The organism is Streptomyces sp. NBRC 109706 (genome assembly GCF_000974485.1).
Classification (GTDB): domain Bacteria; phylum Actinomycetota; class Actinomycetes; order Streptomycetales; family Streptomycetaceae; genus Streptomyces.
Genome location: NZ_BBOM01000005.1, coordinates 1000531 through 1109028, shown reverse-complemented (window position 1 = coordinate 1109028; position 108498 = coordinate 1000531). Strand labels below are relative to the sequence as shown.

Sequence of the window (108498 nt, the reverse complement as noted above, 5' to 3'; positions counted from 1 at the left end):
ATGACCGGCATGCGGATGTCCATCACCACGACGTCGGGGTCGATCTCCCCGGCCAGCCGGACCGCTTCCGCGCCGGTGGCGGCCTCGCCGACGACCTCCAGGTCGGGGTCGTGGGCCATGAGCATGCGCAGCCCGGACCGCACCAGCGGCTGATCGTCGGCGAGGAGGACGCGTACGGGACCCCCGCTCATCGGGCCTCCACCGCAACTGCGACGGGCTGCGGCAGCGGGAGTCGCGCCGCCACCCGGAAACCACCCTCGGGACGCGGCCCGGCACTGAAGCGGCCGTGGAGCAGGGCGACCCGCTCGCGCATGCCCACGATGCCGAAGCCGTGGGCCGCGTCGTCCCCGGCGCCGCCGCCGTGCCCGTTGTCGACGATCTCCACCGACAGTTCCTCGTCCCCGTAGTCGACGGTCACCCGGCACCCCCCGGTGCCCGCGTGGCGGACCACATTGGTCAGCGCCTCCTGGACGATACGGTAGGCCGACAGGTCGATGTCGGCCGGAAGCGGGCGCTGTTGTCCGCTGCGGCGCACCTCGACCCGGACGCCGGCGTCGGCCGTGGCCGCCGCCAGCCGTTCGAGGTCCTCAAGGCCGGGTGATGGCGCGAGCGCGGCCCGCCCCGAGGCCCCCGTGTCCGGATCGGCCTGACGGAGCGCCGCCACTGTGCGCCGAAGGCCCGACAGGGCCTCCCTGCTGGTCACTTCGATGGCGCACAGCGCCTCGCGGGCCTCCTCGGGATGGGTCCGGATCACCCGGCTCCCCGCACCCGCCTGGATCGCGATGATGCCGATGCTGTGAGCGACCATGTCGTGCAGCTCCCGGGCGATCCGCAGCCGTTCGGCGACGACGGTCTCGGACACCTCCTGCGTGCGCAACGCCACTGTGTGCTGGCGGCGTTCGCGGATCAGCTGGCCGGCGGTGCAGGCCGCGGCCATCGCCAGGACGGTGATCAACACGTTGCCGATCATGTCGTTCCCGTGCGTGAACCCGCCGATCATCAGGAACTGGACGAAGAACGATCCGGACGCGGCGAGGACCGAAGTCCGCCGGGCGAGCGTGGTGACGACGAACCCCAAGAAGAGGTTCGCCGACAGATACGCCAGGAACAGGCCCCGGTACGCGTCCGAGAGGTCCGCGGGGGCGCCCGCCAGAACGACGGAGGATCCGAGCAGCGCCAGGACCAGGGCCAGGAGCGGCGCGCGGCGCAGGACGCCGACGAGCAGGGTCGCGGCGAGCATCGCCCCGAGGCCGTGGACCGTGCCCGAAGCCTGCGGCGCACCTCCGATGAGCAGACCCACCGCGAGGAAGTACAAGACGCCCCCCGCCCAGGCCACGAGGTGCGAGGGCGGCGGGGCGCTCGGTACGTCGCTCATCCCGGGAGGCTATCCAGCCGCCACCCCTCGCGGCATCGTCCCGTGGGCTTACGCCCCCGGGCGAACCCGGCCCGGCGATGGTCGCCCACGGCCCCATGACCCGACGGGGGTCCTCCCGGGAGCGTTGCTCCTGTGATCGAAGTCAACGAACTCACCAAGCGCTACGGCGCCAAGACCGCCGTCGACCACCTCTCCTTCACCGTGCGGCCGGGCCATGTCACCGGATTCCTCGGCCCCAACGGAGCCGGCAAGACCACCACGCTGCGGCTGGTCCTCGGGCTCGACGCGCCCACCGGCGGCTCCGCCACCGTCAGCGGGGTCGCCTTCCGCAGCCACGCCCGCGGACTGCGGCACGTCGGCGCGCTCCTCGACGCCGGCCGGGTCCACGGCGGACGCACCGCTGCGGCCCACCTGTCTGCCCTGGCCCGCAGCAACGGGATCTCCCTGCGCCGCGTGGACGAGGTGCTGTCCGAAGTGGGACTGGCCGAGGCGGCGAACCGCCGCATCGGAGGGTTCTCGCTCGGCATGAAGCAGCGGCTCGGGATCGCCACCGCCCTGCTCGGCGACCCGCCCGTGCTGATGTTCGACGAGCCCGTCAACGGGATGGACCCGGAAGGGGTGCTCTGGATGCGCCGCCTCTTCCGGCGCCTCGCGGCCGAGGGCCGCACGGTCTTCCTCTCCAGCCACCTCATGTCGGAGATGGAGAACACCGCCGACCGGCTCGTCGTCATCGGCCGGGGCCGGCTCATCGCCGACGAGTCGATACGGGACTTCGCGGCCCGCGGCGCCGGTCTCGGCGTCGTGGTGGGCACGCGGCAGGCCGCCGAGCTGGCCGCCGTACTGACCGCCGCGGGCGCGTCGGTCGACCCGGAGAGATCGCGGGGCGCCGAGAAGCTCGCCGTGACCGGGCTGCCCGCCGAGCGGATCGCGGCGCTCGCGTTCGAGCACCGGATCCTGCTGACCGAGCTGACCACCCGAACCGCCTCGCTGGAGGAGGCATTCATGGAACTCACCGCCGGCAGCGTCGAATACCAGGCAGGACAGCCCCGATGACCTCACTCACATCCGCCTCCGCCTCGGTCGCGTCCCCCGCCGAGCCGCCGGCCCGGTTCCGCGAGCTGCTCGCCTCCGAGTGGATCAAGATGCGGTCCCTGCGCTCCACCCCGTGGACCCTCGCACTCACCACACTCTTCGTCATCGGATCCGCCGCGGTCTCGGCCCTGGCGGAGAACGACGACCTGCGCCGGATGAGCGCGGCCGCGCGGGCCCATGAGGGATTCCACGTGTTCGCCGCGTTCCCCCCTGCCGGCTACATGACGCTGATGCTTGTCGCGGGGAGCATCGGCGCCCTCACCGTCGTGAGCGAGTACAGCAGCGGCCTGATCGCCACCACCACCGTGGCCGTCCCCGGCCGCGGGGCGGTGACGGCGGCCAAGGCGGTCGTCACCGCAGCGCTCTGGACCGCGCTCGGCACGGTCGTCTCCGCCGGTTCCTTCCTGGTGTCCCAAGCCATCCTGAGCGAAGAGCGGGCCGGGGTCCCGCTCAGCCATCCCGGAGTGCTTCGCGCGCTGATCGCGTCGGCCCTCCTGGCCCCGGTCTGTGCCCTGGTCGGCCTCGGCTTCGGAGTCCTGATCAGGCACAGCGCCGCCACCATGGTCACCACGGCCTTCGTCCTGGTGATGCTGCCGCCGATCTTCTCGCAGAGCACGCGCTGGTCCGCCGCCGTGAACCACGCGATGCCGGCCTCGGCATGGCGGCGCCTGGTGCAGACCTGGGAACCGGATCCTCACTCGCTCGGCTACGACGCCACCGTCCCCGGCTCCTGGGCCGTGTACGTCCTCTGGCCGCTGCTCGCGGTCGTCCTCGCGGTGGTCCTCGTACGACGCCGCGACGTGTGAACGTGTCTCCAAGACCCGCATATCGCGCCCCGGAGACAGAGGGGCAAGGCGCCCGAAGCCGGACACGGCGTGGGCGAGGCCCCGGCCGCGTGCCGAGGGGTGGGTGGTGACTCCGTCCATGAACCCGCACCCGGCCGCCGACCAGGCGTCGCCGCGACGGCCAGCGGTTCCGTCTCGTCGACGACGCCGGCCCAGCGGCGCACGCCCGCGCGTCCCGGCTGCGCATAGGAGTCGGGGAAGAACCGGTCGAACAGCGATGTCGCCGCCTTCTCCTCGCTCGCGTCCAGCCACCGCACACCCTCGGTCGCGGCGCCGCGACGGGACGTGGTCTCCATCCACAGGAAGCCGTGCACAGGCGCCAGGCCGGGCATCCGCCGCACCAGCGCGTCGGTCAAGGCGGCCTCGCCCAGCACCCGGTAGGACGCGCCGACCTCCGCCAGGACTCGTCGCACCAGTATGGCCGCGTCGTCGCTGTCACCGTGGCTCAGTTGTGCCAGATCCTCCATGCACCCGCGCTTATCAGATATTCCGGGAACGCGGCGCCCGTTCAGCCGTGCCGCTACCGGTGCGGGTGAACTCCCATGCGGACGGGCGCCGTTCGGTGTGCTCTCGGGTCTACTGCCAGGGAAACGTCCCACCGGCCAGCGTTCAGGAAGTGACCCTCGATGTCTTCCACCGCCCCGCCCTCCGCACCCCCGGGTTCCGTCGCGGAGCTGGTGCGCCGGTCCGCGCGGGCGGCTGGGCGTCGGGTGCGGCTCAGCCGCTGGCTCTATGTCACCCGCCCCACCCCACCACCACCGGCAACGGCGGCCGACCCCGCCCCCGAGCACGGCTGGAAGCTGCATATCGCCGCCCGCCCCAGCACCCTCCGCGCGACGCTGGAACGCGCCCTGCCGACCCTGCTCCGCACTGACTGCGACTTCAAGTCCGTGCCGGACGAGGGGAGTCTGGCCGAGTTGAACTCCACCGCGAACAACAACCCCGGCGCCGTCGGCAAGGCGCTGACCGTCTACCCGCCGCAGGAGCCGGCCGCCCTCCGCGCGCTCGCCGACGCCCTCGCCGACGCGTTGACCGGCCTGACCGGGCCGACGATCCGCAGCGATCGGCGGGTGCGCGGCGACGCCCCGCTGCACTACCGCTATGGCCCGTTCCGCGCCCGCTACCTGTTCGACGCCGACGGGCAGCCCGAGTTGGTCATGGTCGGGCCCGACGGCCAGCGGCACCGGGGCATCGCAGGGCCGGAGTTCGACCCGCCGCCCTGGGCGAACGACCCGTTCGCCCAACCGACGGCCACGCCCGTCAACGAGCCGTTGCTCGGCGGCCGTTACCGTCCGACGTCCGGCATCCGACGCGCCGCCCGAGGCGACGTCTACCGCGCCGTCGACACGGCGACCGGCCAACTCGTCGTCGTCAAGGAGGCGTTCGCCTGGGTCGGTGAGCGGCCCGAGGGGTATGACGTGCGCGGCCGGCTACGGAACGAGCGCCGGGTGCTCCAACTCCTGGACGGATCAACGGATGTGCCCAGCGTCATCGACCACTTTCGGCACGGAGAGGACGAGTTCCTGGTCATCGGGGACCTTGGCGGCCGGACCCTCGGCGAAGTGGTGGCAGACGAGGGCCTGTTCGTCGATCCGGCCGATCTGCGGGCGCCGCTGGTGGCGCGCGCCGACGGGCGGACGCTCATCTGGCTTGCCCGCGCGCTGCTCGCCCTGCTCGACCAGGTGCATGCGGCGGGCGTGGTCGTCCGCGATCTGGCGCCGAAGAACGTGCTGGTCGGGACGGACGGGCGGCTGCGGCTGATCGACTTCGATATCGCGGCGCACGCCGGCGTGCAGTGCGCCGGCCACACGCCGGGGTACGCGCCGGGGGACCAGTGGCGGAACCCGCCGGCCCGGGTGGAGGACGACTACCACGCCCTGGGCGCGACCCTCTTCCATGCCACGACCGGCCTCCAACCATCGGTCATGGCCGACGGCCAACGCCCGGACACGGAGGCGACGTTGGCCTGCCTGGCCACCGTTCACCCGGCGTTGACGGACGGCTCGGCGACGGGCGCCCTGGCGCTGCTGCCCCGGCTGCTGTCGGACCGCCCGGACGAACGGGCGGCCGCCGCAACGGAGTTGCGCACCGAGCGCATCAGCCGACCACCGACAACGACCGTGCCGGAACCGAACCTTGACGTGTTCGCCGCCCAACTCCGCGACGGCCTCCGCCGTTTCGCGGACCGTCCCGCCGACCCCGATGGGGAGCCCGAGGTACCCGGCGTCTATCGGGGAACGGCCGGTGTGGCGCTGGCGCTGAGCCGGCAACGGGACCCGGTCGACCGTCGAAGAGCCCTGTGCCTGGCCCGCCGCGCCGCCCGCCCCGGGCCCGCCGGGCAGCCCCCGCCCGGCCTGGCGGCCGGCGGCACCGGCATCGCCGTCGCCCTCGCCACGACCATCGAAGTGGGGGACGAACTCACGGACGCCGTAAGGCGGTTGGCGTCCCCGGACCCGGCCGCGTTGCCGTCCGGCGCCGAGGTGGTCGCCGACCACACCCATGGCCTCGCCGGCATCGGTGTCGGCCATCTGCGGCTCGCCGCCCTCACCGGCGACCGGCGCCATCTGGACGTGGCGGACGTCTGCCTCCGCCGGCTGCTCGCCGGCGACCATGGCCACGCCGAGCCGCCCGACGCCGCGCCCGGCACCGGCGCCGGCGTCGCGCATGGCTTCGCCCATGGCACCGCCGGCCTGGTCGACTTCGCGCTCGCCGCCCGCGCCATCCTCGGCGCCGATCCCCGACTGGACCGGACGCTCGACGCCTGGTGGGATCAACTCGCCGCCGCGACAGGGCAGTCGATCGCCGATACGCGCGGCCCGCTGGTCCGTCCACTGGCCGGCTCCTGGTGCCAGGGCCTTGCCGGGATGGGCCGCGCGCTGCTGCACGCCGGCCGTGCGTTGGACCGGCCCGAGTCCACCGAGCTTGCCCTGGCGGCCGGCGAGGCCGCGTTCGGGCTGGCGCCCCGGATGGCCGCCGTCGGCCAGTGCTGCGGACTGGCCGGACTGGGCGAGTTCCTTCTCGATCTCGCCGAGGCCGCCGACGACCCCACCCCCTGGCAGGCCCGCGCCCGCCGCGTCGCCACCCTGCTCCTACTCCGCAAACCCCCTGCCAGGGACGCCAGTTGGGCCCAGGGCGACGCCGGTCTCCTCACCTTCCTGCACCGCCTCCATCCCCCGGCCGAATGACAGAGGTGCCAGACCAGAAACCGCTTCTAGGATGGACGTAGCGCGTTCGCCGACACACGGGGGGTAGCTGTGGCACGGTATCCGACACCGGTACAGATGGAAGTCCGCATCGCGAACGGGATGTTCTGGATCGGCAACGAGATGTTCCCGGTGCACACCATCGCATCGGTGGCCAAGCGCTGGACGCCCGGACAGCGCAACAAGGGGCCGGTGGAGCTGGCCGTCTATCTGCTGGCCGCCGTCATGACCGGCATGATGGGGGCGAGCGCAGTGGGCCCGGCGGGGCTGCTGATCGGAGTGCCGCTGGTCCTGTTCGGCTGGTGGCGGTTCAGCGAGGCGCGCCCCCAACCCGACATGTTCTCCCTGCAGTTGATCACCTGGACCAACCGCAGATACTTCGTGTGGAGTCCGGACCCCAACTACATCGACTGGCTGGTACAGGAGATCGCCGCCGCCACCGCCCAACTCCCCGGCCCCGGCCCGGTGTACCAGGTCGAGAACTACGTCCAGGGCAACGTCATCTACAACGGCGGCAACGGCGGGAACGAGGGGCCGCCGGCGGGCGACGGGCCGCCGGGGAACGGGAAGCCCGCCGGTCCCGCCAGCTGAGACGGGGGTCAGCCGCGGGCGCGCGGTGGGCTTGCCGTTCGCTTCCACGAGCGCAGCGTCCCTCCTACGGGTGGATGGGCCGGGGAGGCGCGCCCGCGCCGGCGCGCCACATGGTCTACTTCCGGTCGATCAGCGTCGAAGCAGCCGTCGACCAGCCCACTGGGAGGAAGTCCCCATGCCAGTCCCGCAGTTCACCACCGTGCCCACGCCCCCGCACACCAGCCCGTTCAACGGGTTCAACGTGTTCAACGGGTTCGCGCCGCGCGACGCCGGTCCCGCCGCCGGCCGGGCCGCCGCGACGGGGGTCGTGTTCGCCGTGGACGATGTCCGGCATGCCGCCGACAGATGCGGCTCGACCTGCATCTCCAACCGCACCTTCTTCTGCGACGCCATCACCCGATAGGGCTCCCTCCTTGCCCGCCCTCGGGCAGGAGGGGCCCATCACTCGACAAGGCGCCCCGCCGTGTCGCGCAGCGCGCGGATCAGGGCGCGGACGGCCTGGGACGCGGCGAGTTCGGGGGTCGTCACATAGCCGATGGCCCGGCTGGGGCGGTTCGGGCCGAGGTCGGTGACCTCGATGTTGGCCGCCCGCCCGCCCGGTTCGCCCAGCTCGCGCAGCGAGAACACCGGCATGATGGCCATCCCGTCGCCGTTTCCGACCAGGGTCAACACCCCGCCCTCGTCCTCGGTTTCGACGGTCGGGGCGGGGAGCCAGTCCTGGGCGTCCCACCATTCCCTGGTGTACGAGGAGCAGTTCTCCGCCCAGTCCACCAGCGGCAATGCTCGCGGGGCGGGATGGCCGGCGGGGGAGACCATCGCATAGGGCTCCCGCAACAGGGTGCCGCCGACCATGCCGTCGGGAACGGGGGAACGGTCCCCGATGGTGGCGATGGCGAGGTCGGCGCGGCCGGCCGCGACCTCCCCCGGGGTGCCGGCACCGAGATCGCGCACCACCCGCACCCGTGGCTGGATCCCGTCGTGCCGGGTGGTGAGCAGCCGCAGCGCGGGCGGCAGCAGATGCAGCGCGGCGCTGCGGAACGCGGCGATCCGCAGCGGGCCGGCGACGACGCCCGTCTCGGCCTCGCGCGCCTCCCGCGCCAGCACATCGAGCAGTTGCAGCACCCGGCGCGCGTGGCCCACCGCGCGCTCCCCGGCCGGGGTGGGGCGTGCGCCCGCGCGCCCGCGCTCGAAGAGCACCACGCCGAGCTTTCGTTCGATACCGCGCATCGCATGCGAGACGGCGGACTGGGTGAGGCCCAACTCCCGGGCGGCGGCGGAGAATCCGCGTTCCCGCTCCACGGCGACCAGCACCCGCAGCTCGCCCGGGCTCAGATCCCGCTCGGTCGTCAACGCCATGGCCGCGCCCCTCCTCGCCCTCTCACCTCGTGCTATGAGCGCGATTCATGGCCGCGCGCCGTTCCATGAGCCCAACGGTCTGATGACCCGACCTGTTCCCCGCCTACCGTCCCGACCATGAACCAGCCCCCCAGCACCACGCCCGCCACGCCCACCACTGCCGTCGCCGTCCACCAGGTGGCGCGCCCCGACGGGTTCCCCACCGCCGACCACTTCCGCTTTGTCGAGGGCCGGCTGCCCACGCCGGAGCAGGGAACGGCGCTGGTGGAGAACGTGTACTGGTCCGTCGACCCGTACCACCGGGAGATGATGGACGGCGCCTTCGCGCTCAACGCGCCCCTGGAGGGGCGCACCATCGGGCGCGTGATCGAATCGCGCGCCCCCGAGCTGCCCGAAGGCGCCCTGCTGCTGCACCGGCACGGCTGGCGCACCCATGCCGTGGTGCGCCCGGACGAGGTGCGGCTGCTGCCGAGCTATGCCGGGGTGCCGCTCTCCGCCCATCTCGGCATCCTCGGCGGCACCGGCCTGTCCGCCTATGTCGCCCTGACCAGGATCGCCCAACTCCAGCACGGCCAGGACGTGTTCGTCACGGCTGCGGCCGGCGGCGTCGGCACGGCGACCGCCAGGCTCGGCCGGCTGCTGGGCGCGGGGCGGCTGATCGGCAGCGCCGGCTCGGCGGCCAAGGTCGCCCATCTCACCGAACACGTCGGCTATGACATCGCGTTCGACTACCACGAAGGCCCGATCGTCGACGCGCTGCGCGCCGCCGCGCCGGACGGCGTCGACCGCACCGTGGACAATGTCGGCGGTGAGCATCTGGAGGCGGCCATCGACGTGTCCCGCGACCACGCCCGGATCGCCTGGGTCGGCGCGATCGGCCAGTACAACTCGCCCGAGCCGCCGCCCGCGCCGCGCAACCTCTTCGACCTGGTCGGCAGGTCGATCCGGTTGGAGGGCTTCCTGGTCCGCGACTACCAGCATGTCCAGCAGGAGCTGTACGACTTCGCCGTGCCCCATATCCAGTCGGGCCGGCTGGGCCTGGACGCCACCGTGGTCACCGGCTTCGACCAGATCGTCAACGCCTTCCTCGGCATGCTGCGCGGCGAGAACGTCGGCAAGATGATCGTCGCCGCCACCGATCAGGCCGATCAGGCCCGGTAACGTAGCGCCGCTCGTCAGAACGCGTTGATCGCCGACGGCGCCCGTTCCGCGCGGGTGAGGGCGCGCAGCAGCGCGGGTTGGCCGTGCCGGCGGGCGGCCAGGCCGGCCAGCAGGGCGGCCACCGGATCGAACGCGGCGGGCGGCAGGTTCGGCGTCGGGACGTCCACGCTGACCGCCAAATCGTCGCCGTGCACGGCCAGTTCCATCATCCGGGTCAGCAGGAAGTCGTCGAGCCGCAGCGCCCAGCCCGTCCAGGGCAGCTCGACGGGCGCCTCGCCGTCCAGCGAGGGGAGCGCCGCGCGCTGCTCGTCGAGCGCCGCGCGCAGCCGCGCGACCAGCTCGGCCGGTCCTTCGGCGGCGACGTTCGCGCCGTTGTCCCTGATGCCGACGTTCACCTCGCTGTCGACGGGCGCGTCGATCCAGGCGGCGCGGGCGTAGTGCTCCAGCACGGGGACCGGTCGGCTTCCGGCCGGTGCCGTCGTCCCCATGACGCGGGCCACGCTGAACACCTGGTGGGCCAGATGCCCGGCCAGGGCCTGGACGGTCATCTCCGGCAGCGCGCTGGGCGCCGCCCAGCCGGCGGCCACCTCGGGCGCCGCCAGCAGTTCGGCCGCCACCTCGGCGGCGTCCAGATACGCGTTGCTCAGACTCATCGCCCCTCCAAGATCGATTCGCCCAAGTATGCGCCTCAAGTGCGCGACGCCGCCTCTCACTTCCGTCCGGCTGGATTGTCAGTGCCACGTAGTACCAATGAGGGCAGGCAGAAAGGAGCCTTCGCCTTGGCAGCTTGTTCTTGTTCAGGGATCAGTTCGGCACGAGCACGACTCCGCGCGACCCTCCGGATACGTCCGGCCCATCCCCTGACCGACCGGCGCGTCAGCACCCCCCGGCTGCCGGCGGTCGCCGGCGACGACCACTACGTCTCCAAACGCCGCCAACTCACCGTCTCCTGCTAGCCCACCACCAGCGTAAGCCCAACCCGGCGGGAGGCCCCCACCCCACCAAGCCTCCCGCCGGCTCACCCACCCACCCACCCCGGGCCGACCGGGCCCGGGGCGGGTGGGTGGGGAAAGGCTGCGGGGGAGGGGGTGGCGTCGGTATGGTCGCTGGGGTCTCACGAGGACCGCGTCATCCGCACATCATCGCCACATTCGCCGGCGTCACCGGGCTCCGGCGGGAGGGGTTGTGTTCGTGCCCAACAGCTCATCTCCAGCGGACAGTTGACAGCCCATGCTCCTCGCACGCCTGCTTCTCTACCTCGGCTGCGGCACCATCATCGGCGCCCTTCTCTTCAGCGCGGCGGCCTGTACGGTGCTGCGTTAACGCGCGCCCTCGGCCGTCGGGGTGAACTGTTGGTCGCCCACGACGCGGAGCAGCGCGAGGCGGTCGGCCGTGTCCGAGCCGGGTGGGGGCGTGTACAGCACGACGCGTTGGTCGCCCTCCGGGGCGAGCAGCACCTGGCAGTCCAGGTCCAGCGCGCCGACCACCGGGTGGAGCACCCGCATCCGGCTCTGCCGCCGCACCGCGACCTCGTGCTGCTCCCACAGCGAGGCGAACTCCGCGCTGGCGCCCAGCAGTCGGTCCACCAGCCGGCCGGCGACCGGGTCGCCGCCCCGGCGGCCGACGGCGGCCCTGAGGTCCGCGACATGCGTCCGGCTGAGCCGCGCGTGCTCCTCCGCCGGGTACGGGTCCCGCTGCGCCGGCTCGGTGAACCAGCGCCACACCACATTGCGGCCATGCTCCGAAACGGTGCACACCCCGCCCAACAGCGCCCGCGCCAATGCGTTCTGGGCCAGAACATCGCCCAGGTCATTGAGCACCTGGGCCGGTGTGCTGCCCGAGAGCTGGTCCAGCAGATGCAGCAGCGTCGGGCCGACCTGGTCCCCGGCGGCCCGTCCCGCCGGCGGCCGGTGCCCGGCGAGGAGGTGCAGATGGTCCCGCGCGTCGTCGCCGAGCCGTAGCGCCCGCGCCAGCGCGCCCAGCAGCTGCGGCGACGGCCGTGGCCCACGCGCCTGCTCAAGCCGGATGTAGTAGTCGGCCGACATGCCGGCGAGTTGGGCGACCTCCTCGCGCCGCAGCCCGGGCGTGCGCCGTCTCGGCCCGGCCACCAGGCCGACGTCCGCCGGCCGCACCCGTTCCCGTGAGCGGCGGAGGAAGTCGGCGAGGGCGCGGCGATCGATCGGCATGCCCACCATCGTGCCCGACCGCCGAGACCGTAGCCAGGGACCGCCGATCCCTGGCTCGACAAGGCTCTCCCGCGAGACGCGGCCCGCGAACAGAGTGGTCCACCAGCAGGAGCAGACACCCGCGGAGCACCGAGGAGCGAACCCGTCATGAACGTTGCCACCCATACAGTCGCCACCCACACACTGGACGTCGCCGATGCGCGGCTGCACTACGACCGCGGTGGATCGGGCCCCGCCCTGGTGCTGGTGCATGGCACCGGATCGGGGGGATCGGAGGTGAACTGGGCCGGGCTCGCCCCCCGGTTCGCCGCCGCGCACACCGTGATCACCCCCGACCTCTCCGGCACCGAACGCACCACCGACGCCGGCGGCCCGCTGACCGTCGAGGGCCTGGCCGCCCAGGTCGCCGCCGTGATCGAGGACGCCGGCGTCGGCCCCGTCGACCTGTTGGGGTTCTCGATGGGTGCCCCGGTCTCCGTCGCGGTCGCCGCGCTCCGTCCCGAGCTGGTGCGGCGGCTGATCCTGGTCGCCGGCTGGGCCCACACCGAGGGCGACGAATACCTGCGGAACCTGTTCGCCCTCTGGCGGCAGCTCAGCGTCTCGGACCCGGCCGCCTTCGGTCGCGCCGTGACGATGACCGGCTTCAGCCGGGGCTTCCTCAACGCCATCGGCCGCGAGCAGGTGGAACTCCTCATCCCCAATATGCCGCCCACGCCGGGCACCCTGCGCCATGTCGAACTCGATGCCCACGTCGACATCCGCGACCTGCTGCCCCACGTCCGGGCCCGGACACTGGTCATCGGCTGTGCCCAGGACATCACCGTCCCCGTCGAGCACAGCCGCGCCCTGCACGAGGCCATCGCGCACAGCGACTATGCCGAGATCGACGCCGGCCATGTGGCGTTCTTCGAGAAGGAGAACGAGTTCGTCGCCCTGGTCGACGAGTTCACCGCGGGAACGAGGCGCTGACCCCGTTACGGCACGAGCGGCCGGCGTCCCCGTCTACGCCGAACGCGGCCGGCATGGCGGGTTCGCCCTGCTGCCCGGCTTCCACACCGAGCTGACCGGGTTGAGCCATGACGAGGCGCTGGCCCTGCTGGTCGCCGGATCGCGGCGCGGCGCCCAGGTGTTCGGCCTGGGCACGGCACTGGCATCGGCGATGCGGAAGGTGGTCGATGCGCTGCCCGCCGGCTATCGGACCACGGCCGCCGGCGCGGCCCGACGGCTCCTCGTCGATCCGGAGACGGATCTGCTCTCCCGCCGGGAGGCCGTCGACGAGGTGCCGGACGCCACGGCCGCCGAGATCAGGCGCGCGGTGTTCGCCGGAAAACCGGCTGCGCATCCACTACGCGGCGGTGGACCAGGCCCCGAAATGGCGCACGGTGGACCCCGTCGGCCTGGTTACCGTGCATGGTCAGGGCTACCGGCCCCGGGCCGGGCGGGGGACGGTGTGCAGTTGGTGCTCCAGGGTGGTCAGCAGGGAAGGCAGGTCCGGGGCGACGGCGAGGTCGTCCAGGGTGGGGGCGGCGAGGAAGCCCGCGTCGACGAGGCCGCGCAGGGCGCCGAGCAGCGGCGTCCAGAAGCCGCCCGCGTCGAGAAACCCGACGGGCTTGGCGTGAAAGCCGAGTTGGCGCCACGACCAGACCTCGAAGATCTCCTCCAGCGTGCCGAGCCCGCCCGGCAGCGCGACAAACGCGTCGGCGCGCTCCGCCATCAGCGCCTTCCGCTCGTGCATCGAATCGCAGATGACCAGCTCCGTGACCTCGCGGTGGGCCCACTCCCGTTCGACCATGTCGCCCGGCATGACGCCGATGACCTCGCCGCCGGCCGCCAGCGCGCTGTCCGCCAGCACGCCCATCAGCCCCCGGCGGCCCCCGCCGTAGACGATCCCTATGCCGCGCCGCGCCAGCTCCGCGCCCACGGCGGCGGTGAGTTCGGCGTGCGCCGGGTCGTGTCCGTCGGACGAGGCGAGAAAGACGGCGAGTCGGCGCATGGGATTCTCCGGAAGGTTCGCGGGAGGATGGCCCGGTGAGCGATGACCTTGTGGAGCATGGTTCGGGTGGGCCGGGCGGGATCGCCGTGCTCTTTATTGTGGCGGTCTGCCTGCTGGTGCTGTTCAGCGGCCTGGTCTTTCTCGCCTCCCGGATCGCCACCCGCCGGAACCGGCGGCCAGGGCCCGTCGCGGTCTGGCTCGGTGGGGCCGCGCTGCTGAGCGGCTATGCGGCCGTGGCCATCTACTTCTGGGGAGCCCTGCACATGCTGTTCCTGGAGGACGCCGATCTGTACCAGGGCTGCCAGGAGGCCGCCGGCACCGAGCAACCGCTGGACGTGAACGGGTACTCGACGAGCTACGTTCCGCCGCGCATCGTCTGTCATACCGGCGACGGGGCCGAGCTGGCGATGATCGTGCCGGCGTGGATCGCGCCGGGCCTGGCGGCCTCCGGGGGGTTCACCCTGGCCGCCGGCCTGGCCTATGGCGCGCAGCGACGCCGCGCCGCCCCCGTCGCCGTTACAGGAACGCCGAGTCCGGGCGGTCGCCGTTGATCAGGACGGGGATCCGGCGGCGGCGGTTGCCCGCGATGATGGCGTACTGGACGATGGAGGGCGGCTCGTTCAGCTCGCGCAGCGGCAGCCAACTCACCTTGGGCGGCAGCTGCTTGGAGTCCGCCGGCACGCGCGGCAGCTCGCCGCCGTCGAGGACGTAGGTGATCGCGTTGAGTTCGCCGGCCTCGTCCGTGTCCAGGCTGACGGCCAGCATCTCGCAGACCGAACGGTCATAGCCGGTCGCCCTGATCATCTTCTCCCGCGCCGCGAGGATCGGGCAACGCCCGGGCTCCACCTCGCCGTTGGGCAGCACCCAGCTCGCGTCGTCGCCCGAGCCGCGCACCATCAGCACATGGTGGGTCGCGGTGGTGGCCAGGACATGGAACCGGATGGGAACGGGAGAGCGGCGGATCGTCGTATGCATGGTTGCGGTAAGTCCTCTTTCTTATCGGGGGGTTCAGGCGTGGGCCATCAGGAGGCCGGTGGCCGCCGTGAGCAGGCACATCAGGCCGACGAACGTCGGCCCGAACGCGCGGTCGACGAAGTCGGCCACCGGCCTGCGCGGAGGCTCGGGGGCGGCGGAAGGTCCGGCGGGGGGTCCGGCGGGGGGTTCGGTGGGGCAGTCCACGCGCCAGTGCTTCTCGCTGCGGATCAGGAACCGGCCATGGTCCGCGGTGTCCCTGGTGTGCTCTATCACCCACACGGTCACCGGCTGCGCGTCGTCGTCGACCAGCGGCGAACGGGCGTCGCAGCTCAGGCATTCGGCGCCGTAGATCACCTGTGGCACGCCGGGCCCGCGCTCCTCGCTCACCACCCAGTCGGCGCCGCGGACGATCGGGTACGGGTAACGGTGCCCGTAGGCATGGGTCCTGTGGTGGGTCAACGCTGTTCCCTCGTTTCGCGGCGGTATGCGCGGCGGATGGGTGGATGATTCGTCGGATGGTGGGCGAATTGCCGTGATGGTCATGGCAGTTCGCCGCTTTTGATGCGGTAGTTGGTCACGCTGGTCGCGTTGAGCCGCTTGACGCGGGCCCGCAGCTCGGCGTGCGCGTCCAGTGGATCGGCCCGTGGATCGGCCGAGCGTGCCGGGCCCGGGGCAACGGGGGACGGCGCCGGCTCGACGTACCCCTCCTCGGTCCGCCTGATCTGGTCGGCCAGCCGGAGCAGCGTCGAGGCCAAGCCCTGGTAAACCAGAAAGACCAGCGCCGGTGCACCGAGCAGCGTCAACCATGCCCAGTGACACAGCATCCAGGTATTCAGCACGTGGCATCCTTCTCACAACGGAGCGCGAACCACACCGACTTGCCGACCGTTCCGTCGTCCCAGACATGTCGGAAGCAGCCGAAGTCGTCGACCAGTTGGCCGAGTAGCCAGAGCCCGCGCCCCGTCACCGCCTCCGGATCGGGCGGGGTGGTGAGGACGAGAGGGAAGGTGGATGAACGGTCCAGGACCTGGACGATGGTCAGCCCGCCGCGCAACCGCGCCAGCAGCAGCCGGCACTCCTGGTCGGGAACGTGCCGCGTGACATTGGTCAGCAGCTCGGTCACGCCCAGCTGTCCCAACTCCAGGGCGGGCTCGGGAAGATGCCAACCGCGCATAACTTCGGTCACGCGCCCCCTCCATGCACCGATCCCCTGGGCGCGCGCCGTTAACAGCCAGTTACGCGCGTTCTCGTTAGCAACGAGCCTTCCCGTCAAGGTCATTGATGCCTCCCCAGGTGGTCGCGAGCAGGGGCTCGAACGACGTCGCTCACCGTTTCGAAACAGAGAGTGAGCGCACAGCTTCAGAATGACAGGCAGGGTGGTAGCGGAGCCACGGAAATCCTGTAATTGTGGCCTCAAAATCCATTGAGTGTTTCGGCGATTACGGCAGGTAATTCCATGCCGGCGCAAAAGAATTGACGAACGCTCAGAAAATTGCTTGTGATCGCAGAACGTGCGGCGCAAGACTGAAGTGAGAGAGGACTGACGGATGAGGACGGACATCGAGTCGGCGACCCCGGCGCTGTGCCGCATCCAACTGGCCAACGAGCTGCGGAGGTTGCGCATCGCGTCCGAGCTGAAGGCCAACCGGGTCTGCGCCCGGCTGATCTGGAGCCCTTCCAAGCTGACCCGCCTTGAGGGCGCGGAGAACACGGTGGTGGAGCCCGCAGACGTGATCGCGCTCTGCGAGATCTACGGGGCCGGCAAGGAAGCGAAGAAGGAGCTGGTGGAGTTCGCCCGGGTGACCAAGGAAAAGAAGGACTGGTGGCAGAACCCGGAGTATCACCCCCTGATCACCCCGGTGTTCCGGGCCTTTCTGGGTCTGGAATCCTCGGCCTCGGGCCTGCTGAACTACGAGTCGGAGTTTGTCCCCGGGCTGCTTCAGACCGAGGCCTATATCCGGGCGATCTACCAGGAGGCGCATCGGGAGATGACCCCCGACGACGTCGAACGCCATGTGGCGATCCGGATGACCCGGCAGGAAAACCTGCTGCGGAAGCCCAACCCACTGCGGTACACCGTGATCATCAACGAGTCGGTGCTCCGACGTAGGGTGGGCAGCGCCGAGCTGATGCGGGAGCAGCTGGCCCACATCGTGAAGACGGCGGAGGGGCGAGCCCATGTCCGGGTCCAGGTGGTGCCGTTCGCTCTGGGGGTCCACCCCGGGATGAACGGCAAGTTCGTGATCTTCCAGTTTGACGAGCCCACCGTCGCCCCCTCGATCGTCTACCTGGAGAGTCTGGCCGACAGTTGGGTCAGTCGTAAGGAGCGCTACGTTCAGCGCTACGAGGACACCTTCCGCGACCTCCAGGCCCTCGCCCCCGGGCACCAGGAGTCCCTGGGCCTGATCAAGAAAGCAATCAAGGAGTTCTAAGACCGATGAACACGCGAGCGATCATCGCCTCCACCGAGCTTGACTGGTTCACCTCCAGCTACAGCAACAACCAGGGCGGGGACTGCGTCCAGGGGGCGCGGCTGTCGGGCGGCGGGATGGCCGTTCGCGACTCGAAGGTCCCCACGGGCCCGGCCTTCGCCTTTGACTCCTCGGCCTGGACGGGCTTCCTGTCCGCCGTGAAGTCCGACGGCCTGGCCTGACAGAACCAACCGGTGCCCCAACTGCCCGCCGCCGGCGGATGGTTGGGGCACCATTGCGCCCGCCGGCTACCGTTGTTGCCATGAGATCGCATCCCGAGCTCAAGTGGTTCAAGTCCAGTCACAGCAACGATCAGGGCGGCAACTGCGTCGAGGCGGCTCGCCTCCCCGGCGCGGCCGGCATCGCGGTCCGCGATTCGAAGCGCCCCAACGGCCCCTCGTTCACCGCCACTTCATCGGCCTGGAGCGGCTTCCTCGCCGGCCTCTGACCCCCGTCGGCCGTTGCCTCGGGCGGCGCCGGTCGTTGGTGGTGGCGACGGAGGCGGACCCTCCGCCTCCGCTTCGAGAGAGGCAGCCGACACCATGCGCACCACCGTCACCACCTTGGGCACCCTGGCCGCAGCGGCCCTGCTCGCCGTCGCCGGAACGACGTCCGCTCAGGCGGCGCAGGGCGTGCTGACCGTCAACGGCGTTGACCACGTGAACCCTTCGGGCTGCATCGCGGTCAGCGGTGAGGCCGACTACTTCACCGTCGCCAACGGCACCGACACCACCGCCCGCATCCACTCGGGGCCCGACTGTTCCGGCGGCCTCACCAATGTCGTCGGGCGCGGCAACATCCAGGAGGTCTACGGCGCCAGCGTCTTTATCCCCTGACCCGTTCGCCGTTCCCGTTCCCCGTTCCTGTTTCCCGGCCCCCGTCCCTTTCTGGGCGGGGGCCACCGTCGTTTTTCGGACACACGGAGCGTGACCAACTGGGGGGCGCGTCAGCCCCGTTCACCCGCGCCGCCGCCCGCGCCCGCGCGCCCGCCCGGCACCTTTTGCCCCCCATGTCCCCACCCCCCGCAAGCCCACACCCGACCACCCTCCGTCACCACCCCCCACCCCACCCATCCACCCGCGCCGCTCGCTCTCCCCTCCCGCCCACCCACCCTGATGCGCGCGCCCCCACTCACTTTCCGTCACCAAGCCGAACTTTCCACGACCCCACGACAGTTTTCCCCACCGGCCGGAGGTTTAACCGCCCCTGCTATGCCTCATGTTCAGTAACTGAACGCCGAGGCCCCGTTGCTCACCCCCAGCCAGGCTGTGCGAAATACACCTGGAGGCTTCCCGACCCACCACACCGGACGCGGCCCACAGTCAACCTCGGCGCCAAGTCCCCACGAGATGGAGGCACATGATGACCCCAACGACTCGCCCCTTACCCATCGACGCCGCAGAGGTCGAATTCCTCTGGCTCGACCTGACGCGGAAGTGCCAGCTCGCATGCGACCACTGCTACAACGCTTCCGGCCCTGAAGGCGGTCACGGAAGGATGAGCCGCGAGGCATGGCTCGATCTCCTTGACCAAGCGGCGACCGCCGGTATCCGCAGCGTTCAGCTCATCGGTGGCGAGCCAACGATGCATCCGCACTTTGCGGAACTGCTGGATCGCGCGGTGGCCCTGGGGATGGAGACCGAGGTGTTCAGCAACCTCGTTCACGTCTCGGACGCGAACTGGGCGCGTTTTCGACGCACCGGCGTTTCGCTTGCCACGTCCTACTACTCGGATCAGGCCGGCGAGCACAATGCGCTGACCGGTCGGCCGAGCCATCGCCGAACTCGGGCCAACATCGCCAGAGCCGTGGAACTTGGTATCCCGATCCGGGCGGGAATCATCGTCGGTCGCGATGATCAGCGTGTGGCCGAAGCCCGGGCCGATCTCGAATCGCTGGGCGTGACGAGAATCGGCCTCGACGACGTTCGGCCGTTCGGGAGGGGCGCGGAGCACGGGCAGCCGCCGGACCTCACGAACCTCTGCGGCCGCTGCGGCACCGACGCGGCCGCCATCGGCCCGAACGGGGAGGTCACGCCCTGCGTGTTCTCCACCTGGATGCAGGTGGGCAACGTACGGAGTGGGGATCTGAGTACCATTCTCAGCGGCCCCACCATGGCGCGGGCCACCGAGGCCATCCGCCAGGCTGTCCAGAGCAAGAACCTCAAACCCGAACTGAAATGTGCCCCCAAGAAGTGCTACCCAGACCAGACCCCGTGTTTCCCCGCGAGGACTCCCTGTACCCCGAAGAGGGAATTGCCCCCTGCCTGTCAACCCGATGACGGCGAATGTGAACCCGGATACACGTCGAACCACTGCAACCCCCGGAGGTAGGGTCCTGAAAGCGCTGGATCCCGGGCCCGAGCTTCGGAAGTTGATCGCGTCGCGTGCGGGGCACGTCGAGCGGTTTATGGCGCCGGAGCATGGATACGGCACAGATTTCCTCGCCACTGTCGAAGCCCGGAGCGGCGATTTCTTTGTCAAGGCGATGCGCAACAAGAACAACGGGCGGCGGGATCAGCTGCTCCGGGAGAAGGCGATCAACCCGTTTGTTCGGGGCCTGGCCCCCGAACTGCTGTGGTCGGCGGAGGACGCCGACTGGATCGTTCTCGGGTTCGAAAGGATCGAGGCACGGGACACGGACTTCGGGCGGGGCTCACCGGATGTGCCGGTGCTGGTTGAACTGGTGAACCGCATCGGGGAGTTGGAGCTGCCGGAGGTCGCCAGGGAGTGGCCGGAGACCCGTTGGGACTGGTGGGCGGACCGGGGGGCGCCGGAGCTGTTCCGGGGGGACACGTTCCTGCATGTGGATATCAACCCCGGCAACCTGCTGATCGGGGCCGACCGGAACTGGGTGGTCGACTGGTCCTGGCCAGGGTGCGGAGCGGCCTTTATCGATCCGGCGATGCTGGTCCTCCAGCTGATCGGCGGCCTGCACACACCCGCCGAGGCCGAATCCTGGGTCGCCGGCTGCCCGGCCTGGATGGCCGCCGACCCGAAGGCGATCGACGCCTTCGTCGTCGCCACCGCCCGCATGAACCGCCACCGAGCCCTGCGCCGCCCGGACGAGCCCTGGCTCGACGCCATGGCCGTCGCGGCCGAATCCTGGGCAACCCACCGGGAGTTGACCGTCTACCCCGACTGACCGCCGGCGGAGGCGCCAACGGCCGGGCCTGGCGCGGGCGGCGGCGCGTCCCTTCGGGCCGGCCACTCCGGCTACGCGGTCAACCCGGGCTCGAAGTAGTCACCGGCGCGGAACAGGCCCATAAGGGCGCCGGGACCATGTCGATCGTCCAGCCACGCACCCCTCGCGCCGACGCGTGATCGGCGTCAAGGGCGCTCGTCGCCATCGCGGGCGCCTCGGGCAGGTGTCCGAGGGCGTGTGTGCTCACGCGCGTGCGCCCGTGCGTCCCGTGCGCGCCGGTGGGAGGGCCGACCGGTCCACCGGTCCACGTTCCCGTCGCGGTCATCGGCCCCCGGTCGGGGACGGCTCGGGGCGGGGGCGGGGGGTGTTCATCAGGGCGGTGACAAGCAGCGCGCCGGTCAGGAGGATGGCCGCCGCCCAGGTGCCGGCGGTCACAAAGCCGTGCAGCATCGCCTCGTCGGCCAGCGCGGGATCGTGGCCAAGGGCCGCCAGACGGCTCGCGGTGGCGCTGGTGGCGATGGTGTTGAGCAGCGCGGTGCCCAGCGAACTGGCAACCTGCTGGGCCGTGTTGACGCTGGCCGAGGCGATGCCCGCATCGCGCGGATCGACGGCGTGGGTGGCGTGGTTGAAGGCCGGCGGCATGACAAGCCCGGCACCGAGGCCGAGCAGCAGCCCCGAGACCAACACGCCCTGGACATAGCCGGTGTCCGTCTCCATCGTGCGCAGCCACAGCATCCCGGCGGCGATCAGCGCCAGCCCCGGCACGATCATCGCGCGCGGCGCGACCCTGGGGATCAGCCGGGTGGCGAGCCCGCCGGCCGAGACCAGCACCGCGACCGTCATCGGGAGAAACGCCACGCCCGTCCTGATCGGCGAGTAACCCTTGACGACCTGCAGGTAGTACGTCATGAACAGAAACGCCCCGAACATGCCCAACATGGCCAGGCCGACGCTCAGATAGGCGCCGCCCCGGGTCCGGTTGGCGACCAGGCGCGGCGGCAGCATGGGGTGCCGCACCCGGCTCTCCACGACGGCGAACGCGAGCAGCAGCGCCACGCCCCCGGCCAGCAGGCCGATCACCTTCGCCGATCCCCAACCGTCGGATTCCGCCTGCCCCGTGCCATAGACGATCGCGACCAGTCCACTGGTGACCAGCAGCACACCCGGAACGTCGAACCGGGTGCGGCCCTTGCCGTTGCCCTCGCTCCGCGACTCGACCAGCAGCAGGGACCCGCCGACGGCCGCGATCAGGGCGACGGGGACGCTGACATAGAGGCACCAGCGCCAGTCCAGGTACTCGGTCAGCGCCCCGCCGGCCAGCAGCCCGACCGCGCCGCCCACGGCGGTGATCGCCCCCCAGATCCCGAACGCCTTCGCGCGCTCGCGGGGTTGGGTGAACGTGACCGTCAACAGCGACAGCGCGGAAGGGCCGAGCAGCGCGGCGAACCCGCCCTGCAGGGCGCGGGCGCCCAGCAACAGCTCGAAGTTGCCGGCCGCGCCGCCCAGCGCCGAGGCGGCGGCGAACCCGAGGAGCCCGATCAGAAAGGCCCGCCGCCGGCCCGTGTAGTCGGCGATCCGGCCACCGAGCAGCAGCAGGCTGCCGAACGCCAGCGTGTAGCCGGTGATGATCCACTGCCGGTCGCCGTCCGAGATCCCCAGATCCTGCTGGAGGGACGGCAGCGCGATGTTCACGACCGTGCCGTCGAGAACGATCATGAGTTGCGCCAGCCCGATGAAGACCAGCGCGGCCCAGCGCCGCGAACCGGCCTTCTGGGCCGGCGCGTTGGTGATTGCCATGGTGTTCTAAGTCCCCAACCTCGTGATGGTGCCCTCCCGGCCCGCACGGATCCCCGCCACGGCCGGATGTCCGCCCACCAGACGTCGACCACCCGGCCCGCGTAACAGGGCGGCGGGAGGTGTCACAAAAAGGTCGGCTGCGGCGTCTAGTGGACAGGGGGGACGACGACCGGGGCGGGAGAGGCGGGAGCCAGGCATGGGGCAGCGCGGCGAGGGACAGGCGACGACGGACGGGGTGGACCCTTCGGGGTCGGCGACGGAGATCTTCGTCGCCCAGCGGAACCTGCTGTTCACCGTCGCGTACGAACTGCTCGGCTCGGCCGCCGACGCGGAGGACGTGCTGCAGGAGACCTGGCTGCGCTGGGTGGGCGTCGACCTCGCGAAGGTGCGGGACCAACGCGCCTATCTGGTACGGATGGTGAGCCGGCAGGCGCTGGACCGGCTGCGGGTGCTCGGCCGGCGCCGGGAGTCCTATGTCGGGCCCTGGCTGCCCGAACCGCTGCTCACCGCGCCCGATGTGGCGGAGGACGTCGAGCTGGCGGAGAGTGTGTCCATGGCGATGCTGCTGGTGCTGGAGACGCTGGGGCCGACGGAACGCGCGGTGTTCGTGCTGCGCGAGGTGTTCGGCCTGGCCTATGACGAGATCGCGGACGCCGTCGAGAAAAGCCCGGCCGCGATACGTCAGATCGCCTATCGGGCGCGGGCCCATGTCGCCGCGCGCCGGCCGCGCGGCGTCGTCTCGCCCGCCGAGACCCGGGCCGCCCTCCTGGCCTTCCAACACGCCCTGGAAACGGGAGACTTGCAGGGCCTGCTGGACATCCTGGCGCCGGATGTCGTCGCCCTCAGCGACGGCGGCGGCGTCGCCCGCGCGCTACCACGGCCGGTGGTGGGCGCCGACAAGGTGGCCCGGCTGATGGCCGGCGGCTGGTGGCGGCGCGAGGGCGGCAGAACGACCGAGCTGGTGGAGATCAACGGCGGCCCCGCGCTGCTGGTCCGCGTCAACGGGGAGGTCGACGGCGTGGTCGCCGTTCGGGTGGAGAACGGGCTGGTCACCGGCGCCTACCATGTGCGGAACCCGGAGAAGCTGTCGCGGGTGGAGCGGGAGACGGCGATCCGCCGCTGAGGTGTGCGTATTTCGTGCATCCGTGCATCCGTGCGTCCCTCGCGCGCCGGCGCGGGGCAACGGGGTGGCTCCGTAGGGTGGTTGGCATGAGGCAGATATGCGCAGGTTGATGGCCCGGGTCTGGCGCGGGCTCGGGGGGTGGGCGCAGTGGCGGGTGTCGTGGCTGCTCAACGCGAAGTTCATGGTCGGCGTGACGGGCGTGGTGCGGGACGACGCGGGGCGGGTGCTGCTGCTGCGGCACCGGTTCTGGGCCGAGGGCCGCGACTGGGGCCTGCCGACGGGCTATGCCAAACGCGGCGAATCGTTCCCCGACACGGTGGTGCGGGAGGTGCGGGAGGAGACCGGGCTTGAGGTGAAGGTCCTCGAACTGGTCCGGCTCAACAGCGGCTATCGGCTGCGCGCCGAGGTCGCCTACGAGGCGAGACTGGTCGGCGGCACGCTCGCCCTTGACCCGACGGAAATCCTGGAAGCGGCCTGGTGCACCCCTGACGAGCTGCCCGCCGGGCTCCAGCCGTCCCACCGCCCGCTGATCCTGGGCCCGGACGCGTAACTAAGCGCCAGGCGCGGCTGGTTCGGCTGGTTCGGCTGGTTCGGCTGGTTCGGCGATGAGGGCGGTGGCCCTGGTGCGGAAGCCGAGGCCGGCATAGACCCGGGCGACGGTGCCGTCGCCGGCGGAGAGGAAGACCGTCTCGACGCCGCGCGCCCGGGCGTCGGCCACCAGCGTGGCCGTCACCGCCCGCGCCAGTCCGCGACGGCGCGCGGTCGGCAACGTTCCGACGCCGACGATCTCGCTGATGTCGCCCACCGGTTGGTGCTGTCCGGCGCAGAGCGCCCTGCCGTCCGCCACGGCTGCGGCGACGCGGGTCAGTCCGTCGCGCATACGTTCCGCCGCGTGCCGCGTCGACCCGTCGTGGGCCCGGGCGTGCGCCGCCGCGTCCAACTCGGGGAGGCCGGCGAGGCCGGTGCCCGGTTCCTGGAACGCGAGGTGGGGGACGGCCAACGCGCTCGGCAACACGGGATCGTCCGGGGCCACCGTTCGCACCACCGTGCCGTCCGTCCCGTCGGGGGTGGGCCCGGGCGGGGCCTCCGGGTCGAGCACCAGCAGGGGGTGCTCATGCACGGTGAGCCCGGCCGCCTCGACGGCGGCGCGCAGCGCGGGCGCGGTCTCGGCGATCCACTCGAAGCTCTCCGGTACGCCCAACTCCCGCTGCCGCGCCCGGACTCGGCGGACATCGTCGGCGGTGACCGTTCCGTCGACCCAACTCGGGTTCGGGCGGGCGTAGTAGGGCCAGCCCTGGCCCTCCCGGACGAACAGCCGCAGCGGGCCGAAGTCCTCAACTCGCGCAGCGGAGCGGGGGACCGCGTCGTAGTAGTGGTCGAGCCGGTCGAGCAGCTTCGCGGTGTCCGTGTGGGGAGTGGTCGGCATGGGGCGCATCCAAGCAGAGCGCGGCGAGCCGTTGCCACCGGGTTCTGCTCGGCTCTGCTTGGCGGCGGTCAGCGCAGCAGGCGTTCGATCAGGGTCCGCCAGGCGTTGTCGAGGGACGCGGCCGTCTGCGCGGCGACGGTCGTGCCCGGCGCGGGGTGTGACAGGAACAGCAGCAGGGGACCCTCCAGCGCGGCGGTGAGCTGCATCGCGAGCCCGTCGTGGTTCGGGATGGGGCCGGCGCGGAGCAGCAGCATCCGGATATGGAGCTGGGTCATCGAGGGATCGCCGGCCGGAATCGGCTTGCTGCGGTCGATCGCGGCCCGCGCGACGGCATGGTGGTCGATGAGGAACGCGATGCGCGCCCGGCCGTAGGCGATCAGGCGTTCCACCGGCTCGGCGCCGGGGCCCAGCGGGGGCGGGCCCGACAGCACATGCTGCTGGAACCGTTGCTCGTCGGCGTCGAGCAGCGCCCGGAAGATGCCGGCGCGGTTGCCGAAGCGGCGGAAGACGGTGCCCTTGCCGAGGCCGGCGCGCTCGGCGAGACCGTCCATCGTGACCTTCTCGGCGCCCTGCTCCGCCAGCATCTGGCGGGCGGTCCGCAGCAGGTGCTCACGGTTGCGCACCGCGTCGGCGCGCTCGCCACGCGGCTTGCCGAAGGGGACAACGGGGCCGGTCACAGGGCCAATCTACAGGGCGGAATACTAAACGGGGTAAAGTCCGTTTATGCTGTCGTCAGGCCGCGAAGGCAGTCGAGGCCCCTCTTGCCAGGGCATCGTTCCGCTGCCTTCGCCGTGCCCGGACACGCTCCTCTCATCCGATTTCCTCCCGCTCTCTCCCGAAGGATCACCACCATGAACCTGTTCCGTCTGGACGCCAGCATCCTGCCCGGCACCTCCACCAGCGCCGAGCTGGCCGACATAGCCGAGGCCGAGTGGACCGCCGCCAACCCCGGCGCCACGGTGACCCGACGCCACCTCGGTACCGACGCGCTGCCCGCCGACGCCTGGGCGCTCGCGACCACCGCGGCCTTCGCCCCCGAGGCGGACCACACGCCGGCCCAGCGCGAGGCGCTGGCGCTGGGCGCGACCCTGGCCGAGGAGGTCAAGAACGCCGACGCCGCGATCCTGGCCGTCCCGCTCTACAACTACGGCGTCTCGCAGCACTTCAAGACCTGGGTTGACCTCGTCATCGCGGGCGCGGGGCCCACCACGCCGCTGCTCAAGGACACCCCGACCGTGCTGACCACCACCCTCGGCGGCGGCTACGGCCCGGGCGCCCCGCGCGCGGGCTGGGACCACTCGACCCCGTATCTGGAGCGGGTCCTCGCGGACATCTGGGAGGCCGAGCTGACCGTGATCAAGCGGGAACTGACCCTCGCCGCGACCACCCCCGGTATGGAAAGCCTGCGCGACCTCGCCAAGGAACAGCACGACACGGCCCTCACCGCGGCCCGCGAAGCCGGCAAGACCCTCACCAAGCGCTGACCCCCCACCCCGGAGGGGACCACCACCCCGGGGGTCCCCTCCGACTCAGCGGCCGTAGGCCTGAAGAAGTGCCGAGATCAGCCTGGGAACCCCACTGTGCGGATTGGGCGGCGCGTGCCTCACCACCGCCACCTCACACTTGCCCGCGCGGACCATGGCATCCGCGTATTTCTCCGCTGCCGGCCGGCTTCGACGCACGCTTTCTCCAGGTTGGCGTGCTCGTCCACGTCGACGACGCACCAGACCGCGTCGAACGGGTCACCGCCTCTGACTTCGATATCGCGCAGTCTTCTGGCTTCCCGCACCACGCTCAATGGATCCCGGCCGACGCCGACAGGTCTGACGCTGACGACGCGGACCGCTTTGGCCCGCATCAGTGTGGCGAATCGTTCGAAGTACTGCGGTTCTGTGTTCACGCCCTCAGTCACGATGAGGATCTTGGTGTGCTCGGATCGTCTGTTCCTCGACTTGGAGATCTTCTGCGGGCCGCGCAGTTGTCGACGGCTCAAGCCGGTGTCTCCGTCCGGAGAGAGGCCAGCAGTTCTTCCCAGGCAAGGGATGGCACGGCCCCGTATCTTCCGCCCAGATATCGGCGCTCGACATTGTGGTCCTTTTTGACGGGGAAGTCGGTGAGGGGGAAGATCTCCGTCGCTCCCTCCGGAGACTTCTCCGCGAACCACATCTCCTCCCGGTCCAGCCCGTCACCGGCCAGGTGTCCCATCAGGGAGGTGTCATGCGAGGTGAAGACCAGCTGGGCCCCGAGTGGGTTCAGCTCCTCGGACTTGAAGATGGCGATGAGCGCGCCGGCGAGCCGCGGATGCAGGCTGGAGTCCAGCTCGTCCACGAGGAGTGTGCCCCCATGTCTGATCTCCCGCAGCGCGGGCAGCGCCAGCGAGAGCCAGGCGACGGTGCCGCTGCTTTCGTCGCTCAGCTCCAGGCTGTGCGGCGTCTCGGGCGAAGCTCCTCGGTGCCAGAAGTTGATGACCTTCCGCTGTTCCTCCAGAAGCGTGGACAAGAGCTTTTCTTCGCGTTCTTTGTCATTGTTTTCGCCGAGCGTGATCTTCGTCGCTCTGCGCAAGATCGACTGGGTCTGCTCGTCGACGTCGACTTCCTCCAAGGAGAGGCGATCGATACCCAGATCGGCGAAGCGCAGCAGGGCCTGGGCCTGCTGAAGCGCCTCCGCGTTCTCTATCCACCTCTTGACCGATCTGATACGGCTCTGTTGGTAGTACTCGGAGAAAGCAGCGTAGTGCACATTTCTGGTCAGATGGCGATGCACTTCACCGAGGTAGTCGTGGTTGGCCATCCTGGCCGTGGAGAGATAGAGGTTATGCGCACCCATCAGCCGGGCGATGCGCATGTTCTCACCCTTGAGACTTCTGCTGAAGGTCATCTGGTCGGGCCCGGGACCGTTCCGCTCGAAGAGCGCGCGTCGTCGACCCGCAGGGAATGAGTAAAGCCATTCGGAGGCGATTCCTGCCGCGCTGCTTTCGAAGCCGTATACGTGGCGCGTCTGCTCGATTGTGAAGTCGAATTCGTAGGCCGATGTTTCGGCGCCGGATTCGTCGTCGAGAAGAAACGGGGCATGTGGGAAGAGATCCCGATCGCTCCACTTGGCGGAGTCGCTGATGGCTGTCACGGCGAAGTGCATGGCGTCGAGGAGCGTGGTCTTCCCCGACGCGTTGGGGCCGAAGACGCCCACGACGCGGTTGGTCACCGAGGCCCAGCTGCCGCTCCGGGGGCGCACGCCTTCGAAACCCGACTTGGTGAGCACGAGTTCGGCGGTGTCACGGATGGACTTGTGGTTGGTGACACGGAACCTCAGAAGCATGGCCACCCCAGGGCTGGGTACAGTTTCATCCGGTGTCCGGACGATTTCCGCCCGGTTTGACTCTCAAACCGTACCTCCGGCGCAGCCGATCCGCTGGTCGAGTCGAGGGCTCAGCCGGCTCGGGTGGTTTTGAGGCGTTGGTGGAAGGTGGGGAGGTCGGGGAGGAACCAGGTCTGGTGGCCGGTGTCGCATTCGTGGACGAAGTCGCGTAGGGACGAACTGGCGGCGGTGTGGTGGGAGATGTCGCCGATGATGGCCAGCCCCAGGCGGTAGTTCACAAACTTCTGCACGATATCGCCGGCCAGGCGGGTGCGGAGTTGGAAGAACGCGTCGGCGAACCGTTCGGCGGGGATCACCGCCCAGCGCGCGCCCTGGTAGGTCGCGTTGCCGACGATGTCCATCACATCCGCCTCGGCCGCGATGGCCGGCCCCTCGGCCGGACAGACGGCGACCGGCACGCCGCCGATCGTCTCAAGTCGGAACGGGCTCTCGTCGGCACTGCTGGCGTCGGTCACACGACGGGAGGTTACCGGGGGCCGTGGCAAGCCCCGGGGCTGGGCGGCCCGTCACCGCTGTTGCCGGGAGAGGATATAGCCGGCCTGGAAGCGGCTGTCCGCGTCGAGTACCTGCATGATCTCCGCGATATGCCGACGACAGGTGCGGACGGAGAACCCCATCCGCCGGGCGATCACCTCGTCCTTGACGCCGGCCACCAGCATCTGCAGGATCGCGCGCTTGGCATCGTCGAACTCGTCCGCCCCGGGGAGCTGTTCGGCGAACGGGGTGGCCTGTTCCCAGAGTTGTTCGAACGCGTTGCACAGGGTGAGAACGATGGACGGCTCCCGGGTGAGCACGGCTTCGGTGCCGCTGTGTTGGGAGGGCAGCAGCGCGATCTCCCGGTCGAAGACCTGCATTCTGCTGAAGAGTTCGTCCAACGTTCGCACCTGCGCACCCGCTTGTTGGACCTCGGCCACATAGCTCTGGGTGGGCGCGTGGAATCGCACGGTGTGCTGGTAGAGGATCCGCAGTCGGACGCCGCGTTCGAGCAGCGCCAGGTCCCGGGACGACGCCTCCGAAAGGACCTCGGCCGGTCGGCCGCCGCCCGGCTGCACGGTAAGCACCTCCTGCCGGCACTCGGCGGCGAGATAGGCCAGCACCGAGCCCACCGTCTCCGCGTCCTCCAGGACATCGACGGCCTCCTCCGACCGCCGCCGCCTGCGCTGCTCGAAATAGAGCGGCATCAACGCGGCGAAGTCCGAGCGCAACCGGTCGGCCAGCCTTCTGAGCTGCTGGATCTCCGATTCGATCGGCGTGACCAGCTGGGCGGCCGCGGCCTCGGGGCTCACCGGAACCAGCTGGTCGCTCACATCGTCGACCGGCCGCACCAGACGCAGCGCGCGCAGGGTGTGGACGGAGTGCTCCGCCTGGCTCTCCGTCAGATCCAGCTTCGCGACGAGGGACTGTCGCGTGAAATAGCCGTGTTCGAGGGCGAATCGATAGGCGAGAGAGCTGATCCTGTCCAGTTCGGGTAATTCCGGGATCGGATGGCCCTCGGTGTCCATGACGCCCTTCCGCTTGCTGAGCCGGCGAGTCGACGCAGCCGGAGAGTGAGACGCAATGGTAACCGAGCCACCCGCCACGGCTGTTCGCGTTTGGAACAGCCTGCAAACGTGCGGAGCCGATCAGCCGCCGAAGGCCATCCGCATCGCGGCGCCGGGCGCGTTCGGCGGCAGGACCTCCAACTCCTCGAAGCTGGCGATCGACCGCCCGACGTGATCGGCCGCCGGCAGCTCGCCGACGAGGCAACTCGTCATCCCGGCCGCCCGCGCCGCCGCGATGCCGAGGTCGGTGTCCTCGAAGACCAGGCAGCGCGCCGGATCCACGTCCAACAGCGCGGCGGCCCGCAGATACCCCTCGGGCGACGGCTTCCCCCGGCCCACGTCCTCCGCCGTCACCAGCGCCGGCGGCTCAGGGATCCCCGCGGCGGCCATCCGGCCGAGCGCCACCGCCCGTTCGCCGTTGGTGACGATCCCCCAACGGTGGCCGGCCAACCCGTCGAGCACATCGAGGCCGCCGGCCGTCACCTCGATGCCCGTCACATCGCGGCACGACAGCTCGCGGATCCAGGCCAGTTCGCGCGCCACCCGCTCGGCCGGGACGTACTCGGCGATCAGATCGCCGTCCCGCCGGCCGTGCCAGGCCGTCAGGACGGACTCCTCGTCCAGACCCTGCCGGCGCGCCCAGCGGCGGGAGTGGTGTTCGATCACCGCCATGGACTGGACGAGCGTTCCGTTCAGGTCGAACAGCACGGCGTCCCCCGACCAGGGGGCCCAGTCGGGCGCCGACATGGGGGCCGACATCGGGGCCGACACGGCGCCCCCTCAGCCCAGGCGCGGCAACGTCGGAACGATCAGGCCGGCGCGAGCCGAATGCGGCCCGGCCGTCACAGCAGAGTGCATCCGTCCTCCGACTTTCGCCTCGGTGCCCGACCACCATCGAGAAGACCCGGGCTCCTTCGCCGCCCGCCCCACGATCCTGCGGGGCGAACGGCGAACGGTCCAGCGAACGGCTCTGTCCGATAGCTGCGTTGCATCAAACGGTCAACCACCCGCCCGGCGGCCCTCGCCCCCGGCGCGGGCGAGAATCGCCTCCACCGTCTGGGACTTGGCGTCGGCATAGTGCTGCGTATGTGCCCAGGTGCGACGGGCCAGGGTGCGCTTCGTCCGGGCGTAGAGGTCCCGTTCCTCGTCATGCGCGCGCAGCCGGTCGCGGAAGGTCAGCATCCGCTCCACCTCGGCGCAACCCTCCGGAAACACATGGAGATTGAAGCCGTCGAACCGGGGTGTCGGATCCTTCCTGCGCAGCACCCGATGCTGGAACCAGTCGGGCTCGCGGATCGCCAGCCGGTAGCCGAGCGCCGTCAACGCCGGCACATAGGCGTCCTCGTCGCCCGGATCCGGCACGGTCAGCAGCATGTCCACGATCGGCTTCGCCGGCAGCCCCGGCACCGAGGTCGAGCCCACATGCGCCAACTCATGCGGTAGCGCCGTCAGTTGTGCGCCGATGGCCGCCGCCTCGGCCGCGAAGGCCGTGGACCACCACGGGTTGGGCTCCATCAGCAGGATCGGGGCGTCGAGCGGCCGCACCTCCCCCACCGTGACGGCGGCCAGCTCCTCATCGCTCATCCGGGGCGGCCCCACCTCGGGCGTCTCGCCGACGGCGGGCCCCAACGCGGCCAGGATCTCGTCGACCACCCCGGACGGCGGACGGCCGGTGGTGTCGACAACGTCCAGGGCCTCCGTCAACCAGGGGAGCGCCCCTTCGTACCTGTCCAGATGCGCGAGCCGCCAGGCCCGGGCGCCGGCCCCCTCCACCTCGTCGGCGGTGATCCGTTCCGTCAACGTCGCCCGGTCGCTGTGCAGCAGAAACGGGCGCACCGGGATGCCGGCACCAGCGAATCCCGCGCTCAACTCGGCCCAGTACTCCTCGACCAGCACCGACTGCGGCACCACCAGCACCCCACCGAGATGGTCCAGCAACTCCCGCGCGGTCCCCACCACCAGGCGCCGCCAGGGCCGCCACTGCTGGAAGTCCGAGACGGTGGACGGATCCAGCACCCGCCCCAACATCGCGCCGACCTCCTCCGTGTCGAAGAGCAGAGCCTCCGGCAGCCGATCGACCAGGGCGCGGGCGGTGGTCGTCTTCCCCGCCCCGAACGTTCCGTTCAACCAGATGATCATCGACCGAGTCTAGGGACCGACCACCCGGTTGGGTGATGGGCTGCTTGCGGCGATGTGGGTGGGCGCGGCAGGGTTTGCCCGCATGGACCACACTCAGCAGGCGATGGCCAGGCTCACCTCGGCGGGCGTACGGGGCATCGCCCTGACCTGGGTGGACAACGCCGGTATCACCCGGGTCAAGGCGGTGCCCACGGCGCGGCTCAAGCAGGCGGTGCGCAACGGCGTCGGCATGTCGCCGGTCTTCGACGTCTACCTGGTCGACGACTCGATGACGGACAGCCCCCATATCGGCGGCCCCGACGGAGACCTGCGGCTGGTCCCCGACCTGGACCGGCTGACCGTCCTCGCCGGCCAACCCGGCTGGGCCTGGGCCCCCGTCGACCGCTTCGAATCGTCCCGGGCCCCCTACCCCGCCTGCCAACGACGGTTCGCCCGCCGCCAAGTGGCCACTGTCGCCGAGGAGTTCGGCATCGAGCTGCTGATGGGCTTCGAGACCGAGTGGATGGTCGCCCCGGCGGCCGACCCGGCGGGACGGGTCGCCACCGGACCCGCCTACGGAATGTCCCGGCTGGTCGAACTCTCCGACTACCTCGGCGCGTTGCTCGAAGCGTTCACCGCCCAGGGGCTCGAACCCCTGCAACTCCACCCCGAGTACGCGCTCGGCCAGTTCGAGGTCTCCCTCACCCCCACCGGCCCCCTCGCCGCCGCCGACCTCGCGGTACTCGCCCGGGAAACCGTCCGCGCCGTCTCCGCCCGCCACGGACTCGCCGCCTCCTTCGCGCCGATGGTGCGCGGCGACGGCCTCGGCAACGGACGCCATCTGCACCTCAGCCTCTGGCGCGACGGCAAGAACCTCTGCCGGGGCGGCGACGGCCCGTTCGGCATGACCGCCGACTGCCAGGCGTTCCTCGCCGGCGTCTTCCGCGAACTGCCCGCGCTGATGGCGCTGGGCGCGCCCTCGCCGGCCAGCTATCTGCGGCTCCGCCCCGGCCACTGGTCCGGGGCCTACCACTCCTGGGGCCTGGAGAACCGGGAGGCCGCACTGCGCTTCGTCGAGGGCTCGCCCGACGACCTCGGCGGCGCCAACGCCGAACTCAAGTCCTTCGACGGCGCCGCCAACCCCTATCTCCTGGTCGGCGCCGTACTGGCCGCCGGAATCGCGGGCCTGCGCGAGGAGTTGACGCTGCCGCTGCCCGTCATCGGCGACCCGGCACAGCAGTTGAACCAGCAGCGGCTACCCGAAACGCTGCCCGCCGCGATCGACCGACTGGCGGCGTCATCGGTGCTCGGCGCCGCCCTCGGCCCCGAACTGCTCGGCGCGATCCTCGCCGTCCGCCGCGCGGAGGCGGAACTGTACGAGGCAACCGGGCCCGACGACCTGATCACCGCCACCCGCGACCGCTACTGACCGGCGGCCGAACGATGACCCCTGACGAACTGCCGCCGCTGCCCCCGCTCGTTGACCAGCACTGCCACCGGGTGCTGCGCGAAGTCCCCACGACCGTCGCCGAGTTCGAACGCTGGCTCGCCGAGTCCCCGCACCCGCCGGCGGCCGGCACCAGCTACTTCGACAGCCAGCTCGGCCTCGCGGTACGCCGCTGGTGCGCCCCCGCGCTTGGCCTCCCGGCCTACGCCACCCCCGACGACTACCTCCGGGCCCGCACGGCCCTCGGCGCCCCCGAGGCCCACCACCGCCTCCTTGCGGCGGCGGGCATCGGCACCTTCCTGGTCGACACCGGCCTGCCCGCCGGCGGCGCGGCGTCCTCCGACGCCGGGGGGCCGTCGAACGGCGGGGGTGGTTGGACCGACAAGCGGCGTACCGGCAACGGTAGTTGGGCTGACGACGGGCCGGGGTACGTCGACCGTCACCCCGACGGCCGCTGGGCCGCCCACGGGGGTCGCCCGTCTACCGCCGCGACGCCGCCTCGCGGTTCGAACGATGCGGCCGGTGCCTGGGTGGGGGTGGGGGAGATGGCGGCCGGGGTCGGCGGCACGGCCCGGGTGGTGACGCGGTTGGAGTGCCTGGCCGAGGCGGCGGCCGACCGGGCCGGGCAGGACACCGACGCGTTCCTCGCCGGCCTGGCCAAGGCCATCGGTGCGGCGCGAGCCACCTCGGTCGCGTTCAAGTCCGTCGCCGCCTACCGGCACGGGCTGCAGCTGGCGCCCGAACCGCCCAGCAGGGCCGAGCTGTGGACCGCCGCCGAGCACTGGCTGCTCACCCGTCCGGCCGGCGGCCGACTGCGCAACCCGGTGCTGGCACGGCATCTTCTCTGGTCGGCCGTCGAGACCGGCCTCCCGCTCCAGCTGCACACCGGCTTCGGCGACGCCGACCTACGGCTGCACCGCGCCGATCCGGCGCTCCTCACCGACTTCGTGCGGGCCGTCGGCCCCACCGGCGGGCCGCTGGTGCTGCTGCACTGCTACCCGTTCCACCGGCGGGCCGCCCATCTGGCGGCCGTCCACCCGCAGGTCCATGTGGACCTCGGCCTGACGCTGAGCCATGTCGGCACCCGCGCCGGCGCGGTCCTCGCCGAGACGTTGGAGCTGGCCCCGTTCGGGAAGGTGCTGTTCTCCACGGACGCCTACGGCCTGCCGGAGCTGTATCTGGTCGGCGCGCGGCAGTTCCGTCAGGCGCTGGCCGAGGCCCTGACCCAACTGGCGGCGCCGCGCGCCGAATGGCCACGGATCGCCGCCCTGCTGGCCGCCGACAACGCCCGCCGCGTCTACCGTCTCGACTGAGGCCAGGACGGCAGGTCACCCCGCGCCGAAGGACAGGACGCGGGCGGACACCGGGCCGGAAATCAGTCGGCGCCGAAGAGCGAAAGCAGCTCCGTTCGGCCGAACATCCGCGCCGTGTCCACCGCCGACGGCTGGCCGGCCGCCGGGTCGGCGCCCGCGGCCAGCAGAACGCGGACCACCGCCGACTCGTTCTTGAAGACCGCGCCGGCGATGGGCGTCTGCCCCTTGTCATTGCTGCGGGCCGGGTCCGCGCCGCGCGACAGCAGCGCCTCGACGGTCGCCACATGGCCGTGGTACGCCGCCAGCATCAGCAGCGTGTCGCCCTTGTCGTTGCTGAGGTTCGGCGGGACACCCGCGTCCACATACGCGGCGACGGTGTCCGTGTCCCCGTCCCTGGCCAGGTCGAACACCTTCGCCGCGAGCTGGAGCACCTCGGGGTCGTGGGCGGGCTCGTTGCTCTCCGGTGCCGGGCCGGTCATGGGGTCTTCCTCCTCGATGGTGCCGTTTGGGCACAGCCTACGTACTCTGACTGCCATGCTTGCCCGTTTGGCCTCGGCGTTCCACTGGGACCGCCTGTCCCTGCTGCCGGGTCTGGCCGTCCTGGTGGACGGTGTGCTGCTCTTCGGGGCCGCCGCGGCCGGGAGTCCGCTGCGGGCGGCGATCGGCTGGGCGCTGGTGCTGATCGCGGGCGCCGCGCTCGGGCTGCGGCACCGCTGGCCGGTCGCGGTCGGGGTGCTGGCGATGGTGGTGGCCGTCCTCTACTACCCGGTCACCCCGGTGGACGGGCCGGCGCCGCTGGCCGTCTATGTGCTCGCGCTCTACACGGTCGCGCGCAGCGGCCAGCTGACCGCCGCCGTCGCACTGGCGGTCTTCACCCTCCTGGTGATCACCTGGGCCGAGATGTTGACCACCGACGAACGCCATGTGGACAACATGGCGATCGTGCTCTTCGGCGGCTGGTTCCTCAGCCTGATCGCCCTCGGCCACGCGGTACGGGTCCGGCACGCGCACCAGCACGAGGCGGAGCAGCGCGTGCTGGCCGCCGAACGCGAGCGCGACCTCCGGGCCCAACAGTCCGCGACGGAGGAACGGCTGCGGCTGGCAAGGGAGTTGCACGATGTGCTGGGCCACAACATCTCGCTGATAAACGTCAGCAGCACCGCCGCGCTGCACCGCAGCGCCAAACGCCCGGGCGAGACGGCTGAGTTGGTCGGCGCCCTGGAGCTGGTGCGCGACACCAGCAAGGACGCGCTCCGCGAACTCCGCGCCACACTGGGCGTGTTGCGCCAGGTGGACGAGGCGGCGCCGGTCGAACCGGCGGCCGGTCTGGAACGGCTCGGCGAGCTGGTGCACCGCGCGGGCGGCAGCGGCCTCGACATCCGGGTCGAGACCACGGGGGAGGCGCAGGTGCTCCCACCGGGCATCTCCCTCGCCGCCTACCGGATCATCCAGGAGTCCATCACCAACATCACCCGGCACGCGCGGGCCAGCGAGGCCGTCGTCCGGGTCGACTACACCGAGCGTGAACTGCGGCTCCGCGTCGAGGACAACGGCGGCGGCGCCGAACCCGGCGCGCAGGGCAGCGGCATCCTCGGCATGACCACCCGCGCCCGCGCCCTCGGCGGCGACCTCACCGCCCACAACCGCCCCGACCCCCCGGGCTTCCGCGTCACCGCCCACCTCCCCCTCCCCCTCCCCACGGCCTGAACGCGAAGGGGGGACGGCTACTCCTGATCCCCGGCGTCCGTCGCTGGGGCGTCCGTCGCGGGGGCGTCGGCGGCTGGGTCGTCGGCGGCGGGGTCGTCGGCTACGAAGAAGCTGGTGACGAAGCCGGTGACGCGGCCCGTCGCGTCGTGGCCGACCCAGGTGGGGTAGGCGCCGTCGCCCCAGCCGGTGGGGAAGCCGACCAGGCCGTAGCCGGACCTCGGGTCCACCACGGCGCTGGGCAGCGGCGGCGGGGGTACGTCGCGGCCGTAGATGGCGTCGATCAGATCGTCGCCGTCCTCGCCCAGGAGGTTGGTGAGTTGGGGCGCCGCCATGGCGTCGACGAAGCAGCCGGTGCCGGTGTCCACGCCGTAGCCGATCCACTCCTCGTCCGAGAGCCCCGCCGTGTCCTGGCCGGCGACCAGCGCCAACGACCAGCGGACGGCCGGCTCGTCGCTGATCCGCAACCAGGCGGCGGCGGCCCGGTCATGGGCGAACTCCGGCGCGTCGGGCTCCGTCACCTCGACGATCGACAGCACCACCGGATAGGTGCCCGGCGGCACCTCGTCGACAAAGGGCTCGACGCCGTCCTCGATCCCGATCAGCGGATCGCAGGCGGCCACACGCCCGGAGGGCAACGTCAACGGGGCCTCGGGCAACGCGTTGACGGTACTGGTTTCGCCGCGTGAACCGTGGAAAACACTTCCCAGGGTGAAGAGGCGGGCGATATCGGGCGCGGGCAGAGGCATCGATGGTCATCCCGTCGTGGTTTTCATCGGGTCGAACAGGTCGAGAATCCGGGCGGGAGCGCGAACCCGCTGCGACCGCGCGGCCATCATCGCATGGGTGTGCGGCGCACATCCGGGCGCCCGGGTCCGGCTCTGGGTCTGCCGCGCGCGCCCCTTGCGGGGTTAGTGTCGAAAGTACGAGAAGTGACAGACGGGGAAGGTGAGTTGGGGATGCGCGGAGCACGACCATGGGTGCTGACCGTCGCGCTGGGCGCTGTGTTACTCAGCGGCTGCGGCAGCGACAGCGGTGATGGCGTGACCCCAGCCGACGGTATGGGCGCGGTCGAGGACCCGCCGGGCGCCGAGGAGGAGGCCCCCCTCGAACTGGAGGAGGGGACGGTCGACGAGGACGCGGTGCTGGACCAGGCCGAGCAGTTGTTGGGTGCGCTGGTGCCGTCGGAGGATCTTCCGCCGGGCTATGAGCGCACCGTCGAGGGAGCCACCCACGGCGGCGCCACCTGCGCCGATCCCGTCGATCCGGCGCCGCCGGTCGACATCCTGCAGTCCGGCCGGGTGAGCTACGAGGGCCCGGGCGACGCGTCGGTGATCGTCGAACTCTGTTCGTTCGCCGACCAGTCGGCGGCCGAGGCGGCCTTCGCCAGCGCCACCGGCCATCTGCTGGTGACCACCGGCACGGAGATCGAGGGCGTTTCGCTGGGCGACCAGAGCAGCTATATCCATGTCGAGGACGACGCGGAACGGTCGGTCGTCCTGGAGATGCGGACGGGCACCGTGCTGCTGCGCGCCGTGCACGCCCAGGAGTCCGGGGTCGACGGCGAGGCCGACCTGCTGGAGACGCTTGGCGCCGCCCAACTCGACCGGCTGGACGCGGCCCGTACCTCCTGAACGGCGCTTCCGTGACGGAGAACTCCCGTGACGGAGAACTCCCGTAACGGAGAACTCCGTGACGGAGAAAGAGAAAGGGAGTGCGGTGATGCGCATTTCGTATGAGGTCTTCCACAAGGACGTCCCCACATTGGTGGACTTCTACGTCCGCGTCCTGGGGTTCCGGACGCCCGAGGGGCCCGTATCCCCGGAGCATGTCGTCGTCCGCCGGGACGAGGTACGCGTCGCCTGCTGTCAGCACGACGAGGCGGACCCGGCGCCGCGTCGACCCCCCAACGGGAGTGAGATCGTGCTGCGCGTCGACGACATCAGGGCCGAACACGAACGGGTGGTCGCCAGCGGCTGGCCGCTCGCCGACCCGCTGCGGACGCGGCCCTGGGGGCTGACGGACTTTCGCGTCTTCGACCCGGCCGGGCAGTATCTGCGGATCACGAGCGCGACGGCCGAGGGCTGACGTCGGGCGGGGTACCGGGGCCGGCTCCCGCACAGCCGCCCGCCTACCCTGGTTGCCATGACCACGACGCGCCCAGGAGACCCCGACGTCAGACGGGTGAGAGTGCTCCTCGCCGACGACCAGATGCTGGTGCGAGCGGGGTTCCGGTCCATCCTCGCGGACGAGGAGGACATCGAGGTGGTGGGCGAGGCCGGCAACGGCGCCGAGGCCGTCGCCCTCGCCGAAGAGCTGCGCCCCGACATCGTGTTGATGGACATCAGGATGCCCGGGACGGACGGCCTCGCGGCCACCGAGAGGATCGTCGGGGACGAACGGCTCGCCGGGGTCCGCGTCGTCATCCTGACCACCTTCGACGTCGACGACTACGTCTACGGCGCGCTGCGCGCCGGCGCCTCCGGGTTCCTGGTGAAGGACACCGAGCCGATGGAACTGCTGCACGCCATCCGGGTCTGCGCGCGCGGCGACGCGCTGATCGCGCCGACGATCACCCGCCGGCTGATCGCCGAGTTCGCCGGCCGCGTCAAACAGCCGGACCCCAGCCCCCGGTTGAACGCGCTCACCGAACGGGAACGCGAGGTCATGGGCCTGGTCGGGGCCGGGCTCACCAACGACGAGATCGCCCGCCGGCTGGTGCTCAGCCCGGCCACCGCCAAGACCCATGTCAGCCGGATCATGACCAAACTGGCGGTCAGGGACCGCGCCCAGCTGGTGATCCTCGCCTATGAGACGGGCATGATCACCCCCGGCTGGATGAGCTGACCGTCCGCCCTGGGGCCCTGGGCCCCAGGGCCCTTGGGGGACGGCGTCGGGGCTTCCCCCGAGACGTTCCCAGGGGGACCGCAACCGGGGGAGTACGTCGCGCCCCCGCCGTGCGCCCGCTGGCGTATCGAGAGTGTCAGCTGGCGGCTGACGTGCGGAAACACCTCCGGAGGCCACTGTTGTCGGGTGACCGAACAGCCCGCCGCCACCCGCGCTCCGGAGGACCAGCCCCATGGAGCAGCTCGCCGTCCTCCTGCTGAGCTGCTTCACGGCGGGCTATCTGGTGACCGGCGGCGCCGGCCTCGGCCTGGTCATGCTGCTGCCGTTCCTGGGCCGGGACGCGGACGAACGGGCCTCCCTGCGGGCGGCCACCGCGCCCTTCGGACCGCTGGGCGGGCTGTGGCTGCTCGCCTCGGCCGGCACCCTGCTGGCCTGCTTCCCGTCGCTGGCCCCGGAGTTGGGCGGCCTCGCGCCGCTGCTGGCCGCGCTGCTCGGCGGCACGCTGCTGCGGCTGGTGGGCCGTGGCATCCGTCCGCGCGCCGACTGGCCCTCGGTGGCCGGCAGTTGGCTGACCGTACTGACCTGGGGGTGGCTGCTGGCCTCGCTGGTCGGCGGGGCCCCGGTACGGCCGGCGCCGCCGGCGGTCGGGCTGCTCAGCGCGGTCTGTGTGGCGCTGCTGGTGCTGGTACACGGCATCGGCTTCGCCGCCCTCCGGGCGACGGGACCACCGTTCGAACGGGCCCGACAGCTGGCGGGGCGGGGCGCCGGCCGCTCCCTGGCACTGACCGGGGCGTCGCTGGCGGCCCTGCCACCCCTCGCCGGCGCACGCCTCCCCCTCACCCCCCACGCGGCCCCCACCCCAACCCTGGCCCTCCTCACCCCCTTCCTCCTCCTCGCGCTCCTCACCCTCCTCCACCACCACCCCCCTCCACAGCGCTAGCCCCCGACGGGCCGGGCCGGGTCGGCCGCTGCCGGCCTACCGGCCGGGGGCGCCTGCCCGCTGGGCGGGGCCGTGCCGTGTGGCGGGGTTCCGGCTGGCGCCGGGGCGGAGCTGCGGGGCTTGTGGGCGGTGCGCGGTCCTGCCCACGCGGGAAGGGGCGTTGGCCATTGCGTGCCTGCCGGCCCGCTGCCGGGCTGCTTTGCCCCGCTGGGCGGGTTGCGCCGCGCGGCGATGGTGGCCGGCCGGCGGTCGGGGTTCCGGCTGGCGCCGGGGCTGGTTGCGCTGCCGGTTGGTCGCCGGCCTGCGGACGGGAGTTGGCCGGCGGGGCCGGTTTGGTCCTTGGGCCTGGCCGTTCCCCCTGGCCCCCAGGCACCCGGTCGGTCGTCGGGCGGTTTGGGCCGCTCCGGGGCCGGCTGTTTGTCCCGGCTCGCGGTCCGGCCGGCCGCAGGCGGGTGGGGCCGGGCCGGCTGGCGCCGGGGCGGGTTGCGCGGCTTGTGGGCAGGGCGGGGTTCTGCCCGCGCCGGGAGGGACGTTGGCCTGTTGCGCGCCTGCCGGCCGGCGGCCGGGCCGAGCCCGGCAGGCGCCGGGCTGCCTGCCCGCTGGGCGGGGCCGCGCCGCGCGGTGGTGGCGGGGCCGGGGGGCGGTCCCCGGCCCGCGCCGGAGCCGGTTGCCCGCCAGGGCGGGGTGGTGTTCGGCCTTGGGGCCCGGCCGTTCCTTCCGGTTCGGCCGGCCGCAGGCCCTTACGGCGCCCTTCCCGGTCACCGACCACCCACCCGCCTGCCCGTCCGGCCGCCGCCCCGCCCCACCCCGTTCGTTCAGGACTCGCCGTTCGGCCGGCCGCAGGGGCACCGTTCGGCCGGTCCGTTCCGGCGCCTGTAAGTCGTCGTCTCTGTCGTCGTCCAAGTCGTCGTCTCTAATGAAGGAGCAGCAGTCATGAGGTCCACATCGCACGGCGGCCCGCCGGCCGGTTCGGCGCAACCCCCGGAGGGCACCGGCTCTGTGTTCGCCCGGCTCGCCGGGTTCTCGTTCCGGTGGCGGAAGGCGTCGCTCGGGTTGTGGTTGCTGGTTTTGGTCGGGGTCTGGGCGTTGGCCTCGGCCGTGGGGGACGACTACCGGGAGGACTACTCGCTGCCCGGTACTGATTCCCAGGCCGCGCTCGAACTGTTGGAGGAGCACGGCTCCGACCAGGGCGGCGACACCGTCGAGATCGTGTTGCACGCCGAGGGCGGCCTCGACGGGGCCGCCGTCGAGGAGCGGGTCGCGGCGATGCTGACGGAGGTCGCGACGTTGCCGAGGGTCGCCGGCGTGCACAGTCCGTACGAGGACGGTTCGGCCGTCTCGGCCGACGGCACCGTCGGCTATGCGACGGTCGTGTTGGACACCCCGGCCGAGCAGATGCCGGTCGGGGACACCGAGCGCATCCTGGACACCGCGCGGGAGGCGCAGAGCGACGCGCTGCGGGTCGAGTTGGGCGGCGACGCGGCCCGCGCGCTGGGCGAGGGGGAGGGGGGCGCCGCCGAGGGCATGGGCATTCTGGCCGCCCTGGTGATCCTGGTGTTGATGTTCGGTTCGGTGCTGGCCGCCGGACTGCCCGTGATCACCGCGCTGTTCGCGGTCGGCTCCACGCTGGGCGCCATCGTGCTGGCCTCGCACCTGTTCACCATCGCCGACTACACCGTCTACGTCATGATGCTGGTCGGCCTGGGCGTCGGCATCGACTACGCGTTGTTGATCTTCACCCGCTACCGCGCCGAGTTGGTGGCCGGCGCGAGCCCGGAGCGGGCGACGCGTGGCGCGTTGGACGCGGCAGGCCGGACGGTGTTCTTCGCCGGCTGCACGGTGATCGTCGCGCTGCTCGGCCTGGTCGCGCTCGGCCTCGGTTCCCTCCAGGGCATCGCGCTGTCCGTGGCGTTGACGGTGTTGGCCACCATGCTGGCCTCGCTCACCCTGCTGCCCGCGCTGCTCGGCCTCTTCGGCGACCGGTTCGCCCGGCACTTCCCGGCGCGGGCCAGGAAGCGGGCCGGGCGGGGCAAGCCGCCGACCGGCACCGCCTGGCGGCGGCTCGGCGGCGCCGTGCAGCGGCGGCCGTTGGTCGCGTTGACGGCCGCCGTGGTGGCGCTGCTCGCGCTGGCCGCGCCCGCGCTCGATCTGCGTCTCGGCATGGCGGACGCCGGCAACGACCCGGCGGACTCGACCAGTCGGGCCGCCTACGATCTGCTCTCCGACGGCTTCGGCCCCGGCTTCAACGGTCCGCTGGTGATCGTCACCGACGGCGGAGAGGGCGGCGCCGAGGCCGCGGCCGGGGAGGCCGCCGAGACGGTCGCCGGGCTCGACTCCGTGGCGGCCGTCACGCCGCCGAGGCCCACCGAGGACGGGCAGGTGGCGACGGTGGTCGTGTTCCCCACCTCGTCCCCGCAGGACGAGGCCACCTCGGAGTTGGTGGGCGAGTTGCGCGACACCGTGCTGCCCGCCGTGGGCGAGCGCACGGGTGCCGACTATCTGGTCGGTGGCGCCACCGCCGCCACCGAGGACTACTCGGCGAAGGTCGCCGAGCGGATGCCGCTCTTCGTGGCCATCGTGGTCGGTGTGTCGGTGCTGCTGCTGATGGCCGTCTTCCGTTCGGTGTTGATCCCGCTCAAGGCCGCGCTGTTGAACCTGCTCAGCATCGGTGCGGCCCTGGGCGCGATGACACTGGTCTTCCAGGAGGGCTGGTTCGGGGTCGAGCCGGGGCCGATCGAGGCGTACCTCCCGGTGATGATCTTCGCGATCGTCTTCGGACTCTCCATGGACTACGAGATCTTCCTGGTCTCGCGGATGCACGAGGAATGGGAGCGGCACCGGGACCACCAGTTGGCCGTCCGGGAGGGCCTGGCCCACACCGGTGCGGTGATCAGCGCGGCCGGCGCGATCATGGTGGTGGTCTTCGGTGCCTTCATGCTCAGCCCCGACCGGCTGTTGCAGCAGATGGGATTCGGGATGGCGGTGGCGATCCTGGTGGACGCCGTGATCATCCGGTGCCTGATCGTCCCCGCCGCGATGCAGCTGATGGGCCGCCACGCCTGGTGGCTGCCAGCCCCGTTGGCGCGGATCCTGCCGAAGGTGGAGCTGGAGCGGCACGGAGACCCGGCGGCCGAGGTGCGGGAGCAGGCGCCGGTGCGGTAGCGCTCACGCCGGCGGTGAACGCGGCGAACGCGCCCGCTACGACGCTGGGGCCGGGCACTCGGCCCAGCCCCAGCGGTCGGGCGGCTCGTTCGAGCGCGCGGCCCACCAACTCGCCCGCTCTGACCAGGCGTTCCTCCCGCTGCCCCGGCGGCGCCTGGCGGACCTCGATCGCCTGCCTGATCACATCGGTGAAGACCGACTGCACCCGTTTGTAGGCCAGATAGCGCGGCAGGTCCCTGGCCATTCCCTCGGCGGCGCCCGGCAGCCGTTCCTCGACGGCGCTCGCCCAGCGCAACACCATGGACTGCTCCTGCGGCTGTGGGTAGTCCATCAGGTGCAGATGGGTGGCGAGGTCGTAGAGGGGATCGCCGACCAGCGCCAACTCCCAGTCGATGGTCCAGAGTTGGCGGTCGGCCTCGGCGACGATCAGATTGTCGCGGTGCAGGTCGCCATGGAGCAGGCAGAACGGCCGGTTGGTCATTCGCGCCGCGCTTCTGACAAGCGGCCCCGTCACGCTGAGTACCTCGGCTTCGACCCCGAGGGTCTGAAACAGGCCGCCCAGCGCGGCCTGGTGTCGGGCATGGACACGCCGGCGGGTGAACCGCACCAGCGCCCGGAGGAAGTCCCGGCCGGTGCGCGGCCTGGACGGCACCGGGCAGCTGTGCACCAGCGCCATGGCCACCGGCGGTATCTGCGCCAGCCGCCCGAACAGGGCGGCGAGCTGGTCGAGTTCGGCCCGGGCCAGCGCGGTGCCCGGGGGGCGGGAGACGGAAAGCGCCTCGCCCTCGATAAAGCCGTGCACCCTGGTGCCCTCGGGGCCGAGTCGGTACACCGGGGCGATGCGTTCGAAGCCGAGGAGCGCCAGCTCGATCAGCACGTCCTCCTCGTCGAGGAAACAGCGTGGGTCGAAGCGCTCCACGCTCGGCCTGGGGGTCGGGGCCTTGATCCGTCCTTGGACGGGAAGTTGGCTCTGCGCGGGGAGCACCTGCCAGTCGCGGTGGTGCCCGCGAAGGAGGTGCCCGGACAGCGGTTGGCTCATGATGGCGGCTTTCCGGCAGTGGGTTCGTTACGGGTAGCGATACGGTACGCCGGGACGAGACCACTGTTGATGGCTCAAAAGGGTGCATCTGACTCTGCACCTCACTGACCGAGGGCGGCCAGTACCCATTGCAGGGAGCGCACCACATGCTCCGCGCCCGCCGAACGAAACGCGTCCTCCCCCGCGTCGTCGAGCGCGTAGCCGAGGAACGGCACGCCGGCGGCGGTGGCCGCCGCGTGGTCGGCGAGGCTGTCGCCGATCATGACCGCGCGCGCGGGCGTGGTGCCCGTCGAGCCGAGGGCGCGCAGCACCGAGTCGGGGTGCGGTTTCAGCAGGGAGAGGTTGGCGGTGCGGCCGTGCACCCGGCCGCCCACATAGCCGGAGAGACGCAGCCGTTCCAGGTAACGGACGGCCGCCAGGGGGGAGTTGTTGGTGGCGATGGCCACCTGGCGCCCCCGGGTCGCCAGTGCGGCGATCACGGTGGCGGCGTAGGGGGTGGGGGCGGCCGAGGCGGCCGCGCGCACCTCCTCCCGGGTGAGCGCCGCCTCCAGCCGGCTCAACACCTCGGGGGCCGGCCGCTGCCGGGCTATCCCCCGCAGCACCTGGTGGGGGTCGGGGGAGGTCCGCAGCTCCGCCGTCAGCAGCGCCGAGACCGCCAACTCGTCGGTCAGCTCCCTGAGCCGGTCGGCGACCGAGGCGGCCGAGCGGACCGCGAAGAGTTGGCAGACGGGGCCGTCGAAGTCGAAGAGAACACAGTGTGCGTGACTGATGAGTCCTCTCATCTAACCGAGTGTGAGCGGTTGGGCCAGCGTTGACCAGAGGGACGTGAACCACTGGTGTGACTCTTCAACAAAAGCGGTGTCCTCGGTGGAACGGAACACTTTGGAGTTAAGTCCCAGAACGTCGTATATCTCCAGTTGCTCCTTCTCGAATTCGACCGTTCTGGACACCACCTGGTAGTAGGCGGTGAGCACTTCTGTTCCATTGAGGAGATAGACCTTCTGTACGGGAGTGATGGGCACCTCCCGGATCTCCACCGTCACCTGGGGCACCAACCGCATCTCGGCGAGCGAGGTCAGCTGGTGGCGGAGCGAGGTGGAGAAGGTCCGGGTCAACTGGCGCAGCCTGGCCCTGGGGCGCTGGTCGTCCGGATCGGAGATCAGCCGGGGGTAGGCGGGCGGCGCGTCGGGGCTCGGCAGCAGCACCCGGACGGCGATCGAGCGCGGCGTCAACTCCCCGGCGGAGATGGCGATCAGCGGGCCGGCGAGCGCCGAGTTCAGGGTCTCGGTGGTGAGGCAGAACGCGTCGATGGAGATGTCCTTGGACTGGAACGCCACGGCTATCCGGTCCGCCACCTCGACCCCGGCCGGGCGGGGGCTGTCCGCGCCCGGCATCGACACCACGGCCGGCGCGCCCCGCCCACGGGCGGCGATATAGCCGTCCCGCTCCAGCGCGGCCAGCGCCTGCCTGACGGTGGTGCGGTTGACCCGGAACTCCTCCACCAGGGCCCGCTGCGTGGGCAGCTTGGCTCGCGGCGGCAGCTCGCCGGACCTTATCCGGTCGCGCAGCACACCCGCGATGTGGTCGGGAGAGAGCGGGTCACCGAACGGGTCCGGGAGCTCGCTCTCCGGGACGATCTCCTGACTCACGCCGTCACCATACAACTTTCGGCCAGATACGGAAGGTTGATATGAGGACGTTTCCAAGAGGACGCCAACTGGGGAAAACATTCATATAGTTGGCGAACAACTTGGCCAACTTTTCAGAGTTCACCTGAGTTGACGTGATGTGAGGAGGGGTCATGCTCGTTACCACCATCATCGTGGCTGCCTTCGGCATCGCGATGGAGCAAGCGGTGGAGGTCCAGTACGGACTGCCGGGGCTGATCGGACTGTTGATACTGCGCACGGGGCTGCGGAAGCGGAACTTCACCTGTGCGTGTGTGGGAACCACTGTGCTGGTCACACTGGCCATAGGCGCTCTGTAACGGAGCGCCCATGGCCAGAGTGGGGGGTTCGGCTAAACGGCGTGCGAAGTCGGCGAGAGCCAGACCGAAGGCGACACCCGAGGCGAGACCTGAGGCGAAACCTGAGGCGACACCGAAGGCGGAGGTAGCCCCCACGGGAGAAGGACATCAGAAGATGTCAGAACATGTCGGGGCACCAAGGGCGGCGGCCCGTGTGGAACAGCAGATCCACATGGGCCGCCGCTCCGTCCGTCTCCTCCGTCAACAGCCCGGCGTCCCGCAGCCGCGCGGCCGACTCGTCGCCCAGATAGAGCTGGGCCAACGCCCCCACGTCCAGGGTGACATCGGCGCTCCGCGTGGTCGGCGCGCACTCCGCCTCCTCCTTCCCCGCGGACAGCAGGAAACGGCCGTTGGCCAGGCCCAACCCGTCCCGCACCTCGAACACCAGCTCACCCTCGGTGGCATAGGAACGCGCCGCCAGCATCACCGGCACATCCAACGGCCGCACCCACAGGAAGTCGGCGGTCTGGCTGGCCGCCGCGGCCCTGCGGTCCGGCAGCAGTAGCGGCAGCACCGAATCCGGACGCGCCCGCCCGGTCTCCAACCGGCCGGCCCAGTCCAGCGACATCAGCAGCTGCCACAGCGCCGCCTCCGCCTCGTCGTCCTCCGCGTAGAAGTACGTCGCCCGCGCCGTGCCGTTGGGCTGCCCATGCGTCCACTCGTCGTCCACCACATAGGCGACCAGCCCCCTGGGCACCCCGGCCGCGTCCCGGTAGATCACATGCGTCGCCGGCTGCAACGGCGGGGACATCGGCGCCGCGCCCGTCATCCGCTCCCAGAAGAGGCCGTCCCGGTCGATCGCACCCGGCGTCCGCGCCCGGAACCGCTCGTGCAGCGCGGGCGCCACCTCCCGCACCTCGGCCGCGTCCGCGATCCGCACCGAACCGTCAAGATCCGCCGGTGACCAGCGCCGATCGAACCCCGAACGGTGCACATCCACCTTCCAGTTGGTGAACGAGGTGGCCGGGCCGAAGCCGAACCGCCCATAGATCCGGTACTCCGCCGCGATCAACGACGCCACCGAGGCGCCCCGTTCCTTCGCCGCCCGCAGATCCGGCTCCATCAGCCGGCCGAGCAGCCCACGCCGCCGATGCGTCGCGGTGACCGTCACCCCCGAGACGGCGTGCCCCGTCAACTCGGCGCCCCCGACCGTGGTCAGCCGCTGCGGCCAGCTGTCATAAGTGGCGACACAACGGTCGCCGTCGAACACCCCCCGCGCACCGGCCATCGGCTGGCGCGCCAGCCGGAACTCCAACTCCTCGTCGGACAGCACAGAAGTCGGTTTGAAGAACCCTGTCACCACCGCGCGCAGCCATGCCACGGAGGCGTCACGATCACCATTGACACTACGAATTTCCAGATCGCCCATGGTTGCGAGGGTAGGCAACTCTTTCTGGCCCCGGCCAACGGGTTAATCTCGGCCGGATCGACGGACCGGCGACGCCGCCTCCCCCGGCCGAAGACGGCTCAGGGACGGGCCCGTTCTAGAACGCCGCGCGGATCTCGCCCACCGGAACCCCGCCGCCCAGCACCGAGGTGACCGGCACCACCGACGCCTTGACGCCCAACGCCGCCAACACCCGAGCGGTGATCGCGTCCCGCGCCCGACTCGAACCGTCCTCGATCTTGAAGGCGAACGCCCGCCCGTCGGCCAGCGCCACCGCCTGCACCCCCTCCGCGCCGCCCTTCGCCAACAGCCCCGGCACCTGCCGCATCAGCAACGTGTCCAGCATCCCCTCACCCGCCACATACTCCGGATGCGCCCGCATCGCGTCCGCCACCCGCCGCTCCGGCGCCCCCGGATCGGCCAACACCGCCGCCCGGAACGCCCGCGCCAACCCCGTCAACGACAGCGCCTGCAACGGCGCCCCACAGCCGTCCACCCCCAGCGCCGTCACCGGCTCCCCCGACAGCTCCACCACCGTCTCCCGGATCAGCCGCTGCAACGGATGCTCCGGCTCCAGATAGCTCGCCACCGGCCAGTCGTTCACCACACTCGCCGCCAGCCACGAGGCGTGCTTGCCCGAACAGTTCATCGCCAGCCGCCCACGCGGCCCCGGCCCCGCGCCGAACCCCGGCGTCGACTCGGGACAGCGCAACGCCGCCTCGGCCAACCCGTGCTCCGCCAGCACCCGGCCGGCCAACTGCTGGTGGATCTCCGCCCCCGCATGGCTGCCCGCCGCCAACGCCAGCCGGGGGCCCGAGAGTTCGAGCCCGGACCGCAACACGGCCGTGGCCTGCATCGGCTTGTTGCTCGACCGGGGAAAGAACGGCGCCGCCACCTCGCCCAGCGCCCAGTCCACCCGCCCGTCCACGTCCAGCGTCACCAGCGACCCACGATGCCGGCTCTCCGCGAAACCGGACCGCACGACCTCGGCCAACACCGGGGCCTTCGGCCCCGCGCTCGGCTGGGCCCCCACATCAGCAGAGCTGGCTACGGTCATCTTCGGCCTCTCTTCACGGGGAAGTCCTCACAGGGAAGTCCGCACGGGGAACGGATCAACAGAGCAGGTCATCGACCTGCGCCTCGCCCTCACGGTACCGCCGCGCGATCTCGGCGCCGCAGCCGTCCGCCGTCCGATGCAGCGCCTGCCGGCGCCGGGACACCCGCTCCTCGGCCTCCGCCAGCCGCACCAGCGCCGTATGCAGCTCGGCGTCGTCCAACGCGGACAGATCCGACAGCTCCACCTCCGCCAACACCTCCTCCGCCAACCGCCGATACCGCTCGCTGGCCGGCGTGCCCAACGTCACATGGCGGGCGGACGAACGATGCCGCGAGGGACCGTCCGCGAGAATCCTCGGCAACTCGTCCAACAGCCCCGTGGAACCCCCGCCACGCCGCCGCCCCTCCGCCTGCAGAATGTCGATCCGGCCCTGCAACAGCCGCCGCACAAAGCTCAGATCGGCCTCCTCGCTGCGCGCCGCCCGCCGCAGGTCACGCAGCTCCGAAAGCCGCAGCGCCCGCAGCCGCGCCGCGCCGATATCGCCCGGTACGGGAACGACCGGCCCCCGCCCGGGGGCGGCCTCGCGCTCCGGACGCGGATCCCGAGCACTCGGTACGGTGGCGGGCTGCGACCCAGGACCCGGTGTGATCATGCGCAATTGTCCCCTCGTCCCCATTTCGGTGCCGTGGTGCGGTACGTACCCCGTGCACGCATCGTGTCACTGTGTACCCACCGGGCGCAGCGTGTTGACACCCATCCGGCGCTGCCCTTCGAACGGCGGAACGTTCCGCCTCGGCGTCCGGCATGATGGGCCCCATGCGAGCGGTGGTACAGCGCGTCGACGGCGCCTCGGTGACGGTGGACGGCGAAACAGTCGGTGAGATCGTGGGCCAGGGGCTGTGTGTGCTGGTCGGCGCCACACACCAGGACACCCCCGAGACGGCCGCCAAGCTCGCCCGCAAGCTGTGGGGCCTGCGCATCCTCGAAGGCGAGAAGTCCTGCTCCGACATCGGGGCACCCCTGCTCGTCGTCTCGCAGTTCACTCTCCACGGTGACGCGCGCAAGGGCCGCCGCCCCACCTGGGCCGCCGCCGCGCCGGGCGAGCTGGCCGAACCGCTGGTCGACGCCGTCGTGGCCGACCTCCGCGCGCTCGGCGCCACCGTCGCCACCGGCCGGTTCGGCGCCCGGATGCGGGTCTCGCTGACCAACGACGGACCGTTCACCGTGCTGCTGGAGATCTGACCCCGGACGGGCCGGCCCTCAGGGCTCGACGATCAACTCCTGCGCGGCCGGGGTGGTTTCGGCCAGCAGCGGCGCTTCCGCCGGCACGTTCCGCTTGATCACGGCCAGCGCGATCGGGCCCAGCTCGTGATGCCGCGCCGAGGTGGTGATCCGCCCCAACTGCCGCCCCTCGGGACCCTCCGAGGCCAACCGCACCGGGGCACCCGGCTCCGGCAGCGTCACCTCGCTGCCGTCCAGATGCAGAAAGACCAGCCGCCGAGGCGGCTTGCCCAGATTCTCCACCCGGGCCACCGTCTCCTGCCCGCGATAGCAGCCCTTGTGCAGATGCACCGCCCGCTCCAGCCACCCCAGCTCATGCGGAATGGTGCGATGGTCCGTCTCCAGGCCCAGCCGGGGACGGTGCCCCTCGACCCGCAGCGCCTCGTACGCCCACACCCCGGCCGCCGGGCCGTGCTCCGCCGCGAACCCGGGCAGCGCAGCGCGCGGCAGAAACAGATCCCGGCCATGCGGCGTCTCCCGCACCACCACGCCCGCCGGCGGCTCCACGATCGAACCGGCCGGCAGATGCGTCACCGCGAACTCCTCGCCGCGGTCCGCCACTTCCACCCGGTAGAAGAACTTCATGCTCTCCAGATAGGCGATCAGCGCCCCGGCCGCGCCCGGCTCCGTATGCACCCAGGTCGTCTCGCCGTCGTCCACCAGATAGAGCACATGCTCGATATGCCCCTTGGCCGAAAGGATCAACGCCTCCGTCGCCTGCCCCGGCGCCAGCGCCTCCACATGCTGGGTGAGCAGCAGATGCAGCCAACTCAGCCGATCCGCGCCGGAGACCGACACCACATCGCGATGCGACAGGTCCACCAGGCCCTCGCCTCTGGCCAGCGCGCGCTGTTCCTTGAAGAGATCCCCGTAGTGCGCGGCGACCCCGACATCGGGCTCATGCGCGGCGACCGCGCCAGGAAGATCGAGCAGTGGACTGGCATACGACGACATGCGCTCCAGCCTACGGCGTCGCCCCCGCGTCCGGCTCCGCCCGCCGGGCCGCCCGCGCGCAGCTCTCGCACCGGCCGAAGATCGCGAAATGCCGCAGATCCGTCTCGAAGCCGAAGCGCCGCCGCAGCTCCTCCGTGAACGGCTCGGCGACCGCCAGCTCGGCCTCGATCACCTGCTCGCAGTCCCGGCACATCAGATGCAGATGATCATGCCGCTCCGCCAGATGGTAGGTGGGCGCGCCATGGCCCAGATGGGCGTGCGAGACCAGGCCCAGCTCCTCCAACAGCTCCAGCGTGCGGTAGACCGTGGAGATGTTGACCCCGCCCGCCGTCTTGCGCACCTCCGCCAGGATGTCCTCCGGCGTGGAGTGCTCCAACCGATCCACAGCCTCCAGCACCAACTGACGTTGGGGCGTCAGCCGGTAACCGCGATTGCGCAGATCGTCCTGCCAGTCGGTGCTCACCACAGGGCCAAGTGTAGAAGGCGAAGAGGGGCACGGACCCCGCCCGAGGGGATCCGACGGGGTCCGTGCGTAAGGAGGCCCCTCCATCCTGCGGGTACCCACGTCAAACCGCCGTAAGGACCGCGCCGATAGAGTCCTCCGACGAAGCAGTGAGCGACGAGGCAACGAGCAGAGGGTGGTGCACCGGTGGAGCTGAACCTCACCGACCGGGTCTTCGTGGTCACCGGCGGCAGCAGGGGCCTGGGGCGGGCGACAGCGGACGCGCTGGTCGCCGACGGCGCGCGGGTGGTGATCTCCGCGCGCGGCCAGGACGCGGTCGACGCCGCCGTCGCCGCGCTCGGCCAGGACCGCGCGGCCGGACTCCCCGCCGACCTGGGCGATCCGGACGCCGCCGAGCGGCTTGCCGCGCTGGCCCGGGAACGGTTCGGCCGCCTCGACGGGGCGCTCGTCTCGGTCGGCGGCCCCCCGCCGGGCACCGCCTCCGCCGCCACCGACGAACAGTGGCGCGCGGCGTTCGAGACCGTCTTCCTCGGCGCCGTGCGCGCCGCGCGCACCTTCGCCGCCGAGCTGGCCGAGGGCGAGGGCGGCGCGATCGGCCTGGTGCTCTCCAGCTCGGCCCGCTCGCCGATCACCGGGCTCGGCATCTCCAACGGGCTGCGCCCCGGCCTCGCCATGGTCGCCAAGGACCTGGCCGACGAGTACGGCCCGCGCGGCGTCCGCGTCCTCGGCCTGCTGCCCGGCCGCATCGCCACCGACCGCCTGCGCCAGCTCGACGCCGCCAACGACCCGGCCGTCCGGCAGCGGTCCCTCGACGGAATCCCGCTGCGCCGCTACGGCCAACCGGCCGAGTTCGGCCGCGTCGCCGCCTTCCTCCTCTCCCCGGCCGCCTCCTATGTCACCGGCACCACCCTCCCCATCGACGGCGGCGCCCTGCGCACCCCGTAGCGGCCGGACGCGGCGTGCACGCCACCGCCGCGGTGCGGCGCTCCGCTCAGCCGAGGGCGGCGGCGGTGGCGCGGACGAAGGCGCCGGGGTTGTCCAGCATGATGTTGTGCCCGCAGTCGGGAACGGGCACCACGGACACCCCGGCCGCGACCAGCGCGTCGCCGCCGGGGGGCGGGCCGTCGGCCTCGGGGAACAGAAAGGCGCGCGGCACCGCGAGGTCCAGCAGCAGCTCGCGCATCGTCGGCGAGGTGCCCCGGACGAGATGCGTCGCGCTGCGGTGCAGGGCCTCCCGGCCGGCCAGCCGCATGGTGGACCACCAGTGCGCGCCGGCCAGTTCACGGACCTCAGCCCAGCCACCGGCCAGGTACTCCCGCTCCGAGTAGGCCGCGATGCCACGGCTGCCGCCGGCGCCCCTGGTCGGCGTGAGCGGGTCGAGATTGGCGTCCACCAGCACCAGCCGGGAGACCAACGCCGGATGACGGGCCGCCAGCACGACTGCCACGGAGCCGCCCATGCTGTGCCCGATCACCTCGGCCCCTGAGACGCCGGCGGCGGTCAACGCCGAGGCGAGGGCGTCGGCGTGCGACTCAAGGCTGTAGTCGAAGGACGTCGGCCGATCGCTGAGACCGTGCCCGAGCAGGTCGACCAGGAGCGAACGGTGGCCCGCCAACAGCGGGTCGACCGCGACCTCGGCGAAGTAACCGGGCGAGGTCGCCCCCAGCCCGTGCACATACACCCGCACCGGCTCCCGCCCAGGGAACTCCACCCACCGAATCCGATCCCCCCGCCCCGTCACATCGGCACTCCGCACGCCCCGTCCCCCCTCGGTCGGCGACAACAACCCCCCACCACGGTATGCCTCCGGCGGTCCGGCCGCCCACCACGGTCCGCCTCCGGCGGTCCGGCCCCTGCCGGGGTCCCGGGCCACCGCCCCGGGCGGTCTGCGTTCCCGGCCGGGGGCCTGGCCACTCTCCGGTGGCTGACCGGTCCGCTTCGAGGTCGGGGTTCTGCCCCCCCGGCGCCCCGGGGGGACCGGGGTGGCCGCCCGATCCCTGGTGGGGTCTCGGGGCTCTGCCCTGCCACCCGGCCGGAGGCCGGCGGCGAGCAACCGTCCGGTGGGCGGAGGGACGGGCGGGCTGCGTTCCCGGCCGGGGGGACTGTCGCAGGTTTGGGGGTTCGGGGCCGGCCGGAGGCTGGGGTCCCGGCGGTTGGTCGTTCGGCTTCACTGCACCGGGCGGGGTCCGGGTCCGGGCGTGAGCAACCGTCCGGTGGGTGGAGGGGCGGGTGGTCTGCGTTCCCGGCCGGGGGCCTGGCCACTCTCCGGTGGCTGACCGGTCCGCTTCGAGGTCGGGGTTCTGCCCCCCCCCGGCGCCCCGGGGGGGACCGGGGTGGCCGCCCGATCCCTGGTGGGGTCTCGGGGCACCGCCCTGCCACCCGGCCGGAGGCCGTGCGCGGGCCCCCGTCCGGTGGGCGGAGGGGTGGCTGGGCCCAGCCCGGGCTCGGGCTCAGCGGAAGAAGGCGATGCCGTCGTCCGGGAGGTCCTTGATGTCGTCGATCCACTCGCGGGGGTCGACGGCCTTCTTCAGATGCGCCGACATATAGGGGCGCAGCGGGACCTCGGGGGTGGCCTTCTCGCCGACCCACATCAGGTCGCCGTTGACATAGCCGTAGAGCCGCTTGCCGCCGGCGTACGGCGGGGACGCCTGGGTGCGCGCGATGGCGTCCGTCGCGAGGTCGATCTGCGGCTTGCCCTCGGCCAGTTCGCCGTACCAGACCTCGACGACGCCCTGGTCGCGGACCAGGACCGCCTCGATCTGACGGTCGTCGTCGACGCGCCAGAAGCCGTGCTCGGTCTCCAGCGGAGCGCCCCGCCGGCCCTCGTCGTCCAGACGCCAGGAGCGGGCGGTGAACTCAAGGAAGTCGCGGCCGTCGTGCGAGAACGTCACCTGCTGGCCGAAGTTGCTCGCCTCATCGCCGGGGAAGTCGGCGACGCCGGCGCCCTGCCAGGTGCCGAGGAGGAACGCGAGGGGGACCAGCCGGGGGTTGAGATCCTCCGGAATTTCGATCATGGTCAGCGCTGGCCCTGGTAGAGCTTCACCACGACGAGGCCCGTGAACGCGGCTGTGCCGACGGCCACCAGGGCCATCAGGGTGATGAAGACTGCCTCAAGCACGGGATAGCTCCTTGCGCGCGGCCCGAACGGCCCGAATGTGAAGAACGGTCGCGGCCGAGTCTAGTGGCCCGGGTCCGGGGAATCTCCCTGAGGTGGGCCGCCCGGGGCACACCCGTCGGGCCGCCTTGACCGTTTTGTGATCGCCGCGACTGAACGTGTCCGGTCACTGTCGCGTCTAAGCGCGTGGAAAGGATGTGATCATGAGTTGTCCAAATTGTGGCGGGACGATGTATCAGGGACCGCAGGGCGACTGGGTCTGCGCTACCTGCGGCACGACTCGCTAGCCGACTAGCCGACCAGCCCACGCGGCTACGGTGGTCTCATGGCTCAAACGGCACACAAGCTGGTAATCAAGGTAACGGCGGGGTCCGACGCCCCCGAGCGCTGCTCGCAGGCGTTCACGGTGGCCTCGGTGGCGGTGGCCAGCGGAGTGAATGTCTCGCTGTGGCTGACCGGAGAGTCCGCCTGGTTCGCGCTGCCGGGACGGGCCGCGGAGTTCCAACTCCCGCACGCCGCACCGCTGCCGGAGCTGATCGAGGCCATCTCGACCGGGGGGACCATCACCCTGTGCACCCAGTGCGCCGCGCGCAGGGGAATCAAGGAGGAGGACGTGATCGACGGTGTACGCATCGCCGGGGCGCAGGTCTTCGTGAGCGAGATCCTGCCCGACGGCGTGCGGTCCCTGGTCTACTGACCCCTCGCCGGTCGAGGCCCATCCACGGACAAGGACCGCCGACTACCGACACGGGGAAACAGCCAACGGGGAACGAAAAGGCCGCGCCCACCAGGGGCGCGGCCTTCTGTCGCGCGCACAGTCCGCTGTGCGGAGCCCGTCTAGACGGCGATGCTGACCTCGGTCAGGCCGCCTTGCCGGGCGACCACCCGACGGTCCGCGGTGCCGCCCGGCACCAGCGCGCGCACCGTCCAGGTGCCCTCGGCGGCGTAGAACCGGAACTGTCCGGTCGCCGAGGTGGGGACCTCGGCGGTGAACTCACCGGTGCTGTCCAGGAGTCGGACATAGCCGGTCACCGGCTCGCCGCCCCTGGTGACCGATCCCTGGATGGTGGTCTCGCCGGCCTTGACGCCGGCCGCGTCAGGACCGCCCGCCTTCGCTCCGCACATGCCCTGCTCCCTTTTCGCTCAAGAAACCGCTCGGAGAAACCGTCTGACTACTTGGCGGGGCCGGTCTCGACCGGGACGCCCACCAGGGAGCCGTACTCGGTCCAGGAACCGTCGTAGTTCTTGACGTTGGCCTGGCCCAGCAGCTCGTGCAGCACGAACCAGGTGTGCGCGGAGCGCTCGCCGATGCGGCAGTAGGCGATGGTGTCCTTCTCCAGGTCCACGCCCTCGCCCTGGTACAGCTCCTTCAGCTCGTCCTCGGAGCGGAAGGTGCCGTCGTCGTTGGCCGACTTGGACCAGGGGATGTTGCGGGCGCTGGGGATGTGGCCGCCGACCTGGGACTGCTCCTGCGGCAGATGCGCCGGGGCGAGCAGCTTGCCGCTGAACTCGTCGGGGGAGCGGACGTCGACCAGGTTCTTGGTGCCGATGGCCGCCACGACCTCGTCGCGGAAGGCGCGGATCGAGGCGTCCTGCGGCTTGGCGCGGTACTCGGTGGCCGCGCGGGTGGGCACCTCGGCGACCAGGTCGCGGGAGTCCAGCTCCCACTTCTTGCGCCCGCCGTCCAGCAGCCGGACGTCCTCGTGGCCGTACAGCTTGAAGTACCAGTAGGCGTAGGCGGCGAACCAGTTGTTGTTGCCGCCGTAGAGGACCACCGTGTCGTCGTTGGCGATGCCCCGGGCGGAGAGCAGCTTCTCGAAGCCCTCCTGGTCCACGAAGTCGCGGCGCACCGGGTCCTGGAGGTCCTGCTTCCAGTCGATCCGGACGGCGTTCTTGATGTGGTTCTTCTCGTAGGCCGAGGTGTCCTCGTCCACTTCCACGAGCACCACCTTGGGGTCGTCGAGGTGGGCCTGGACCCAGTCGGCGTCCACCAGGACGTCACTGCGGCTCATGCTGATGTCTCCTTGAGCGATTCGGCGGGAACAGTGCGGGAACGGGACGTACCGCAGGGCGACGCACGCGCGCTTCTTCGGACAGCCGGGCACGAGAGGGCGCGCCGCGCGGCGGGGAGGGGCGTGGGATCAGCCGAGACTGCGACAGAGGCTCGCGGCGACGCGGCAGAGATCGACCGCCCGCCGTTTGGTGAGGCCCCCGGCCGGGGTGCCCGTCGCCTGCCGCATCATGTCCGCGATCGTACGGACGCCGCCTCGCTCATGTCACCGGCGTTCCGCATTCTGAGACGAGATTGACCGTAACGTGGGACCGTTGGAGCCCGCCCCGCCCGGTTACTCGCTCAGCGACATGTTCTCGCCGTCCACGGTCACCTTCAGGCCCCGCTCGGTCGGTTCGAGGGAGGTCAGACCGAGGCCGTCGGGCAGCCCGGAGATGGTGCGCTGCTGGTCGAGCTGTTCCCGCACGGTCTGCTGCACCCGTTCGCCGCCGATGTCCGGGATCTCCTCCTCGGCCACCGAGAGGGTGACCGTGCCGTTCTCCAGCACCAGATCGCCCGCCGCCTCGCCGACGTCCAGCGTCTGGCCCATCGCGCTGGCCTGGAGCACCAGCAGCAGCCGCCCGTCGCCCGCGTACTCGAACTCCACGCCGAAACCGTTCCCCTGGAGCGCGAGCAGTTCGCCGTAGGCCCTGGTCAGCTCGTCGTAGCTGATCATGCCCTCGCCATGCGCCTCGCTGGCCACCGCACTGGTGTAGCCGCTGGTCAGCTCGACATCGGTGAGCTGGACGTCCAGATCGTGGATGTTCAGCTGCTGGCCGTCCACCGACGCCTGGTAGCTGTTGATGCCCAGATCCACCCGGTCCAGCTGGCTGCCCATGACCTGGGTCAGAAAGGGAAAGCCCTTGATCGAGATGGACGGCTCCGATTCGAGACCCAGCCGGTCCTGGGCGCGGGAGGCGACCTCACCCTGGGTGACATACAGCGCGACGCGGTCGGCGACCACGGCCAGCACGGCCAGGACGACGATCACGATCAGGCTTATTCGCAGTGCGCGCATCGGGTTGCGAACCCCCAGGTGAAGTGTGGCGGGAGCCACGGATCCAGGTGACCGAAAAACCACGTGAGCGTAACCCGCGCCCTCCGTCACCAGGCAGGGGGCACAGATCCTTGCAGCAGGGCCGTTACAGCCCCGTATCCCTTGTCACCTGCTCAACACCCGGGAGCCCGCCGAGGTTCCTGACCGGCCCCGCGTCCCCCTCGGCACGCGCCCGGCCGGCTCAGAGCAGGGCCAGGGACAACGGGTAGACGGCCGGTGCCGCCGCCGTCAGCGGCAGCGCGATCCCCGCCGTGAAGTGCACGAACCGGGACGGGAAGTCATAGGACGCGACCCGCAGCCCGATCAGCGCGCAGGCCCCGGCCGCCGCGCCCAGCGCGAGCGCGGGGCGGCCGATGTCCTGGCCGCTGGCCACCACGCCAACCGCGAAACCGGCCGCCAGGCCCAGCAACGTGGTCAGCGCCTCGGGCCCCGGCAGCGCCCGCAGCAGCGTCGCCGCCGCCACCGCGCCGGCCGCCACCGCCACCGCCTCGCCCGACACCTCCGTCGCCGCCAGCAGCGCGGTGGCCACCACGGTCAGCAGGGTGGCCGCCGAGGTCGCGGTCAACGAGTCGAGCCGCTCGTCCGCCGAGCCGCGATGCCGCAGCTGCAGGACCACCACCAGCAGGAACCAGACGCCCAGCACGCCGAGCAGCGCGGCCGGCGCGTCGTCCCCTTCCACCGTCAGCAGCGCCACATCGGCGGCGAGGCCGCCGGCGAACGCCAGCGCGATGCCCTGCCTGGCCGGCCACATCCCGTTCAGCCGGAACCAGCCGGCCGCCGTCACCGCCTGGAGCAGCACCACGGCCGGCAGCGCCGCCCAGGGGCCGATCGGCGCGGTGACCGCGAGCAGCCCGGCCAGCAGCGCGGTGCCGAGCGCCGGCTGCCAGCCCGGGCTGATGATCGGCGACCTGGCCCGATGCCTCGCCCCGGAACGCTGCCGGGCCGCTGCGTTTCCCGCCGGGGTTCCCGACAAGTTGTCCGCCATGCCCCCGTGACCCCTCTCTCCGCCGTCTCCGCCGCCGACGCCCGGCTCACCCGATCGGCGCAACCCGTTCCGGTCATCCGCCGGCCCGCTCATGCGGCACCGCCGGCGAACGGGGGCAGCACCTCGACCGTGCCGCCCTCGGCCAGCGCGACGGTCGCGTGGTCGCGCGAGCCGACCTGGCCGCCGTCCACCAGGAAGGCGCAGCGGGCCAGGACCCGGTCGAACTCCGCGTGCTCCGCGTGCCGCCGCCGGGCGGCGGCCAGCGCCTCAGCCAGGGTGTCGGCCTCGTATGGTTCCTCCGCGGTGCCGGCCGCGGCCTTGGCCGCCGCCCAGTACCGGATCGTGCCGCTCGCCATGTTCTCCGCGATCCCCGCTCTCCGCTCTCCGCCCCGGCCCGCTGGTTCGGCCGCCGGTTCGGCCCGTTTCCGGTGCCGCCCCATGATGACGCCTCCCGCGCACCCCCATGCGCCCCGGCCCACGCGGAAGGCGCGAACAGGGTGACGCACGCCCCTGCGCACCCGGAAATGTTTCGGCTATGCTGCTGAACAAGCAGGACCCGGGCAGCGACGCCATTTCGGGTCCTTTCGTGCTTTCTGGGCAGAGCCGCTCGCATGGTCCATACCAGGACCGAGGAAGGAACGCCCCCCGACATGAGCTCGCTGCTTCTCCTTACGAACGCCCTTCAGCCGTCCTCGCAAGTGCTCCCAGCGCTCGAACTCCTCCTGCACAACGTGCGCGTCGCCCCCGCCGAGGGCCCCGCGCTGGTGGACGCGCCCAGCGCCGACGTGATCCTGATCGACGGCCGCAAGGACCTGCCGCAGGTGCGTTCGCTCTGCCAGCTGCTCCGTTCCACCGGGCCCGGCTGCCCGCTGGTGCTGATCGTCACCGAGGGCGGCCTCGCCGCCGTGACCGCCGACTGGGGCGTGGACGACGTGGTGCTGGACACCGCCGGTCCCGCCGAGGTCGAGGCCAGGCTGCGGCTGGCCACCGGCCGCCAGCAGCTGACCGCCGACGACAGCCCGATGGAGATCCGCAACGGCGATCTCTCGGTCGACGAGGCCACCTACAGCGCCAAGCTCAAGGGCCGGGTGCTCGACCTCACCTTCAAGGAGTTCGAGCTGCTCAAGTACCTGGCGCAGCACCCCGGTCGGGTGTTCACCAGGGCGCAGCTGCTCCAGGAGGTCTGGGGCTACGACTACTTCGGCGGCACCCGCACCGTGGACGTCCATGTGCGACGGCTGCGCGCCAAGCTCGGCCCCGAGCACGAATCGCTCATCGGCACCGTGCGCAACGTCGGTTACCGCTTCGTGGTGCCGGAGAAGGAGAAGAACGCCGAGCAGGAGCAGGCCCGCGCGGTCACCCGCGAGGCCGAGCAGGTCGTCAAGCAGGCGGCGGCCCGCCGCGACTGAGGGCTCCCGAAGGGCGTGGCCTCCATGACGAGTGTGTGAACTCACGGGTAACCCGGGCAACCGCCCCTTCGGATACGACATTCGTATCCGAAGGGGCGGTTGCGCGCGTAGACTCCTCCCGTGGCCAAGGTGACGCGGGACGATGTGGCACGACTGGCGGGGACATCAACCGCCGTCGTCAGCTATGTCATCAACAACGGCCCGCGCCCGGTGGCAGCGGCCACCAGGGAGCGGGTGCTCGCCGCGATCAAGGAGTTGGGCTACCGGCCCGACCGGGTCGCCCAGGCGATGGCCTCCCAACGCACCGATCTGATCGGGCTGATCGTGCCCGACGCCCGCCAGCCGTTCTTCGCCGAGATGGCGCACGCCGTCGAACAGGCGGCGGCCGAGCGGGGAAAGATGGTCCTGGTCGGCAACTCCGACTATCTGGACGAGCGCGAGGTCCACTATCTTCGGGCCTTCCTCGGCATGCGGGTCTCCGGGCTGATCCTGATCAGCCAGGGCCCAAGTGAGCACGCCGCCACGGAGATCGACGCCTGGGACGCCCGGGTGGTGCTGCTGCACCGCAGGCCCGAGGCGATCGACGACGTGGCCGTGGTGCTCGACGACGTGGGCGGCGCCGAACGCCTCACCCGCCATCTGCTGGACCACGGCCACCCCTATGTCGCCTGTCTCGGCGGCGTCGACTCCACGCCCGAGCACGGCGACCCGGTCACCGACCATGTCACCGGCTGGCGCCGGGCGATGGCCGTCGCCGGTCTCGACACCGAGGGCCGGCTCTTCAAGGCCCCCTACAACCGCTATGACGCCTACCACATCGCCCTTGAGCTGCTGGCCGGCCCCGATCGGCCGCCGGCCCTGGTCTGCGCCACGGACGACCAGGCGATCGGCGTGCTGCGGGCCGCGCGCGAGCTGCGCATCGACGTGCCGGGGGAGTTGGCGGTCGCCGGCTTCGACGACGTCAAGGAAGCCGGGCTGACCGACCCGCCGTTGACGACGGTCGGCTCCGACCGGGAGGCCATGGCGCGGGCCGCCGTGGATCTCGCCATCGGCGACACGGCGGGGGCGCCGGTCGACCGGCTGCGGCAGTTCCCCGTCGCGCTGCGGCTGCGGGCCTCCTGCGGCTGCGCCGCCAGCGTCTGAGCCGCCGCCCGATCAGCAGCCACCCCGGCCCTCGTCCCCCAACAGCCGACGCGGGCCGCTGCCCTCGCGGGCGCAGACGTCGTACGGGTTGGCCAGCATGCAGCTCTCCAACGAGAGGCAGCCACAGCCGATGCAGTCCGTGAGATCGTCCCGCAGCCGCGTCAACTGACGGATCCTGGCGTCCAGATCGGCGCGCCAGAACGCCGACACCTCGGCCCAGTCGGCCCGGTCGGGCGTGCGCCCCTCGGGCAGCCGGCCCAGCGCGTCGCGGATCGCCTGCAGGGACATGCCCACATTCTGCGAGACCCGGATGAACGCCACACGACGCAGTGTGTCGCGGTGGTAACGACGTTGGTTGCCGCTGGTGCGTCGGCTGCTGATCAGCCCCTGCTCCTCGTAGAAACGCAGGGCCGACGTGGCGACCCCGCTGCGCTCGGCCAGCTGGCCGATGGTGAGTTCCCTGACGATGCGGGGAGGCTGCTCCTGGACCATGCGGTCATCCTAGACAAAGACCTCAAGTGCTCTTGAGATTGCATGGGGTAGCGTAGATCGGCGGCCTGTTCGACGGCGCGCCGAAGGAGGGGAGTTGCCGATGGGGCAGCTGGTGGGAATCAGTGACCTGCACGTCAGATACCCGGAGAACCGGGAGATCACGGCGGGGCTGAAACCGGAGCGCGAGGACGACTGGCTGCTGGTGGCCGGCGATGTGGGGGAGGTGATGGAGGACATCGAATGGGCGCTCACGCTGCTGAGCCAGCGCTTCGCCAAGGTGATCTGGACGCCGGGCAACCACGAGCTGTGGACGCCCAAGGAGGATCCGGTCCAGCTGACCGGCGAGGCCCGCTACCAGCATCTGGTCGCGCTCTGCCGCCGGTTGGGCATCGTCACCCCCGAGGATCCTTACCCGGTGTGGGAGGGCGAGGGCGGCCCGGCGGTGATCGTGCCGCTGTTCCTGCACTACGACTACTCGTTCCGGCCGCCCGGCACCCGCAACAAGCGTGAGGCGCTGGCCGTCGCCGAGGCCGCCGGGGTGGTCTGCACCGACGAGTACATGATCACGCCCGATCCCTACCCCGACTCGGAGAGCTGGTGCCGGCAGCGGGTCGCCGCCACCGAGGCGAGGCTGGACGCGGAGCTGCCCGACGGTCTTCCCACCGTGCTGGTCAACCACTATCCGCTGGTGCGCGAGCCCACCAGGGTGCTGCGCTACCCCGAGTTCGCGCTCTGGTGCGGCACCGACCGCACCCAGGACTGGGCGCGCCGCTACCGGGCCGCCTGCGTGGTCTACGGCCATCTGCACATACCCAGGCTGATCCACCACGAGGGCATACCGCACCAGGAGGTCTCCCTCGGCTACCCACGGGAGTGGAAGCCGCGCCAGCTGACGCCCGGCCGTCTGGTGTCGATCCTGCCGGGGCTGGTGGGGCAGAAGTGATCGAGGAACTGCTTCCCCCGACCACCGCCTCCGCCGAGTCCTTCGGGGACCCGCCCGAGGCGTCGCCGCTCTTCCCCGAGGAGGAGGCGCATATAGCGAAGGCCGTGGCGGGCCGCCGCCAGGAGTTCACCACCGTGCGGCACTGCGCCCGCACCGCGCTCGCCGAACTGGGCGGCCCCCGTGTCCCGTTGCTCCCCGGCGAGCGTGGCGCGCCCGGCTGGCCCGAGGGGTTCCTCGGCAGCATGACCCACTGCAAGGGCTACCGCGCCGCCGTGGTCGCCCGGGTCGGCGAGCTGGCCGGCGTCGGCATCGACGCCGAGCCCAACGAACCGCTCAGGGACCGGGGCGTCGTCGATCTGATAGCGCTGCCGGACGAACGGGTCCGGCTGGCCGAACTGACCGCCCGGCGCCCCGAGATCACCTGGGAGCGGCTGCTCTTCAGCGCCAAGGAGAGCGTCTACAAGGTCTGGTACCCGCTGACCGCCAAATGGCTGGACTTCGAGGAGGCCAGGCTGACCATCGATCCCGACCAGGGCACCTTCACCGCCGAGCTGTTGGTCCCGGGCCCGGTGGTCGACGGCGTCAAGGTGGGGACGTTCCACGGGCGTTGGCTGGCCAGGAACGGGTTTTTGGTTACGGCCATTTCACTGCCGCACAGCCCCCCGCAATGATGCCGCGGGTACCCTGCCGCTGACTTCTCCACCATTTCTCCACCAACAGGGGGCACGAGATGAGAAGAGCACGGAGACAGGCGGCCGACGGCAGACGGTGGGCCCGCTGGGGCGCGGCCCTGGCGGCGGCGGCCCTGGCGGGCACGCTGAGCGGCTGCGGCACCGAGAACGGCGACGATGTCGACGCCGGCTCGGCCCCGCCGGTGCCGGCCAGCGCCCCGACGGCGGAGGAGCTGGACGGCGTCTGGCTCACCGGGGACGAGGAGACGGACTCGATCCTGACCTTCGAGGGCGACTCGGTGCACTTCACGGAGAACCAGACGGGCGAGGGTGACAACTGCGAGGGCACGGTCGTCAACGGGCTCATCACGCTGGAGAGTTGTGCCAAGCAGGGCGACGAGGAGTGGGACGACCGCTCGGCCGAGGTGGCGGTCACCGGCGAACAGCTCGATGTGGTCTGGGAGTCGGGGCGGCGCGAGAGCTATGGCTCCATGTTCCACGAGGACATCGACAACTGACCGGCACCGCGCCCAACGGGCCGCCCCCGCAGTCGTGTTGACCTGCGGAGGCGGCCCGTTGCCGGCCGTGGGCCGTTGTTACTCGACGACGGTGATCCGGTCCGCCGTCGGGGGCGCCAGCGGGGCGTCCGCCGTGGAGTTGGCGGTCAGGTAGTCCGCGAGCACGGCCATGTCGTCCTGTCCGACCAGCGGGTTGCCGCCCTCGGCCAGGGTGGCGAAACCGTCGCCGCCGCCGGCCAGGAACGAGTTGACCGCGACCCGGTAGGTCGCCGCCGGGTCCAACGGCGCACCGTTGATCGTCACCGAGTCGGCAACGATCCGATCCGCGCCCGAGGCGGTCAGATCCAGGGTGTAGGCGAAACCTTCCGAGGGCTGCAGGATCTTGGGCACCTCCGCGTTGGCGCCGGTCACCTGCTCCACCAGCACGGCCAGCAGCTGCTCCCCGGAGAGATCGAGCAGATTCACCGTGTTGGAGAACGGCTGCACCGTGAAGCCCTCGCCATAGGTGACCACCCCGTCGCCCTCGTCCCCCGAGGCCGCGTAGGTCAGATCGGCGCGCACCCCGCCCGGGTTCATCAGGGCCAGATCGGCGGACTCGTCCAGCGTCAGGGCGTGCGCCAGCTGGGCGTCGGCGATCAGGTCACCGGCCGGGAACTCCGGCGTGCCGGCGCCGCGTCCCGGGATGTCCCCGGCGATCCAGCCGATCGGGGCGTTGGCCACCGGGTCCGCCAACTCGCGCCAGTAGTCCAGCAGTTCGGTCAACTCCTCGACCGGCTCCCGGTCCCGGTCCACCACCACGTTGGTGCCCGTCACCGAGGTGCGCACGATGTCCCTGGCCCGGCGGTCGTAGGACATCGAAAGCTCGGTGAACAGCCGCCCGTTGGACGACGCCGACGTCACCAGCCGGTCGTCGCCGTTCGGATCGGGCACGGTGCACACATACGGCTGGTGGGTATGGCCGGTGACCAGCGCGTCGACGCCCGCATCCGTCCGCTGGGCGATGTCCACGATCGGCCCGGAGAGGCCGCCGCCGTCCGCGTCGCAGTCGTGGTTGTACGCCGCCGACGCCGGATAGCCGCCCTCGTGGACCAGCGCGATCACCGCGTTCACCCCACGGCGCCGCAGCTCCTCGGTATAGCGGTTGATGGTGTCGGCCTCGTCCAGGAACTCAAGTCCCTCGATGCCCTCCTGGGTGACGATATCGGCCGTCCCCTCCAGGGTGACGCCGATAAAGCCGACCTTGACGCCGCGCACGTTCTGCACCGTGTAGGGCGCCAGAATCGGCTCGCCTGTGTCCTCGTCGACCACGTTGGCCGCCAGATAGGGGAAGTCGGAACCCTCGAACTCCCGGCCCTCCGCGTAGCAGCCGTCCACCGGATGGCAGCCGCCGTCCTGGAGCCTGATCAACTCGGCATAGCCCTCGTCGAACTCGTGGTTGCCCACGCCGGCGACGTCCAGGCCCAGCTCGTTCAGCGCCTCGATGGTGGGTTCGTCATGGAAGAGACCCGACAACAGCGGGGTGGCGCCCACCAGATCGCCGGCCGCCACCGTCACCGAATGCCGCTCGCCGGCCCTGGCGTCGGCCAGCGCGCCGGCCAGGTACTCGACGCCGCCGGCCGGGATGGTCTCCGTGGTGCCGTCCTCGTGCTCGTGCACCACCTCACCGTCCGAACCGCCGGGCGGCTCCAACGCGCCATGCAGATCGTTGATCGCCAACACCTGGAGATCGACGGTCCGGCCGTGGCCGTGGCCGCCACCGTGTCCATGGCCATTGCCGTGGCCACTGCCATGGCCGTGGCCGTGTCCCTGGCCCTGGGGTGCTCCGGCGTCGGCCGAGGGGGCCAGCGCCAGCGCCCCAACGGCCGCCATCGCGACCGCGCCTGCGGCCATTCTGAATCTGCGTAGCTGCTTCACGAACGGGGTCCCTCTCGGCGATGGGGGGCGGGATTCAGCCGCACCCTAACGGCTACGCGCGTAGCACCACAGGGTCCCGCATGTAACAACGAAGTGAAAGGAAAACCGCGTCCGGGGGCATAGGGTCGAGAGCATGACTGAGGTCGAGGTGCTGGACGAGGTGTCCGGAGACGAACTGGCCCTGGTGGAAGGGCTGATCGAGGCGGCGGCCCGGGTGGACGGCCAGCCGGCCGTCTCCGAGCAGGGCCGGCTGCTGCTGCGCGGCGGCTCCCGCGAGGGCGTCCGCCATCTGCTGCTCCGCAGGGGCGGCGAACTGCTCGGCTACGCACAACTGGACGGCACCGACCCGGTGGAACCGCCGTCCAGCGAGCTGGTGGTGCACCCGGACCACCGGGGCCACCGCCATGGAATGCTGCTCGGCCAGGCGCTGTTGACCGAATCCGGACAGCGGCTGCGCCTCTGGGCGCATGGCGCGCATCCGCCCGCGCGGCGGCTCGCGCGCCGGCTCGGGCTGGCCGAGTTCCGCGAACTCCGCCAGCTGCGGCGCCCGTTGACCGACCTGGTCCTGCCGGACCCGACCCCGGCACCGGGGATCACCGTCCGCGCGTTCGTCCCTGGCCGGGACGAAGCGGCCTGGCTGCGCCTCAACGCGGCCGCGTTCGCCCACCACCCCGAACAGGGCTCGCTCACCCGGCGCGACCTCGAAGCGCGCATGGCCGAACCGTGGTTCGACCCCGCCGGGTTCTTCCTGGCGGAACGGGACGGCGAACTGCTCGGCTTCCACTGGACCAAGGTGCACGCCGCGGAGGGCCTGGGCGAGGTCTATGTGCTCGGCGTCGCCCCCGACGCCCAGGGCCTGGGCCTCGGCCGCGCCCTCACCACGATCGGCCTTCGCCACCTCGCGGACGACCGCGGCCTCGCCACCGCGATGCTCTATGTCGACGCCGACAACACGGCGGCCGTCCGGGTCTACGAATCCCTGGGCTTCACGACCTATGAGACGGACGTGATGTACCGCACCGAGACGTAGCCGGGGGCCCGGCTGCCCTCAACCACGGTCTGCGGCTGGCGCCGCCAGCCGGCCGGGGCTCCCGGCCCGGCGGCCGGGGTCGCCCTGGCGGGGCTTTTGGTTTGGTGGGTGGGGTTGTTACCTGCGGGGGTTCCCGGCTTGGCGGTCGGTGTTGCGACCCGCTGGGGTTCCCGGTCTGGCGGCCGGGGTCGCCCTGGCGGGGCTTTTGGTTTGGCGGGTGGGGTTGCCTTGCCCTGGCGGGGCTTCTGGCGTGGTGGCCGGGGCCGCCACTCGCCGGGGTTTTCGGTTTGGTGGGTGGGGTTGTTACCTGCGGGGGTTCCCGGCTTGGCGGTCGGTGTTGCGACTCGCTGGGGTTCCCGGTCTGGCGGCCGGGGTTGCCTTGTCCTGGCGGGGCTTCTGGTGTGGTGGCCGGGGCCGTCACCCGCCGGGGTTTTCGGTTTGGCGGGTGGGGGTGTGACCTGGCGGGGTTTTCGGTTTGGTGGCCGGGGCCGTCACCTGGCGGGGCCCCGGCCTGGTGGCCGGGGCCCCAACCCGCCGGGGTTCCCGGTCTGGCGGCCGGGGTTGCCTTGTCCTGGTGGGGCTTCTGGTGTGGTGGCCGGGGCCGTCACCCGCCGGGGTTTTCGGTTTGGTGGGTGGGGTTGTTACCTGCGGGGGTTCCCGGCTTGGCGGCCGGTGTTGCGACTCGCTGGGGTTTCCGGTCTGGTGGCCGGGGCCGCCACCCGCCGGAGTTCCCGGTCTGGCGGCCGGTGTTGCCCTGCCCTGCCGGGGTTCCCGGTTCGGCGGCCGACGCCGCCACCCGCCGGGGCTTTCGGTCTGGCGGCCGACGCCGCCACCCGCTGGGGTTCCCGGGCTGGCGGCCGGTGTTGCGACCCGCTGGGGCTCCCGGCCTGGTGGCCGGGGCCCCAACTCGCCGGGGCTTTCGGTCCGGCGGGTGGGGTTGTCACCTGCGGGGGCTCCCGGCCTGGCGGCCGACGTCGTCACCCGCCGGGGTTTCCGGTCTGGTGGCCGGGGCCGTCACCCGCCGGGGTTTTCGGGCTGGCGGCCCCGGGGGGGGCCTCGCCCTGGTGGGGTGCTGTGGCTCGGTTTGGGCCGGGGCTCGTCTGTTGTGGTGGTCGTTGTGCGTTCCGGGGTGGTGGTCGGGGGCGCGTGCCCGGCGGGGGCGGAGTGGCGCCGAACCGTCGACCGAGGGCGGGTTCGGCCTCGTGCCCCCGGTGTCCCGCTGCTCCACGCCGCCGATGCGGCCCACGCCGTCGATGACGGGCTGGCGGCTCCCAGGTCCGGCCGCCGGGTACGCCGGTACCGGGCCGGAGTCGCACGATGTCCGTCTGTACGGAGGGCAGTTGACGGTGCGCTGCCTCCCCGGTGTGGAAGTTCGTGACCGGCGCTGTCGCCGGGCCGGTACGGCTAGCCGGCGGTCAGCCAGTCGCTGATGCGGGACATGGCGCGGGGGCCGTAGTCCGCGCCGACGTCGCGGGCGAGGTCGGCGATGGTGACGGCGCGCAGCGCGCCGCGCCAGGCCGCGTCGGCCGTGTGCATCGCGCGACTGATCGCGCAGGGCGCCGTGCAGGACGCGGCCGGGGTGGCCAGCGGCCCCCGCTGACGGATCTCGGTGCAGACGAAGGCCGGCGCCGGGCCGTCCACCGCCTCGACCACGTCGAGCACCGTGATCGCGGCCGGTTCGCGGGTGAGCGTGTAGCCGCCGGCCTTGCCCTGCACGGAACGCACCAGCCCGGCGCGGGAGAGCGCCTGGAGCTGTTTGGCGAGATAGCTGGGCGAGACGTCGTGCAGCTCGGCGAGCCGGGTCGCCGGGACCGGCTCCTCGACCGAGGTGAGGACGACGCAGCAGTGCAACGCCCACTCGACCCCGCCGGACATCTTCACCCGGTCACTCTAACCAGGCGGTTGACCACCGGGCGGCGTACTCGGACAGCGGATATCCGAGTATCATCTCGGATGAAACGTGTCCGAGTTAACGGGCGCGGTGCCGTCGTTGCGGCATATTGCCTCATAACGGCACATTCCAACGAAGGGCATGGCATGAAGATCGCAGTCATCGGCGGTACCGGTCTGATCGGGTCGCAGGTCGTCGAGATCCTGAACGGCGCCGGGCACGAGGCGGTGCCGCACTCGCCGTCCACCGGCCTCGATGTCATCAGCGGCCAGGGCGTCGACGAGGCCGTCGCCGGCGCCGAGGTCGTCGTCAACCTGACGAACTCGCCGACCTTCGACGCGGCCTCCGCGGCGTTCTTCCGGACCTCGATGGAGCAGCTGCTGGACGCGGCGCGGAAGGCCGGCGTCGGGCACTTCGTCATCCTCTCCATCGTCGGCGTCGACCAGGTGCCGGAGCTGGACTACTACCGGGCCAAGACGTTCCAGGAGGAGGCTCTTGAGGCCGGGGGGATCCCCTACTCGATCGTCCGGGCGACGCAGTTCATGGAGTTCATCGACTCCGTCCTGTCCTGGACCGCCGACGACGACACCGTCCGGCTGCCCGCCACGCCGATCCAGCCGATCGCCGCCCGGGACGTGGCCGAGGCCGTGGCGGATGTCGCCGCCGGCGCCCCGCTGAACGGGGTGCGGCATGTCGCGGGCCCCGAGGTGTTCGCGCTGGACGAGCTGGGCCGGATCACCCTGGCGCACGCGTCCGACGACCGCACCGTCGTCACCGATCCCGAGGCCGGGATGTTCGGCGCCGTCCGGGGCGATGTCCTCACCAACACCAACGCCCAACTGGCGCCCACCCGTTACGCCGACTGGCTGGCGAGCCGGGGCTGATCCGTCGCGCGGTTCCGGTGCCTCGTGGGTGGGGCGTTCGGGCGTCGCGGGGTACTGTCCGAGACATGAGTGGTGGTGACCGGCGCGAGCGGTACCTCTCGGAGGAGGAACGGCTGCGCCTCGCGCGTGCCGTGCTGAGAAACGGGTGGTCGATGCGGCGTGCGGCGGCCGAGTACGGCGTCTCGCCGCGCACCGTCAAGCGGTGGGCCGATCACTACCGTGAGGATTCGCGTGTCACGCGCACCTCCACTCGTCACTCACGCGTTGTGTCCCGTTCGCCCGGATGGCGGGAGAATGGTGGCATGAGCCCAGCGCGTAACGGTCAGTCGGCCCGAGTGGACACCGAGGAACGAGCCCCCGCCCCCGATCCGATCGGCTCGTTGGGCGATCGCGTGCGGGGCGACGCCGCGTTGGGCGACGGGCAGATGGGGGACCGGGCGATGTTGGCGGCGCTCGACGCCGAGATCGTCCCGGGGCGCGGCGCCGGCGCTGAGGGCGGCGTCGAGGCCGCAGTCGAGGCCGCCGTCGGGGACACCAGCTTCCCGCCCCTCCCCGAGGACCGGTTCCTCGACCGGGAGCGCAGCTGGCTGGCGTTCAACGAGCGGGTGCTTGAGCTGGCCGAGGACCCGGCCACCCCGCTGCTCGAACGGGCCAACTTCCTGAGCATCTTCGCCAGCAACCTGGACGAGTTCTTCATGGTGCGGGTCGCCGGGCTCAAGCGGCGGATCGCCACCGGCGTCGCCACCCGTTCGCTGACCGGCCGCCCGCCGGGCGAGGTGCTGGAGGACATCTGGTCCGTCGCCAGGGAACAGCTCGCCCGGCAGGCCACCTGCTACCAGCGGGAGGTCAACCCGCTGCTGGCCGAGCAGGGCATCCATCTGCTGCGCTGGCCCGACCTCGCCGAACACGAACAGACCACGCTGTTCTCGCTGTTCCGCAAGCGGATATTCCCCGTGCTCACCCCGCTGGCCGTCGACCCGGCGCACCCGTTCCCCTATATATCCGGGCTCTCCCTCAACCTCGCGGTGGTCGTCCGCAACCCGGCCACCGGCCACCGGCACTTCGCCCGGGTGAAGGTGCCGCCGCTGCTGTCCCGCTTCCTCGAGGTCTCCCCCCGACGCTTTGTGCCCGTCGAGGATGTGATCGCGGCCCACCTGGAGGAGTTGTTTCCGGGCATGGTGGTCCTCGCGCACCATGTCTTCCGGGTCACCCGCAACGAGGACCTGGAGGTGGAGGAAGACGATACGGAGAACCTGCTCCAGGCCCTGGAGAAGGAGCTGCTGCGTCGCCGCTTCGGGCCGCCGGTGCGGCTTGAGGTGGAGGAGTCCATCGACTCCGAGGTGCTCGACCTCCTGGTCCGCGAGCTGAAGATCCGCCGCGAGGAGGTCATCGCCGTCCCCGGCCCGCTCGATCTGACCGGGCTGCACTCCATAGCCGGGATCGACCGCCCCGAGCTGAAGTACCCCAAGTTCGTCGCCGGCACCCACCGGGACCTGGCCGAGGTCGAGTCCGCGTCCGCGCCCGACATCTTCGCCGCGCTGCGCACCCGCGACGTGCTGCTGCACCACCCGTACGACTCGTTCTCCACCTCCGTGCAGGCGTTCCTCGAACAGGCCGCGGCCGATCCGGACGTGCTGGCGATCAAGCAGACGCTGTACCGGACGTCGGGCGACTCGCCCATCGTCGACGCGCTGATCGACGCGGCCGAGTCCGGCAAGCAGGTGCTGGTCCTGGTCGAGATCAAGGCCCGTTTCGACGAGCACGCCAACATCAAGTGGGCGCGCAAGCTGGAGGAGTCCGGCTGCCATGTGGTGTACGGGCTGGTCGGCCTCAAGACGCACTGCAAGCTGTCCCTGGTCGTCCGCCAGGAGGGCGAGGAGCTGCGCCGCTACGCGCATGTCGGCACCGGCAACTACCACCCCAAGACGGCGAGGGTCTACGAGGACCTGGGCCTGCTCACCGCCGATCCGGATGTCGGCGCCGATCTCTCCGACCTCTTCAACCGGCTCTCCGGCTACTCCCGCAGGGAGCACTACCGCCGGCTGCTGGTCGCGCCGCGCTCGCTCCGCGAGGGGCTGGTCTCCCGGATCGGCCGCGAGATGGAGAACCACAGGTCCGGCCGCCCGGCGTGGGTGCGGTTCAAGTCCAACTCGATCGTGGACGAGGCGGTGATCGACGCCCTCTACCGCGCCTCCCAGGCCGGCGTCCCCGTCGACGTCTGGGTGCGCGGCATCTGCGCGCTCCGGCCCGGCGTGCCGGGCCTCTCCGAGAACATCAGGGTGCGCAGCGTGCTGGGCCGCTTCCTGGAACACTCCCGGGTCTACGCGTTCGGCGCCGGCGGCGAGGGCGAGGTGTGGCTCGGCAGCGCCGACCTGATGCACCGCAATCTCGACCGCAGGATCGAGGTGCTGGTCCGGGTCACCGATCCGGCCCACCGCTCCACCCTGACGCGGCTGCTGGCCGCCGGCACCTCCGACGCCACCGAGTCCTGGCATCTCGACTCGGCGGGCGACTGGCAGCGGCACGCCACCGACGCGGACGGGCAGCCGCTGCGCCGCGTTCAGGAAATGCTCATCGAGGCACGGAGGAAGCGGCGTGGCGCATCGAGTTGACGGGGCCCCCGGGGGCGCGACGGGGGTGTCGGACGCGGTGGTGATCGCGGCCGCCGGGTGCGTCCTGTGGCGCGAGGGCCCGGCGGGCGACGTCGAGGTCGCGCTGATACACCGGCCGAAGTACGACGACTGGTCCCACCCCAAGGGCAAGCTCGACGCCGGCGAGAGCGCGGCGACCGCGGCCCGCCGCGAGGTGCTGGAGGAGACGGGGATGCGCTGCGAGCTGGGCGCCCCGCTGGCCACCCAGCGCTATGTGGTGCCCCAGGGGTTCAAACAGGTCAGCTACTGGCTGGCGCGGGCGACGGGCGGAACGTTCGCCCCCAACGACGAGGTGGACGTGCTCCGTTGGCTGCCCGCCCCCGAGGCCGCCACCCATCTCACCCACCCCCAGGACCGCGCCCTTCTCCACCAGGCCATGGCCCTGCTGCGCGGGGCCTGACCGCAGCCGGCGCGGCTCAGAGACGGGGCGCGAGGGCGGACCAGGGGACGGTGACCTCGCCCTGCCGCCAGCGGTGCGCGGTGTCGGCGACGGGCCAGTCGGTGGCGAGGGCGCGGACGGCGTGCAGCCAGCGTTGCCGCGCGCCCAACGGCGCGTACGGCGCGGCCGCCGCCCACGCGCGGTCGAAATCGCGCAGGAACGCGTGCACCCGCTGGCCGGGAACGTTGTGGTGGATCAGCGCCTTGGGCAGACGTTCGGCCAGGTCGGACGGGGTGCCAAGGGAGCCGAGCCGGGCGGCGAAGGTGACCGTGCGGGGGCCCTCGGGCCCCAGCGCCACCCACACCTGGCGGCGGCCGATCTCGTCACAGGTGCCCTCGACCAGCAGCCCGCCGGGCGCCAGCCGGCCGCAGAGCCGCGCCCAGGCGGCGGGCACCCGTTCCTCGTCGTACTGACGGAGCACGTTGGCCGCGCGGATCAGCAGCGGACGTTCCCCGCCGGGCAGCGGCAGCTCGAAGCCGCCCCTGACGAAGTCGAGACCCGGCCGGACCCACGGTTCGGCGGCCGTCACCCGCCGCTGGTCGATCTCCACGCCGATCACCCGGACGTCGGGTCTGACCCGGCGCAGCCTGTGCAGCAGTTCGACGGCCGTCCAGGGCGCGGCGCCATAGCCCAGGTCGACGGCGAGCGGACCCGGCGCCCGGGGGGCTCGCCGCAGCGTCGGGCCGTGGACGGCGGTGATCCAGCGGTCCATCCGCCGGAGCCGGTTGGGGTTGGTGGTCCCCCTGGTCACAAACCCCTCCGCCATGCGCCGGAGCGTACCGCCTCCGGCGGTGGGCGCCCGGCCCCGGGACCGTCAGGGCGAACCGGGCGCGGGCCGACGTCGGGGTGGGGGAACGGGCTGGGGAACAGGGCGGGGGGTCGGGTGGTTGTAACCGCGGGAGTCTGCCCCGCTTGTCGTTGAGGAGACGTTGTGTCGCACATCCGCCGGGTAGCGATGCTCAGTGTGCACACCTCGCCGTTGCACCAGCCGGGTACCGGCGACGCGGGCGGGATGAACGTGTACATCGTGGAGCTGGCGAAGCAGCTGGCCACGCTGGGTACCGAGGTGGAGATCTTCACCCGGGCCACCACCGGCGGTCTCGAACCGTGTGTGGAGCTGGCCCCGGGCGTCTGGGTGCGGCATGTCGACGCGGGGCCCTACGAGGGGCTGAGCAAGGAGGAACTGCCCGCGCAGCTCTGCGCGTTCACGCACGGCGTGACCCAGGTCTGGGCCGCCAAGGACCCGCGCTACTTCGACGTGGTCCACTCGCACTACTGGCTGTCCGGGCATGTCGGCTGGTTGGCGGCCGAGCGGTGGGGGGTGCCGCTGGTGCACGCGATGCACACCATGGCGCGGGTGAAGAACGCCGCGCTGGCCACCGGCGACTCGCCCGAGCCGGTCGCCAGGGAGATCGGCGAGGAGCAGATCGTGCGGGCCGCCGACTGGCTGATCGCCAACACCGAGGCGGAGGCCGACGAGCTGGTGTGTCACTACGACGCCGATCCCCGGCGGACCGCCGTGGCGCACCCGGGCGTCAACCTGGACGTGTTCCGGCGCGGCGACGGCCGGGCGGCCGCGCGTCGGCGCCTTGGGCTGCCGGAGGAGGCCGTGGTGCTGCTCTTCGCCGGCCGGATCCAGCCGCTGAAGGGCCCCGACATCCTGCTCCAGGCGGTCCGCGAACTGCTGGACGCCGACCCGTCGTTGCGCGGCCGACTGGTGGTTCCCGTGGTCGGCGGGCCCAGCGGTTCCGGGCTGGCCAGGCCGGAGCGGATGCAGAAGCTCGCGGCCCGGCTCGGCATCGCCGATCTGGTGCGGTTCCGGCCGCCGGTGGCACAGGAGCGGCTGGCCGACTGGTACCGGGCGGCGAGCGCACTGGTGATGCCCTCCTACAGCGAATCGTTCGGCCTGGTCGCCGTGGAGGCCCAGGCGTGCGGCACGCCGGTGGTCGCGGCCGCGGTCGGCGGGCTGCCGCTGGTGGTCAGGGACGGGGAGACGGGATTCCTGATCGACGGGCACGATCCGGCCGAGTACGCGGTCGCGCTGCGCAGGTTCTGCGACCAGCCCGCGCTCACCGAGACGCTCGGCGCGGCGGCGGAGCGGCACGCCGAACGGTTCGGCTGGGCGGCGACGGCGCGCAGCACGTCGGAGGTGTACGAACGGGCCGTCGACGAGCGCCGCTTCGCCCGCTCCGGCCTACGATCGGCCCATGGCTGACACCGCTGACTCCGTCCGGCAGGCTCCCGACGTCACCCAGGTCGTCGAGGCGGCGCTGCGCGATTCCGGCGCCGAATGGGAGTCGCCCGGCCCTGGTCGCTATGTGGTGTCGCTGCCGGGGACGCGGAAGCTCTCCACCACCTGCTCCCTGGTGGTCGGGCGGCACGCGCTGTCCGTCAACGCGTTTGTCATCCGCCGCCCGGACGAGAACCACGCCGGGGTGCACCGCTGGCTGTTGGAGCGGAACACCCGGCTCTACGGGGTGGCCTATGCCGTCGACGGCCACGGGGACGTCTATCTCACCGGCCGGCTGCCGCTGGCGGTGATCACCGCCGAGGAGATCGACCGGCTGCTCGGGGTGGTGCTGGAGAACGCGGACGGCCCGTTCAACACGCTGCTCGAACTGGGCTTCGCCTCCGCCATCAGGCGCGAGTACGAATGGCGGGTGTCCAGGGGCGAGTCGACCCGCAACCTCGACGCGTTCAGCCGGCTCACCCGCCCGTCCTCGGACGCCCCCCCGGCGGACGACGGGCCCTGAGCGGGTCACCGCCGGCGCGGAAGTCGCTGTTCCGCCCAGATCACCTTGCCGCCCCTGGCCTGCCGGGTGCCCCAGCGGATGGCGTACTGGGAGACGACGAAGAGGCCCCGGCCGAACTCGTCCGTCTGGGAGGCGTTCCGCATATGCGGCGAGGTGCCGCTGTTGTCGGAGACCTCGCAGATCAACGAGCGGTCCCGCAGCAGCCGCACCCGGATCGGCGCCGAACCGTGCCGGATGGCGTTGGTGACCAGTTCGGTGACGATCAGCTCCGTGACATGGGACGACTCGGCGAGACCCCAGGCCGCCATGGTCTCCCTGGTGCGCGCGCGGGCCGCCGGCACCGAGGCGTAGGAGTGCGGCACCTCCCAGTCGACGACCTGGTCGGGGGCCAGCCGCGCGGTGCGGGCGATCAGCAGCGCGACATCGTCCGTCGGGCGTTCCGGCAGCATCGTGGCGAGCACCGCGTCACACGCCTCGCCCGGGTCGGTCGGCGCCTCGGCCATGGCGTCGGCGAGCAGCGCGAGGCCGTCGTCGATGTCCCGGTCACGTGACTCCACCAGACCGTCGGTGTAGAGCGCCAGCCGGCTGCCCTCCGCCAGCCACAGGGTGGCCGTCTCGAACGGCATCACGCTCACCCCGAGCGGCGGATGCGCCGGCAGGTCGGGGAACTCCGTCGAACCGTCCGGGCGGACCACCACCGGCGGCAGATGTCCGGCCCGGCCCATCACACAGCGACCGTCGACCGGATCGTAGATAGCGATCAGACAGGTCGCGCCGGTGATCGGCCCGGTGACGCCGAGGCCGCCGCTCTCGTCGCGGTCGATCCGCTCCGCCAACTCGTCGAGCCGGCCCAGCAGATCCTCCGCCAGCAGATCGAGCGCGGCGAAGTTGTGGACGGCGGTGCGCAGCAGGCCCATGGTGACGGCGGCGTGCAGGCCATGTCCCACCACATCGCCGACCACCAGCGCCACCCGGGCCCCGGAGAGCGGGATCACGTCGAAGAAGTCCCCGCCGACGCCCGCCTGCGCCGGCAGATAGCGGTAGTCGGCGCGCACCGCCGACTGCTCGGGCACCGCCGTCGGCAGCAGGCTGCGCTGCAACGCCTCCGTCATATCGTGCTCGCGGGTGTAGCGGCGCGCGTTGTCGACGGAGACGGCGGTGCGCGCGGCCAGCTCCTCGGCCAGCGAGAGATCGTCCATGTCGAACGGCTCGGCCCGGCCCCGGCCGCGCCAGAACTGGGCGATGCCCGCCACCACGCCCCTGGCCAGCAGCGGCGCCGACACCAGGGAGTGCAGCCCCTGGTCGAGCACCGCCCGACCGTGCTCCTCGTCGTCCCCGCGCCACCAGCCGCTCCCGTCCAGCTCGGCCGTCAACACGGCCCGGCCGGAGAGGAGTTCATGCCGCTCCGGGCTGTCGGGCTCCAGCCGGAACGTGGTGCCGACGGGGTGCAGCGGCTGCCCGTCGGCGGCACCGCCGATCGCGGCGCGCCGCAGCCGGCCCTCGGAACCGCGCGCCTCCTCGCCCTTGAGCACCGCGTGCGACAGATCGACGGTGACCAGATCGGCGAACCCCGGCACCGCGACCTGCGCCAGCTCCTCGGCGGTGCGGCGTACGTCCAGCGTGGTGCCGATCGCGACGCTCGCCCGGTAGAGCAGCGAGAGCCGCCGCTGGGCCGCCTCGGCCTGACCGCTGAGCGCGCGCATCTCGGTGGTGTCCCGCAGCGTGGTGACGGTCCCCGGCCGGTCGCCGCCCTCGTCGATCAGCCGGTGGTTGACGGTGATCAGACGGTCGGCCCACAGGTGCACCTCGTCGGTCACCTCCCGGTCCGACGCCAGCAGCGCCACCGTACGGCGGTCAAGACCCAGCTCCTCGACCGGCCGCCCTGCGGCGTCGGCCGGCAGGTCGAGCAGCCGCTCCGCCTCCTCGTTGACCAGGATCAGCCGGCGGTGTTCGTCCAGGATCAGCACGCCCTCGCGGACCGCGTGCAGCACCGCGTCATGATGTTCGTACATGCGGGTGATCTCGGCCGGGCCGAGGCCCCGGGTCTGGCGCAGCAGCCGCCGGCTGACCAGCGCGGTGCCGCCGGTCACCAGCACCACCGCTCCTGCCGCCGCGCCGACCACGATGGGCAGTTCGTCCGAGAGCAGCAGGTTGATGGTCCGCACGGTGACGCCGGCGCAGACCATCCCGACGATCTCGCCGTCGTCGTCCCTGACCGGGACGGTCGCCTGGTGCAGCGGCCCCAGGGTGCCCTCCACGGACTCGGTGACGACCTCGCCCTCGCGCACCGGATCGAGCGTTCCGATGAACTCCTTACCGATCCTGTCCGTTTTTGGATGGGTGTAGCGGATGCCCTTCAGGTTCAGCACCACGATGAAGTCCAGATCGGCGGCCTTTCTGGCCGCTTCGGTATGCGGCTGCAGTTCGGCGGTGGGGTCGTCGGAGTCGAGCGCCGCGACGAGCCCGGGACCGTTGGCGAACGCCTCGGCGGCGGCGACGCTGCGGTCGAAGGCGCCGTCCGTCTTCTCCCGGCGGGACTGGAACATCAGCGTGGTCACCGCGGTGGCCGCCAACAGCAACACGATGGCCAGCTGGATCATGAACATCTGGCCGACCACACTGCGTCCGCTCAGCACCGAACCCGACAGCCGATCGCGCAGCCGGCGGGGCAGCCTGGGGCGGAAGGAGTGAAATGCGCGCATTGCTTTACTTTGCACCACGGTGAGTTCGGGGGCCGAACATCCCGCCCGACGGCCTCGTCTACGCTCGGCACATGGCCGACGCACCGTACAAGCTGATTTTGCTCCGCCATGGCGAGAGCGAGTGGAACGCGAAGAACCTCTTCACCGGATGGGTGGACGTCAATCTCACGGAGAAGGGCGAGAAGGAGGCGGTCCGCGGCGGCGAGCTGCTGAAGGACGCCGGGCTGCGACCCGACGTGCTGCACACCTCGCTGCTCAAGCGGGCCATCCGCACCGCCAACCTGGCGCTGGACGCGGCGGACCGGGCCTGGCTGCAGGTGCACCGGTCCTGGCGGCTCAACGAGCGGCACTACGGCGCGCTCCAGGGCAAGGACAAGGCCGCCACCCTCGCCGAGTTCGGCGAGGAGCAGTTCATGAAGTGGCGCCGCTCCTATGACACCCCGCCGCCCGAGCTGGCCGACGGCGCCGAGTGGTCGCAGAGCGACGACCCGCGCTACGCCGGCATCCCCAGCGAACTCCGTCCGCGCACCGAATGCCTCAAGGACGTCGTCGAGCGGATGCTCCCCTACTGGTACGACGCCATCGTGCCGGACCTCAACGCCGGCCACACCGTGCTGGTCACCGCGCACGGCAACAGCCTGCGCGCGCTGGTCAAGCACCTGGACGGCGTCTCCGACGAGGCCATCGTCGGCCTCAACATCCCCACCGGCATCCCGCTGCTCTACGAACTGGACGCCGACTACCGCCCGGTGACCCCCGGCGGCCGGTACCTCGACCCGGACGCCGCCAAGGCAGCCATCGAGGCCGTGGCCAACCAGGGCAAGAAGTAGCCCCCGCCCCCCGCCCCCGCCCCGGCCAGCGCAGTTCGCGGCGCCGCGCCCTGCGCCCGGCGCTCCGCGCGGGCGGGGGCCACGCCTCCGCCTGGCGCTTCGCGCAGGCGGGGGCGGTGTGCCCGGCGCTTCGCGCGGGCGGGGGCGGTTGCCCGGCGCTTCGCGCGGGCCGGGGGGTGTGTGCTTATAGCGTTCGCCGCCGGGGGCCACGCGCTTGCCGTGCCGGCCGGGCGGCGCGCTCAGCGCTTCGCGCGGGGCCGTGTGTTTCTGGCGTTCGGCGCCGGGGGTGCCCCCAGTTGCTGCCGCGCTGGACCGCGCGCCCAGCGCTTCGCGCGCGCGGTGGGTAAGGCTTGCCGCGTCCGCCTGTTGGGCCGCAGGTTTGTGCCTGCCGCACCGGGCTGGGCTGTGTGCCCGGCGCTTCGCGCGGTCGGGGGGAGCGCTTGCCGCGTTCGCCCGCCGGGCCGCGCGCCCAGCGCTTGCCGTGCCGGCCGGGCGGCGCGCTCAGCGCTTCGCGCGAGGCCGTGTGTTTGTGGCGTTCGCCGCCCGGTGTGGGCCCGGTGGCTGCTGTGCTGGGCCGTGTGTCTAGGGCTTGCCACGTCGGTGGGGCCGCGCGCTCAGCGCTTCGCGTGGTCGGGGGTGAGGCTTGCTGCGTCCGCCTGTTGGGCCGAACACCCAGGGCTTGCCGCACCGGGCTGGGCTGTGTGCCCGGCGCTTCGCGCGGTCGGGGGGAGCGCTTGCCGCGTTCGCCCGCCGGGCCGCGCGCCCAGCGCTTGCCGTGCCGGCCGTGTCACGCGCGGATCTTCGTGCGGTCAGGGGCCGAGGCGGTGTGCCCGGCGCTTCGCGCGGGCCGGGGCGTGTGCCTATAGCGTTCGCCGCCGGGGGCCCAGCGCTTGCCGTGCCGGCCGGGCGGCGTGCCCAGTGCTTCGCATGGGGCCGTGTGTTTGTGGCGTTCGCCGCCCGGTGTGGGCACGGTGGCTGCTGTGCTGGGCCGTGTGTCTAGGGCTTGCCACGTCGGTGGGGCCGCGCGCTCAGCGCTTCGCGTCGTCGGGGGTGAGGCTTGCTGCGTCCGCCTGTTGGGCCGAACATCCAGGGCTTGCCGCACCGGGCTGGGCTGTGTGCCCGGCGCTTCGCGCGGGCGGGGGGAGCGCTTGCCGCGTTCGCCCGCCGGGGCGTGCGCTCAGCGCTTGCCGTGTCGGCCGTGTCACGCGCGGAGCTTCGTGCGGTCAGGAGCCGCGCGTCCGCCCGGCGCTTCGCGCGGGCCGGGGTGAGGCTTGCCGCATCCGCCTGTTGGGCCGTGTGTTTGTGGCGTTTCGCCGCCGGGGGTGCGCCCAGTTGCTGCCGCGCTGGGCCGCGCCCTCAGCGCTTCGTGCGGTCGGGGGGTGAGGCTCGCCGTGTCCGCCTGTTGGGCCGCAGGCTTGTGCTTGCCGTGTCGGCCGGGCCGCGCGCCCAGCGCCTCGCGCGCCCAGCGCTTCGCGCTCGCCGTGTCGGCCGGGCCGCGCGCCAGCGCTTCGCGCTTCGCGGTCAGGGGGCGGCGTCCGCCGGGGTCAGAGATCGGTGGGGGAGGGGGCTGGAGTAGACGACGCTGGTGGTGACGGAGCCGAGGCCGGCGATGCGGCCCATGGTCTGTTCCAGATGGCGCATCGAGGTGGCCAGCACCTTGACCACGAAACAGTCCTCTCCGGTCACATGGTGAGCCTCGATGATCTCGGGCGTGACGGCCACCAGATCGTGGAACGGCTTGTAGTTGGCCGTCGGATAGCGCAGCCGGACCAGGGCCAGGATCGGCAGGCCCAGTCGTTCGGGGTCGAGCACCGCCGTGTAGCCGGTGATCACACCGCTCTCCTCCAACCTCCGCACCCGTTCGGTCACCGCGCTGGCGGACATGGCCACCGTCCGCGCCAACTCGGCGTAGCTGGCCCGGCCGTCGCGTTGCAGGGCTTCCAGGATGCGTCGATCGGTCTCATCCAGAAAAACATCGGTCATGCCCGATCATCACCGGGGGATCCCCGGCCAGGCAAGTGAAAGCCCGTCGATCATCGGTGTTCAGACCCGGTCCCGCTTTCTAGGGTCGCTGTCATGGAACCGAACACCTCGCCCAGCGCCCCGCTCCGGATCCCGCCGGCGCCCCCGGCGGAGGCCGCCGCCTTCTTCGCCGCCCGCCTCACCCATCAGGCGGACGTCTCCGATGTCCATGCCGCGCTGGAGTCGGGGCGGCCGGGATTCGTCCTGGTGGACAGCAGGGCCACGAGCGCCTGGCGCCGGGCCCGGGTGCCGGGCGCGCTGAACCTGCCGACCGCCGAGATCCCCGAGCGCGCCGGAAACCTGATCGACCGCGACACCGTGGTGATCACCTACTGCTGGGGCCCCGGCTGCGACGGCGCCACCCGCGCGGCCCTCGCGTTCGCCCAACTCGGCTACCGCGTCAAGGAGATGATCGGCGGCATCGAGTACTGGACCAGGGAGGGGCTGCCGACCGAGGACGACGCAGGCGTCGTCAGCCGGCGGCCGGCCGATCCGCTGACCGCCCCGCCGCACGGTCCCATCGGCTGCGCCTGCTGACCGCTCCGGAACCGGCTCCCGAACCGCCCGGCGAGCCGATTCGCCGGGCGGCCGCAGAACCCAAGCAGCCCAAACAGCCGAAGAAGCCGAAGAAGCCGAAGAGACGTCAGCCGCAACCGCCGCCGCACTGGCAGCTGGAGCCGGACTGGCAGCCGCAGGAGCAGCCGGAGCCGCAGCCGCAGGCGCCCAGCAGCGGTAACGAGCGCCGCGCGCCCGGAGTCGGAACGGATGTCGGAGCGGATGACGTCGGTGAGGCAGCCATGGGTGGAATCCCCTTCTCGGTGAGGCGTTGCCTCCTCATTGGATGTCCACGCCACCCGGGAGCGTCAACGGCGCGCGCCAAGAGCGCCGAGGCACATCACGCGCGCCCCCGCCCCGCCCCGTCAGATCAGGCCGTCCCCTCCGGCTCCGGCGTGAACTCGTCCGCGTGCTCCCCGGTCACCAGGAACACCATCCGCTGCGCGATGGACACCGCATGGTCGGCGAACCGCTCGTAGTACCGGCCCAGCAGCGTCACATCCACCGCCGTCTCGATGCCGTGGTTCCACCGGTCGTCCAGCAGATGACTGAAAAGCGTCCGGTGCAACGAGTCCATCTCGTCGTCGTCCTGTTCCAACTGCATCGCCAGGTCCACGTCCTTGGTGAGCAACACCTCGGTGGCCTTGGCCATCAGCCGCTGGGCCAGCTGCCCCATCTCCAGGATGGTCGCCGACAGATCGCGCGGCACCGCCGAGTCGGGGAAGCGCAGCCGCGCCACCTTGGCCACATGCTGGGCCAGATCCCCACAGCGCTCCAGATCCGCGCTCATCCGCAGGCTGGTCACCACGATCCGCAGATCGGTGGCCACCGGCTGCTGCCGCGCGAGCAGCGCGATCGCCGCGTTCTCCAGATCGCGCTGCATCTCGTCGACCTTGTCGTCGCCCTCGATCACGCTCTCGGCCAACTTCAGATCGGCGTCCAACATGGCCGTGGTCGCCCGCCCTATGGCAGAACCGACGAATCGCGCCATCTCGACCAGGTTGTCGCTGATCGCGTCCAATTCCTCGTGATACGCGTCACGCATGACTGTCCTTCCTCACCCGACACAAAGGTCCGCGTCCCAAGCTCTGTCCGGAAAGCAGCCGTTTCCGCCCCGTCAAGTGAACCATCGCTGTCGCCAAGGTGAACTCTCACGGGCGGGTGGACGAGCATCTTCGGTCAGCCCTGTGGCACCGGGCCCACCGCGCATAACCTGAGGATATGGACGTGAACGCGGCAGTCGCCGCAGTGGCGGCGGTGGCCGGGGTGTGCACCGGCGTCATCGCCATGCTGGCCTTCCGGCTCAGCGAGCGCGAGCGCACGCGTCCCCTCCGCAACCCCCAACAGACCGAGCCGAGCCTGCCACCCGGCGTGGACACCGTCCTCTCCGTGCTGCGCTCGTCGGCCGTCGTCCTCGACGAGAGCGACGCGGTGCTCAAGGCCAGCTCGGCGGCGTACGCCCTCGGCCTGGTCAGGGGCGGCCGGCTGGCCGTCGAGCCGATGCTCAAGATGGCCAGGGACACCCGCAGGGACGGCGAGATCCGCCAGCTGGAGCTCGATCTCCCGCGCCGCAACCGCCCCGGCCGCACCGACCTCCTCGCGGTCTCGGCGCGTTCCGCACCGCTCGGCGCCCGACTGGTGCTGCTGCTCGTCGAGGACCTGACGGAGGCCCGCCGGATCGAGGCGGTCCGCCGCGATTTCGTGGCCAATGTCAGCCACGAGCTGAAAACCCCGGCCGGCGCCCTCTCGCTGCTCTCCGAGGCCGTCCTTGACGCGGCCGAGGACCCCGAGGCGGTCACCCGTTTCGCCGGCCGGATGCAGAACGAGGCCACCCGCCTGACCAACCTCATCCAGGAGCTGATCGACCTCTCCCGGGTGCAGGACAACGACATGCTCAGCCAGGCCGAGCTGGTCTCGGTCGACGAGCTGGTCACCGAGGCCATCGACCGCTGCCGGCAGCAGGCCGACGGCAAACAGATCACCATCGCCTCCGGCGGCACCGCCGACCTCTCCGTCTGGGGCAACCGGGGCCAACTGGCCGCCGCCCTGGGCAACCTGGTCGAGAACGCCGTCAACTACAGCCCGCCGCACACCCGGGTCGCCATCGCCGGCTCCCGGGTCAGCCTCCCGGGACGGGACCAGATCGAGATCGCCGTCACCGACCAGGGCATCGGCATCCCGGAGACCGACCGCGAGCGCATCTTCGAGCGCTTCTACCGCGTCGACCCGGCCCGCTCCCGGGCCACCGGCGGAACGGGCCTCGGCCTGGCCATCGTCAAACACGTCGCCGCCTCCCACGGCGGCGAGGTCCTGGTGTGGAGCGCCGAGGGAGAGGGCTCCACATTCACCCTGCGTCTGCCGGAGCCCGGCAGCGCCCGAGAACGCCATCTGTCCGTCCGACGTGATCTGGACGGACTGGGTGGCACCCTGCACGAACCCGCCGAGTTCCCCGAGTCGGACGACCCGGAGAGCCCAGAGGCCGACACGCCGGCGGGCGCCCACCCCACCCGCACCAACGAAACTGCCCGGGAGGTCCTCCCGTGACCCGAGTGCTCGTCGTCGAGGACGAGGAGTCGTTCAGCGACGCTCTGTCGTACATGCTCCGCAAGGAGGGTTTCGAGGTCGCCACGGCGGCCACGGGGCCCGAGGGGCTGGACGAGTTCGAGCGCAACGGCGCCGATCTGGTACTGCTCGACCTCATGCTGCCGGGCCTCCCCGGCACCGAGGTCTGCCGCCAGCTTCGGGGCCGATCCAATGTCCCGGTCATCATGGTGACCGCCAAGGACAGCGAAATCGACAAGGTGGTGGGCCTGGAAATAGGGGCTGACGACTATGTGACCAAGCCCTTCTCCTCACGCGAACTGGTGGCCCGCATCCGCGCGGTGCTGCGCCGCAGGGGCGAGTCCGAGGAGGAGAGCCCCGTCGCCCTGGAGGCGGGCCCGGTCCGGATGGACGTGGACCGCCATGTGGTCACCGTCGACGGCCGGAAGGTCGATCTGCCGCTCAAGGAGTTCGACCTGCTGGCGATGCTGCTGCGCAACGCCGGCCGGGTGCTCACCCGGATGCAGCTGATCGACCGCGTCTGGGGCGCCGACTACGTGGGCGACACCAAGACGCTGGACGTCCATGTGAAGCGGCTGCGCGCCAAGATCGAGCCCGACCCGGGCGCGCCGCGCTATCTGGTCACCGTGCGCGGCCTCGGCTACAAGTTCGAGCCGTAGGCCGCGAAAGCCGGCCGAACACAGCGGTGGGGCGCGTCGCTCCGAGAGCGACGCGCCCCACCGCTGTGCGGTCCCAGGGGCGTCAGTCCTGCGCGGGAACCCCGTCGTCGGCGCCCCCGTCCGTCTCTGCGTTCTCCGGGTTCTCCTCGGTTCCGTCGGTACCTTCAGTCCCGTCGGTCCCGTCGCCCTCTTCGGTCCCGGCGTCGCCGGTGTTCTCCTCGGTCCCGTCGCCCTCGGGGGTGCCCTCGGTCTCCTCGCCGTCCGCCGGGTCCGCCGGGTCCTCGGCGTTTTCCTCGGGGGCCTCGATCTCGGGGGCCTCGGTCTCGATGGGGCGCGGCGCCCAGTCCTGGTAGTAGGCGAAGGCGCCGGTGGCCGGCACCACGCGGGCGGAGAGGCTGACCTCGCCGGTCTCGCTCAGGATGAACACCAGCTGCGGGGCGCTGCCCAGCCGCACATCGGCCCCGGCGGGATCCGCGATCACCGCTTCGGCGTTGCCCTCGCCGCCCAGCGCGACCGAGCCACCGGCAGGCACCACCACGCGGGTCTCGTCCTCCGCCGGCAGCAGGTCGAAAGCGACGCCGGAGCCCGGCAGTCCGACGGCCTCCAGCGTCTGGTCCTCGGTGCCCGAGTTGAAGAGGCTGGCCCTGATCCCGGCCGGGCCCCCCTCCTCCGCCACGATGATGTTGACGCCCTGCACCTTGATGTTCTCCACCTGGGCGGAGGCGTGGTCGGGACGGACGTTGCCGGTCTCCGCGTTGTGCCCGGCCCCGCAGGCCGTCACCGCGAACAGCGGGAACGCGAGAAATGCGGCGGCGACGCCGCGTCGAAGGCTGCTGCTCACGGCGGCGGCATCTCCTCGGACGGTCTAGGTGATCTACATCGGCCGCCTCAGGGTACCGAGCCCGTCCGACAGGCACGCACCCGGGCCCGGGTGCGTCGAAGTGAAATGGCGATCAAGAGGCTTTCCGTTGATCAATTCTTCGGTTCCTCCGCATGCTGCGGGAAGGCATTCTGTCAACCATGACAAAACGGACACCTTTCCATCTTCGGGGGAACTTCTTTCTGTTCTTCGACGCGCCGGGACGGGAAGTTCTTGCTTTGGCAAACCGGGCCCCGACCTGCGGATACCCGCCGCCGGAGGCTTCCCGAAGCACGCCACGGGCGCCCTTGTCAACCCCCGAGATGCGGCCTGACCTGCGGAAACGTCATTCAAAGGCGCGTCTCGCCGTGTTAGGATGGAGAGCCACGGAAGGGGTACCTGTCACATGACGTTCAAGGTTGGCGACACCGTGGTCTATCCCCATCACGGCGCCGCGCTGATCGAGGCTATTGAAACTCGCCAGATTAAAGGCGTGGACAAGACTTACCTGGTGCTGAAGGTCGCACAAGGCGATCTCGAAGTGCGTGTGCCGGCAGAAAACGCCGAACTCGTCGGAGTGCGCGACGTGGTTGGGCAGGAGGGCCTGGATCGGGTCTTCGAGGTGCTTCGCGCCCCGTATGCCGAAGAGCCCACCAACTGGTCCCGCCGCTACAAGGCCAATCTTGAGAAGCTGGCGTCCGGCGACGTCATCAAGGTCGCGGAAGTTGTGCGCGATCTGTGGCGCCGGGAGCGCGAGCGTGGTCTTTCCGCAGGTGAGAAGCGCATGCTCGCCAAGGCTCGGCAGATCCTTGTGAGCGAGCTGGCCCTGGCCGAGTCCACCAACGAGGACAAGGCCGAGTCCCTGCTGGACGAGGTTCTCGCTTCCTGAGGTCCGTCACTCCAGATCTCTCCAGAGCTGAGCGTTCGCGAACAGCCAAGCGTTCATCAGTCGATGCGTGTCGTGATTCGGACTGTCCGGTTCGGACCGATCCGAATCGGCCCGCGAATATCCAGCTGTGAGGGCGGTGGCATGCCACCGGTCTCCCTGTTGTGGTTCGCCACGCAGGCCATGCGTGGTAATCCCCTGGGAAACAACGCGAGTTCCCCGGCTGTTCCCGGCCCGGTCACGTGAGGTACCTGGCACGCGACCGTTGAACGTGCGACTACATAACGTGCTACAGCGCCCGAAGGTATGCGATGCCACACCGGGCGCTGTGGCACGTCTGGAACCCGACCGATCGATTCGTGAGCGCTGGGGCCACGGCGATCGACACCTCAGAATGTGCCGGGCTTGGTCGGACTCTGTGCGACTGGTCTGTCACGGAAGGGCCAGTCATGTGCGCCCGGCACGCTCAGGCCATACCCACCACCCCACCGAGAACAAACCTGCACCGGTTATCAATGACTGACGTCACACCGTTCATCGAACAGCCGTCGCCCGCCCGCGCCGCCGCCGTCATTCCGGCCGCCGGGCTCGGCCTGCGGCTCGGCCCCGGCGCGCCCAAGGCGCTGCGCCCCCTGGGCGGCACGCCCATGCTGGTCCACGCCGTGCGCGCGATGGCCAGGGCCAGGGCGATTGCCCTGGTCGTGGTGGTCGCGCCGGCCGAACAGGTCACCTTTGTCCGCTCGTTGCTCGACGAGCACCCGCCGCCGCCCGCCGTCGAGCAGCTGGTGGTGGCCGGCGGCACGACCCGGCAGGAGTCGGTGCGGCTTGGCCTCGCCGCGCTGCCCGAGGAGATAGACGTCGTGTTGGTGCACGACGCGGCGCGCCCGCTCGTTCCGGTCGGCACCGTGGACGCGGTGGCCAACGCCGTGCGGGCGGGCGCCCCCGCCGTGGTTCCCGCGCTCCCCGTCACCGACACCGTGAAGAGCGTCGCCGCCGCGGCCACCGACGGCGAGCCGGAGCCGGTGGTCGCCACCCCCGACCGTTCGCTGCTGCGCGCGGTGCAGACCCCGCAGGGGTTCGACCGGGCGACGCTGCTCGCCGCGCACCGCGCCAGCACCTCGGACCAGGCCACCGACGACGCCGGGCTGGTCGAACAGCTGGGCGTGCCGGTCGTGTTGGTGCCGGGGCACGAGGAGGCGTTCAAGGTGACCCGCCCGCTGGACCTGCTGCTCGCCGAGGCCGTGCTCGCCCGCCGGAGGAATCCCGTTGACTTCTGAATCGACCACCGAGCCGCATGTGGCCGCACTGCCGCTGGTCGGCATCGGCACCGATGTGCACGCCTTCGAGGCGGGCCGGGAGCTGTGGTGTGCCGGGCTGCTCTGGCCCGAGGCCGGGTTCGGACTGGCCGGGCACTCGGACGGGGACGTGGCCGCGCATGCCGCCTGTGACGCGCTCTTCTCCGCCGCCGGGCTCGGCGATCTGGGCGCCCACTTCGGCACCGACCGGCCCGAGTGGGCGGGCGCCTCGGGCGTCGCGCTGCTCGGCGAGGCGGCGCGGATCGTGCGGGCGGCCGGTTTCACCATCGGCAATGTGGCGATCCAGGTGATCGGCGTCCGGCCGAAGATCGGCAGCCGGCGCGCGGAGGCGCAGCGCGCGCTCTCCGATGCGGTCGGCGCGCCGGTCGCGGTCTCCGGCACCACCACGGACGGGCTCGGGCTGACCGGCCGGGCGGAGGGCCTGGCCGCGCTGGCCACCGCGCTGGTGCTGCCGGCGCCGGCGCCGGGCCGGCGCTGACCGATCCGGCGCGGACGGACGCGGCGCGGGGTGCGACGCCCCGACCCGCTGGGTAGTCCTGCCGTGGAACGCCCAACCGAACCACGCGAACCGAACCGTTCGAACGACGCCGAGCAAGCCGAGCAAGCCGAGCAAGCCGAGCAAGCCGAGAAAAGCCCGAGGAAGGTGCCACCGTGGCAGTCACGCTCCCCGAGAAGTTGAAGACCGTGCTGGACGGCAACGTCTTTGTCACCATCGCCACCATCCAGCCGGACGGCAGCCCGCAGCTGTCGCCGGTGTGGGTCAAGCGCGACGGCGACGACGTGCTGATCTCCACCACTGTCGGCCGTCGCAAGGAGACCAACCTGCGGCGCGACCCCCGGGTCACGGTGCAGGTGCTCGACCACGAGCAGCCGTACAGCTACGCGGAGATCAGGGGCGTCGCCGAGCTGACCACGGAGGGCGGCGCCGAGCTGATCAACGAGCTGTCGCTGAAGTACGTGGGCAAGCCCTACGCCGAGTTCAACCCGGCCTCCGAGCAGGACGCCCCGCGGGTGGTCGTCCGGATCAGCGCGCGCAAGATCGTCGGCCAGGGCATCGTCTAGACCGTCGGGACCGGGTCCCGCCCGGTCCCGACGGGTGGCAGATGTGCCGCGCCAGGGGGGCGCGGCACACCTGCCACGCCTACTACTCTTGAGTCGTGAGCATTCGCCTGTATGACACCAGCACCCGGCAGATCCGTGACTTCAGCCCGCTCGTTCCCGGCTGTGTCTCGATCTACCTCTGTGGCGCTACCGTCCAGGCGCCGCCGCACATCGGTCACATCAGGTCCGGGCTGAACTTCGACATCATCCGGCGCTGGTTCGCCTATCGCGGGTTCGATGTCACCTTCATCCGCAATGTGACCGATATCGACGACAAGATCATCGCCAAGAGCAACCAGTTCGGCCGCCCCTGGTGGGCCATCGGGTTCGAGAACGAGCGGGCCTTCGACGCGGCCTATGACGCGCTGGGCTGCCTGCCGCCCGACTACCAGCCGAGGGCCACCGGCCATATGCCGGAGATGATCGAGATGATGCGCACCCTGATCGGTCGCGGTCATGCCTATCCGGCGGATGGCAACGTCTATTTCGATGTGCGTAGCTTTCCCGACTATCTCCAGCTGTCCAACCAGGAGTTGGACCAGCTCCTCCAGCCGAGCGAGGGCGGGACCGGGAAACGCGACCCCCGTGACTTCGCGCTCTGGAAGGCCGCCAAGCCCGGCGAGCCCACCTGGGAGACGCCCTGGGGCCGTGGCCGCCCCGGCTGGCATCTGGAGTGCTCGGCCATGGCCCACAAGTACCTGGGCCGTGCCTTCGACATCCACGGCGGCGGGATCGATCTGGTCTTCCCGCACCACGAGAACGAGATCGCCCAGTCCCGCGCGTTCGGCGACGCGTTCGCCACCTACTGGGTGCACAACGCCTGGGTCACCATCGACGGCGAGAAGATGAGCAAGTCGCTGGACAACTCGGTGCTGGTCGCCGACATGGTCCGGCAGTGGCGGCCCATCGTGCTCCGCTACTACCTGGGCACCCCGCACTACCGCTCCGCCGTCGACTACAGCACGGGCGCCCTCCGCGAGGCGGAGGCCGCGTTCAACCGGATCGAGGGCTTTCTGCAGCGCGGCGTCGAGCAGGCAGGCGAGGTCCAGCCGGCCGCCACGGTGCCCGACGACTTCGCCGCCGCCATGGACGAGGACTTCGGCGTCCCCCAGGCGCTGGCCGCCGTGCACACCACGGTGCGCCAGGGCAACGCGGCGATCGCCGCCGGCGACAAGGAGTCGGTGACCGCGCTGCTCGGCCAGGTCCGCGCGATGCTGGGCGTGCTCGGTCTCGACCCGCTCGACCCCGCCTGGTCCGGCGCCGCCGAGCGCGGCGCCGAGCTGACCGGAGTGGTGGACACCCTGGTCGGCATCGTCCTCGGCCAGCGTCAGGCGGCCAGGGAACGCAAGGACTACGGCACCGCCGACGCGATCAGGGACCAGCTGAAGGCTGCGGGACTGGTCATCGAGGACACCCCCAACGGCCCCCGCTGGGAGCTCGGCTGATCGCCGAGCCCGCCCCAGCGCCCCAACAGAGAACACGAGACACCCATGCCAGGCAACAGCCCGCGCCCCAACCGTCGCACCAGTAACAAGAAGGGCCCGCAGATCGGCAGTGGTGGCCAGCGCCGGCGTGGCCTGCGCGGCAAGGGCCCCACCCCGCCGGCTGAGGCGCGCACCGGCCATGTCAAGAAGCGCGCCGCCGACGCCAAGGCCCGCCAGCAGGCGTCCCGCCAGGGCGGCCGGCGCGGCAAGTCGCCGGCCGAGATCGTGGTCGGCCGCAACCCGGTGCTTGAGGCGCTGCGCGCCGGCGTCCCGGCCAGCGCGCTCTATGTGCAGCAGTTCCTGGAGAGCGACGACCGGGTGACGGACGCCGTCAAGCTGGCCGTCGCCCGCCCCGATCTGCATCTGGTCGAGGCCGGCAAGCCCGAGCTCGACCGGCTCACCAACGGGCTCAACCACCAGGGCCTGGTGCTTCAGGTACCGCCCTACGACTACGCGCACCCCGACGATCTGGTCGCGGCGGCCGCCGAGGCCGGCGACGATCCGTTGATCATGGTGCTGGACGGGGTCACCGACCCGCGCAACCTGGGCGCCGTGGTGCGTTCAGCGGCCGCCTTCGGCGGGCACGGCGTGGTGGTCCCCGAGCGGCGCGCGGCCGGGATGACGGCGGGCGCCTGGAAGACCTCGGCCGGCACCGCGGCCACCACCCCGGTGGCCAGGGCCACCAACCTCACCCGCGCCCTCCAGGGCTACCAGCGCGCCGGGCTCACGGTGGTCGGTCTCGCGGCGGACGGGGATGTCGAGCTGACGGAGCTGGCGGCGCTCGACGGGCCGGTCGCGATCGTGGTCGGCAGCGAGGGCAAGGGCCTCTCCCGGCTGGTCGGCGAGACCTGCGACATCCGGGTGCGCATCCCGATGCCGGGGGGCGCCGAATCGCTGAACGCCGGCGTCGCCGCCGGCATCGTGCTCTACGCGGCGGCCACCCGCCGGGCGTGACCGCCGGCCAGGACGGCTCCCGAACTACCGGGCGGCGCGCGGCAGAAGACGCGCGCCGTCTCGTACGTCCGTGCGCCGAACGGGATTTGACGGGTCGCGGACAGACTTTTGGGCGCCAGACAGTGTCTTAAGTCTGGGTCACTCGGTTAGATGAGTGTGGACACCAGAACACTCCCCGGGCGACCGATGGACGAGCCGGTGCTGAGCATGGCCAAGGTGCCGTGCGATCCCGCGCAGGTCATCGTGAACCACGCCAGTTTCCGGGTTCGGCTGGCCACTCCGCCCCCGGTGAGCATCGTCGTCCCCGACAGCGCGCGGCTGCCCGGCGTCCCGGGCGCGGCCGGCCGGCGCAAGCCGCTGGTGTGGAGCGGCCGGGGCGGGCCGGTGGACGGGGCGGCCGGCACGCTGCTCCAAGCCGTCCGCGAGGCCGGCCGGCCACCGTTGCGCCCGCCGGCGGACGGGCTCGGCACCCGGGTGCTGCCCCGGGTCGGCGCCGGCACGGTCGTCGCCCCCAGGCCGCCGCACTCTGACGAGAGCACCCGCCGGCTGCCGACGGTGCCGGGCCCGACGGCCGGCGCCCACGACCGGGCGCCCGAGCGCAGCTGGGCCACCAACCCGGCGGACGACGGCGAGTTCGTGTCCCCGCTGGCCGAGGGGCGCCGCTCGGACGGCGCGGGGCGGGGCGGCGCGCGCGGCCGCCCGCGCGCCCGCGCGTTCCACCCGGACCGCCGGCTCTCCCTCGGCCTGGTGCTGCTGCCGCTGCGGCTGCTGCTCGGCTTCATGGCGATCTACGCCGGCATGGGCAAGCTCACCGACCCCGTCTACTTCGACGGCGGGGAGCGTGGCTCGCTCTCCACCTGGCTCGCCTCGCTCGAACCCTGGGCGCTGGCCGAGCCGCTGCACCAGTGGACGCTGGCGCATCCGGTGGGCGCCGGGTTGACGGTCGCCTTCACCCAGATCGTGGTCGGCGTGCTGACCCTCTTCGGGCTCTGGCAGCGGCTGGCCGCCGCCCTCGGCGCCGCCCTCTCGCTGGCCCTGCTGACCACGGTCAGCTGGGGCAACGGCCCGGCGTACGACACCCCCGAGGTGGTGCTCTTCGCCGCCTGGACCCCGCTGCTGATCGCCGGCGCGCCGGTGCACTCGCTGGACGCCCGGCTCGCCGGGGAAGCCTGGCGCCGGCTCGGCCCGCGCGCGCCGCTCGGCCAGCTGCGCCGCCGGGTGCTGCGCCGGGGCGGCCTGCTGGCCGCGCTGCTGCTGGGCGTCGCGCTGCTGGTCGGCTCGCTGCTGGGCAGCGCGGTCCGCTCCTCCCAGTTCGCCACGGTGCCGCAGCCGGGGGAGCCCCCGCGCAACCATCTGCCGGGCGAGCCGCTTTTCGACGAGGAAGCGGAGGAGCGTGAGGCCGCCGAGCGCGAGGCGGCCGAGGCCGAACGGGAGGCCGAGGAGGCGGCGGAGGAGCGCGAGGCGGAGACCGGTCCGGCCGAGCAGCCCGAGCAGAGCGCGCCCGACACCGCGCCGCCGCCCCCGGCCGAGCCGGAGTCCACCGAGGGCACGCAGACCCCGGACCCCGCCCCCGCCCCCCGGGACTCGGCCCCGGCGGAGACCCCCGCCGCCCCGAGCAGCCCCGGCGAGCAGCCGGGCGCCGGCCAGGACGACGACGAGCCGAGCCAGGAGAACGGCGGCGGCCAGGACGACGGGGGTGATCAGAGCAGCCCCGACCCCCTCGGCGGGCTGCTCGGTTAGCGGCCTCCTCGGAGACTGACCCAGGAAACGGAGCCGGGAAGCCGGTGGCGGCCTCCCGGCCCGGCCACGCAGACTGGTCCCGATGACGGACGAAACAGCGGCGGCCGCAACGGCCCGCCCCCGGCCGGCCGTTGCGGAGCCTCCTGGCCAGTTCGGCGCGCTCGGCCCGCTCGCGCGGCGCGCCCTGCGCCATGTCGCCGCCCGGGCCAGGGGCGCCCCCGTCGATCCGTCGCTGCCCCTGACGCTGAACTTCCACCCGGACCGGCTCAGCGGCGGGATGCCGATCCTGCGCCGGATGGCCGAGGACGGCGTCTATGTCTCGCAGTTCGTCACCGGCACCAGCAACGGTGGGCTCACCGCCCGGCCCGGCGGTGACCGCTGGCGCTGGGAGAGCCGGATCTTCGGCGGCGCCTACGACGCGGCGACCGCCGAACAACGGCCGGTCTACGGCGGGCTCAACCATCTGCGGAGAGCGATCGGGGCGGCGCCCAGGTTCGGCTCGGCGCACTTCAGGCTGACGCCTCGGATGCTGGCCCGCGCGACCTTCTGCTATCCGGACAGCGCGGCCGAGCCGGAGGACTTCGGCGTCGCCGAACGCTGCGATCTGATCGCCCTGGCCTGTGCCGACGACATCCTCGACGGCCATATCGAGGCCCATATCCACGGGCCCGTCCGGTTCGACTGCGATATCGCTGCGCTGGTGCTCGACCCCAGCCACCGGGACACCCCGGTGGCCGAGGCCGCGGCGCTGCTGCCGTGCCCGGTGGAGTGGCACGGCGGATTCCGGCTCGCCACCGAGGTGCTACGGGCCCACCCGGACTTCCGGCCCCCGGCCGCCGTCACCCTCGGCTGTCGGATCGCCGAGGACGGCTGGCTCACCCCCCGCATCATCGGCGACGCCGCCCGCACCGGGCACCACGACCCCGGCACCGTGAAATGGCTCTGGCACCACCTGGCCCACTTCGGCCCTCCGAGGGCTTAGGCCCTGTCCGGCCGAGCTTTGGCCGAGCGGACAGCCGTGCGCGGGGGCGCGCGACGGCGTTCCCCGAGGGGAGGGGGGAAGTGGGGGCGGTCCGCCCGGAGGGTGAGGCGAGAGCCGCCTGTCGGATTCGAACCGACGACCTGCTGTTTACAAGACCGAAGGGGGGGATCGATGGGGGTCCACCCCACTCCCCGGGCTTCCAGAAGATCCTGGTCAGAGCAATTCATGCTCTACGGCACTCCACCCGATTCCACCCCACTCCGGGACCCCCGCTCACGCATCGCTCACGCAATCGGGGCTTACCTTGCGGCGGTTGACCTGGGGTAACTCCATTATCCCGCAAGGCACCCCAGGGAGCAATGACCTGCGTCTTGACTATCGAACCCTAGGTTAGATAGGGTGCTTCCGATGGATACCACACCCTGGCGTCAGCGGGTGCGGGCCGAAGACGAGTTGCTGGAACAGCTCCGACTTCAGGTCTCGCAATCCGCGAAACGCCGCGAGGACGCCCTCGCCGAGGGCGTGGCCGAGCTGGGCAGCGTCTACGCGGTCGCCAAGGAGTTGCGCCGCAGCTGGCAGGCCATCGACAAGGCGCTGAAGCGCCGCCAGAACCGACCCAAGCAGGAACCAACCACAACCGAATAGAGAGGGCCGGACGGCAGCTCTCGGGTGCTGGAACACCCGAGGCGCGCGCGCCGCCCGACCCAGTACCGAACTCCCTGATTAGCCCAAGGAGACGGCACCATGGATCTTCCCATGGGCGCGCCCTCGCGCACCCCTTCCCCCCGCCGCGTTGTCGCGGTGGGCATCATCCGCCGCGCCAGCGGCACCACCACCCTCGCCACCGTGCTGGTCGCTGGCCGCGCTCTGCGGGGCGGTGGTCGGCGGTGAACGGTCCCGACAAGCTGCCCGAAGGGCTGCGGGAGCTGCTGCTGGCCGTGCACGATGTGCTGGACGTGCCGCTGCCCGCCCGCCCGGAGGACCAGGCGGCGGCCAACCAGCTGCGTCAGGTCCGCGTTGTGATCGCCCGCGAGACGCTGCGCCGCTTGGCCGCCGATCGGCAGTTGCTCAGCTGGGGCGAGGAGGCCGAGCTGATCAGCCGCCTCGCCGAGACTGAGTACCCGGCCACCTACGAGCCGTACCGCCTCCCGGGCGAGGGTGGTGGTGCGCGGTGAACCCGACCTTGCCCCCGTTGCCGGCGGAGTGGCCGTTGTGGGCGGCTGGTGCGGTCGTGGCGGTCACCGCGCTGTGGCTGGCCTCGCTTGCCGTGGGCGTGCTGCGCCGACGGCTGGCCGGTACGCCGGCGGCCGTGGTGGTAACCGCCGTGGCGGCGGCCGGCTGCACCGCCTACTCGGGGGACACGTCCTGGCGGTTCGCCGCCCACTGGCTCGACATGGTCAGCACCCCTGAGCGGGCCGCGTTGTTCGCGGCCGGAGAACTCGCCCTCCTGGCGTGCGCCCTGATGGCCCGCCAGTCCCTTAACGACACCGGCTCTCCGGGCACCCCCGGCCTGCTGGTGTGGGTCATCAGCGGCGTGCAGATCATCCCGGCCTTCGCCGAGGGCGGGGCCGTGGGGGGCACCGTGCGCGCGTTCTTCGGCCCGATCCTCGCCGCGCTGCTGTGGCACCTCGCGATGGGCATCGAGATCCGGCACGCCCGCCCGGAGTCCGCCAGCCACGGGCTCCTCGCGGTGCTTGGCCGGGACCTGCGGGAGCGGGCCCTGTCCCGCCTCGGCGTCGCCACCCGCAACCGCGACGCCGCGCAGATTACCCGCGACCGGTGGACCGACCGCGCCGTTGAGTATGTAGACCGCCTGGGGCAGCTGCCGGAGCGGGCCCGCCGGCGGCGAGGGCGTGTCGAGCGGCGTCTGTCCCGCGCCGTGGCTCGCTCTGGCGTCGCCACCAACCCCGAGCAGAAGCGCCGGTTCCTCGAAAAGCTGGCTGCCCGCCTCGGCGCCGCGCAGCTGCTCGCGCTCGACCTGCCCTCGCCGTGGGCGCTTCCCGAAGCGCACCCGGCCGGCGAGAGCCCGCGTGCACTCGCGGGTGCGGAGTTGCGGCGGATGCATCCAGCGGATGCGGTTGCCCTCGTCGCGGATGCGCATCCGGATGCGCACCCCGCCCTCGTCGCGTCCATCGCGACCGAGCACGGCATCCCGTGCTCGGAAGTTCAGGCCGAGATGGTCATCCGACGGCGGAAGCACGCCATCGAAGCGCCCGCCGGCGCCCCCGAGATGCAGCCGGATGCACCCCGGGATGCGTACCCGGGCGACGCGCAGCACGAGGAGCCGGAACGGCCCGCCCCGGCCGATGAACAGCCACATCCCCTCCCGGATGCGCATCCGGATGCGGTTGACGACGACGAGGACGACCTGGATCCCGACCCCTTGCTGGACCAGGCGCGCGACATCGACGATGCACACCTGGCCGCCCACGGCCGGCCAGCCGGGTTGCGCATCCTGCAGCGGGAGTTGCGCATCGGGCAGCCCCGCGCGCAGCGCATCCGCACGCAGCTCGACCGAGCCGTCGAGGCGGTGGCGTCATGACCGCCGGCGTGTTCTTCGTCTTCGCCATGGTCGCCGCCGGTGGCGTGCTGGCCGCGCTGTTCCCCGAGCTGCTGCGCCCTCTTCTCGGCTGGGCCCTGATCACCACCCTCGCCAGCGCGGCCGTCGCGCTGCTCATCCACTTCGGGGGCACCCCATGACCGAGTTCTCCTCTCCGCCGATGGTCGTCACCCTCGGCTCGGTGACCGTCGGCTTGTCCATCCTGGTCGTGATGCTGATCCGCTGGTGGATCCGCGACGGCCACCGGGTCAAGGCGCTGTTGCCCTACCTGGGCAGCACGCTGTACGGGATGCTGCTGATCCTCACCGGCGGCGGCCTCCTCGGCGGTGCCGCCGGCTGGGCCCTGTGGGGCACCACCGAGACCGGGGACGTCGCCCTGGAGCACGGCACCGGCTCGGCCAGCCCCGAGGTCACCCGCCAGTACGCGGACGCGCTGACGCCTGGCGGGAACATGGTCGTCATCCTGTGCACGGTCGCCCTGGTCGCGCTGCTCGTCTGGGGCCGCCGCCCCTGGCTCCACATCGTGCTCGGGCTGCTGACCGGCGTCAGTCTGGGGTTGGCCGACTCGATCGCCGGGTGGGCGGCGGTCGCCCTCGCGCCAGCCGCGAACGGGATCGGTGACGCGCTCGGGGGACTGCTGTGACCGGCCCGGGGCCCGCCCTCACCGAACCGGCCGGCATCCTCCGCGACGGCACGATCCTGCTGGCCCGCCAGTGGGCAACCTGGCAGTGGCCCGCCGAACTCCCCCAACCCGCTCTGCCGGAAGGGGAGTCCGAGGAGGACGCGAAGAAGCCGCGGCCGGGGCCGACCGGGTACCGCGCGGTGTGGGCCCTGTGGCGCCTCCGCGCCGCCCGCGCCGCCGGCACCCTCGGCGGCTGCTACCTGATCGTCACGGCTGGCGTGGGCACCCTCACCGCCGCCCCGTGGACGGCGATCCCTGGCGCCGTCGGCTGGTACGCCGCCGCCCACACGGCGGCCCACGCCGCACGCCCGCCGGCGCCGGCCGTGGACGACGACGAGGTGCTGGCCGCCGTCTACGCCGTGCTCGGCGAAGCGGACCGCATCCACCTCTCCACCCTCGCCCAGGCACTCGGCGAGCAACTGCCCGGGGAGTGGACGACGACCACCGTGCGCGCCTGGGCCGGCCGCCTCGACATCACCATCACCGACTCGGTCCGGGTGAAGGGCGTGGGGGTGAACACCGGCATCTACCGGCACCACCTGCCCCCTCCCCCGCCCCTTCCAGACCCCCTCTCGGGGCGTAGTCCCGCAGGTCAGGGAACTACAGCTACACCTACAGACCCGACGGTAGAGGAGTGGGCTCAGGGCGCGTTCACCCTCCGCAACCCCGCCGAAACCACCGCCCGACACCACGCCCTGTGACCCCCCGGGCCGGCCGCATCACTGCCAGGCGACCGGCCGGCCCGGGGCACCGCCCCAACCCTGGAACGGAGTCCACCATCATGCCCTTGCCCCGCTTCCCCCACCCCATCGCCCGCCCGCCCACCTGCCGCAGCTGCGGCCAGCCCTGCACCCGCACCCCCGACGGCGGATGGACCTGCCGCCACTGAGCCCGTGCAGTCACCCCCGCCTATGAGTGGTGAGGGGGCGCGTGCAGTCATCCCCACCTGGTTGTAGCGAGATCGACTCGCTGGACTCGTGGTGAGGGGATCTCTGCCCGCCCAACACCGCCAAGGGGATCTGATGAACAACCAAACCGAACACACCAACTACCCCACTGCCATGGCCCTATTCCTCGCCGCACTCATCCTCGGCACACCCCAACTCGCCAACACCGAGACCACCCCGACGCCCGAGCCCGCAGCACCCACGATCGCCTGCCCCACCCAGCAGCCCGCCTGAACGCGAACAGCGCCCCCCAGCAACCCGTGTGGGTTGCTGGGGGGCGCTGCCGTGCCCCTGCCCGCCGTGACCACGTACACGGCGGGCAGGGACCGGGTGGTGGGCTCTCCGCCGCGCCCGAGGAGGAGACCCACCCACCGCCCGCGCCCATCCCAGCGCGGGAGTCAGCTCGCGGCGTCGTCCGGCTTGTCTGTTGACGTCGTGAGGCGTTTCGCGAACCCGGCGGCCAACCGCTCGGCCAGCTCTCGCTCCTCGGGGCTGCGTTCCGGGTCGCGGGCCGCCGCGTTGTTGGCCGCTACGGCGCGGACGTTGGCGATCAGCTGGTCGTCGTCCATATCAGCGGTCATGCGCTACTCCTCGGGTGACGGGGTGGGGGTGCCTGCCCGCAGCGTGCGGTGGGGGCCGGCTGCGGGCAGGCGTTCTCCGGCGGACAGGGGGTGACGCCGGAGGGGGTGGGTGCCCGCCTTGCGACTGACGGGGGGCCAGCCGCAGGGCGGGCGGTCCTGCTGCCAGCTGGTGGGACCCTCCCCAGGGTCAGGGTCCAGGTGGCAGCAGGGGTTCAGCGGGGCGCGGCGGCCGCCACGTGCAGGGCGCGGTGGAGCGCGTCCGGGTCGGTCAGGCAGTCCCCCTCGGGGCGGACGTACCAGCTGGTGGCCGGGCCTGCGACGCCCAGCCCGCCGGTCCACGCGGTGTGGACGAGGGACGCGGCGGGGACGGCGAGCCGCCGGCCGCCGCTCAACACCTCGGTATGGTCTGGCAGGGACCATCCGTCGGCGGCGCCGATCGGGATCAGCCAGGCGAACGTGCCGTTGACCTGGTTGCGGATCACCGGGCCGCGCCGCCGCAACGCCTCGACCGTGACCAGCCCTTCGAGATCCCGCTGCCGCACGGCGTCCCACCAACGTCCGGTCTCCAGCACGGCCGCGCCCGCAGCCTCGGACGGCATCCACTCCGGGAGCGGCCTGGCGGGGATCATGCCGGCACCCCCGCGTGGCGGTCACCGACAGCGGCGCGCAACGCGCGGATGAGCGCATCGGGCGGGTCCATCACTGGCCCGCCGGCGCCGAGCGGCGGCAGCGTCCAATGAGTCTCGGGCGGGGTCCCGGCGGCCTGCCGATAGGCGTCCGCCGGCGGGACCACCACGTCCTCGCCGTCGCGCAACAGCTCAACGGCGGCGGGCAGGTCAGCCAGGACGATGCAGCCGACCGGCACGAGCCACGTGAGCCGGTCGGGCCGCCGGGACACGATCGCCGGCACGTGGGCCACCCACTCAGGGACAACCCAGGCGTGCACCAGCGGCGCCCTGATCGCGTCCCACCACCGGCCCGCCCGCACCCGCACCGGACCGCCGGTAGCGGGCAACCAACCGTCGTGCGCATCCTCAGACACCGCCATCCCTGCCTCCCTGGCCGAGGTCGTGCCAAGGACCGTAGGGAGAGCGCAACGGCTACCGCTATGCGCTTACACAGATTTGCACGAAGTCATCCCAGGGAGGTGATTGCTTCAACGATGAGGCGCCGAGCGCTGCCCCCGTAGACGGCCATGTCGGCCAGCTCAGAAAACGCCCGGGTGTAAAGGGCGATCTCGCTCGGAGCTGAGACGTTCACCGCAGCGGACAGCAGCTCGGAGCTGACCCGCTTGTCGTCGAACACGTAGAAGGCTTCCAGCGGCCAGAGAGTCCGAGGGGCGGAGAAGGGGATCACACCGAGGCTCACGTTGGGCAGCGCCATCACGGCCAGCAAGTACCCAAGTTGGTTGGCCATCGTCTCGGCATTCCCGATGCGGTACCGGAGGACCGTCTCTTCCAGCAGGAAGGCAAAGGTGTGGCGCCCTTGGTGAAGCACCTGGGAACGCTCGATGCGCGAGGCGGCAGCCTCGGTGGAGTCGTCTGGGGTCCCCTGGAAGGCCGCAATCCTTGCCAGCAGGGCCGCCGCGTACTGCTGGGTCTGGAGAATGCCTGGGATGACGTTGGAGACGTACACCCGCAGATGCCGGGTTCGCTCGTACAGCGGCAGAACATCCTCTTGCGCGCGGCGCATCCCGTGACCGTGCAGTTTCTTCCACCGCACGTACAGCTCATCAGCGCGCCGGTTGATAGCGATCAGCTCCGCAGCCTGCCCCTCTGCCCCGCAAGCCGAGCACCACACCCGGATATCGCCATCAGACGGCGGAGTCCGGGCGTGCTCTATGCGGCTGGTCTTGGCGTCGCTCCAGCCGCATTGCACGGACAGCTCCCGGCCGGACAGCTCCGCGTCCAGTCGAAGGTCGCGCAGGCGGCCGGCCAGCAGCTGTCGTGCTTCCTGAGCGGATGACGAGGGGTTGGCAGGCATCGATAGATCGTCGGCGGGGTCAGACCTTGAAGTCCGCGTGTGGCACGGCACGGCTCCATACAGCCTCGAACGCCGCACGAACCTGGTTGACCAGGGCTGATTCCGTGCGCACCTCCCACTGGGGAGATGACCAGTTGCCGTTACCGTCGAAGTGGTTGAACAGCACGGCGTCGTGGTCAAAGACCCACAGGTCGTTCCCAGGCAACAACAGATCTGATGCCTGCCGACGTGGCAGCCAGCGCACGTCTTCTCCGGCGGCGACGTTCACCACCGCGCCGGCGTGCTCATAGCGGATGTAGTCACTCACCGGTTCTGAGACGACCCGAGCGCGCCGCATGGAGACGCCCCGCGCCACCGTCTCGCCGATCAGGCGTACCCACGGGGCCCAGTACTCCGACGCAGGGTCGCTGTCACGTTCGCCAGTGCGTTTCCAGCGCTCGTAGTCGGCGGCTTCGTCACCCACGCCGTAGACGTCGCGCATCTCCAGGTGCATCGCGGTGCGCTGAGTGCCAGCCAGCAGATCAAGAAAACCCGGTTCGCTCTGCGACATCACACGCCTCCCTGAGCATCGGCACCATGCGGGGCGGGATTCGCACGACTGCTTCGTGCGGCGGTATGCCTTGAGCATGGCCGGGTGCCGGGTTCTCGGCGCACGTCGTCTCCAACTCCTCGGATGGCCGCCATCCTTGTATGACGATCTCACCGTTGTCCCTGTTCACCCACAGAGTGGGCGACCCCTGCTGTCCGGTGTCAGGGTCAACGCCTATGAACCGTAGTTCCACGGTGGTCTCCCGCGTCTATGGGGTTACGTCAACTTGCACGACGATCCCCCCAGAACGTTTGAGCGTCAAGGGTGCGATACGGAGCGTGACCTATGGCGTGGCCACAGCGCTACTCCCGACACCAGACACAGCGAACCGCCCCCGCCCTCCCAAGGAGAGCGGGGGCGTTATCACCGCCAGGGGGTGAGGTCGAGGTCATCGGGGGGTTCCGGTGGCGGCCCCGCTTTGCTGTCGGGTTCGACGCGGCGGGCCCAGCGCAGCAGGTCGAGTACGTAGCTGGTGAGGAGCCGGCGTTGCACTTGTTCGGCCCGCAGCTCGGAGTCCAACCGGCTGGTGATGGCTTCGAACGTCGGGACTCGGGCCGACTCGCGCTGGGCGGCGCGGGACTGCCGCGCGGTGAACGCCGTCCCGGCGAGGGCGAGGACGGCGATCACTATGCCGACCCACCCGCCGTCACTCACCACGCACCACCGGCACGGGCGTGGGCTCCGGCCAGCCGGCGACGATCACCAGCCGGGCCGCCGCGCCCGCCCATGTTGCGGCCCCCGCCCAGGCCATCGCCACCGCCACCATGCCGCACCCCACCCATAGACCACCCCACCACTCCAGCGGCAGCAGATGCGCCAGCACCACCGCCGAACGAACAGTCCCAGGGCGCGGGTCCAACAGGATCCCCACCCCATACAGCGCCCAACCGACGCCGGCCGCCATCAGATACGCGCCACGGCGACCCAGCCGCCGCCGGGCCGCCACCAACATCACACCCCCCGAGGCAGATCCCGCCGCGCCGCCGGCGTGGGAGTCTCGGTGACACCCGGCCCGCCGGGGGTCGCCACCGCGGTGAGCACCGCGAGGAGCGCCGCACCACCAGCGGTCGCCAGAGCTGCCGGCCAGTCCACGGACAGCAGATCCACGGCGCCCGCGCCGAGGAGCGCGACGAGCGTCTGTGCGGCGGTGCGCACGGCGCGTTCGAGGGGGGCGCGCCAGAAGGTCCAGGTCGTCATGTCGGTTCCTCTCACGCCGGCCAGGCCAGGAGGCTGGCGACCAGTTCGTCTACGGTCAGGTCGCGGGTGGTGACGTTCAGCAGGTCCACGACGAGCCGGTTGTCGTCGGTGCCGGGCAGCATCCCGGGCCAGGTGTGCACGAAGTGCCCCCGGCCGCCCGACTGCACGGGCGACCCGATCGGCCAGGACTTCGCCCGCTTCCAGTCCTCGCCGCCTTTCCGGTGGTTCCGGGCGATCCGCACCTGGACTTCCTCGCCGCGCTCCATGCCGTCGACGCGGAACCCGACGCCGAGAATGAAGGCGTGCGCCCCCTTGAGGAGGGTCTGTTCCGCCTTCTTCTCGTTCCACCCCGTGCCCTGCACGTGCACCCGATCCCACGTCACCGTGGTCCAGACGTTGGGCTTGAGTGTCAGCGGCTTCGACTTCTCGTAGTAGCGGTCCATGGGCCGGCCCTCCTTGGGCTGTTCGGTCGCAGGCGGGGTGGTCGGCCCGGGGCGGAGGGCGCCGGCGCGGACCCACGCGTACAGGGCGTCGCCGGGGCATTCGGTGGCGCGGTGGTCGCGGTGGCCGGTGAGTTGGTTGCCGGCGCCTCGGTCGCGCAGGTAGTCGATGGCGTCCCGCAGTCCCGCCTTCAGCGCGTCCGGCGGGGGCCCGCTGCTCTTGGCCCACAGGGCGCACACCGCGTAGTGGTTGGCGTTGGCGGTGGTGGTGCCGTTGGCGCCGGACCGCTTCCGCACGCCCCGCCCTTCGTAGACGTAGCCGTGGTGGCAGACCAGCAGGTTGTAGGCGATGTCCAGGTAGTTCTCCACCTTGTTGGCGAGGTGGGAGGCGCGGATCGAGCGGACGTAGGCGGCGCACTCGGCGTGGTCGCGGGGGGTGTAGGTGGCGCCGAGCCAGTGCACGGCGACGCCCTTGGCGGTGGCCAGGGCAGCGGCCGGTGAAGTGGCGGGTGCGCCCCATTGGGCGCGGCTGACGAAGTCCATGGTGCTCCCTTCTGGGCATGGCGGTGTGCCCGGGGCCGTGGTGGTCCTCGGGTTGGTGGAGCGGGGGGCGGCTGGTTATCCGATGCGCTGGTAGAGCACGGTGGACTGGGCGCGGAAGATGGTCTGTTCGGCGTGGCTGGCGCCTTGGGCGACTTGGACTCGGGCGGTGCCGGGGGTGGCGCCGATGGTGATGACGCCTTGGTCGATGCCCATGCGGAAGTCGCCGGGCGGGTTGTTGTTGTCCTTGCCGCCGATGATGATTTGGGTGCCGGGTGCGGGGCGGCGCAGGAGTACGGCGCCGCCGGTGCCGACGCCGGCGGCGGCGTTGGCGGGGTCGAATCCGACGATGCTGCGGGAGGAACCGCTGCCGGCCGGCAGGCTCCAGTTCCAGCGGAAGTCGGAGTTCGGCGTGGCGCTGTAGGAGAGGCTGGCCCAGTAGTAGTAGACGCCGCCGGCGTCGACGTCCCAGGCGAGGTCGGTGGGTTGGGGGGTGGTGTTGGTGGTGATGGTGATGTCTGTCATCTGCTCGACGAGGCGGACCTGGCGGGCGTTGAACTGGTCGCGGATCTCCTCGTTCAGCTGGCTGGCGGTGACGATTTCGCCGACGACCCAGGTGCGGGGTGCGAACGCCATGAGTCCCCCCTCTTAGTGGTCTTCGTCGGGGCCGGGTGGGATGACCGGCGGGCGGGGGCGGGCTGGGTCCTCGGGGTGCCACCAGAATTGCTCACGCGTGGGCCGGTCGGACACGGCGGCTTCGGTGGCGTCGATGTCGTCGGGGACGGTGAGCGGTACCCAGCCGGTGTAGCAGATGACGCAGTAGAAGCGCGGGTCGGTTGGGGAGATGACCTGTGCGCTGCCGCAGGTGCATTCGGCGATCCAGCGGCCGGCGTCGATCCGCGCGAACCATGAGGTGTGAACGGTCTCGGTGGGGCGGGGGACGCGGCGCTGGGCACGCTGCTCGAACCACTCGATGACCAGCTCGGCGGCGGGCACCTGGGTCCAGACGTCGGCGTCGAGGTGCGGGGGCGGGGTGTAGAACGTCTCCGCGCGGATCACGGGGGGCACGCGGGGCCTCCTAGTAGGCGAGTCGGGTGGTGGTGTCGAGCACGCCGTGCACGGGATGCTCCAGGACCCAGACGGTGTCGGCGTCGGTCCGGCTGGTGTGGAAGTCGAGGTGGTGTTGGTTGTGGGTGATGGTTTCGGTGTAGCCCTCGATGGTGACCGTGGCAGTGGGCATCGGCGCCTGTGCAGGCAGGTTGGTGACCGTCATGGCGGTGGAGATGTCGGCGGTCAGCAGCGTCCGATAGACCGACAGCGGCATCGTGCTGGCTTCGATGGGGACCTGCCGAAGTTCGGCCGGGGGGTCGGCGTAGCGGTGTACCGCCCACTGGGCGGCTGCCAGCGCGCCGGCATCGGTGTCTTTGTACAGCGTGACCTGTTGGGCGTAGGGGCCGTAGCGGGTGATGCTGGTGGGGTCGATGACGCGCTGGGTGGTGCCCTCGGGCCGCTCGACGGTGACGTCGTTGACCTGTTTCTGGTCGTCGTCGGCCAGGTCTACGCCGCCGGTGTTCAGGTCGGCGTAGTCCAGTTCGATGGCGGGGGTGGGGTTGTAGCGCACGTCGCGGGACTGGAACACCAGGCGGGCGACGTCGCGGGAGGCGAACAGCCGGGCACCCTCGGTGGCCTCGATCTCGCGGAGGTGGGTGAGCGCGGTGGAGCCCAGGGCCCATTGGGGGGCCATGCCCTCGAACACCGCCCCGGCCGCGTCCAATCCGATGCCGGCGTAGGCGGCGATACGGGCCGCGCGGGTGTTGGCGGGCTCGCCGTTCTTGCCGGTCATGCCGACGCTGTAGTGGTCGGTGTACCAGCTGGGGGCGCCGCCGGATGGCGGGGAGTGCAGGGCCAGGTGTGCGATGGTGCCGGACCACAGGCGGGCGCCGTTCCAGCCGCCGACTTGGAGATGTTGGAGTTGGCGCAGGTCGTGGGCGGCGACGGCGTAGGATCCGTCGATCCACACGGCGAACCCGGCCTGGTCGAACACGATGTGGTGCGGCAGCCCGTCGTTGAGTGCCGGGCCGAAGGCGCCGGTGGTGAAGCCGTCCGCGCCCAGCGCGGTGGACTGGATCCGTAGCCGGCCGCTGATCGCTTCCAGGCTGAAGATCAACTGCTGTTGGCGGTCATCGGATGCCAGGCCGAAGATGACGCGGTCGGTTGCGGTGGTGGCGAACCACACCTCGATCCACAACTCTCCGGTGGCTAAGGTCTGGTCGGCCAGGGTGCGGCCGAGGTCGGCGCGCAGGTAGCGGCCGTTGGTCGCGTTGGCGGGGGCGAACAGCGCCCAGGGGAGGCGGCCGGGCCCGTCTTCTTCCCCGAAGGTCAGTGTGCCGCCGACGCCGGCCAGTGTGACGGTGAGCGGGCCTGCGCCCAGGCCAGCGATGTCGCCAGCGGTGGTGGAGTCCTGGGGCTCGGTCATCGGGTAGTAGGCGGCGGGCTGGCGCAGCAGCACCTCTTCAGCGAGCATCGGATGCAGTGCCGGTTGCTGGGACAGGGGTTTGAACAAGTCGGTGGCGGTGACGCCGCTGACGGCGTGCAGCCCGTCCCATCCGGTAGGCCATTCGTTGACGACCCACAGTCCGCGGGAATGGACCTGTGCCGGCTCGGGATCGAACTCCGTCGCGACGGGGCCTTCTTCGACTTGGACGGCGTCGATCCAGCAGCGGTCGCCGGATGCTGGCGGGGCGGCGGTGGTGGTGACCCGCAGGGTGTGGGCGGCGGCTGTGGCGGTGAAGGTGACGGTGATGCGTTCGAACGTGTCGTTGCCCGCCGTTGGGATACCGGTGGGGCCGTCGGCGATGGACAGCCGGATGGGCGGGCGGCCGGTCTCCACGTAGGCGAACGCCGAGGCGGTGTACGTCTGGCCGATGGTCAACCCATACGCCTCGGTGCACACCATGTTGACGCCGGTGGTGGCCCAGTTGATGCGCAGGGGGCGGATGCCGTGGTGGACGGGGCTGGAGTCGGCGGCGCTGATCTGCATAGCGGAGTTCGGGGGGTTGCCCCGGTACCAGCCCCGAATGGAGTTGCCCTCGAAGCTCGGATTGGTCAGGTGGTTTTTCCCTTCAAGGGTGACCACGCCCAGCCGGATCGGGACCTTCTTGACGACGTGCGGCCAATAGGGGGAGGTGATGTTGCCGGGGGTCAGAGCCCCGTCCTGGTTATCCAGGCTGAGGGTCAGGGTGCCGGGCTGGACGTCGGAGAGTTCGTCGGCGGCGCCCCGGGTGATGCGCACCCCGCTGGTATGGATGTCGGCGCGGGCGGTCAGGTCGGTCCACGTGAGCACGCCCGCCGGGTACTGCTGGGGCAGGATCAGATCCTCCCGCCCCATCAGCACCATGGGGTCGGACAGGGTGTGGCCGAACGCCGCTTGCACCACGAGTCGTGTCATGGCCACCTCACTAGCTGCTGGTCAACGGCTTGACTGGTCAAGACGTTCACCGATAGAGTGGTCAACACCTTGACCGCAAGAAGGGCTGTTATGGATTACCGATACGAAATTCGTGTCCCGACGATCGCAAACGCCGAGACCGGCTGGGAAAAGCCCGTTCAGAGTGGATCGGAAACCTGGACGGCCTCAGCGCATTCTTTTGGCCGCCACGTACTGAATGGGTGGCTCACTAAGGCCGAAGAGCGCTACGCGGGGCACCCCGCTGTCGTGGAGGTCTGGGGCGAGGACCCGCCCGGTGCGTATGCGGTGGTCACCGACCCCGGGCCAGTTGCGGAGAGCGTCAAGGAATTGGAGCGAGCCATTGAGGCTAAACAAATCGCCGACCTTGCGGCAGACATGGCGACCGATACTCTCGCTGAAGCCATGCAAGATGCACGTAGGTTCGACGATCTCTCCGCAAACAAAGTCGCCCTTCTCGTCCGCCATGTGATGTCCCGACCTACCGCACTCAAACTGCTACGGCGTGACGAGAAGGAGTCCTAAGCGGTTCCCAGCGTCACGTTGACGCCCTGGTTGCGCTTGAGGCCCAGGAGGATGCGTTGGATCTGCTGGGCCACGGCCGTGGGGTCCAGCGCCCCCGTCACGTTGATGTTCACCGTGGTGCCACCGCCGGCCCCGCCGCGTCGCATGCCGACCGCAGCGGGCATGGCGGCGTCGGGCACTTCGACCAGGTCCCGCATCACGCGGTCAACCGCAGGTGCGCCGTCGGTGATACCGGCGATGATGCCAGCGGGGATCATCCGTCCGACCTGATCGCGCATCACCCGCGAGGGGCTGAAAATGCCCAGCACGCTCTTGATGGGGCCGGGGATGACGCTGGACGCCCAACTGCTGATTCTGTCCTTGATCCACGAGCCCATGGACTGGATACCGCTCCAAAGCCCTCGCACCAGGTTCTTTCCGATGTTCACGAGGGTGGTTCCGATGTTGCTCAGGGCGGAGCGGGCTTTGCCGGGCAGCGCTCGTATTTCCCACACCACGGTGGCCATCTTGGTTTTGGCGGCTGAGACCATCCGGTCTCCGGCTGAGACCATCCGATCCGCGACTTTGCTTCCGAGACTGGCCAGCGCGGACCATGCTTTGCCTGGAAGGCCCTTGAACATCGCGACGGCGGTGGAGACGAACCCGCTGACGACCTGCTTGGCGGCGTCCCAGGCGCCAGAGAAATCGCCCTTGAGGAGGCTGACGATCATCTGGCAGGCGGGCATCACGACGTTGTTCACGACGCGCGCCAGGTGATCGGAGAACTCGGTTGCCAGGGCGCTGATCAGGCCGATGATGCGGGTCAGGATCGGGTGGGAGCGCTCCAGCACCTGGGTCAGGAACATGATCCCGGCCTCGATGACCGGGGAGAGGGCGACCAGCAGATCGGCCAGTGTCACGCCCAGGGAATGGATGCTGGGGGTGAGCGCGGTCAGCAGTTCGGAGAGGATCGGCACGAGCACGCCGGTCAGCTCGGTGAACGCTGCCAGGATCGGGTCCAG

The 108498-nt window shown here is 71.4% G+C and carries 117 protein-coding genes, 1 tRNA gene and 5 pseudogenes (2 of these 123 cut by a window edge); 63 read left to right on the top strand and 60 right to left on the bottom strand.

Going from position 1 to position 108498, the window contains the following annotated elements; all coding sequences use genetic code 11:
• A protein-coding gene (locus AOM46_RS09925) for a response regulator transcription factor (RefSeq protein WP_062208290.1) crosses the window boundary here: on the bottom strand, positions 1–191 show its 5' portion. The gene continues 481 nt to the left of window position 1, outside the view; 191 of the gene's 672 nt are visible here — the first part of the coding sequence; its start codon is at positions 189–191; the stop codon falls past the left edge of the window.
• Complete coding sequence (locus AOM46_RS09920) at positions 188–1375, bottom strand: sensor histidine kinase (RefSeq protein ID WP_067226020.1); 1188 nt, start codon at positions 1373–1375, stop codon at positions 188–190. Before AOM46_RS09920 ends, AOM46_RS09925 begins: the two co-directional genes overlap by 4 nt.
• Positions 1376–1507: 132 nt before the next feature.
• Here AOM46_RS09920 and AOM46_RS09915 point away from each other — a divergent pair, with 132 nt between their 5' ends.
• The 5 genes from AOM46_RS09915 to AOM46_RS09895 all read left to right on the top strand — a co-directional run bounded on the left by AOM46_RS09915 (position 1508) and on the right by AOM46_RS09895 (position 7509).
• Positions 1508–2428: an ABC transporter ATP-binding protein gene (locus tag AOM46_RS09915; protein ID WP_062208285.1), complete on the top strand. Its 921-nt coding sequence runs from the start codon at positions 1508–1510 to the stop codon at positions 2426–2428.
• Entirely contained in the window at positions 2425–3273 is an 849-nt protein-coding gene (locus AOM46_RS09910; RefSeq protein WP_062208282.1) for an ABC transporter permease, read from the top strand. Before AOM46_RS09915 ends, AOM46_RS09910 begins: the two co-directional genes overlap by 4 nt.
• A gap of 665 nt (positions 3274–3938) precedes the next feature.
• Positions 3939–6497 (top strand): lanthionine synthetase LanC family protein, encoded by a 2559-nt coding sequence (locus AOM46_RS09905; RefSeq protein ID WP_062208279.1) that lies wholly within the window; start codon positions 3939–3941, stop codon positions 6495–6497.
• A gap of 96 nt (positions 6498–6593) precedes the next feature.
• Positions 6594–7106, top strand: a complete 513-nt coding sequence (locus tag AOM46_RS09900) for a DUF6232 family protein (RefSeq protein ID WP_158920349.1) — start codon at positions 6594–6596, stop codon at positions 7104–7106.
• Between the two features lie 175 nt (positions 7107–7281).
• Complete coding sequence (locus AOM46_RS09895) at positions 7282–7509, top strand: hypothetical protein (protein ID WP_062208273.1); 228 nt, start codon at positions 7282–7284, stop codon at positions 7507–7509.
• Positions 7510–7547: 38 nt separating this feature from the next.
• Here AOM46_RS09895 and AOM46_RS09890 read toward each other — a convergent pair whose 3' ends face one another.
• Positions 7548–8462 (bottom strand): LysR family transcriptional regulator, encoded by a 915-nt coding sequence (locus AOM46_RS09890; protein WP_062208272.1) that lies wholly within the window; start codon positions 8460–8462, stop codon positions 7548–7550.
• A 117-nt stretch (positions 8463–8579) separates the two neighbouring features.
• Between AOM46_RS09890 and AOM46_RS09885 the strand changes: the two genes are divergently transcribed.
• On the top strand, positions 8580–9623 hold the full coding sequence (locus AOM46_RS09885; protein ID WP_062208269.1) for an NADP-dependent oxidoreductase: 1044 nt from the start codon (positions 8580–8582) through the stop codon (positions 9621–9623).
• A 14-nt stretch (positions 9624–9637) separates the two neighbouring features.
• On the opposite strand, the gene AOM46_RS09880 is transcribed toward AOM46_RS09885, so the two are convergent.
• Together AOM46_RS09880 and AOM46_RS09875 are read right to left on the bottom strand one after the other, a co-directional pair.
• Entirely contained in the window at positions 9638–10276 is a 639-nt protein-coding gene (locus AOM46_RS09880) for a maleylpyruvate isomerase N-terminal domain-containing protein (protein WP_062208266.1), read from the bottom strand.
• Between the two features lie 666 nt (positions 10277–10942).
• Positions 10943–11818, bottom strand: a complete 876-nt coding sequence (locus tag AOM46_RS09875) for a helix-turn-helix transcriptional regulator (RefSeq protein WP_107080023.1) — start codon at positions 11816–11818, stop codon at positions 10943–10945.
• Positions 11819–11956: 138 nt separating this feature from the next.
• Here AOM46_RS09875 and AOM46_RS09870 point away from each other — a divergent pair, with 138 nt between their 5' ends.
• Together AOM46_RS09870 and AOM46_RS35235 are read left to right on the top strand one after the other, a co-directional pair.
• Positions 11957–12778, top strand: a complete 822-nt coding sequence (locus AOM46_RS09870; protein WP_062208260.1) for an alpha/beta fold hydrolase — start codon at positions 11957–11959, stop codon at positions 12776–12778.
• A pseudogene (locus AOM46_RS35235) lies at positions 12705–13233 on the top strand (helix-turn-helix transcriptional regulator); the annotation flags it as partial. The gene AOM46_RS09870 and the pseudogene AOM46_RS35235, both read left to right, overlap by 74 nt.
• Here AOM46_RS35235 and AOM46_RS09860 read toward each other — a convergent pair.
• Entirely contained in the window at positions 13230–13802 is a 573-nt protein-coding gene (locus tag AOM46_RS09860; RefSeq protein WP_062208253.1) for a TIGR00730 family Rossman fold protein, read from the bottom strand. The pseudogene AOM46_RS35235 and the gene AOM46_RS09860 sit on opposite strands and share 4 nt — an antisense overlap.
• Before the next feature lie 35 nt (positions 13803–13837).
• Here AOM46_RS09860 and AOM46_RS09855 point away from each other — a divergent pair, with 35 nt between their 5' ends.
• Complete coding sequence (locus tag AOM46_RS09855; protein ID WP_062208251.1) at positions 13838–14353, top strand: hypothetical protein; 516 nt, start codon at positions 13838–13840, stop codon at positions 14351–14353.
• Here the strand turns inward: AOM46_RS09855 and AOM46_RS09850 are convergent.
• From AOM46_RS09850 to AOM46_RS33925, 4 genes are all read right to left on the bottom strand, one after another.
• Positions 14319–14777 carry a hypothetical protein gene (locus tag AOM46_RS09850; RefSeq protein WP_062208248.1) on the bottom strand — a complete coding sequence of 153 codons (459 nt, stop codon included), beginning with the start codon at positions 14775–14777 and terminating at the stop codon, positions 14319–14321. The genes AOM46_RS09855 and AOM46_RS09850 overlap by 35 nt on opposite strands.
• Positions 14778–14810: 33 nt before the next feature.
• On the bottom strand, positions 14811–15236 hold the full coding sequence (locus AOM46_RS09845; RefSeq protein ID WP_062208245.1) for a hypothetical protein: 426 nt from the start codon (positions 15234–15236) through the stop codon (positions 14811–14813).
• Positions 15237–15316: 80 nt separating this feature from the next.
• A complete protein-coding gene (locus AOM46_RS09840; RefSeq protein WP_062208243.1) occupies positions 15317–15616 on the bottom strand; it encodes a hypothetical protein in 300 nt (99 codons plus the stop codon).
• Positions 15610–16056 carry an ATP-binding protein gene (locus tag AOM46_RS33925; protein ID WP_267887797.1) on the bottom strand — a complete coding sequence of 149 codons (447 nt, stop codon included), beginning with the start codon at positions 16054–16056 and terminating at the stop codon, positions 15610–15612. The genes AOM46_RS09840 and AOM46_RS33925 overlap by 7 nt, the downstream gene beginning before the upstream one ends.
• 268 nt (positions 16057–16324) lie before the next feature.
• Here AOM46_RS33925 and AOM46_RS09830 point away from each other — a divergent pair, with 268 nt between their 5' ends.
• From AOM46_RS09830 to AOM46_RS09805, 6 genes are all read left to right on the top strand, one after another.
• Positions 16325–17209, top strand: coding sequence for a helix-turn-helix transcriptional regulator (locus AOM46_RS09830; RefSeq protein WP_062208237.1), 885 nt, complete (start codon positions 16325–16327; stop codon positions 17207–17209).
• A 5-nt stretch (positions 17210–17214) separates the two neighbouring features.
• Positions 17215–17430 carry a DUF397 domain-containing protein gene (locus tag AOM46_RS09825; RefSeq protein WP_062208234.1) on the top strand — a complete coding sequence of 72 codons (216 nt, stop codon included), beginning with the start codon at positions 17215–17217 and terminating at the stop codon, positions 17428–17430.
• 80 nt (positions 17431–17510) lie between these two features.
• Entirely contained in the window at positions 17511–17696 is a 186-nt protein-coding gene (locus AOM46_RS09820; RefSeq protein WP_062208231.1) for a DUF397 domain-containing protein, read from the top strand.
• A gap of 94 nt (positions 17697–17790) precedes the next feature.
• Positions 17791–18084 carry a hypothetical protein gene (locus tag AOM46_RS09815; RefSeq protein WP_062208228.1) on the top strand — a complete coding sequence of 98 codons (294 nt, stop codon included), beginning with the start codon at positions 17791–17793 and terminating at the stop codon, positions 18082–18084.
• A gap of 523 nt (positions 18085–18607) precedes the next feature.
• Positions 18608–19579: a radical SAM protein gene (locus tag AOM46_RS09810; RefSeq protein ID WP_234313696.1), complete on the top strand. Its 972-nt coding sequence runs from the start codon at positions 18608–18610 to the stop codon at positions 19577–19579.
• Positions 19580–19733: 154 nt separating this feature from the next.
• A complete protein-coding gene (locus tag AOM46_RS09805) occupies positions 19734–20390 on the top strand; it encodes a protein kinase (RefSeq protein ID WP_234313695.1) in 657 nt (218 codons plus the stop codon).
• A gap of 321 nt (positions 20391–20711) precedes the next feature.
• Here the strand turns inward: AOM46_RS09805 and AOM46_RS09800 are convergent, their stop codons facing one another.
• Entirely contained in the window at positions 20712–22187 is a 1476-nt protein-coding gene (locus AOM46_RS09800) for an MFS transporter (protein ID WP_062208225.1), read from the bottom strand.
• Between the two features lie 196 nt (positions 22188–22383).
• Here AOM46_RS09800 and AOM46_RS09795 point away from each other — a divergent pair, with 196 nt between their 5' ends.
• Both AOM46_RS09795 and AOM46_RS09790 read left to right on the top strand, forming a co-directional pair.
• Positions 22384–23310: an RNA polymerase sigma-70 factor gene (locus AOM46_RS09795; protein ID WP_062208222.1), complete on the top strand. Its 927-nt coding sequence runs from the start codon at positions 22384–22386 to the stop codon at positions 23308–23310.
• Between the two features lie 97 nt (positions 23311–23407).
• Positions 23408–23860, top strand: coding sequence for an NUDIX domain-containing protein (locus tag AOM46_RS09790; protein WP_062208219.1), 453 nt, complete (start codon positions 23408–23410; stop codon positions 23858–23860).
• Here AOM46_RS09790 and AOM46_RS09785 read toward each other — a convergent pair whose 3' ends face one another.
• Together AOM46_RS09785 and AOM46_RS09780 are read right to left on the bottom strand one after the other, a co-directional pair.
• Positions 23861–24736: a GNAT family N-acetyltransferase gene (locus tag AOM46_RS09785; RefSeq protein WP_107080022.1), complete on the bottom strand. Its 876-nt coding sequence runs from the start codon at positions 24734–24736 to the stop codon at positions 23861–23863. It lies immediately after the preceding gene.
• 68 nt (positions 24737–24804) lie between these two features.
• Entirely contained in the window at positions 24805–25422 is a 618-nt protein-coding gene (locus tag AOM46_RS09780) for a TetR/AcrR family transcriptional regulator (RefSeq protein ID WP_107080021.1), read from the bottom strand.
• Between the two features lie 165 nt (positions 25423–25587).
• Here AOM46_RS09780 and AOM46_RS09775 point away from each other — a divergent pair, with 165 nt between their 5' ends.
• Positions 25588–26220, top strand: coding sequence for an FMN-dependent NADH-azoreductase (locus AOM46_RS09775; protein ID WP_062208211.1), 633 nt, complete (start codon positions 25588–25590; stop codon positions 26218–26220).
• A gap of 119 nt (positions 26221–26339) precedes the next feature.
• On the opposite strand, the gene AOM46_RS31795 is transcribed toward AOM46_RS09775, so the two are convergent.
• The 7 genes and pseudogenes from AOM46_RS31795 to AOM46_RS31790 all read right to left on the bottom strand — a co-directional run.
• Positions 26340–26729 (bottom strand): RloB family protein, encoded by a 390-nt coding sequence (locus AOM46_RS31795; protein WP_158920345.1) that lies wholly within the window; start codon positions 26727–26729, stop codon positions 26340–26342.
• Complete coding sequence (locus AOM46_RS09770) at positions 26726–28051, bottom strand: ATP/GTP-binding protein (RefSeq protein ID WP_062208209.1); 1326 nt, start codon at positions 28049–28051, stop codon at positions 26726–26728. The genes AOM46_RS31795 and AOM46_RS09770 overlap by 4 nt, the downstream gene beginning before the upstream one ends.
• A 110-nt stretch (positions 28052–28161) precedes the next feature.
• Complete coding sequence (locus tag AOM46_RS09765) at positions 28162–28566, bottom strand: DUF4180 domain-containing protein (RefSeq protein ID WP_062208206.1); 405 nt, start codon at positions 28564–28566, stop codon at positions 28162–28164.
• A 51-nt stretch (positions 28567–28617) separates the two neighbouring features.
• Positions 28618–29613, bottom strand: coding sequence for a LuxR C-terminal-related transcriptional regulator (locus tag AOM46_RS09760; protein WP_062208203.1), 996 nt, complete (start codon positions 29611–29613; stop codon positions 28618–28620).
• Between the two features lie 120 nt (positions 29614–29733).
• A complete protein-coding gene (locus AOM46_RS09755) occupies positions 29734–30423 on the bottom strand; it encodes an HAD-IA family hydrolase (protein ID WP_158920341.1) in 690 nt (229 codons plus the stop codon).
• Between the two features lie 228 nt (positions 30424–30651).
• Positions 30652–31164, bottom strand: a pseudogene (locus tag AOM46_RS09750) (GrpB family protein); the annotation flags it as partial.
• A gap of 120 nt (positions 31165–31284) precedes the next feature.
• Positions 31285–31791, bottom strand: a pseudogene (locus tag AOM46_RS31790) (AAA family ATPase); the annotation flags it as partial.
• Between the two features lie 82 nt (positions 31792–31873).
• On the opposite strand from AOM46_RS31790, the gene AOM46_RS09740 reads away from it, so the two are divergent.
• The gene (locus AOM46_RS09740; RefSeq protein WP_078856641.1) at positions 31874–33199 is read left to right on the top strand and encodes a glutamine synthetase family protein; all 1326 of its coding nucleotides are present in this window, start codon (positions 31874–31876) and stop codon (positions 33197–33199) included.
• Between the two features lie 14 nt (positions 33200–33213).
• Positions 33214–34530, top strand: coding sequence for an amidohydrolase family protein (locus tag AOM46_RS33090; RefSeq protein ID WP_062208194.1), 1317 nt, complete (start codon positions 33214–33216; stop codon positions 34528–34530).
• A gap of 62 nt (positions 34531–34592) precedes the next feature.
• Here the strand turns inward: AOM46_RS33090 and AOM46_RS09730 are convergent, their stop codons facing one another.
• Entirely contained in the window at positions 34593–35009 is a 417-nt protein-coding gene (locus AOM46_RS09730; RefSeq protein ID WP_062208191.1) for an ankyrin repeat domain-containing protein, read from the bottom strand.
• Between the two features lie 55 nt (positions 35010–35064).
• On the opposite strand from AOM46_RS09730, the gene AOM46_RS09725 reads away from it, so the two are divergent.
• A complete protein-coding gene (locus AOM46_RS09725) occupies positions 35065–36237 on the top strand; it encodes a sensor histidine kinase (RefSeq protein WP_062208188.1) in 1173 nt (390 codons plus the stop codon).
• 17 nt (positions 36238–36254) lie between these two features.
• Here the strand turns inward: AOM46_RS09725 and AOM46_RS09720 are convergent, their stop codons facing one another.
• Complete coding sequence (locus AOM46_RS09720; protein WP_062208185.1) at positions 36255–36983, bottom strand: DUF4241 domain-containing protein; 729 nt, start codon at positions 36981–36983, stop codon at positions 36255–36257.
• A 210-nt stretch (positions 36984–37193) separates the two neighbouring features.
• On the opposite strand from AOM46_RS09720, the gene AOM46_RS09715 reads away from it, so the two are divergent.
• From AOM46_RS09715 to AOM46_RS09695, 5 genes are all read left to right on the top strand, one after another.
• Positions 37194–37868 (top strand): hypothetical protein, encoded by a 675-nt coding sequence (locus AOM46_RS09715; protein ID WP_158920339.1) that lies wholly within the window; start codon positions 37194–37196, stop codon positions 37866–37868.
• A gap of 88 nt (positions 37869–37956) precedes the next feature.
• A complete protein-coding gene (locus AOM46_RS09710) occupies positions 37957–38322 on the top strand; it encodes a glyoxalase/bleomycin resistance/extradiol dioxygenase family protein (protein WP_062208179.1) in 366 nt (121 codons plus the stop codon).
• Positions 38323–38379: 57 nt separating this feature from the next.
• The gene (locus tag AOM46_RS09705) at positions 38380–39081 is read left to right on the top strand and encodes a response regulator transcription factor (protein WP_062208176.1); all 702 of its coding nucleotides are present in this window, start codon (positions 38380–38382) and stop codon (positions 39079–39081) included.
• 232 nt (positions 39082–39313) lie between these two features.
• Positions 39314–40021 carry a cytochrome d ubiquinol oxidase subunit II gene (locus tag AOM46_RS09700; RefSeq protein ID WP_062208174.1) on the top strand — a complete coding sequence of 236 codons (708 nt, stop codon included), beginning with the start codon at positions 39314–39316 and terminating at the stop codon, positions 40019–40021.
• A 933-nt stretch (positions 40022–40954) separates the two neighbouring features.
• A complete protein-coding gene (locus AOM46_RS09695; RefSeq protein WP_078856636.1) occupies positions 40955–43183 on the top strand; it encodes an MMPL family transporter in 2229 nt (742 codons plus the stop codon).
• A 289-nt stretch (positions 43184–43472) separates the two neighbouring features.
• Here the strand turns inward: AOM46_RS09695 and AOM46_RS35230 are convergent.
• From AOM46_RS35230 to AOM46_RS09685, 3 genes and pseudogenes are all read right to left on the bottom strand, one after another.
• Positions 43473–44222: pseudogene (locus tag AOM46_RS35230) on the bottom strand (aminoglycoside phosphotransferase family protein); the annotation flags it as partial.
• 101 nt (positions 44223–44323) lie between these two features.
• Positions 44324–45004 carry an HAD family hydrolase gene (locus AOM46_RS09690; protein WP_062208170.1) on the bottom strand — a complete coding sequence of 227 codons (681 nt, stop codon included), beginning with the start codon at positions 45002–45004 and terminating at the stop codon, positions 44324–44326.
• Entirely contained in the window at positions 45005–45871 is an 867-nt protein-coding gene (locus tag AOM46_RS09685) for a winged helix-turn-helix domain-containing protein (RefSeq protein ID WP_062208169.1), read from the bottom strand.
• 152 nt (positions 45872–46023) lie between these two features.
• On the opposite strand from AOM46_RS09685, the gene AOM46_RS09680 reads away from it, so the two are divergent.
• Positions 46024–46209, top strand: a complete 186-nt coding sequence (locus AOM46_RS09680; RefSeq protein ID WP_062208166.1) for a hypothetical protein — start codon at positions 46024–46026, stop codon at positions 46207–46209.
• A gap of 157 nt (positions 46210–46366) precedes the next feature.
• Here AOM46_RS09680 and AOM46_RS09675 read toward each other — a convergent pair whose 3' ends face one another.
• From AOM46_RS09675 to AOM46_RS09665, 3 genes are all read right to left on the bottom strand, one after another.
• Complete coding sequence (locus AOM46_RS09675; RefSeq protein WP_062208163.1) at positions 46367–47617, bottom strand: GNAT family N-acetyltransferase; 1251 nt, start codon at positions 47615–47617, stop codon at positions 46367–46369.
• Between the two features lie 115 nt (positions 47618–47732).
• Positions 47733–48692 carry an asparaginase gene (locus AOM46_RS09670; protein WP_062208160.1) on the bottom strand — a complete coding sequence of 320 codons (960 nt, stop codon included), beginning with the start codon at positions 48690–48692 and terminating at the stop codon, positions 47733–47735.
• Positions 48693–48747: 55 nt separating this feature from the next.
• Positions 48748–49344 (bottom strand): ABC transporter substrate-binding protein, encoded by a 597-nt coding sequence (locus AOM46_RS09665; protein WP_107080020.1) that lies wholly within the window; start codon positions 49342–49344, stop codon positions 48748–48750.
• 164 nt (positions 49345–49508) lie between these two features.
• Here AOM46_RS09665 and dtd point away from each other — a divergent pair, with 164 nt between their 5' ends.
• On the top strand, positions 49509–49934 hold the full coding sequence (gene dtd / locus AOM46_RS09660) for a D-aminoacyl-tRNA deacylase (RefSeq protein ID WP_062208154.1): 426 nt from the start codon (positions 49509–49511) through the stop codon (positions 49932–49934).
• An 18-nt stretch (positions 49935–49952) separates the two neighbouring features.
• Here the strand turns inward: dtd and AOM46_RS09655 are convergent, their stop codons facing one another.
• Both AOM46_RS09655 and AOM46_RS09650 read right to left on the bottom strand, forming a co-directional pair.
• Positions 49953–50927 carry a folate-binding protein YgfZ gene (locus AOM46_RS09655; RefSeq protein ID WP_199823937.1) on the bottom strand — a complete coding sequence of 325 codons (975 nt, stop codon included), beginning with the start codon at positions 50925–50927 and terminating at the stop codon, positions 49953–49955.
• 10 nt (positions 50928–50937) lie between these two features.
• Positions 50938–51393, bottom strand: a complete 456-nt coding sequence (locus AOM46_RS09650) for a Fur family transcriptional regulator (RefSeq protein WP_062208148.1) — start codon at positions 51391–51393, stop codon at positions 50938–50940.
• 183 nt (positions 51394–51576) lie between these two features.
• Between AOM46_RS09650 and AOM46_RS09645 the strand changes: the two genes are divergently transcribed.
• Positions 51577–52335 carry an SDR family oxidoreductase gene (locus tag AOM46_RS09645; RefSeq protein ID WP_062208146.1) on the top strand — a complete coding sequence of 253 codons (759 nt, stop codon included), beginning with the start codon at positions 51577–51579 and terminating at the stop codon, positions 52333–52335.
• Between the two features lie 46 nt (positions 52336–52381).
• Here AOM46_RS09645 and AOM46_RS09640 read toward each other — a convergent pair whose 3' ends face one another.
• Positions 52382–53146 carry an alpha/beta fold hydrolase gene (locus AOM46_RS09640; RefSeq protein ID WP_062208143.1) on the bottom strand — a complete coding sequence of 255 codons (765 nt, stop codon included), beginning with the start codon at positions 53144–53146 and terminating at the stop codon, positions 52382–52384.
• A gap of 694 nt (positions 53147–53840) precedes the next feature.
• Complete coding sequence (locus AOM46_RS09635) at positions 53841–54404, bottom strand: FABP family protein (protein WP_062208140.1); 564 nt, start codon at positions 54402–54404, stop codon at positions 53841–53843.
• 426 nt (positions 54405–54830) lie between these two features.
• Between AOM46_RS09635 and AOM46_RS09630 the strand changes: the two genes are divergently transcribed.
• On the top strand, positions 54831–55202 hold the full coding sequence (locus AOM46_RS09630) for a DsrE family protein (RefSeq protein ID WP_062208137.1): 372 nt from the start codon (positions 54831–54833) through the stop codon (positions 55200–55202).
• Positions 55203–55342: 140 nt separating this feature from the next.
• Here AOM46_RS09630 and AOM46_RS09625 read toward each other — a convergent pair whose 3' ends face one another.
• From AOM46_RS09625 to AOM46_RS09605, 6 genes are all read right to left on the bottom strand, one after another.
• On the bottom strand, positions 55343–55630 hold the full coding sequence (locus AOM46_RS09625; protein WP_062208134.1) for a DUF1416 domain-containing protein: 288 nt from the start codon (positions 55628–55630) through the stop codon (positions 55343–55345).
• 47 nt (positions 55631–55677) lie between these two features.
• Positions 55678–56517, bottom strand: coding sequence for a sulfurtransferase (locus tag AOM46_RS09620; RefSeq protein WP_062208131.1), 840 nt, complete (start codon positions 56515–56517; stop codon positions 55678–55680).
• Positions 56518–56646: 129 nt separating this feature from the next.
• Entirely contained in the window at positions 56647–56745 is a 99-nt protein-coding gene (locus AOM46_RS36030; protein WP_370592674.1) for a putative leader peptide, read from the bottom strand.
• A 105-nt stretch (positions 56746–56850) separates the two neighbouring features.
• Positions 56851–57573 (bottom strand): DUF2993 domain-containing protein, encoded by a 723-nt coding sequence (locus tag AOM46_RS09615; RefSeq protein ID WP_062208128.1) that lies wholly within the window; start codon positions 57571–57573, stop codon positions 56851–56853.
• Positions 57574–57793: 220 nt separating this feature from the next.
• Positions 57794–58597, bottom strand: coding sequence for a hypothetical protein (locus tag AOM46_RS09610; protein WP_062208125.1), 804 nt, complete (start codon positions 58595–58597; stop codon positions 57794–57796).
• Between the two features lie 89 nt (positions 58598–58686).
• On the bottom strand, positions 58687–58953 hold the full coding sequence (locus AOM46_RS09605) for a MoaD/ThiS family protein (RefSeq protein ID WP_062208123.1): 267 nt from the start codon (positions 58951–58953) through the stop codon (positions 58687–58689).
• A gap of 294 nt (positions 58954–59247) precedes the next feature.
• On the opposite strand from AOM46_RS09605, the gene AOM46_RS09600 reads away from it, so the two are divergent.
• Both AOM46_RS09600 and AOM46_RS09595 read left to right on the top strand, forming a co-directional pair.
• Positions 59248–60006 (top strand): response regulator transcription factor, encoded by a 759-nt coding sequence (locus AOM46_RS09600; protein ID WP_062208120.1) that lies wholly within the window; start codon positions 59248–59250, stop codon positions 60004–60006.
• A gap of 120 nt (positions 60007–60126) precedes the next feature.
• Complete coding sequence (locus tag AOM46_RS09595; protein WP_062208117.1) at positions 60127–61149, top strand: LacI family DNA-binding transcriptional regulator; 1023 nt, start codon at positions 60127–60129, stop codon at positions 61147–61149.
• A 12-nt stretch (positions 61150–61161) separates the two neighbouring features.
• On the opposite strand, the gene soxR is transcribed toward AOM46_RS09595, so the two are convergent.
• Entirely contained in the window at positions 61162–61641 is a 480-nt protein-coding gene (gene soxR / locus AOM46_RS09590; RefSeq protein WP_062208114.1) for a redox-sensitive transcriptional activator SoxR, read from the bottom strand.
• 100 nt (positions 61642–61741) lie between these two features.
• Between soxR and AOM46_RS09585 the strand changes: the two genes are divergently transcribed.
• Genes AOM46_RS09585 through AOM46_RS09575 form a run of 3 tightly spaced genes read left to right on the top strand, consistent with a single transcriptional unit; the run spans position 61742 to position 63773 of the window.
• Positions 61742–62584, top strand: a complete 843-nt coding sequence (locus tag AOM46_RS09585; RefSeq protein WP_062208111.1) for a metallophosphoesterase — start codon at positions 61742–61744, stop codon at positions 62582–62584.
• Positions 62581–63255: a 4'-phosphopantetheinyl transferase gene (locus AOM46_RS09580; protein ID WP_062208107.1), complete on the top strand. Its 675-nt coding sequence runs from the start codon at positions 62581–62583 to the stop codon at positions 63253–63255. Before AOM46_RS09585 ends, AOM46_RS09580 begins: the two co-directional genes overlap by 4 nt.
• Before the next feature lie 59 nt (positions 63256–63314).
• Complete coding sequence (locus AOM46_RS09575) at positions 63315–63773, top strand: hypothetical protein (protein WP_062208104.1); 459 nt, start codon at positions 63315–63317, stop codon at positions 63771–63773.
• Between the two features lie 78 nt (positions 63774–63851).
• On the opposite strand, the gene AOM46_RS09570 is transcribed toward AOM46_RS09575, so the two are convergent.
• A complete protein-coding gene (locus tag AOM46_RS09570) occupies positions 63852–65663 on the bottom strand; it encodes a bifunctional UDP-sugar hydrolase/5'-nucleotidase (RefSeq protein ID WP_062208101.1) in 1812 nt (603 codons plus the stop codon).
• Between the two features lie 157 nt (positions 65664–65820).
• Here AOM46_RS09570 and mshD point away from each other — a divergent pair, with 157 nt between their 5' ends.
• Positions 65821–66717, top strand: a complete 897-nt coding sequence (gene mshD, locus AOM46_RS09565; RefSeq protein ID WP_062208098.1) for a mycothiol synthase — start codon at positions 65821–65823, stop codon at positions 66715–66717.
• A 1404-nt stretch (positions 66718–68121) separates the two neighbouring features.
• On the opposite strand, the gene AOM46_RS09560 is transcribed toward mshD, so the two are convergent.
• Positions 68122–68592, bottom strand: a complete 471-nt coding sequence (locus AOM46_RS09560; RefSeq protein ID WP_062208095.1) for an Rrf2 family transcriptional regulator — start codon at positions 68590–68592, stop codon at positions 68122–68124.
• A gap of 162 nt (positions 68593–68754) precedes the next feature.
• On the opposite strand from AOM46_RS09560, the gene AOM46_RS09555 reads away from it, so the two are divergent.
• The 4 genes and pseudogenes from AOM46_RS09555 (at position 68755) to AOM46_RS09545 (ending at position 72543) form a co-directional block, all read left to right on the top strand.
• Positions 68755–69492: an SDR family oxidoreductase gene (locus tag AOM46_RS09555; RefSeq protein ID WP_062208093.1), complete on the top strand. Its 738-nt coding sequence runs from the start codon at positions 68755–68757 to the stop codon at positions 69490–69492.
• A gap of 65 nt (positions 69493–69557) precedes the next feature.
• Positions 69558–69704: pseudogene (locus tag AOM46_RS36025) on the top strand (helix-turn-helix domain-containing protein); the annotation flags it as partial.
• Between the two features lie 90 nt (positions 69705–69794).
• A complete protein-coding gene (locus AOM46_RS09550; RefSeq protein ID WP_234313694.1) occupies positions 69795–72104 on the top strand; it encodes an RNA degradosome polyphosphate kinase in 2310 nt (769 codons plus the stop codon).
• The gene (locus AOM46_RS09545; protein WP_234313693.1) at positions 72088–72543 is read left to right on the top strand and encodes an NUDIX hydrolase; all 456 of its coding nucleotides are present in this window, start codon (positions 72088–72090) and stop codon (positions 72541–72543) included. The genes AOM46_RS09550 and AOM46_RS09545 overlap by 17 nt, the downstream gene beginning before the upstream one ends.
• A gap of 16 nt (positions 72544–72559) precedes the next feature.
• On the opposite strand, the gene AOM46_RS09540 is transcribed toward AOM46_RS09545, so the two are convergent.
• The gene (locus AOM46_RS09540; protein ID WP_062208086.1) at positions 72560–73348 is read right to left on the bottom strand and encodes a class I SAM-dependent methyltransferase; all 789 of its coding nucleotides are present in this window, start codon (positions 73346–73348) and stop codon (positions 72560–72562) included.
• Between the two features lie 189 nt (positions 73349–73537).
• Here AOM46_RS09540 and mshA point away from each other — a divergent pair, with 189 nt between their 5' ends.
• On the top strand, positions 73538–74797 hold the full coding sequence (gene mshA, locus AOM46_RS09535) for a D-inositol-3-phosphate glycosyltransferase (protein WP_062208082.1): 1260 nt from the start codon (positions 73538–73540) through the stop codon (positions 74795–74797).
• The gene (locus tag AOM46_RS09530) at positions 74790–75335 is read left to right on the top strand and encodes a YbjN domain-containing protein (RefSeq protein WP_062208079.1); all 546 of its coding nucleotides are present in this window, start codon (positions 74790–74792) and stop codon (positions 75333–75335) included. The genes mshA and AOM46_RS09530 overlap by 8 nt, the downstream gene beginning before the upstream one ends.
• A gap of 5 nt (positions 75336–75340) precedes the next feature.
• Here AOM46_RS09530 and AOM46_RS09525 read toward each other — a convergent pair whose 3' ends face one another.
• Positions 75341–78037 (bottom strand): SpoIIE family protein phosphatase, encoded by a 2697-nt coding sequence (locus tag AOM46_RS09525; RefSeq protein WP_234313692.1) that lies wholly within the window; start codon positions 78035–78037, stop codon positions 75341–75343.
• A 71-nt stretch (positions 78038–78108) separates the two neighbouring features.
• Between AOM46_RS09525 and AOM46_RS09520 the strand changes: the two genes are divergently transcribed.
• Complete coding sequence (locus tag AOM46_RS09520; protein WP_062208076.1) at positions 78109–78867, top strand: phosphoglyceromutase; 759 nt, start codon at positions 78109–78111, stop codon at positions 78865–78867.
• Positions 78868–80388: 1521 nt separating this feature from the next.
• Here the strand turns inward: AOM46_RS09520 and AOM46_RS09515 are convergent.
• Positions 80389–80850: an Lrp/AsnC family transcriptional regulator gene (locus tag AOM46_RS09515; RefSeq protein WP_062208073.1), complete on the bottom strand. Its 462-nt coding sequence runs from the start codon at positions 80848–80850 to the stop codon at positions 80389–80391.
• 93 nt (positions 80851–80943) lie between these two features.
• On the opposite strand from AOM46_RS09515, the gene AOM46_RS09510 reads away from it, so the two are divergent.
• Positions 80944–81426, top strand: a complete 483-nt coding sequence (locus AOM46_RS09510; protein WP_062208070.1) for a rhodanese-like domain-containing protein — start codon at positions 80944–80946, stop codon at positions 81424–81426.
• Positions 81427–81814: 388 nt separating this feature from the next.
• Here AOM46_RS09510 and phoU read toward each other — a convergent pair whose 3' ends face one another.
• Complete coding sequence (phoU, locus tag AOM46_RS09505) at positions 81815–82489, bottom strand: phosphate signaling complex protein PhoU (RefSeq protein WP_062208068.1); 675 nt, start codon at positions 82487–82489, stop codon at positions 81815–81817.
• A gap of 176 nt (positions 82490–82665) precedes the next feature.
• On the opposite strand from phoU, the gene AOM46_RS09500 reads away from it, so the two are divergent.
• Together AOM46_RS09500 and AOM46_RS09495 are read left to right on the top strand one after the other, a co-directional pair.
• Positions 82666–83988 (top strand): cell wall metabolism sensor histidine kinase WalK, encoded by a 1323-nt coding sequence (locus AOM46_RS09500; RefSeq protein WP_062208064.1) that lies wholly within the window; start codon positions 82666–82668, stop codon positions 83986–83988.
• Entirely contained in the window at positions 83985–84665 is a 681-nt protein-coding gene (locus AOM46_RS09495; protein WP_062208061.1) for a response regulator transcription factor, read from the top strand. The genes AOM46_RS09500 and AOM46_RS09495 overlap by 4 nt, the downstream gene beginning before the upstream one ends.
• Before the next feature lie 82 nt (positions 84666–84747).
• Here AOM46_RS09495 and AOM46_RS09490 read toward each other — a convergent pair whose 3' ends face one another.
• Entirely contained in the window at positions 84748–85506 is a 759-nt protein-coding gene (locus tag AOM46_RS09490; RefSeq protein ID WP_062208057.1) for a hypothetical protein, read from the bottom strand.
• A 424-nt stretch (positions 85507–85930) separates the two neighbouring features.
• Between AOM46_RS09490 and AOM46_RS09485 the strand changes: the two genes are divergently transcribed.
• The 8 genes from AOM46_RS09485 (at position 85931) to AOM46_RS09450 (ending at position 93987) form a co-directional block, all read left to right on the top strand.
• Complete coding sequence (locus AOM46_RS09485) at positions 85931–86413, top strand: CarD family transcriptional regulator (RefSeq protein WP_062208055.1); 483 nt, start codon at positions 85931–85933, stop codon at positions 86411–86413.
• 512 nt (positions 86414–86925) lie between these two features.
• Positions 86926–87687 carry a 2-C-methyl-D-erythritol 4-phosphate cytidylyltransferase gene (gene ispD, locus AOM46_RS09480; protein ID WP_062208052.1) on the top strand — a complete coding sequence of 254 codons (762 nt, stop codon included), beginning with the start codon at positions 86926–86928 and terminating at the stop codon, positions 87685–87687.
• Positions 87677–88204, top strand: coding sequence for a 2-C-methyl-D-erythritol 2,4-cyclodiphosphate synthase (gene ispF, locus AOM46_RS09475; protein ID WP_234313691.1), 528 nt, complete (start codon positions 87677–87679; stop codon positions 88202–88204). Before ispD ends, ispF begins: the two co-directional genes overlap by 11 nt.
• Positions 88205–88377: 173 nt before the next feature.
• Positions 88378–88788 (top strand): PPOX class F420-dependent oxidoreductase, encoded by a 411-nt coding sequence (locus tag AOM46_RS09470; protein ID WP_062208046.1) that lies wholly within the window; start codon positions 88378–88380, stop codon positions 88786–88788.
• A gap of 95 nt (positions 88789–88883) precedes the next feature.
• A complete protein-coding gene (gene cysS / locus AOM46_RS09465; protein WP_062208044.1) occupies positions 88884–90272 on the top strand; it encodes a cysteine--tRNA ligase in 1389 nt (462 codons plus the stop codon).
• Between the two features lie 45 nt (positions 90273–90317).
• A complete protein-coding gene (rlmB, locus tag AOM46_RS09460; protein WP_062208042.1) occupies positions 90318–91265 on the top strand; it encodes a 23S rRNA (guanosine(2251)-2'-O)-methyltransferase RlmB in 948 nt (315 codons plus the stop codon).
• A gap of 150 nt (positions 91266–91415) precedes the next feature.
• Positions 91416–93005, top strand: a complete 1590-nt coding sequence (locus AOM46_RS09455) for a DoxX family membrane protein (protein WP_078856632.1) — start codon at positions 91416–91418, stop codon at positions 93003–93005.
• Positions 93006–93087: 82 nt separating this feature from the next.
• Complete coding sequence (locus AOM46_RS09450) at positions 93088–93987, top strand: DUF3626 domain-containing protein (RefSeq protein ID WP_078856631.1); 900 nt, start codon at positions 93088–93090, stop codon at positions 93985–93987.
• A 112-nt stretch (positions 93988–94099) separates the two neighbouring features.
• Here AOM46_RS09450 and AOM46_RS33915 read toward each other — a convergent pair.
• A tRNA-Thr gene (locus tag AOM46_RS33915) sits at positions 94100–94184 on the bottom strand.
• 211 nt (positions 94185–94395) lie between these two features.
• On the opposite strand from AOM46_RS33915, the gene AOM46_RS09445 reads away from it, so the two are divergent.
• The 8 genes from AOM46_RS09445 (at position 94396) to AOM46_RS33900 (ending at position 98410) form a co-directional block, all read left to right on the top strand.
• Positions 94396–94632: a hypothetical protein gene (locus AOM46_RS09445; protein ID WP_062208036.1), complete on the top strand. Its 237-nt coding sequence runs from the start codon at positions 94396–94398 to the stop codon at positions 94630–94632.
• Between the two features lie 99 nt (positions 94633–94731).
• Entirely contained in the window at positions 94732–94878 is a 147-nt protein-coding gene (locus AOM46_RS33910) for a hypothetical protein (protein ID WP_158920337.1), read from the top strand.
• Positions 94875–95162, top strand: coding sequence for a hypothetical protein (locus AOM46_RS09440; protein ID WP_062208033.1), 288 nt, complete (start codon positions 94875–94877; stop codon positions 95160–95162). The genes AOM46_RS33910 and AOM46_RS09440 overlap by 4 nt, the downstream gene beginning before the upstream one ends.
• A 56-nt stretch (positions 95163–95218) precedes the next feature.
• The gene (locus AOM46_RS09435) at positions 95219–96529 is read left to right on the top strand and encodes a hypothetical protein (RefSeq protein ID WP_062208031.1); all 1311 of its coding nucleotides are present in this window, start codon (positions 95219–95221) and stop codon (positions 96527–96529) included.
• The gene (locus AOM46_RS33905) at positions 96526–96687 is read left to right on the top strand and encodes a hypothetical protein (RefSeq protein ID WP_158920335.1); all 162 of its coding nucleotides are present in this window, start codon (positions 96526–96528) and stop codon (positions 96685–96687) included. Before AOM46_RS09435 ends, AOM46_RS33905 begins: the two co-directional genes overlap by 4 nt.
• Positions 96684–97190 carry a hypothetical protein gene (locus tag AOM46_RS09430; protein ID WP_158920333.1) on the top strand — a complete coding sequence of 169 codons (507 nt, stop codon included), beginning with the start codon at positions 96684–96686 and terminating at the stop codon, positions 97188–97190. Before AOM46_RS33905 ends, AOM46_RS09430 begins: the two co-directional genes overlap by 4 nt.
• Entirely contained in the window at positions 97187–97930 is a 744-nt protein-coding gene (locus tag AOM46_RS09425; RefSeq protein WP_062208025.1) for a hypothetical protein, read from the top strand. The genes AOM46_RS09430 and AOM46_RS09425 overlap by 4 nt, the downstream gene beginning before the upstream one ends.
• 321 nt (positions 97931–98251) lie before the next feature.
• A complete protein-coding gene (locus tag AOM46_RS33900) occupies positions 98252–98410 on the top strand; it encodes a hypothetical protein (protein ID WP_158920331.1) in 159 nt (52 codons plus the stop codon).
• Between the two features lie 164 nt (positions 98411–98574).
• Here AOM46_RS33900 and AOM46_RS09420 read toward each other — a convergent pair whose 3' ends face one another.
• The 12 genes from AOM46_RS09420 to AOM46_RS09365 all read right to left on the bottom strand — a co-directional run bounded on the left by AOM46_RS09420 (position 98575) and on the right by AOM46_RS09365 (position 106954).
• On the bottom strand, positions 98575–98757 hold the full coding sequence (locus tag AOM46_RS09420; protein ID WP_062208022.1) for a hypothetical protein: 183 nt from the start codon (positions 98755–98757) through the stop codon (positions 98575–98577).
• 212 nt (positions 98758–98969) lie between these two features.
• Entirely contained in the window at positions 98970–99386 is a 417-nt protein-coding gene (locus AOM46_RS09415) for a hypothetical protein (protein ID WP_062208020.1), read from the bottom strand.
• Positions 99383–99805, bottom strand: coding sequence for a hypothetical protein (locus AOM46_RS09410; RefSeq protein ID WP_062208017.1), 423 nt, complete (start codon positions 99803–99805; stop codon positions 99383–99385). The genes AOM46_RS09415 and AOM46_RS09410 overlap by 4 nt, the downstream gene beginning before the upstream one ends.
• An 86-nt stretch (positions 99806–99891) precedes the next feature.
• On the bottom strand, positions 99892–100740 hold the full coding sequence (locus tag AOM46_RS09405) for a helix-turn-helix transcriptional regulator (protein ID WP_062208014.1): 849 nt from the start codon (positions 100738–100740) through the stop codon (positions 99892–99894).
• Between the two features lie 19 nt (positions 100741–100759).
• Positions 100760–101290 (bottom strand): DUF6879 family protein, encoded by a 531-nt coding sequence (locus AOM46_RS09400; protein ID WP_062208011.1) that lies wholly within the window; start codon positions 101288–101290, stop codon positions 100760–100762.
• Positions 101291–101692: 402 nt separating this feature from the next.
• The gene (locus AOM46_RS09395) at positions 101693–101983 is read right to left on the bottom strand and encodes a hypothetical protein (RefSeq protein WP_158920329.1); all 291 of its coding nucleotides are present in this window, start codon (positions 101981–101983) and stop codon (positions 101693–101695) included.
• Positions 101976–102275 carry a hypothetical protein gene (locus AOM46_RS09390; protein ID WP_158920327.1) on the bottom strand — a complete coding sequence of 100 codons (300 nt, stop codon included), beginning with the start codon at positions 102273–102275 and terminating at the stop codon, positions 101976–101978. Before AOM46_RS09390 ends, AOM46_RS09395 begins: the two co-directional genes overlap by 8 nt.
• Before the next feature lie 5 nt (positions 102276–102280).
• On the bottom strand, positions 102281–102526 hold the full coding sequence (locus tag AOM46_RS09385) for a holin (RefSeq protein WP_062208006.1): 246 nt from the start codon (positions 102524–102526) through the stop codon (positions 102281–102283).
• Positions 102527–102537: 11 nt separating this feature from the next.
• The gene (locus AOM46_RS09380) at positions 102538–103509 is read right to left on the bottom strand and encodes a peptidoglycan recognition family protein (RefSeq protein ID WP_062208003.1); all 972 of its coding nucleotides are present in this window, start codon (positions 103507–103509) and stop codon (positions 102538–102540) included.
• A 75-nt stretch (positions 103510–103584) separates the two neighbouring features.
• Positions 103585–104142: a hypothetical protein gene (locus tag AOM46_RS09375; protein ID WP_062208000.1), complete on the bottom strand. Its 558-nt coding sequence runs from the start codon at positions 104140–104142 to the stop codon at positions 103585–103587.
• A 12-nt stretch (positions 104143–104154) separates the two neighbouring features.
• Positions 104155–104574, bottom strand: a complete 420-nt coding sequence (locus tag AOM46_RS09370) for a hypothetical protein (RefSeq protein WP_062207997.1) — start codon at positions 104572–104574, stop codon at positions 104155–104157.
• A 10-nt stretch (positions 104575–104584) separates the two neighbouring features.
• Positions 104585–106954 carry a LamG domain-containing protein gene (locus AOM46_RS09365; RefSeq protein WP_062207995.1) on the bottom strand — a complete coding sequence of 790 codons (2370 nt, stop codon included), beginning with the start codon at positions 106952–106954 and terminating at the stop codon, positions 104585–104587.
• Positions 106955–107044: 90 nt separating this feature from the next.
• Here AOM46_RS09365 and AOM46_RS33895 point away from each other — a divergent pair, with 90 nt between their 5' ends.
• Positions 107045–107497 (top strand): hypothetical protein, encoded by a 453-nt coding sequence (locus AOM46_RS33895; protein WP_158920325.1) that lies wholly within the window; start codon positions 107045–107047, stop codon positions 107495–107497.
• On the opposite strand, the gene AOM46_RS33890 is transcribed toward AOM46_RS33895, so the two are convergent.
• Positions 107494–108498, bottom strand: partial view of a hypothetical protein gene (locus AOM46_RS33890; protein WP_062207991.1) — the end only. It continues 1650 nt past the right edge of the window; 1005 of the gene's 2655 nt are visible here — the last part of the coding sequence; its start codon lies off the right edge, out of view; its stop codon occupies positions 107494–107496. The genes AOM46_RS33895 and AOM46_RS33890 overlap by 4 nt on opposite strands.

What these genes read in the sequence shown, in the direction of transcription:
- AOM46_RS09920 (WP_067226020.1), bottom strand. Translation starts at nt 1,375, where the DNA reads ATGAGCGACGTACCGAGCGCCCCGCCGCCCTCGCACCTCGTGGCCTGG.
- AOM46_RS09910 (WP_062208282.1), top strand. Translation starts at nt 2,425, where the DNA reads ATGACCTCACTCACATCCGCCTCCGCCTCGGTCGCGTCCCCCGCCGAG.
- AOM46_RS09905 (WP_062208279.1), top strand. Translation starts at nt 3,939, where the DNA reads ATGTCTTCCACCGCCCCGCCCTCCGCACCCCCGGGTTCCGTCGCGGAG.
- AOM46_RS09900 (WP_158920349.1), top strand. Translation starts at nt 6,594, where the DNA reads ATGGAAGTCCGCATCGCGAACGGGATGTTCTGGATCGGCAACGAGATG.
- AOM46_RS09895 (WP_062208273.1), top strand. Translation starts at nt 7,282, where the DNA reads ATGCCAGTCCCGCAGTTCACCACCGTGCCCACGCCCCCGCACACCAGC.
- AOM46_RS09890 (WP_062208272.1), bottom strand. Translation starts at nt 8,462, where the DNA reads ATGGCGTTGACGACCGAGCGGGATCTGAGCCCGGGCGAGCTGCGGGTG.
- AOM46_RS09885 (WP_062208269.1), top strand. Translation starts at nt 8,580, where the DNA reads ATGAACCAGCCCCCCAGCACCACGCCCGCCACGCCCACCACTGCCGTC.
- AOM46_RS09880 (WP_062208266.1), bottom strand. Translation starts at nt 10,276, where the DNA reads ATGAGTCTGAGCAACGCGTATCTGGACGCCGCCGAGGTGGCGGCCGAA.
- AOM46_RS09875 (WP_107080023.1), bottom strand. Translation starts at nt 11,818, where the DNA reads ATGGTGGGCATGCCGATCGATCGCCGCGCCCTCGCCGACTTCCTCCGC.
- AOM46_RS09870 (WP_062208260.1), top strand. Translation starts at nt 11,957, where the DNA reads ATGAACGTTGCCACCCATACAGTCGCCACCCACACACTGGACGTCGCC.
- AOM46_RS09860 (WP_062208253.1), bottom strand. Translation starts at nt 13,802, where the DNA reads ATGCGCCGACTCGCCGTCTTTCTCGCCTCGTCCGACGGACACGACCCG.
- AOM46_RS09850 (WP_062208248.1), bottom strand. Translation starts at nt 14,777, where the DNA reads ATGCATACGACGATCCGCCGCTCTCCCGTTCCCATCCGGTTCCATGTC.
- AOM46_RS33925 (WP_267887797.1), bottom strand. Translation starts at nt 16,056, where the DNA reads ATGACCTTGACGGGAAGGCTCGTTGCTAACGAGAACGCGCGTAACTGG.
- AOM46_RS09830 (WP_062208237.1), top strand. Translation starts at nt 16,325, where the DNA reads ATGAGGACGGACATCGAGTCGGCGACCCCGGCGCTGTGCCGCATCCAA.
- AOM46_RS09825 (WP_062208234.1), top strand. Translation starts at nt 17,215, where the DNA reads ATGAACACGCGAGCGATCATCGCCTCCACCGAGCTTGACTGGTTCACC.
- AOM46_RS09820 (WP_062208231.1), top strand. Translation starts at nt 17,511, where the DNA reads ATGAGATCGCATCCCGAGCTCAAGTGGTTCAAGTCCAGTCACAGCAAC.
- AOM46_RS09815 (WP_062208228.1), top strand. Translation starts at nt 17,791, where the DNA reads ATGCGCACCACCGTCACCACCTTGGGCACCCTGGCCGCAGCGGCCCTG.
- AOM46_RS09810 (WP_234313696.1), top strand. Translation starts at nt 18,608, where the DNA reads ATGATGACCCCAACGACTCGCCCCTTACCCATCGACGCCGCAGAGGTC.
- AOM46_RS09805 (WP_234313695.1), top strand. Translation starts at nt 19,734, where the DNA reads ATGCGCAACAAGAACAACGGGCGGCGGGATCAGCTGCTCCGGGAGAAG.
- AOM46_RS09800 (WP_062208225.1), bottom strand. Translation starts at nt 22,187, where the DNA reads ATGGCAATCACCAACGCGCCGGCCCAGAAGGCCGGTTCGCGGCGCTGG.
- AOM46_RS09795 (WP_062208222.1), top strand. Translation starts at nt 22,384, where the DNA reads ATGGGGCAGCGCGGCGAGGGACAGGCGACGACGGACGGGGTGGACCCT.
- AOM46_RS09790 (WP_062208219.1), top strand. Translation starts at nt 23,408, where the DNA reads ATGCGCAGGTTGATGGCCCGGGTCTGGCGCGGGCTCGGGGGGTGGGCG.
- AOM46_RS09785 (WP_107080022.1), bottom strand. Translation starts at nt 24,736, where the DNA reads ATGCCGACCACTCCCCACACGGACACCGCGAAGCTGCTCGACCGGCTC.
- AOM46_RS09775 (WP_062208211.1), top strand. Translation starts at nt 25,588, where the DNA reads ATGAACCTGTTCCGTCTGGACGCCAGCATCCTGCCCGGCACCTCCACC.
- AOM46_RS09770 (WP_062208209.1), bottom strand. Translation starts at nt 28,051, where the DNA reads ATGCTTCTGAGGTTCCGTGTCACCAACCACAAGTCCATCCGTGACACC.
- AOM46_RS09760 (WP_062208203.1), bottom strand. Translation starts at nt 29,613, where the DNA reads ATGGACACCGAGGGCCATCCGATCCCGGAATTACCCGAACTGGACAGG.
- AOM46_RS09740 (WP_078856641.1), top strand. Translation starts at nt 31,874, where the DNA reads ATGGACCACACTCAGCAGGCGATGGCCAGGCTCACCTCGGCGGGCGTA.
- AOM46_RS33090 (WP_062208194.1), top strand. Translation starts at nt 33,214, where the DNA reads ATGACCCCTGACGAACTGCCGCCGCTGCCCCCGCTCGTTGACCAGCAC.
- AOM46_RS09730 (WP_062208191.1), bottom strand. Translation starts at nt 35,009, where the DNA reads ATGACCGGCCCGGCACCGGAGAGCAACGAGCCCGCCCACGACCCCGAG.
- AOM46_RS09725 (WP_062208188.1), top strand. Translation starts at nt 35,065, where the DNA reads ATGCTTGCCCGTTTGGCCTCGGCGTTCCACTGGGACCGCCTGTCCCTG.
- AOM46_RS09720 (WP_062208185.1), bottom strand. Translation starts at nt 36,983, where the DNA reads ATGCCTCTGCCCGCGCCCGATATCGCCCGCCTCTTCACCCTGGGAAGT.
- AOM46_RS09715 (WP_158920339.1), top strand. Translation starts at nt 37,194, where the DNA reads ATGCGCGGAGCACGACCATGGGTGCTGACCGTCGCGCTGGGCGCTGTG.
- AOM46_RS09710 (WP_062208179.1), top strand. Translation starts at nt 37,957, where the DNA reads ATGCGCATTTCGTATGAGGTCTTCCACAAGGACGTCCCCACATTGGTG.
- AOM46_RS09705 (WP_062208176.1), top strand. Translation starts at nt 38,380, where the DNA reads ATGACCACGACGCGCCCAGGAGACCCCGACGTCAGACGGGTGAGAGTG.
- AOM46_RS09700 (WP_062208174.1), top strand. Translation starts at nt 39,314, where the DNA reads ATGGAGCAGCTCGCCGTCCTCCTGCTGAGCTGCTTCACGGCGGGCTAT.
- AOM46_RS09695 (WP_078856636.1), top strand. Translation starts at nt 40,955, where the DNA reads ATGAGGTCCACATCGCACGGCGGCCCGCCGGCCGGTTCGGCGCAACCC.
- AOM46_RS09690 (WP_062208170.1), bottom strand. Translation starts at nt 45,004, where the DNA reads ATGAGAGGACTCATCAGTCACGCACACTGTGTTCTCTTCGACTTCGAC.
- AOM46_RS09680 (WP_062208166.1), top strand. Translation starts at nt 46,024, where the DNA reads ATGCTCGTTACCACCATCATCGTGGCTGCCTTCGGCATCGCGATGGAG.
- AOM46_RS09675 (WP_062208163.1), bottom strand. Translation starts at nt 47,617, where the DNA reads ATGGGCGATCTGGAAATTCGTAGTGTCAATGGTGATCGTGACGCCTCC.
- AOM46_RS09670 (WP_062208160.1), bottom strand. Translation starts at nt 48,692, where the DNA reads ATGACCGTAGCCAGCTCTGCTGATGTGGGGGCCCAGCCGAGCGCGGGG.
- AOM46_RS09665 (WP_107080020.1), bottom strand. Translation starts at nt 49,344, where the DNA reads ATGATCACACCGGGTCCTGGGTCGCAGCCCGCCACCGTACCGAGTGCT.
- dtd (WP_062208154.1), top strand. Translation starts at nt 49,509, where the DNA reads ATGCGAGCGGTGGTACAGCGCGTCGACGGCGCCTCGGTGACGGTGGAC.
- AOM46_RS09655 (WP_199823937.1), bottom strand. Translation starts at nt 50,927, where the DNA reads ATGTCGTCGTATGCCAGTCCACTGCTCGATCTTCCTGGCGCGGTCGCC.
- AOM46_RS09635 (WP_062208140.1), bottom strand. Translation starts at nt 54,404, where the DNA reads ATGATCGAAATTCCGGAGGATCTCAACCCCCGGCTGGTCCCCCTCGCG.
- AOM46_RS09630 (WP_062208137.1), top strand. Translation starts at nt 54,831, where the DNA reads ATGGCTCAAACGGCACACAAGCTGGTAATCAAGGTAACGGCGGGGTCC.
- AOM46_RS09625 (WP_062208134.1), bottom strand. Translation starts at nt 55,630, where the DNA reads ATGTGCGGAGCGAAGGCGGGCGGTCCTGACGCGGCCGGCGTCAAGGCC.
- AOM46_RS09620 (WP_062208131.1), bottom strand. Translation starts at nt 56,517, where the DNA reads ATGAGCCGCAGTGACGTCCTGGTGGACGCCGACTGGGTCCAGGCCCAC.
- AOM46_RS36030 (WP_370592674.1), bottom strand. Translation starts at nt 56,745, where the DNA reads ATGCGGCAGGCGACGGGCACCCCGGCCGGGGGCCTCACCAAACGGCGG.
- AOM46_RS09615 (WP_062208128.1), bottom strand. Translation starts at nt 57,573, where the DNA reads ATGCGCGCACTGCGAATAAGCCTGATCGTGATCGTCGTCCTGGCCGTG.
- AOM46_RS09610 (WP_062208125.1), bottom strand. Translation starts at nt 58,597, where the DNA reads ATGGCGGACAACTTGTCGGGAACCCCGGCGGGAAACGCAGCGGCCCGG.
- AOM46_RS09605 (WP_062208123.1), bottom strand. Translation starts at nt 58,953, where the DNA reads ATGGCGAGCGGCACGATCCGGTACTGGGCGGCGGCCAAGGCCGCGGCC.
- AOM46_RS09600 (WP_062208120.1), top strand. Translation starts at nt 59,248, where the DNA reads ATGAGCTCGCTGCTTCTCCTTACGAACGCCCTTCAGCCGTCCTCGCAA.
- soxR (WP_062208114.1), bottom strand. Translation starts at nt 61,641, where the DNA reads ATGGTCCAGGAGCAGCCTCCCCGCATCGTCAGGGAACTCACCATCGGC.
- AOM46_RS09585 (WP_062208111.1), top strand. Translation starts at nt 61,742, where the DNA reads ATGGGGCAGCTGGTGGGAATCAGTGACCTGCACGTCAGATACCCGGAG.
- AOM46_RS09575 (WP_062208104.1), top strand. Translation starts at nt 63,315, where the DNA reads ATGAGAAGAGCACGGAGACAGGCGGCCGACGGCAGACGGTGGGCCCGC.
- AOM46_RS09570 (WP_062208101.1), bottom strand. Translation starts at nt 65,663, where the DNA reads ATGGCCGCAGGCGCGGTCGCGATGGCGGCCGTTGGGGCGCTGGCGCTG.
- mshD (WP_062208098.1), top strand. Translation starts at nt 65,821, where the DNA reads ATGACTGAGGTCGAGGTGCTGGACGAGGTGTCCGGAGACGAACTGGCC.
- AOM46_RS09560 (WP_062208095.1), bottom strand. Translation starts at nt 68,592, where the DNA reads ATGTCCGGCGGGGTCGAGTGGGCGTTGCACTGCTGCGTCGTCCTCACC.
- AOM46_RS09555 (WP_062208093.1), top strand. Translation starts at nt 68,755, where the DNA reads ATGAAGATCGCAGTCATCGGCGGTACCGGTCTGATCGGGTCGCAGGTC.
- AOM46_RS09550 (WP_234313694.1), top strand. Translation starts at nt 69,795, where the DNA reads ATGAGCCCAGCGCGTAACGGTCAGTCGGCCCGAGTGGACACCGAGGAA.
- AOM46_RS09540 (WP_062208086.1), bottom strand. Translation starts at nt 73,348, where the DNA reads ATGGCGGAGGGGTTTGTGACCAGGGGGACCACCAACCCCAACCGGCTC.
- mshA (WP_062208082.1), top strand. Translation starts at nt 73,538, where the DNA reads ATGCTCAGTGTGCACACCTCGCCGTTGCACCAGCCGGGTACCGGCGAC.
- AOM46_RS09530 (WP_062208079.1), top strand. Translation starts at nt 74,790, where the DNA reads ATGGCTGACACCGCTGACTCCGTCCGGCAGGCTCCCGACGTCACCCAG.
- AOM46_RS09525 (WP_234313692.1), bottom strand. Translation starts at nt 78,037, where the DNA reads ATGCGCGCATTTCACTCCTTCCGCCCCAGGCTGCCCCGCCGGCTGCGC.
- AOM46_RS09520 (WP_062208076.1), top strand. Translation starts at nt 78,109, where the DNA reads ATGGCCGACGCACCGTACAAGCTGATTTTGCTCCGCCATGGCGAGAGC.
- AOM46_RS09515 (WP_062208073.1), bottom strand. Translation starts at nt 80,850, where the DNA reads ATGACCGATGTTTTTCTGGATGAGACCGATCGACGCATCCTGGAAGCC.
- AOM46_RS09510 (WP_062208070.1), top strand. Translation starts at nt 80,944, where the DNA reads ATGGAACCGAACACCTCGCCCAGCGCCCCGCTCCGGATCCCGCCGGCG.
- phoU (WP_062208068.1), bottom strand. Translation starts at nt 82,489, where the DNA reads ATGCGTGACGCGTATCACGAGGAATTGGACGCGATCAGCGACAACCTG.
- AOM46_RS09500 (WP_062208064.1), top strand. Translation starts at nt 82,666, where the DNA reads ATGGACGTGAACGCGGCAGTCGCCGCAGTGGCGGCGGTGGCCGGGGTG.
- AOM46_RS09485 (WP_062208055.1), top strand. Translation starts at nt 85,931, where the DNA reads ATGACGTTCAAGGTTGGCGACACCGTGGTCTATCCCCATCACGGCGCC.
- ispD (WP_062208052.1), top strand. Translation starts at nt 86,926, where the DNA reads ATGACTGACGTCACACCGTTCATCGAACAGCCGTCGCCCGCCCGCGCC.
- rlmB (WP_062208042.1), top strand. Translation starts at nt 90,318, where the DNA reads ATGCCAGGCAACAGCCCGCGCCCCAACCGTCGCACCAGTAACAAGAAG.
- AOM46_RS09455 (WP_078856632.1), top strand. Translation starts at nt 91,416, where the DNA reads ATGAGTGTGGACACCAGAACACTCCCCGGGCGACCGATGGACGAGCCG.
- AOM46_RS09450 (WP_078856631.1), top strand. Translation starts at nt 93,088, where the DNA reads ATGACGGACGAAACAGCGGCGGCCGCAACGGCCCGCCCCCGGCCGGCC.
- AOM46_RS09445 (WP_062208036.1), top strand. Translation starts at nt 94,396, where the DNA reads ATGGATACCACACCCTGGCGTCAGCGGGTGCGGGCCGAAGACGAGTTG.
- AOM46_RS33910 (WP_158920337.1), top strand. Translation starts at nt 94,732, where the DNA reads ATGGATCTTCCCATGGGCGCGCCCTCGCGCACCCCTTCCCCCCGCCGC.
- AOM46_RS33905 (WP_158920335.1), top strand. Translation starts at nt 96,526, where the DNA reads ATGACCGCCGGCGTGTTCTTCGTCTTCGCCATGGTCGCCGCCGGTGGC.
- AOM46_RS09430 (WP_158920333.1), top strand. Translation starts at nt 96,684, where the DNA reads ATGACCGAGTTCTCCTCTCCGCCGATGGTCGTCACCCTCGGCTCGGTG.
- AOM46_RS33900 (WP_158920331.1), top strand. Translation starts at nt 98,252, where the DNA reads ATGAACAACCAAACCGAACACACCAACTACCCCACTGCCATGGCCCTA.
- AOM46_RS09420 (WP_062208022.1), bottom strand. Translation starts at nt 98,757, where the DNA reads ATGACCGCTGATATGGACGACGACCAGCTGATCGCCAACGTCCGCGCC.
- AOM46_RS09415 (WP_062208020.1), bottom strand. Translation starts at nt 99,386, where the DNA reads ATGATCCCCGCCAGGCCGCTCCCGGAGTGGATGCCGTCCGAGGCTGCG.
- AOM46_RS09410 (WP_062208017.1), bottom strand. Translation starts at nt 99,805, where the DNA reads ATGGCGGTGTCTGAGGATGCGCACGACGGTTGGTTGCCCGCTACCGGC.
- AOM46_RS09405 (WP_062208014.1), bottom strand. Translation starts at nt 100,740, where the DNA reads ATGCCTGCCAACCCCTCGTCATCCGCTCAGGAAGCACGACAGCTGCTG.
- AOM46_RS09400 (WP_062208011.1), bottom strand. Translation starts at nt 101,290, where the DNA reads ATGTCGCAGAGCGAACCGGGTTTTCTTGATCTGCTGGCTGGCACTCAG.
- AOM46_RS09385 (WP_062208006.1), bottom strand. Translation starts at nt 102,526, where the DNA reads ATGACGACCTGGACCTTCTGGCGCGCCCCCCTCGAACGCGCCGTGCGC.
- AOM46_RS09380 (WP_062208003.1), bottom strand. Translation starts at nt 103,509, where the DNA reads ATGGACTTCGTCAGCCGCGCCCAATGGGGCGCACCCGCCACTTCACCG.
- AOM46_RS09375 (WP_062208000.1), bottom strand. Translation starts at nt 104,142, where the DNA reads ATGGCGTTCGCACCCCGCACCTGGGTCGTCGGCGAAATCGTCACCGCC.
- AOM46_RS09365 (WP_062207995.1), bottom strand. Translation starts at nt 106,954, where the DNA reads ATGACACGACTCGTGGTGCAAGCGGCGTTCGGCCACACCCTGTCCGAC.
- AOM46_RS33895 (WP_158920325.1), top strand. Translation starts at nt 107,045, where the DNA reads ATGGATTACCGATACGAAATTCGTGTCCCGACGATCGCAAACGCCGAG.